Origin of the sequence: Mesorhizobium sp. AR07 (assembly GCF_024746815.1) — a bacterium.
GTDB lineage: Bacteria > Pseudomonadota > Alphaproteobacteria > Rhizobiales > Rhizobiaceae > Mesorhizobium.
On record NZ_CP080525.1, the window covers coordinates 604,413 to 715,642 of the forward strand.

115 protein-coding genes, 4 tRNA genes and 3 pseudogenes (2 of these 122 cut by a window edge) are annotated in these 111,230 nt (G+C 61.9%); 96 read left to right on the forward strand and 26 right to left on the reverse strand.

Going from position 1 to position 111,230, the window contains the following annotated elements; genetic code table 11:
- The 7 genes from BPNPMPFG_RS03170 to BPNPMPFG_RS03200 all read left to right on the forward strand — a co-directional run.
- On the forward strand, positions 1-172 hold the 3' portion of the coding sequence (locus BPNPMPFG_RS03170) for an N-acetylmuramoyl-L-alanine amidase (protein WP_258593216.1). 1,091 nt of this gene lie to the left of the window's left edge; only the last 172 of its 1,263 coding nucleotides appear in the window; the start codon falls outside the window, past its left edge; its stop codon occupies positions 170-172.
- A 213-nt stretch (positions 173-385) separates the two neighbouring features.
- Positions 386-2,842: a penicillin-binding protein 1A gene (locus BPNPMPFG_RS03175; protein WP_258593217.1), complete on the forward strand. Its 2,457-nt coding sequence runs from the start codon at positions 386-388 to the stop codon at positions 2,840-2,842.
- A gap of 117 nt (positions 2,843-2,959) precedes the next feature.
- Positions 2,960-4,091 (forward strand): peptide chain release factor 2 gene (gene prfB, locus BPNPMPFG_RS03180; protein WP_258593218.1). Its coding sequence is split into 2 segments (ribosomal slippage): positions 2,960-3,025 and positions 3,027-4,091, totalling 1,131 coding nucleotides; the frame shifts between segments, so codons are not numbered across the junction.
- A gap of 39 nt (positions 4,092-4,130) precedes the next feature.
- The gene (locus tag BPNPMPFG_RS03185; RefSeq protein WP_258593219.1) at positions 4,131-4,532 is read left to right on the forward strand and encodes a GFA family protein; all 402 of its coding nucleotides are present in this window, start codon (positions 4,131-4,133) and stop codon (positions 4,530-4,532) included.
- A 206-nt stretch (positions 4,533-4,738) separates the two neighbouring features.
- On the forward strand, positions 4,739-5,116 hold the full coding sequence (locus BPNPMPFG_RS03190) for a hypothetical protein (protein WP_258593220.1): 378 nt from the start codon (positions 4,739-4,741) through the stop codon (positions 5,114-5,116).
- Between the two features lie 159 nt (positions 5,117-5,275).
- The gene (locus tag BPNPMPFG_RS03195) at positions 5,276-5,644 is read left to right on the forward strand and encodes a GFA family protein (protein ID WP_258593221.1); all 369 of its coding nucleotides are present in this window, start codon (positions 5,276-5,278) and stop codon (positions 5,642-5,644) included.
- Positions 5,645-5,798: 154 nt separating this feature from the next.
- On the forward strand, positions 5,799-6,449 hold the full coding sequence (locus tag BPNPMPFG_RS03200) for a YiaD family glycine zipper/OmpA-like lipoprotein (RefSeq protein ID WP_258593222.1): 651 nt from the start codon (positions 5,799-5,801) through the stop codon (positions 6,447-6,449).
- Between the two features lie 75 nt (positions 6,450-6,524).
- Here BPNPMPFG_RS03200 and BPNPMPFG_RS03205 read toward each other — a convergent pair whose 3' ends face one another.
- Together BPNPMPFG_RS03205 and BPNPMPFG_RS03210 are read right to left on the reverse strand one after the other, a co-directional pair.
- The gene (locus BPNPMPFG_RS03205) at positions 6,525-7,652 is read right to left on the reverse strand and encodes a DegT/DnrJ/EryC1/StrS family aminotransferase (protein WP_258593223.1); all 1,128 of its coding nucleotides are present in this window, start codon (positions 7,650-7,652) and stop codon (positions 6,525-6,527) included.
- Positions 7,649-9,193 (reverse strand): B12-binding domain-containing radical SAM protein, encoded by a 1,545-nt coding sequence (locus BPNPMPFG_RS03210; protein ID WP_258593224.1) that lies wholly within the window; start codon positions 9,191-9,193, stop codon positions 7,649-7,651. The genes BPNPMPFG_RS03205 and BPNPMPFG_RS03210 overlap by 4 nt, the downstream gene beginning before the upstream one ends.
- 270 nt (positions 9,194-9,463) lie before the next feature.
- On the opposite strand from BPNPMPFG_RS03210, the gene BPNPMPFG_RS03215 reads away from it, so the two are divergent.
- The 5 genes from BPNPMPFG_RS03215 to BPNPMPFG_RS03235 are packed head-to-tail and all read left to right on the forward strand — an operon-like array spanning position 9,464 to position 13,373.
- Positions 9,464-10,105: a class I SAM-dependent methyltransferase gene (locus BPNPMPFG_RS03215; RefSeq protein ID WP_258593225.1), complete on the forward strand. Its 642-nt coding sequence runs from the start codon at positions 9,464-9,466 to the stop codon at positions 10,103-10,105.
- Between the two features lie 26 nt (positions 10,106-10,131).
- Positions 10,132-10,800 (forward strand): acetyltransferase, encoded by a 669-nt coding sequence (locus tag BPNPMPFG_RS03220; RefSeq protein ID WP_258593226.1) that lies wholly within the window; start codon positions 10,132-10,134, stop codon positions 10,798-10,800.
- 41 nt (positions 10,801-10,841) lie between these two features.
- Positions 10,842-11,753: a hypothetical protein gene (locus BPNPMPFG_RS03225; protein ID WP_258593227.1), complete on the forward strand. Its 912-nt coding sequence runs from the start codon at positions 10,842-10,844 to the stop codon at positions 11,751-11,753.
- A gap of 10 nt (positions 11,754-11,763) precedes the next feature.
- Positions 11,764-12,705 carry a glycosyltransferase gene (locus BPNPMPFG_RS03230; protein ID WP_258593228.1) on the forward strand — a complete coding sequence of 314 codons (942 nt, stop codon included), beginning with the start codon at positions 11,764-11,766 and terminating at the stop codon, positions 12,703-12,705.
- Entirely contained in the window at positions 12,702-13,373 is a 672-nt protein-coding gene (locus BPNPMPFG_RS03235) for a WbqC family protein (RefSeq protein WP_258593229.1), read from the forward strand. Before BPNPMPFG_RS03230 ends, BPNPMPFG_RS03235 begins: the two co-directional genes overlap by 4 nt.
- A 41-nt stretch (positions 13,374-13,414) precedes the next feature.
- Here the strand turns inward: BPNPMPFG_RS03235 and BPNPMPFG_RS03240 are convergent, their stop codons facing one another.
- The 3 genes from BPNPMPFG_RS03240 to BPNPMPFG_RS03250 all read right to left on the reverse strand — a co-directional run bounded on the left by BPNPMPFG_RS03240 (position 13,415) and on the right by BPNPMPFG_RS03250 (position 19,622).
- Positions 13,415-15,001, reverse strand: a complete 1,587-nt coding sequence (locus BPNPMPFG_RS03240; protein WP_258593230.1) for a DEAD/DEAH box helicase — start codon at positions 14,999-15,001, stop codon at positions 13,415-13,417.
- A gap of 192 nt (positions 15,002-15,193) precedes the next feature.
- On the reverse strand, positions 15,194-15,967 hold the full coding sequence (locus BPNPMPFG_RS03245) for an NAD kinase (protein ID WP_258593231.1): 774 nt from the start codon (positions 15,965-15,967) through the stop codon (positions 15,194-15,196).
- A 508-nt stretch (positions 15,968-16,475) separates the two neighbouring features.
- The gene (locus BPNPMPFG_RS03250) at positions 16,476-19,622 is read right to left on the reverse strand and encodes a caspase family protein (RefSeq protein ID WP_258593232.1); all 3,147 of its coding nucleotides are present in this window, start codon (positions 19,620-19,622) and stop codon (positions 16,476-16,478) included.
- Between the two features lie 201 nt (positions 19,623-19,823).
- Here BPNPMPFG_RS03250 and BPNPMPFG_RS03255 point away from each other — a divergent pair, with 201 nt between their 5' ends.
- The 6 genes from BPNPMPFG_RS03255 (at position 19,824) to BPNPMPFG_RS03280 (ending at position 26,045) form a co-directional block, all read left to right on the forward strand.
- Positions 19,824-20,906, forward strand: a complete 1,083-nt coding sequence (locus BPNPMPFG_RS03255; RefSeq protein ID WP_258597050.1) for an ABC transporter ATP-binding protein — start codon at positions 19,824-19,826, stop codon at positions 20,904-20,906.
- A 4-nt stretch (positions 20,907-20,910) separates the two neighbouring features.
- The gene (locus tag BPNPMPFG_RS03260; protein ID WP_258593233.1) at positions 20,911-21,831 is read left to right on the forward strand and encodes an ABC transporter permease; all 921 of its coding nucleotides are present in this window, start codon (positions 20,911-20,913) and stop codon (positions 21,829-21,831) included.
- Positions 21,824-22,624, forward strand: coding sequence for an ABC transporter permease (locus tag BPNPMPFG_RS03265; RefSeq protein ID WP_258593234.1), 801 nt, complete (start codon positions 21,824-21,826; stop codon positions 22,622-22,624). The genes BPNPMPFG_RS03260 and BPNPMPFG_RS03265 overlap by 8 nt, the downstream gene beginning before the upstream one ends.
- 38 nt (positions 22,625-22,662) lie before the next feature.
- Complete coding sequence (locus BPNPMPFG_RS03270; RefSeq protein WP_258593235.1) at positions 22,663-23,697, forward strand: extracellular solute-binding protein; 1,035 nt, start codon at positions 22,663-22,665, stop codon at positions 23,695-23,697.
- An 89-nt stretch (positions 23,698-23,786) separates the two neighbouring features.
- A complete protein-coding gene (locus BPNPMPFG_RS03275; RefSeq protein ID WP_258593236.1) occupies positions 23,787-25,214 on the forward strand; it encodes an amidase in 1,428 nt (475 codons plus the stop codon).
- A gap of 132 nt (positions 25,215-25,346) precedes the next feature.
- Positions 25,347-26,045, forward strand: a complete 699-nt coding sequence (locus BPNPMPFG_RS03280; protein WP_258593237.1) for a TetR/AcrR family transcriptional regulator — start codon at positions 25,347-25,349, stop codon at positions 26,043-26,045.
- 3 nt (positions 26,046-26,048) lie between these two features.
- On the opposite strand, the gene BPNPMPFG_RS03285 is transcribed toward BPNPMPFG_RS03280, so the two are convergent.
- The 5 genes from BPNPMPFG_RS03285 to BPNPMPFG_RS03305 are packed head-to-tail and all read right to left on the reverse strand — an operon-like array spanning position 26,049 to position 30,671.
- Positions 26,049-26,810: an MBL fold metallo-hydrolase gene (locus BPNPMPFG_RS03285; RefSeq protein ID WP_258593238.1), complete on the reverse strand. Its 762-nt coding sequence runs from the start codon at positions 26,808-26,810 to the stop codon at positions 26,049-26,051.
- Positions 26,811-26,812: 2 nt separating this feature from the next.
- Positions 26,813-27,877, reverse strand: coding sequence for an ABC transporter ATP-binding protein (locus BPNPMPFG_RS03290; RefSeq protein ID WP_258593239.1), 1,065 nt, complete (start codon positions 27,875-27,877; stop codon positions 26,813-26,815).
- On the reverse strand, positions 27,874-28,656 hold the full coding sequence (locus tag BPNPMPFG_RS03295; protein ID WP_258593240.1) for an ABC transporter permease: 783 nt from the start codon (positions 28,654-28,656) through the stop codon (positions 27,874-27,876). Before BPNPMPFG_RS03295 ends, BPNPMPFG_RS03290 begins: the two co-directional genes overlap by 4 nt.
- 1 nt (position 28,657) lies before the next feature.
- Complete coding sequence (locus tag BPNPMPFG_RS03300; RefSeq protein ID WP_258593241.1) at positions 28,658-29,566, reverse strand: ABC transporter permease; 909 nt, start codon at positions 29,564-29,566, stop codon at positions 28,658-28,660.
- A gap of 13 nt (positions 29,567-29,579) precedes the next feature.
- Positions 29,580-30,671: a polyamine ABC transporter substrate-binding protein gene (locus tag BPNPMPFG_RS03305; protein ID WP_258593242.1), complete on the reverse strand. Its 1,092-nt coding sequence runs from the start codon at positions 30,669-30,671 to the stop codon at positions 29,580-29,582.
- 91 nt (positions 30,672-30,762) lie between these two features.
- Here BPNPMPFG_RS03305 and BPNPMPFG_RS03310 point away from each other — a divergent pair, with 91 nt between their 5' ends.
- From BPNPMPFG_RS03310 to BPNPMPFG_RS03320, 3 genes and pseudogenes are all read left to right on the forward strand, one after another.
- On the forward strand, positions 30,763-31,377 hold the full coding sequence (locus tag BPNPMPFG_RS03310; protein ID WP_258593243.1) for a TetR/AcrR family transcriptional regulator: 615 nt from the start codon (positions 30,763-30,765) through the stop codon (positions 31,375-31,377).
- 113 nt (positions 31,378-31,490) lie between these two features.
- On the forward strand, positions 31,491-32,057 hold the full coding sequence (locus tag BPNPMPFG_RS03315) for a DUF2569 domain-containing protein (protein WP_258593244.1): 567 nt from the start codon (positions 31,491-31,493) through the stop codon (positions 32,055-32,057).
- Between the two features lie 270 nt (positions 32,058-32,327).
- Positions 32,328-33,194 (forward strand): annotated as a pseudogene (locus tag BPNPMPFG_RS03320) (NRAMP family divalent metal transporter); the annotation flags it as partial.
- Positions 33,195-33,244: 50 nt separating this feature from the next.
- Here the strand turns inward: BPNPMPFG_RS03320 and istB are convergent.
- Together istB and istA are read right to left on the reverse strand one after the other, a co-directional pair.
- Positions 33,245-34,057 carry an IS21-like element helper ATPase IstB gene (istB, locus tag BPNPMPFG_RS03325; protein ID WP_258591881.1) on the reverse strand — a complete coding sequence of 271 codons (813 nt, stop codon included), beginning with the start codon at positions 34,055-34,057 and terminating at the stop codon, positions 33,245-33,247.
- A pseudogene (gene istA / locus BPNPMPFG_RS03330) lies at positions 34,047-35,575 on the reverse strand (IS21 family transposase). The gene istB and the pseudogene istA overlap by 11 nt, the downstream one beginning before the upstream one ends.
- Positions 35,576-35,624: 49 nt before the next feature.
- Between istA and BPNPMPFG_RS03335 the strand changes: the two are divergent.
- Positions 35,625-36,128: a divalent metal cation transporter gene (locus tag BPNPMPFG_RS03335; protein WP_319945973.1), complete on the forward strand. Its 504-nt coding sequence runs from the start codon at positions 35,625-35,627 to the stop codon at positions 36,126-36,128.
- 1,095 nt (positions 36,129-37,223) lie between these two features.
- Here BPNPMPFG_RS03335 and BPNPMPFG_RS03340 read toward each other — a convergent pair.
- Positions 37,224-37,299, reverse strand: a tRNA-Thr gene (locus tag BPNPMPFG_RS03340).
- Between the two features lie 159 nt (positions 37,300-37,458).
- Between BPNPMPFG_RS03340 and BPNPMPFG_RS03345 the strand changes: the two genes are divergently transcribed.
- The 4 genes from BPNPMPFG_RS03345 to BPNPMPFG_RS03360 all read left to right on the forward strand — a co-directional run bounded on the left by BPNPMPFG_RS03345 (position 37,459) and on the right by BPNPMPFG_RS03360 (position 39,000).
- Positions 37,459-37,626 carry a hypothetical protein gene (locus tag BPNPMPFG_RS03345; RefSeq protein WP_258593245.1) on the forward strand — a complete coding sequence of 56 codons (168 nt, stop codon included), beginning with the start codon at positions 37,459-37,461 and terminating at the stop codon, positions 37,624-37,626.
- A gap of 222 nt (positions 37,627-37,848) precedes the next feature.
- Positions 37,849-38,034, forward strand: coding sequence for a hypothetical protein (locus BPNPMPFG_RS03350; RefSeq protein WP_258593246.1), 186 nt, complete (start codon positions 37,849-37,851; stop codon positions 38,032-38,034).
- Between the two features lie 267 nt (positions 38,035-38,301).
- The gene (locus BPNPMPFG_RS03355; RefSeq protein WP_258593247.1) at positions 38,302-38,607 is read left to right on the forward strand and encodes a BA14K family protein; all 306 of its coding nucleotides are present in this window, start codon (positions 38,302-38,304) and stop codon (positions 38,605-38,607) included.
- Positions 38,608-38,829: 222 nt separating this feature from the next.
- The gene (locus BPNPMPFG_RS03360) at positions 38,830-39,000 is read left to right on the forward strand and encodes a hypothetical protein (protein WP_258593248.1); all 171 of its coding nucleotides are present in this window, start codon (positions 38,830-38,832) and stop codon (positions 38,998-39,000) included.
- A 15-nt stretch (positions 39,001-39,015) separates the two neighbouring features.
- Here the strand turns inward: BPNPMPFG_RS03360 and bhcR are convergent, their stop codons facing one another.
- On the reverse strand, positions 39,016-39,837 hold the full coding sequence (bhcR, locus tag BPNPMPFG_RS03365; protein ID WP_258593249.1) for an HTH-type transcriptional regulator BhcR: 822 nt from the start codon (positions 39,835-39,837) through the stop codon (positions 39,016-39,018).
- 212 nt (positions 39,838-40,049) lie between these two features.
- Between bhcR and gcl the strand changes: the two genes are divergently transcribed.
- The 3 genes from gcl (at position 40,050) to BPNPMPFG_RS03380 (ending at position 43,647) form a co-directional block, all read left to right on the forward strand.
- A complete protein-coding gene (gcl, locus tag BPNPMPFG_RS03370; RefSeq protein ID WP_258593250.1) occupies positions 40,050-41,831 on the forward strand; it encodes a glyoxylate carboligase in 1,782 nt (593 codons plus the stop codon).
- Between the two features lie 14 nt (positions 41,832-41,845).
- On the forward strand, positions 41,846-42,643 hold the full coding sequence (gene otnI / locus BPNPMPFG_RS03375; protein WP_258593251.1) for a 2-oxo-tetronate isomerase: 798 nt from the start codon (positions 41,846-41,848) through the stop codon (positions 42,641-42,643).
- Positions 42,644-42,729: 86 nt separating this feature from the next.
- Positions 42,730-43,647 carry a 2-hydroxy-3-oxopropionate reductase gene (locus BPNPMPFG_RS03380; protein ID WP_258593252.1) on the forward strand — a complete coding sequence of 306 codons (918 nt, stop codon included), beginning with the start codon at positions 42,730-42,732 and terminating at the stop codon, positions 43,645-43,647.
- Between the two features lie 122 nt (positions 43,648-43,769).
- Here the strand turns inward: BPNPMPFG_RS03380 and rlmB are convergent, their stop codons facing one another.
- A complete protein-coding gene (rlmB, locus tag BPNPMPFG_RS03385; protein ID WP_258593253.1) occupies positions 43,770-44,624 on the reverse strand; it encodes a 23S rRNA (guanosine(2251)-2'-O)-methyltransferase RlmB in 855 nt (284 codons plus the stop codon).
- A 259-nt stretch (positions 44,625-44,883) separates the two neighbouring features.
- On the opposite strand from rlmB, the gene BPNPMPFG_RS03390 reads away from it, so the two are divergent.
- The 5 genes from BPNPMPFG_RS03390 to BPNPMPFG_RS03410 all read left to right on the forward strand — a co-directional run bounded on the left by BPNPMPFG_RS03390 (position 44,884) and on the right by BPNPMPFG_RS03410 (position 46,572).
- Positions 44,884-44,968, forward strand: a tRNA-Tyr gene (locus tag BPNPMPFG_RS03390).
- Positions 44,969-45,056: 88 nt separating this feature from the next.
- Positions 45,057-45,130, forward strand: a tRNA-Gly gene (locus tag BPNPMPFG_RS03395).
- Between the two features lie 242 nt (positions 45,131-45,372).
- A complete protein-coding gene (locus tag BPNPMPFG_RS03400; RefSeq protein WP_258593254.1) occupies positions 45,373-45,678 on the forward strand; it encodes an ArsR/SmtB family transcription factor in 306 nt (101 codons plus the stop codon).
- A complete protein-coding gene (locus tag BPNPMPFG_RS03405) occupies positions 45,675-46,163 on the forward strand; it encodes an SRPBCC family protein (protein WP_258593255.1) in 489 nt (162 codons plus the stop codon). Before BPNPMPFG_RS03400 ends, BPNPMPFG_RS03405 begins: the two co-directional genes overlap by 4 nt.
- 82 nt (positions 46,164-46,245) lie before the next feature.
- Complete coding sequence (locus tag BPNPMPFG_RS03410) at positions 46,246-46,572, forward strand: MAPEG family protein (protein WP_258593256.1); 327 nt, start codon at positions 46,246-46,248, stop codon at positions 46,570-46,572.
- 308 nt (positions 46,573-46,880) lie between these two features.
- Here the strand turns inward: BPNPMPFG_RS03410 and BPNPMPFG_RS03415 are convergent, their stop codons facing one another.
- Entirely contained in the window at positions 46,881-47,348 is a 468-nt protein-coding gene (locus BPNPMPFG_RS03415; protein ID WP_258593257.1) for a YidB family protein, read from the reverse strand.
- 129 nt (positions 47,349-47,477) lie between these two features.
- On the opposite strand from BPNPMPFG_RS03415, the gene BPNPMPFG_RS03420 reads away from it, so the two are divergent.
- A complete protein-coding gene (locus tag BPNPMPFG_RS03420; protein WP_258593258.1) occupies positions 47,478-47,735 on the forward strand; it encodes a GlsB/YeaQ/YmgE family stress response membrane protein in 258 nt (85 codons plus the stop codon).
- Between the two features lie 88 nt (positions 47,736-47,823).
- On the opposite strand, the gene BPNPMPFG_RS03425 is transcribed toward BPNPMPFG_RS03420, so the two are convergent.
- Both BPNPMPFG_RS03425 and BPNPMPFG_RS03430 read right to left on the reverse strand, forming a co-directional pair.
- A complete protein-coding gene (locus BPNPMPFG_RS03425; protein WP_258593259.1) occupies positions 47,824-47,961 on the reverse strand; it encodes a hypothetical protein in 138 nt (45 codons plus the stop codon).
- 140 nt (positions 47,962-48,101) lie between these two features.
- Positions 48,102-48,989, reverse strand: coding sequence for a DMT family transporter (locus tag BPNPMPFG_RS03430; RefSeq protein ID WP_258593260.1), 888 nt, complete (start codon positions 48,987-48,989; stop codon positions 48,102-48,104).
- Between the two features lie 295 nt (positions 48,990-49,284).
- On the opposite strand from BPNPMPFG_RS03430, the gene tuf (BPNPMPFG_RS03435) reads away from it, so the two are divergent.
- From tuf (BPNPMPFG_RS03435) to rpoC, 12 genes are all read left to right on the forward strand, one after another.
- Positions 49,285-50,460: an elongation factor Tu gene (gene tuf, locus BPNPMPFG_RS03435; RefSeq protein WP_095090666.1), complete on the forward strand. Its 1,176-nt coding sequence runs from the start codon at positions 49,285-49,287 to the stop codon at positions 50,458-50,460.
- A gap of 161 nt (positions 50,461-50,621) precedes the next feature.
- The gene (locus tag BPNPMPFG_RS03440) at positions 50,622-52,295 is read left to right on the forward strand and encodes a COG3904 family protein (RefSeq protein ID WP_258593261.1); all 1,674 of its coding nucleotides are present in this window, start codon (positions 50,622-50,624) and stop codon (positions 52,293-52,295) included.
- Between the two features lie 113 nt (positions 52,296-52,408).
- Entirely contained in the window at positions 52,409-52,891 is a 483-nt protein-coding gene (locus tag BPNPMPFG_RS03445; protein ID WP_258593262.1) for a group II truncated hemoglobin, read from the forward strand.
- 102 nt (positions 52,892-52,993) lie between these two features.
- A tRNA-Trp gene (locus BPNPMPFG_RS03450) sits at positions 52,994-53,069 on the forward strand.
- Positions 53,070-53,432: 363 nt separating this feature from the next.
- Positions 53,433-53,636: a preprotein translocase subunit SecE gene (gene secE / locus BPNPMPFG_RS03455; protein WP_013531408.1), complete on the forward strand. Its 204-nt coding sequence runs from the start codon at positions 53,433-53,435 to the stop codon at positions 53,634-53,636.
- Between the two features lie 27 nt (positions 53,637-53,663).
- Entirely contained in the window at positions 53,664-54,191 is a 528-nt protein-coding gene (nusG, locus tag BPNPMPFG_RS03460; RefSeq protein ID WP_013531409.1) for a transcription termination/antitermination protein NusG, read from the forward strand.
- Positions 54,192-54,364: 173 nt separating this feature from the next.
- A complete protein-coding gene (rplK, locus tag BPNPMPFG_RS03465; protein WP_258593263.1) occupies positions 54,365-54,793 on the forward strand; it encodes a 50S ribosomal protein L11 in 429 nt (142 codons plus the stop codon).
- 4 nt (positions 54,794-54,797) lie between these two features.
- Positions 54,798-55,496 (forward strand): 50S ribosomal protein L1, encoded by a 699-nt coding sequence (gene rplA, locus BPNPMPFG_RS03470; RefSeq protein ID WP_258593264.1) that lies wholly within the window; start codon positions 54,798-54,800, stop codon positions 55,494-55,496.
- 396 nt (positions 55,497-55,892) lie between these two features.
- Entirely contained in the window at positions 55,893-56,411 is a 519-nt protein-coding gene (gene rplJ, locus BPNPMPFG_RS03475; protein ID WP_095089664.1) for a 50S ribosomal protein L10, read from the forward strand.
- A gap of 54 nt (positions 56,412-56,465) precedes the next feature.
- Positions 56,466-56,843, forward strand: coding sequence for a 50S ribosomal protein L7/L12 (rplL, locus tag BPNPMPFG_RS03480; protein WP_027038853.1), 378 nt, complete (start codon positions 56,466-56,468; stop codon positions 56,841-56,843).
- A 250-nt stretch (positions 56,844-57,093) separates the two neighbouring features.
- Positions 57,094-61,230 carry a DNA-directed RNA polymerase subunit beta gene (rpoB, locus tag BPNPMPFG_RS03485; protein WP_258593265.1) on the forward strand — a complete coding sequence of 1,379 codons (4,137 nt, stop codon included), beginning with the start codon at positions 57,094-57,096 and terminating at the stop codon, positions 61,228-61,230.
- Between the two features lie 132 nt (positions 61,231-61,362).
- Entirely contained in the window at positions 61,363-65,559 is a 4,197-nt protein-coding gene (gene rpoC / locus BPNPMPFG_RS03490; protein WP_258593266.1) for a DNA-directed RNA polymerase subunit beta', read from the forward strand.
- Between the two features lie 157 nt (positions 65,560-65,716).
- Here the strand turns inward: rpoC and BPNPMPFG_RS03495 are convergent, their stop codons facing one another.
- Both BPNPMPFG_RS03495 and BPNPMPFG_RS03500 read right to left on the reverse strand, forming a co-directional pair.
- Positions 65,717-65,929, reverse strand: a complete 213-nt coding sequence (locus BPNPMPFG_RS03495) for a helix-turn-helix domain-containing protein (protein WP_258593267.1) — start codon at positions 65,927-65,929, stop codon at positions 65,717-65,719.
- A 13-nt stretch (positions 65,930-65,942) separates the two neighbouring features.
- Positions 65,943-66,521, reverse strand: coding sequence for a DUF2975 domain-containing protein (locus BPNPMPFG_RS03500; protein ID WP_258593268.1), 579 nt, complete (start codon positions 66,519-66,521; stop codon positions 65,943-65,945).
- Positions 66,522-66,642: 121 nt separating this feature from the next.
- Between BPNPMPFG_RS03500 and BPNPMPFG_RS03505 the strand changes: the two genes are divergently transcribed.
- On the forward strand, positions 66,643-67,017 hold the full coding sequence (locus BPNPMPFG_RS03505) for a chlorophyllide reductase (RefSeq protein ID WP_258593269.1): 375 nt from the start codon (positions 66,643-66,645) through the stop codon (positions 67,015-67,017).
- Between the two features lie 91 nt (positions 67,018-67,108).
- Here BPNPMPFG_RS03505 and BPNPMPFG_RS03510 read toward each other — a convergent pair whose 3' ends face one another.
- The 3 genes from BPNPMPFG_RS03510 to BPNPMPFG_RS03520 form a co-directional block, all read right to left on the reverse strand.
- Entirely contained in the window at positions 67,109-68,035 is a 927-nt protein-coding gene (locus BPNPMPFG_RS03510) for a Gfo/Idh/MocA family protein (protein ID WP_258593270.1), read from the reverse strand.
- 89 nt (positions 68,036-68,124) lie between these two features.
- Positions 68,125-69,237: a PLP-dependent cysteine synthase family protein gene (locus BPNPMPFG_RS03515; protein ID WP_258593271.1), complete on the reverse strand. Its 1,113-nt coding sequence runs from the start codon at positions 69,235-69,237 to the stop codon at positions 68,125-68,127.
- A gap of 50 nt (positions 69,238-69,287) precedes the next feature.
- Positions 69,288-69,569 (reverse strand): hypothetical protein, encoded by a 282-nt coding sequence (locus BPNPMPFG_RS03520; RefSeq protein ID WP_027028835.1) that lies wholly within the window; start codon positions 69,567-69,569, stop codon positions 69,288-69,290.
- A gap of 462 nt (positions 69,570-70,031) precedes the next feature.
- Here BPNPMPFG_RS03520 and rpsL point away from each other — a divergent pair, with 462 nt between their 5' ends.
- The 46 genes and pseudogenes from rpsL to BPNPMPFG_RS03750 all read left to right on the forward strand — a co-directional run bounded on the left by rpsL (position 70,032) and on the right by BPNPMPFG_RS03750 (position 106,365).
- Complete coding sequence (rpsL, locus tag BPNPMPFG_RS03525; protein WP_006333356.1) at positions 70,032-70,403, forward strand: 30S ribosomal protein S12; 372 nt, start codon at positions 70,032-70,034, stop codon at positions 70,401-70,403.
- Between the two features lie 75 nt (positions 70,404-70,478).
- The gene (rpsG, locus tag BPNPMPFG_RS03530; RefSeq protein WP_008875664.1) at positions 70,479-70,949 is read left to right on the forward strand and encodes a 30S ribosomal protein S7; all 471 of its coding nucleotides are present in this window, start codon (positions 70,479-70,481) and stop codon (positions 70,947-70,949) included.
- Between the two features lie 29 nt (positions 70,950-70,978).
- Positions 70,979-73,069, forward strand: a complete 2,091-nt coding sequence (fusA, locus tag BPNPMPFG_RS03535; RefSeq protein ID WP_258593272.1) for an elongation factor G — start codon at positions 70,979-70,981, stop codon at positions 73,067-73,069.
- 66 nt (positions 73,070-73,135) lie between these two features.
- A complete protein-coding gene (tuf, locus tag BPNPMPFG_RS03540; RefSeq protein WP_095090666.1) occupies positions 73,136-74,311 on the forward strand; it encodes an elongation factor Tu in 1,176 nt (391 codons plus the stop codon).
- Positions 74,312-74,380: 69 nt separating this feature from the next.
- Positions 74,381-74,689, forward strand: a complete 309-nt coding sequence (rpsJ, locus tag BPNPMPFG_RS03545; RefSeq protein WP_010909272.1) for a 30S ribosomal protein S10 — start codon at positions 74,381-74,383, stop codon at positions 74,687-74,689.
- A gap of 61 nt (positions 74,690-74,750) precedes the next feature.
- Positions 74,751-75,464, forward strand: a complete 714-nt coding sequence (rplC, locus tag BPNPMPFG_RS03550) for a 50S ribosomal protein L3 (RefSeq protein ID WP_111548978.1) — start codon at positions 74,751-74,753, stop codon at positions 75,462-75,464.
- A complete protein-coding gene (rplD, locus tag BPNPMPFG_RS03555) occupies positions 75,464-76,084 on the forward strand; it encodes a 50S ribosomal protein L4 (RefSeq protein ID WP_027057017.1) in 621 nt (206 codons plus the stop codon). Before rplC ends, rplD begins: the two co-directional genes overlap by 1 nt.
- Positions 76,081-76,374, forward strand: a complete 294-nt coding sequence (locus tag BPNPMPFG_RS03560) for a 50S ribosomal protein L23 (protein ID WP_027028839.1) — start codon at positions 76,081-76,083, stop codon at positions 76,372-76,374. Before rplD ends, BPNPMPFG_RS03560 begins: the two co-directional genes overlap by 4 nt.
- A gap of 22 nt (positions 76,375-76,396) precedes the next feature.
- Complete coding sequence (gene rplB / locus BPNPMPFG_RS03565; protein ID WP_024505067.1) at positions 76,397-77,230, forward strand: 50S ribosomal protein L2; 834 nt, start codon at positions 76,397-76,399, stop codon at positions 77,228-77,230.
- A 16-nt stretch (positions 77,231-77,246) separates the two neighbouring features.
- On the forward strand, positions 77,247-77,525 hold the full coding sequence (gene rpsS, locus BPNPMPFG_RS03570) for a 30S ribosomal protein S19 (RefSeq protein ID WP_006205463.1): 279 nt from the start codon (positions 77,247-77,249) through the stop codon (positions 77,523-77,525).
- Between the two features lie 2 nt (positions 77,526-77,527).
- A complete protein-coding gene (gene rplV, locus BPNPMPFG_RS03575; protein WP_006205462.1) occupies positions 77,528-77,917 on the forward strand; it encodes a 50S ribosomal protein L22 in 390 nt (129 codons plus the stop codon).
- Positions 77,917-78,642 (forward strand): 30S ribosomal protein S3, encoded by a 726-nt coding sequence (gene rpsC, locus BPNPMPFG_RS03580; RefSeq protein WP_023672753.1) that lies wholly within the window; start codon positions 77,917-77,919, stop codon positions 78,640-78,642. The genes rplV and rpsC overlap by 1 nt, the downstream gene beginning before the upstream one ends.
- 27 nt (positions 78,643-78,669) lie before the next feature.
- On the forward strand, positions 78,670-79,083 hold the full coding sequence (rplP, locus tag BPNPMPFG_RS03585) for a 50S ribosomal protein L16 (protein WP_013531427.1): 414 nt from the start codon (positions 78,670-78,672) through the stop codon (positions 79,081-79,083).
- Positions 79,084-79,096: 13 nt separating this feature from the next.
- Positions 79,097-79,297 (forward strand): 50S ribosomal protein L29, encoded by a 201-nt coding sequence (rpmC, locus tag BPNPMPFG_RS03590; protein WP_006205459.1) that lies wholly within the window; start codon positions 79,097-79,099, stop codon positions 79,295-79,297.
- Between the two features lie 11 nt (positions 79,298-79,308).
- Positions 79,309-79,548 (forward strand): 30S ribosomal protein S17, encoded by a 240-nt coding sequence (rpsQ, locus tag BPNPMPFG_RS03595; RefSeq protein WP_010909280.1) that lies wholly within the window; start codon positions 79,309-79,311, stop codon positions 79,546-79,548.
- Positions 79,549-79,620: 72 nt separating this feature from the next.
- Entirely contained in the window at positions 79,621-79,989 is a 369-nt protein-coding gene (gene rplN, locus BPNPMPFG_RS03600; RefSeq protein WP_006205457.1) for a 50S ribosomal protein L14, read from the forward strand.
- 12 nt (positions 79,990-80,001) lie between these two features.
- A complete protein-coding gene (gene rplX, locus BPNPMPFG_RS03605; protein ID WP_013531428.1) occupies positions 80,002-80,316 on the forward strand; it encodes a 50S ribosomal protein L24 in 315 nt (104 codons plus the stop codon).
- Complete coding sequence (gene rplE, locus BPNPMPFG_RS03610) at positions 80,309-80,908, forward strand: 50S ribosomal protein L5 (protein ID WP_111548980.1); 600 nt, start codon at positions 80,309-80,311, stop codon at positions 80,906-80,908. The genes rplX and rplE overlap by 8 nt, the downstream gene beginning before the upstream one ends.
- Before the next feature lie 27 nt (positions 80,909-80,935).
- Entirely contained in the window at positions 80,936-81,241 is a 306-nt protein-coding gene (rpsN, locus tag BPNPMPFG_RS03615) for a 30S ribosomal protein S14 (RefSeq protein ID WP_013895695.1), read from the forward strand.
- Positions 81,242-81,253: 12 nt separating this feature from the next.
- Positions 81,254-81,652, forward strand: coding sequence for a 30S ribosomal protein S8 (rpsH, locus tag BPNPMPFG_RS03620; protein WP_258593273.1), 399 nt, complete (start codon positions 81,254-81,256; stop codon positions 81,650-81,652).
- Positions 81,653-81,744: 92 nt separating this feature from the next.
- Positions 81,745-82,278, forward strand: coding sequence for a 50S ribosomal protein L6 (rplF, locus tag BPNPMPFG_RS03625; RefSeq protein WP_095089683.1), 534 nt, complete (start codon positions 81,745-81,747; stop codon positions 82,276-82,278).
- Positions 82,279-82,363: 85 nt separating this feature from the next.
- The gene (gene rplR / locus BPNPMPFG_RS03630; RefSeq protein ID WP_032925343.1) at positions 82,364-82,723 is read left to right on the forward strand and encodes a 50S ribosomal protein L18; all 360 of its coding nucleotides are present in this window, start codon (positions 82,364-82,366) and stop codon (positions 82,721-82,723) included.
- Between the two features lie 86 nt (positions 82,724-82,809).
- Positions 82,810-83,373: a 30S ribosomal protein S5 gene (rpsE, locus tag BPNPMPFG_RS03635; protein WP_006333394.1), complete on the forward strand. Its 564-nt coding sequence runs from the start codon at positions 82,810-82,812 to the stop codon at positions 83,371-83,373.
- Between the two features lie 24 nt (positions 83,374-83,397).
- Entirely contained in the window at positions 83,398-83,595 is a 198-nt protein-coding gene (gene rpmD, locus BPNPMPFG_RS03640; RefSeq protein WP_023736690.1) for a 50S ribosomal protein L30, read from the forward strand.
- A gap of 22 nt (positions 83,596-83,617) precedes the next feature.
- Positions 83,618-84,094 (forward strand): 50S ribosomal protein L15, encoded by a 477-nt coding sequence (rplO, locus tag BPNPMPFG_RS03645; RefSeq protein WP_258593274.1) that lies wholly within the window; start codon positions 83,618-83,620, stop codon positions 84,092-84,094.
- Positions 84,095-84,287: 193 nt separating this feature from the next.
- The gene (secY, locus tag BPNPMPFG_RS03650; protein ID WP_126069209.1) at positions 84,288-85,628 is read left to right on the forward strand and encodes a preprotein translocase subunit SecY; all 1,341 of its coding nucleotides are present in this window, start codon (positions 84,288-84,290) and stop codon (positions 85,626-85,628) included.
- Positions 85,625-86,233: an adenylate kinase gene (locus tag BPNPMPFG_RS03655; protein WP_258593275.1), complete on the forward strand. Its 609-nt coding sequence runs from the start codon at positions 85,625-85,627 to the stop codon at positions 86,231-86,233. The genes secY and BPNPMPFG_RS03655 overlap by 4 nt, the downstream gene beginning before the upstream one ends.
- A gap of 178 nt (positions 86,234-86,411) precedes the next feature.
- Complete coding sequence (gene rpsM, locus BPNPMPFG_RS03660; protein ID WP_006205445.1) at positions 86,412-86,780, forward strand: 30S ribosomal protein S13; 369 nt, start codon at positions 86,412-86,414, stop codon at positions 86,778-86,780.
- A 126-nt stretch (positions 86,781-86,906) separates the two neighbouring features.
- The gene (gene rpsK / locus BPNPMPFG_RS03665; protein WP_006205444.1) at positions 86,907-87,296 is read left to right on the forward strand and encodes a 30S ribosomal protein S11; all 390 of its coding nucleotides are present in this window, start codon (positions 86,907-86,909) and stop codon (positions 87,294-87,296) included.
- Between the two features lie 107 nt (positions 87,297-87,403).
- The gene (locus BPNPMPFG_RS03670; protein ID WP_013531438.1) at positions 87,404-88,414 is read left to right on the forward strand and encodes a DNA-directed RNA polymerase subunit alpha; all 1,011 of its coding nucleotides are present in this window, start codon (positions 87,404-87,406) and stop codon (positions 88,412-88,414) included.
- Positions 88,415-88,457: 43 nt separating this feature from the next.
- Positions 88,458-88,889 (forward strand): 50S ribosomal protein L17, encoded by a 432-nt coding sequence (gene rplQ, locus BPNPMPFG_RS03675; protein WP_056588614.1) that lies wholly within the window; start codon positions 88,458-88,460, stop codon positions 88,887-88,889.
- A gap of 199 nt (positions 88,890-89,088) precedes the next feature.
- Positions 89,089-90,576 (forward strand): DegQ family serine endoprotease, encoded by a 1,488-nt coding sequence (locus tag BPNPMPFG_RS03680; protein WP_258593276.1) that lies wholly within the window; start codon positions 89,089-89,091, stop codon positions 90,574-90,576.
- 48 nt (positions 90,577-90,624) lie between these two features.
- A complete protein-coding gene (locus BPNPMPFG_RS03685) occupies positions 90,625-91,932 on the forward strand; it encodes a replication-associated recombination protein A (RefSeq protein ID WP_258593277.1) in 1,308 nt (435 codons plus the stop codon).
- 5 nt (positions 91,933-91,937) lie between these two features.
- Positions 91,938-92,609 carry a DUF930 domain-containing protein gene (locus BPNPMPFG_RS03690; protein ID WP_258593278.1) on the forward strand — a complete coding sequence of 224 codons (672 nt, stop codon included), beginning with the start codon at positions 91,938-91,940 and terminating at the stop codon, positions 92,607-92,609.
- 160 nt (positions 92,610-92,769) lie between these two features.
- On the forward strand, positions 92,770-93,600 hold the full coding sequence (locus tag BPNPMPFG_RS03695) for an aspartyl/asparaginyl beta-hydroxylase domain-containing protein (protein ID WP_258593279.1): 831 nt from the start codon (positions 92,770-92,772) through the stop codon (positions 93,598-93,600).
- Between the two features lie 304 nt (positions 93,601-93,904).
- Positions 93,905-95,560, forward strand: a complete 1,656-nt coding sequence (locus BPNPMPFG_RS03700; protein WP_258593280.1) for a hypothetical protein — start codon at positions 93,905-93,907, stop codon at positions 95,558-95,560.
- Between the two features lie 189 nt (positions 95,561-95,749).
- Positions 95,750-95,941: pseudogene (locus BPNPMPFG_RS03705) on the forward strand (sigma-54-dependent Fis family transcriptional regulator); the annotation flags it as partial.
- A gap of 211 nt (positions 95,942-96,152) precedes the next feature.
- The gene (locus BPNPMPFG_RS03710) at positions 96,153-97,805 is read left to right on the forward strand and encodes a hypothetical protein (protein ID WP_258597051.1); all 1,653 of its coding nucleotides are present in this window, start codon (positions 96,153-96,155) and stop codon (positions 97,803-97,805) included.
- A gap of 177 nt (positions 97,806-97,982) precedes the next feature.
- Positions 97,983-98,954: a helix-turn-helix domain-containing protein gene (locus BPNPMPFG_RS03715; protein WP_258593281.1), complete on the forward strand. Its 972-nt coding sequence runs from the start codon at positions 97,983-97,985 to the stop codon at positions 98,952-98,954.
- Positions 98,955-99,094: 140 nt separating this feature from the next.
- Positions 99,095-100,612, forward strand: a complete 1,518-nt coding sequence (gene adh / locus BPNPMPFG_RS03720) for an aldehyde dehydrogenase (protein ID WP_258593282.1) — start codon at positions 99,095-99,097, stop codon at positions 100,610-100,612.
- Positions 100,613-100,736: 124 nt separating this feature from the next.
- Positions 100,737-101,108 (forward strand): DUF779 domain-containing protein, encoded by a 372-nt coding sequence (locus BPNPMPFG_RS03725; protein ID WP_258593283.1) that lies wholly within the window; start codon positions 100,737-100,739, stop codon positions 101,106-101,108.
- 32 nt (positions 101,109-101,140) lie between these two features.
- Positions 101,141-101,515, forward strand: a complete 375-nt coding sequence (crcB, locus tag BPNPMPFG_RS03730; RefSeq protein ID WP_258593284.1) for a fluoride efflux transporter CrcB — start codon at positions 101,141-101,143, stop codon at positions 101,513-101,515.
- A gap of 62 nt (positions 101,516-101,577) precedes the next feature.
- Positions 101,578-102,558, forward strand: coding sequence for an RluA family pseudouridine synthase (locus tag BPNPMPFG_RS03735; protein WP_023757961.1), 981 nt, complete (start codon positions 101,578-101,580; stop codon positions 102,556-102,558).
- Between the two features lie 47 nt (positions 102,559-102,605).
- The gene (locus BPNPMPFG_RS03740) at positions 102,606-103,478 is read left to right on the forward strand and encodes a DMT family transporter (RefSeq protein WP_258597052.1); all 873 of its coding nucleotides are present in this window, start codon (positions 102,606-102,608) and stop codon (positions 103,476-103,478) included.
- A 12-nt stretch (positions 103,479-103,490) separates the two neighbouring features.
- Complete coding sequence (locus tag BPNPMPFG_RS03745) at positions 103,491-104,282, forward strand: ATP12 family chaperone protein (protein ID WP_258593285.1); 792 nt, start codon at positions 103,491-103,493, stop codon at positions 104,280-104,282.
- Between the two features lie 193 nt (positions 104,283-104,475).
- Positions 104,476-106,365, forward strand: a complete 1,890-nt coding sequence (locus tag BPNPMPFG_RS03750) for an MFS transporter (protein ID WP_258593286.1) — start codon at positions 104,476-104,478, stop codon at positions 106,363-106,365.
- Positions 106,366-106,452: 87 nt separating this feature from the next.
- Here BPNPMPFG_RS03750 and BPNPMPFG_RS03755 read toward each other — a convergent pair whose 3' ends face one another.
- Positions 106,453-106,650, reverse strand: coding sequence for a DUF2735 domain-containing protein (locus tag BPNPMPFG_RS03755; protein WP_258593287.1), 198 nt, complete (start codon positions 106,648-106,650; stop codon positions 106,453-106,455).
- A gap of 319 nt (positions 106,651-106,969) precedes the next feature.
- Here BPNPMPFG_RS03755 and BPNPMPFG_RS03760 point away from each other — a divergent pair, with 319 nt between their 5' ends.
- The gene (locus BPNPMPFG_RS03760; protein WP_258597053.1) at positions 106,970-108,010 is read left to right on the forward strand and encodes a glutamine synthetase beta-grasp domain-containing protein; all 1,041 of its coding nucleotides are present in this window, start codon (positions 106,970-106,972) and stop codon (positions 108,008-108,010) included.
- A 101-nt stretch (positions 108,011-108,111) separates the two neighbouring features.
- Here BPNPMPFG_RS03760 and BPNPMPFG_RS03765 read toward each other — a convergent pair whose 3' ends face one another.
- On the reverse strand, positions 108,112-109,278 hold the full coding sequence (locus tag BPNPMPFG_RS03765) for a DmpA family aminopeptidase (RefSeq protein ID WP_258593288.1): 1,167 nt from the start codon (positions 109,276-109,278) through the stop codon (positions 108,112-108,114).
- Positions 109,279-109,309: 31 nt separating this feature from the next.
- On the reverse strand, positions 109,310-109,912 hold the full coding sequence (locus tag BPNPMPFG_RS03770; protein ID WP_258593289.1) for a TetR/AcrR family transcriptional regulator: 603 nt from the start codon (positions 109,910-109,912) through the stop codon (positions 109,310-109,312).
- 148 nt (positions 109,913-110,060) lie between these two features.
- On the opposite strand from BPNPMPFG_RS03770, the gene BPNPMPFG_RS03775 reads away from it, so the two are divergent.
- Positions 110,061-111,230, forward strand: partial view of an APC family permease gene (locus BPNPMPFG_RS03775; protein WP_258593290.1) — the 5' portion only. 252 nt of this gene lie beyond the right edge of the window; 1,170 of the gene's 1,422 nt are visible here — the first part of the coding sequence; its start codon is at positions 110,061-110,063; the stop codon falls past the right edge of the window.

Below are 111,230 nucleotides of genomic sequence, written 5' to 3' on the forward strand. Positions count from 1 at the left end.
GCTGAAGGCACCTGACGTGCCATCCGTACTGGTGGAACTCGGTTATCTCTCGAACGCCAAGGACGAAGCACAGCTGCTCGATGCCGATTGGCGCGGCAAGGCGGCTCAAAGCATCACCAACGCCGTCGCATTGTTTGCTTCCGCCCGAACCGGACCGGGAACCGGGGGCTGAGATGCCCGGCGGCGCCTGCAACCAGAGGCAGCGTTGCACGACGACAACACCCGGTGCCTTTATTTCCGGCTTGCGGTCACGAATTCAGGCATTGCCGTATTTTGTCCACATGGTCGCGACATGGGTTTTCGATTACGGATTGGGACCGGCTCGAAAGCTTGCGCGAAAGGCGGCTTCGTTTAGGAAATTCCCGAACCAAGGACTGGAGCGGGTATGATTCGTCTCATTGGCTATTTTTTCGGCATCGGCACGACGCTGGCCCTTCTGGTCGCGGCGGGCGTTGCGATCTACATCGGCCATTTGTCGAAAGATCTGCCCGATTACGAGGTGTTGGCCAAATACGAGCCGCCGGTGACCACCCGCATCCATGCGTCGGACGGCGCGCTGATGGCCGAATATGCGCGTGAGCGGCGCCTGTACCTGCCGATCCAGGCCATACCGGATCGTGTCAAGGCGGCCTTCCTGTCCGCGGAAGACAAGAACTTCTACAACCACCCCGGCATCGATATCACCGGCCTTGGCCGCGCTGTCATCGTCAACCTGCAGAATTTTGGCTCGGGCAGGCGCCAGGTCGGCGCCTCGACGATCACCCAGCAGGTGGCGAAGAACTTCCTGTTGTCCTCGGACCAGACCTACGAGCGCAAGATCAAGGAGATGATTCTCGCCTTCCGCATCGAGCAGGCCTATCCCAAGGATCGTATTCTCGAGCTCTACCTCAATGAAATCTTCTTCGGTTTCGGCGCCTATGGCGTCGCCGGCGCGGCGCTGACCTATTTCGACAAGTCGGTCAACGAGCTGACCGTTGCCGAGGCTGCCTATCTGGCTTCGCTGCCGAAGGGGCCGAACAACTACCACCCCTTCAAGCATGCCGATCGCGCGATCGAGCGCCGCAACTGGGTCGTCGACCAGATGGTCGCGAATGGCTATGTCACGCATGACGAAGGCGAAAAGGCCAAGGCCGAGCCTCTGGGCGTGACGCCGCGCCGCAACGGTACCTATCTTTTCGCCGGCGAGTACTTCACCGAGGAGGTGCGCCGCCAGATCATTGCCCGTTACGGCGAGAATGCGCTTTACGAAGGCGGCCTCTCCGTCCGCACGACGCTCGATCCGAAGGTTCAGCTCATCGCCCGCAAGGCGATGCAGAACGGGTTGATGAAATACGATACGCTGCGCGGCTATCGCGGGCCGGTGAAGACCATCGACGTGTCCGGTGACTGGGGCGTGCCGCTGGGCAACGTCAAGGGGCTGGAGGATGTCCCCGAATGGTCGCTCGCCGTCGTGCTCGACAGTTCGGCGACCGGCCTGTCGATCGGCCTGCAGCCCGCGCGCCAGGCGTCGGGCGATATCGTCAAGGAACGCGTCGAAAGCACCGTCAGCAAGGACGACATGGGTTTCGCCATGCGCCATCTCGTCGACGGCAAGACCGTCAAGGCCAAGTCGCCGGCGGATGTGCTGAAGCCGGGCGACGTCATCTTTGTGCAGAAGAACGATGGCGCCGATGGCGCCTACAGCCTGCGCCAGGTTCCCGAGGTGGAGGGCGGCCTGATCGCCATGGATCCGCATACCGGCCGCGTGCTGGCCATGGTCGGCGGCTTCTCCTACGCGCAGTCCGAATTCAACCGCGCTACCCAGGCCATGCGCCAGCCAGGCTCCTCGTTCAAGCCGATCGTCTATTCGGCCGCACTCGACAATGGCTATACGCCGGCCTCGGTGATCATGGACGGGCCGATCACCATCCAGAGCGGCAACACGACCTGGACGCCGAAGAACTATGACGGCACCGTCGCTGGTCCGGCAACGCTGCGCTCCGGCATCGAGAAGTCGCGCAATTTGATGACGGTGCGACTTGCCAATGACATGGGCATGAAGCTGGTCGTCGAATATGCCGAGCGCTTCGGTGTCTACGACCATCTGGCGCCGTATCTGCCGATGGCGCTGGGCTCCGGCGAAACGACCGTGATGCGCATGGTGTCGGCCTATTCGATCATGGCCAATGGCGGCAAGTCGATCAAGCCGTCGCTCATCGACCGCATCCAGGACCGCTACGGCAAGACGGTGTTCAAGCAGGATGAACGCGGTTGCCAGGGCTGCAATGCGCAAGAATGGCAGAACCAGCCGGAGCCGGAGCTGGTCGACAATTCCGAGCAGGTGCTCGATCCGATGACCGCCTATCAGATCACCTCGATGATGGAAGGTGTCGTGCAACGCGGCACCGGCGCCACCATCGGCGAACTCGGCCGCCACATCGCCGGCAAGACCGGAACGACGAACGACGAAAAGGACGCCTGGTTCATCGGTTACACGCCAAACCTGGTCGTCGGTCTCTACATGGGCTACGACACGCCGCGCGGCCTCGGCCATGGCGCAACGGGTGGTGGTCTCGCCGCCCCGATCTTCAAGGACTTCATGCGCGTGGCGCTGGACGGCACGCCCAATGTCGACTTCAAGGTGCCGGAGGGCATGAACCTGGTCGCCATCAATCGCAAGACCGGCATGCGTGCGGCCTCGGGTGATCCCGGCACCATCATCGAAGCCTTCAAGCCGGGCACCGGGCCCGCCGACAGCTATTGGGTGATCGGCATGGGCGCCGACGGTTCCAATGCCACCGGCGGCGCGCTGTCACCGCAGGCCAACCAGGCCATTCAGTCTGGCGGCGGCGGCCTTTACTGACGATTTTCATGAGCGGATGGGCTGGCCTTGCGCCAGCCCATTTTGCTTTACAGCCGGCGGCGGCCTCCCTATGTATCGCGCCGACCGATTTCAGCAAACAGGACAGAACGGCCAGCCATGCGCGCGGAAACGCAGAATATTGTCGACGAGATCAGGCAGGCGATTACCCTGCTGAGGAGGCATCTTTGACTGGGATCAGGCCATAAAGCGGCTTGAATACCTCAATGTGCGTGCCGAGGACGCCAGCCTCTGGAACGAACCGCTGGAAGCGCAGAAGCTGATGCGCGAACGCCAGGGCCTCGAGGAAGGTATCGCCTCGGTAAAAGGCCTGACGCAGGCGCTGGAAGACAATATCGGCCTGATCGAGCTCGGTGAGGAAGAGCGCGATGAGGGCGTCATCGCCGAGGCCGAGGCCGCGATCCGCTCGATGCAGGGCGAAGCGAAGGCCCGCCAGGTCGAGACGCTGCTGTCGGGAGAGGCCGACGCCAACGACACCTACCTCGAAGTCCACGCCGGCGCCGGCGGCACCGAAAGCCAGGACTGGGCCTCGATGCTCTTGCGCATGTACACGCGCTGGGCCGAGCGGCGCCGCTTCAAGGTCGAAGTGCTGGAAATGCATGACGGCGAAGAAGCCGGCATCAAGTCCGCCACGCTGATGATCAAGGGCCACAACGCCTATGGCTGGCTGAAGACGGAATCGGGCGTTCATCGCCTGGTGCGCATTTCACCCTACGACAGCAATGCGCGTCGGCACACCTCGTTCGCCAGCATCTGGGTTTACCCGGTGATCGACGACACGATCGACATCGATGTGTCCGAATCCGATGTCCGCATCGATACCTATCGCTCGTCAGGCTCGGGCGGCCAGCACGTCAACACCACCGATTCGGCCGTGCGCATCACCCACCTTGCCACCGGCATCGCGGTCGCCTGCCAGGCCGAACGTTCCCAGCACAAGAACAAGGCCAAGGCCTGGGAGATGCTGCGCTCGCGCCTCTACGAGGAAGAGTTGAAGAAGCGCGAGGCGGTCGCCAACGCCACCGAAGCGTCGAAGAGCGATATCGGCTGGGGTCACCAGATCCGCTCCTATGTGCTGCAGCCCTATCAGCTGGTGAAGGATCTGCGCACCGGCGTCGAAAGCACCAGCCCGTCGAGCGTGCTCGATGGCGACCTCGACGATTTCATGGAAGCCTCGTTGTCGCAGCGCATCGAGGGCGGTGCGGGTGAAGCGGTGGCGGATATTGACTAGGCCTTAGAACCGCGGCTTCACACAGACCTGGATTGGACGATGGCGCGCAAGCTTGTCGGAAAATGCCTGTGCGGCGCTGTGCAATACGCCGTTCGGGACGAGTTTGTTTACGCGGCCAACTGCCACTGTTCCAATTGCCGGAGAACCACGGGTTCGGCCTTCAAGCCGTTCGCAGGCATCGAGCGCGAAAAGCTTGCCTTGAGCGAAGGCGAGGACAAGCTTCTGGTCTTTGGCGACCAAAGCGGCCATGACGCGCACTGCGGGCTATGCGGCTCATTGATCTATTCTCTTGTGCGCGAAGGGACCTTTTTCCATGTCGCCATGGGCACCCTTGTCGACGATCCGTCCATTCGCCCGACCGCGCATATTTTCGTCGGCTCGAAGGCCGGCTGGTTCACCATCACCGACGACCTGCCGCAATATGAAGAGCATGTGGTCTGAGCTGTCGACGAATAGGCGTCTGCCGGCCACGTAGCAATTTCTTGCGGCGACTCACATTTGCGCTCACCATCACGGCATTGAGGGGAGACAAAAGCATTTATGGCCGGGCGCGGCATATCTGCACGCTGACGATCTGGCCGCTGGGAAGACACGTTCCGGGAACGGGCAAGCGAAACGCTTGAACCTCGTTTGAAAGGAACGTTCCCATGTTTGCCGCCAGTTCCAGATCGGCCTTCGCCGTTCAATCGGTTGGCCAGCTTCTCATCCCTCTGTGCGCAACTTTTGCGATCGTGGTCCTAACGGCGCCGGCGTCGGCGCATGACGCCAAGCCGACCGCGGCGAAGCCGCAAGGCTGGAGCTATCCGTTCGCCTGCTGTGCCAACTACGATTGCCATGAAGTGTCGCAGACTTCGATCAGCGAGCGCCCGGAGGGCTATGTCATCAAGGACACCGGGGAGGTGTTGGCTTACAGCGACAGACGAATCAAGGATTCGCCCGACGGCGAATTCCATTGGTGCGCGCATGAAGCCGGGCTCGATGCCGGCAAGACCATCTGCCTGTTCGTGCCGCCATCGTCCTACTAGACGGTTTCCAGTCTGGATTTCGGCGAACGGGTTAGGCCGGCGCGTCGTTTTCGGGACCGCGCCAGCGTGTCTGGCGATCTGCTGACAGACAGTTGTCAGGAGCGCCTCTTTATGCTGCTCTTGCCGCACGAGGCGGCGGGCGACTGAGGGAGTTCGTTGATGACCATCAAGGCAAGCTGTCATTGCAAGGCGACGACATTCGAGGTTTCGCAGGCACCGCGGACGGTGACGCAATGCACCTGTTCGTTCTGCTCGAAACGCGGCTCGCTCTGGGCCTACTACATCCCGTCGCAATTCAAGCTCACCAGCCCACCGGAGAACGTTTCCGTCTACCAATGGGGGTCGAAAACCGTAAAGCACGGTTTTTGCGCGACATGCGGTTGCGGCACCTTTACGCAAACGCCGGACTGGTCGACCGGCGAGCCGGATTTCGACAATCCCAAGATCAGCGTCAATTCGCGGCTGTTCGATGATTTCGATCTCGACAAGGTCGAGGTGGTGGTCATCGACGGCAAGAATCTCTGGTAGCCTCGCCATGAGGCCAACCCGGTGAATTGGCACCGGGGAAAAGCCGTTGCGGGCGCTTTTGCCGTTCCGTATTTCGCCGCAATTCATGGTACAAGTCGCGGGAAGGGCTGATTTGGCGCCATCGCAATGGCGTGACTTGGAGAGGGACGATCCTATGAAAAAGACTGTGCTCGTCGTCGTGGCGACGGCTGTGCTCGTGAGCGCCTGCACCACCACCGATCCGTATACCGGCGACCAGAAGATTTCCAACACGGCAGCGGGTGCCGGCCTTGGCGCCCTGGCTGGTGCCAGCCTTGGCCTGCTTGCGGGCGGCAACGACCGCCGCAACGCGCTGATCGGCGCCGGCATCGGCGCGCTTGCAGGCGGTGCCATCGGCGCCACCATGGACCAGAACGAGGCCGAACTGCGGCGGCAGCTCCAGGGCACCGGTGTCAGCGTCACCCGCAGCGGCGACCAGATCATCCTCAACATGCCGTCCGACATCACCTTCAACGTCGATCAGGATGCGGTGAAGCCCGGCTTCTACCAGGTGCTGAACTCGGTCGCGCTGGTGCTGAAGAAGTTCAAGCAGACCACGGTCGACGTTTTCGGCCACACCGATTCGACCGGTGGCGAGCAGCACAATTTCGATCTGTCGCAGCGTCGCGCGCTGGCCGTCGCCAACTATTTGTCGGGCCAGGGCGTCGATCAGCGCCGCTTTGCCGTCACCGGCTTTGGCAAGACACGCCCGGTCGCATCCAATGCCACGGCCGAAGGCCGCGCCCAGAACCGCCGCGTCGAGATCCAGCTGTCGCCGCTCACCTGAGCAAGGCCGGATTGAACACAAAAACGGCCCCGCGTGGGGCCGTTTTTGCGTTGCGAACCACTCAAAACATTCGCGTCAGCCTGCGGTCACCGCTTCGCCGAGGATGGAGCAGATGCGTGAGATCGCTTCATCCGGAAGATCGGTCCAGCAGGGCAGTCCCAGTTGAGTCGCGACAAGCATCTCGGTGACCGGCAGCGGCGCTCTGGGAAAATGTTCGAAGGCTGCGTGCCGATGCAGACCGCCACCCCACCACCGGCGAACACCAATTCCTGCGTCCATCAGCGCCGTGAGTGTCCGATCCATCGAGCCGATGGGCAGGCCGACAGTGACTGTGGAGGATATCCACCGTTCACCGAATCCATCCGGCAAGCTCAGCCCGGAAATCGAGCCCAGCCAGCGGCGATAGCCTGTGGCAACGCGTCTGTAGGCGGCCCGCGTGTGTGGCCAGGCCTCGAGTGCGGCGAGGCCGACGGCCGCGCCATACTCGCTGAGCTTGCCATTCAACGCCGGCGCGGCCGCCTCGCGCGAATTTGCAAAACCAAAATTGGCCCCCTTCATAATTTCGTCGATCAGGGCGCCGTCATCGGACGCAATGAAGCAACCTTCGCCAATGCCGAGTGCCTTGGTGGCATGCAGGCTGACGACCGCGGGAACCCGCGATGGCGTCAACGTGTCGAAGGCCGCGGCCGCGTCGATTGCCACGGCAAGACCGGTATCGCCCTTGAACCGATCCCAGTTCGCAGCGCCCAGCGGGCCGCCGAACGGCATGACCGGCATGACTGCTCCGACCTTGCCGGGAGCCTGGCGCAGGAGTTCCGCCGCCGCCTCGGGCAACAATTGCTGGGTGTTCGGGTCCACGTCGACAAGCCAGGGAACGAGCCCTGCAAGGACCGCCGCGTGCGCGCTGGCGGCGAAGGTCCAGGACGGCATCATGCAGAGACTGCCCTTCGCCGGTTTCTGCGCCATCAATGCCAGTGCCAGCCCCAGCGTTGCGTTTGCCAGGCACACGACATGGCCAGCCGCGATCCGAGCCCTGAGAGCTTCCTGGAAGCGCTGATTCAGCGAACCGTTGTTGCTGTACCAGCGGTTTGCGTCGATCTCGCGCAGATAGGGCAGGATATCGTCGGCCGTCGGCAGGCGCGGACGCGCGACCGGGACATCAGGCGCCGGGTCGGGATCGGCATCCCACAATTTGCTCGTCATGAAGCTTTGCGGCCGTCGGTAATCTTGCTCAGATAGAGATCTTCATTGGCGGGCAAAGGTCGCAAGGTTTCGGGCCGGCTGCTGCCGATCTGGAAACTGATGCTGGTCTGCGAGATGGTGTAAAAATGCCAATGATCGGCGCAAAGAAGCACGAAACTGGCGAATGATATCGCCTCCCGGCCACAGAGACGACGGTTGCGGCGCCAGTGCCTGACATAGGCGCTGCCAAGCGATATCGCGCGTCGCTTGGCAAGGAGGGTCCCAACAAGGCGGGCGGCCATCAGCGCAGCGCCAGCCAGCTCCGCGAGCCGGCTCACGCCGGAACGCTTTCTTCCAATCAGGGTCGCCTGGGATGCCCGGCTGCGACGGAAACCCGGTGATCCGGCATAGCCATTCACCAGGCGATCGAAATAGGCGTCCGGCTCGTACAGACGCCGCACCAGCCTGTCGTAGCCGGCCTTGAGGGCGTCGCGTGTCATGCTCTTGGGATGAAAGCTGACATGAGGGTCGCTGAGATCCAGCCGGCCTTCGGTTTTCAGCCGGTCGTAAAGTGGCGTCGTCGGAATCGGGCACAGGATGGCTACCGACACCAGCGCGATGCCACTTTGCTGGATGAACTCGAACTGCTCGCCGAAGATCGCTTCGTCATCGGCGTCGAATCCAACGATGAAGCCAGCCTGAATCACCAGCCCCTTGTCGCGGATGCGCTGCAACTTCTCGATCATGGAGTCGCCGCGGACGTTCTGAACCTTCCTGGTTTCGGCCAATGACGAGGCGCGGGGCGATTCGATCCCGACAAAGACCTGGCGGAAATTGGCCAGCCGCATCAGGTCGAGCATTTCCTCATCGTCGCCCAGATTGATGCTGGCCTCGGTGGAGAAGACCAGCGGATAGTTGTTTGCCCGCTGCCAATCGATCAGAACGCGCAGCAGTTCCTTGGCCTTGGCCTTGTTGCCGATAAAATTGTCGTCGACCAGGAAGCAGGTGCTGAAACCCGCCTTCACGATCGCCTCGAACTCGAGGACCATTTGCGCGGGCGACTTTAGGCGCGGGCGACGACCGAAAATCGTTATGATGTCGCAGAATTCGCACAAGAAGGGACACCCCCGCGAAAACTGCAGCGATGCCACCATATAGCGTCCCGATTTCAGCAGGTCGTATCGCGGTGTCGGGACTGTCTCCATGTTCGTTTTGGCGTCTTGCTCATAACGCCGTTGGACTGCCTCACCCTGGGCGAAAGCCGTCAGGAAGCGCGGCCATGTCTCCTCGGCTTCGCCGACGAAGCGCACGTCGCAGCGATCGACGAATTCCGATTCAGCTACGGAGACGTAGGGACCGCCGACCACCGCGGTAACCGGAAGGTCACGGAGCCGGTCAAGTATTTCGAACATGCGGTCGCGCTGCACGATCATGCCGGTCACGCCAACGATGTCGAAGTCGCCAATATGCTCGAAATCGATGTCCTCAACGTTCTCGTCGACCAGGACGACGTCGCAATGGTCCGGAGCAAGGGCCGCCAGTGCCGGCAAGGAGCCTGTCACGATCCAGCTGCGCTTGCCGCCGGGTAGAATGGAAAGGACTTCATCGCGGGTCCAGATGGAAGGATGGAAGCGCGGATTGATGAGACAAACGCGAAGACGGCGCGGCGAAGGGAGGTGCGAACTGTGCATCGTGTTTGAGCCGATCCGAGCGGAGATTTTGGGGGCAGCGTTTCACGCCGTTGACAGCGTGGTATACAAGGCCGTGCCGAACGTATACGGCAATTTCATGAGACATTACAATTGACTGATATTAGCCCGTATGACGCACTCGTGGCTCACTACGAGGCGTGTTTTGCGCGCCACGGAGATACCCCTAAAGGGGTCGACTGGCCCGATGCCGAGGGGGCAGCGACGCGTTATCGCATCATGGCGGAGGTGGTGCGTGAGCGCGGCCCAGTCGATCTGCTCGACTTCGGCTGCGGCGCCGGTCATTTCCTCGACTATCTGCGTAAGACCGATCGCAAGGTGCGATACCGGGGGCTCGATCTGTCGGCGCGGTTCGTTGACCTGTGCCAGCGTAAGTATCCCGGCGTGGCCTTTGATTGCCTGGACGTGATGCAGGGCGGGGCGGCTGTGCCCGAGGCCGACTACATCATCATGAACGGTGTCTTCACGGAGCGCTGCGGCATCGCCTACGAGACCATGTTCGATGCCATGACCGGATTGCTGGCAAAGGTGTTCCCGCACGCACGCAAGGGAATAGCCTTCAACCTGATGTCGAAACACGTCGACTGGGAGCGCGAGGATCTCTTTCACGTGCCCTATGACCGGATCAGCCGCTTTGTCGTCGGTCAATTGTCGCGCCATCACGTCATTCGCGCCGACTACGGACTCTACGAATACACTGTTTACGTCTACAAGGCCGCCGCATGGCCGGACGGTCAGCGATTGGCGACGAGCGGCCAAGAATAACAACGACATAGAGGCGCAGGGGCAGCATGGCGGATGTGATTATTTTTGGGGCAGGTCAGCTCGCTGAAGTTGCCAAGGCCTATCTCGACAGATTCGGCGACGATCGCGTCGTCGGTTTCACCGTTGACGAAGACTTCCTCACGCAAACTGAATTCAAAGGCCTTCCCGTGGTCGCCTGGGAAAGGCTTGAGGAGCACTTTCCGCCTGATAGGGTCAAGCTCCTCGGTCCGCTCAGCTACCAGAACCTCAACGAGTTCCGCCGCGATAGGCATAGGGAAGGCAGGGCGCGTGGATACGGCTTTGCACGCTTTATCCACCCCTCGACGCACAATATGGCAGAGACTGTTGGCGATAACTGCTTCATCCTCGAAAACTGCACGCTGCAGCCATTTGTCCGCCTTGGTGAGGGGATCATCATCTGGAGCGGCAGCCATGTGGGTCATCACTCCACCGTCGAGGACTTCTGCTTCGTGTCGTCGCAGGTGGGCCTGGCGAGCGGCGTCCATATCGGCACCTGCAGCCTGATTGGTGGCCAGGCCGGCATCGATAACGGCGTCACGATCGGCGCGGGAAGCTATATCGAGTCCCGTTGCAAGATCGTGCGCGACGTGCCGCCCAACAGTGTGGTTCGTCATCCCTCGGACTTGCCGAAGCCCTATTCCAGCGCGCGTATCAGGTCGATGAAGTTCCGCTGATGCCCGACCATCCGAGGAAATGGACCCGGCAGGGGTTGCTGATGCCGGTAAGAGCGGGGCATGGGTGGTGGGCCAGTCACGCCCAGTCCCCAACGGTCCTCGCTCTTTCGCCTCGGCTGTGGCGCATCTATTTCGCAGGACGCAACAGCGACAACCGGTCATCCATTCTGGCCGTCGATGTCGACCCGCAAGACGGCATGCGTGTGTTGGACGAGCATCTCGATCCCATGCTGGGTTGGGGGCCGCCAGGAACCTTCGATTGCTCGGGGCTGGCGCCATCCTGCGCGCTGATGGTTGGTGGGTGCGTGCATCTCTATTATTCCGGTGTCTATCCACGCAACGATGTCAGCTTCCAGATCGCCATCGGGCTCGCCATCAGCGATGATGGGCTGAGTTTCAAGAAGGCATTTGCCGGTCCGGTCCGGGGTATTGGTCCGACAGATCCGTATTTCGTGTCGACGCCCTTCGTCGGAACGACCGAGTACGGCTATCGCATGTGGTATGTCAGCGGCACCGGCTGGGCGCAGACAAACGGCGTTTGGGAACCTGAATATGTCCTGCGCAGCTGTGATTCATCAGACGCCATTGTGTGGGAAGCGCACTCGATCGCCGTCCCCTCTGACGACCTTGGTGACGGTATCAGTCAGACGCGCCCCTGGATCACGCATGAGGCTGGCGGCATGCGCCTGTGGTACAGCCGGCGCGGGCGGGACTTTCGCGCCAGCGGCAACGAAGCTTACCGACTGTTTTCCCGCCGCATGGACGCCCGGGAGGGAACCGTCGGCGAAGCCGAGCCTGTGATCTTCAGCAATCCGCCGGCCGCCGGCGAATTCGACAGCTCGATGCAGGCTTATTGCTGCGTCATGCAGCGTCCCTCCGGCGACGTGATGTTCTACAATGGCAACGGATTCGGCGAGGCCGGCATCGGCTGGGCAACGCGCGATTTGACATGAGCAGGCCCAAATGACTTTCGAATTTCGCATCCCGATCCTGCCCGAACAGGAGTTTTTTTCGAACGTCAAGCTGGCTGCCTTGTCGCTGGCCAGCCTCGGCGGCGCCTATGCCACCGCTCCCATCGTGGTCTCCGTCGGGGGGCATACCGGCGCCAGCGAAGTCTGTGCCGTCAATCGATGGTCATCGGCCTATCCGGTGACGTGGCGTCCCGTGCCTCACGCTGTCAGTGACAGAGGCTTTTCCTCGGGCTTTGACCGTTATGTCGAACCGCCACGCGGCGATGTCATCATCCTTGCCGATGCCGACGCCTGCCTGATGCGCCCGATCGACGGCCTTCTGCAAAGCATGCGCGACGCCGAACGCCCCAGTGTTGCCGGACTGCCGGCGCATTTCTCGCCATTCTCGAGAAATGGCGCGGAAAACGACGCCGCGTGGCGCCAGCTTCTCAAGGCATTCGGCTTCGGCGACACGCCCCTGAACTGTCGATATTCCCAGTCGCCGGATGAAGCGTTCGGCGGCTGCCCAGGCTATTTCAACTATGGTTTCGTCGTCTTCAACAAGACGGCCTTCACAGCGATTCAGCCTTTGATCCGTCCCCTGACGGAGCGTGTGCTGGACTATTTGAAGGACAAGCCCTCCATCTTCTTTTCGGGCCAGATCGCACTGTCATTGGCGATCCTGACGGTCGGAGCCGATCCTTTGCCGCTCGGGCCGGAGTACAATTGCCCGAACTCGGACGAGATGCTGGCGTACGGGCTGCGCGACCCGGCCGATATCCGGGTGCTGCATTATCTTCGCCGAGAGCAGTTCGACCGTCACAGCTTCCTGTGCAACCGCGACGAATTCGACGCCTTCTGCAACAAGTCCTTCGCGTCTCCGGTGCTGCAAGCGTTCCAACAGCATGTGCGAAGCCTGCCCTACCCATTCTATGAAGAGGGCGCACGGCAGTGACGGGCAAGCGCACCATTGCTGTCATGCAACCGTACTTCTTCCCCTATGCGGGCTATTTCCGCCTGATGGCGGCGAGCGACATCTTCGTTCTGTTCGACGATGTCCAGTTCCCGCGCCGGGGCCGGGTGCATCGTTGCGAAATGACAGCGGGCCACTGGCTGACATTGCCACTCGCGCCGATGCCGTTCGATACGCTGATAAAGGATCTGCGCTGGGCGGACGACGCCCGAACCACCCTGGACAAGCGGCTGGCCGTCTTCGACCTGCCGGGCCGAGTGACAGCGCCGGCGATGGAGCCAATCGGCAGCCATCTGACCGGGTCCCTTGATGACGTGACAGACTTCCTCGAGGAAGGTCTTCGGCTAACGGCCGGTGCGCTCGAGCTCAAAGCTGATATCGTGCGCAGTTCCAGCCTCGGCATCGATCCTGGCTTGCGTGGGCAAGCCCGCGTGATCGGCATAGTGCAGGCGCTCGGCGGCCAGCGCTACATCAACGCTTCGGGCGGACGCAGCCTCTATGCGGCTGACAACTTCCGGCAGGCGGGCATCGATCTTCGATTTCTCGTGCCTTATGCAGGGCGGTTCCCGCACATCCTGCCGGCCTTGTTTGGCAACGACCTCGCCGATCTTCGCGACGATATCCAAAACACTTGCCAATGGGCTCCGTGATCGTTTGCCGATCACGGGACGGCTATTTCAGGCGGCGCCGATCAGACCTTGGCGACGATCCGCATGAAGGCCGGCATGTCGTCGCCGAAGCCGACGGTGGCGTCATTGTCTTCCTGGTGGCGGTGGCGGGCAGGGCGGTTGCCGTCGCGCTGCGGCCTGGTATCGCCGCGTTCCGGAGCGCGCTGCTCGTTGCGATCGGATGATTTGCGTTCGGTGTTTTCCGAGCGGATCGCATCCTTGCGCACGCGCCGTTCACCGATCTCGGCGACTTCGACCTCAACCACCACAGGCTGATCCTCGCGCACCGCTTCCGGCGCCGCCTCTTCGCTGCGCCTGGCGTGGCGTTCGCGTGGCTTGCGCTCGCCCCGGTCCTTGCGATCGTCATCCTTGCGGCCGGCGCGGCGCGGTGCGCCTTTGCCGCGGCGCGGGGCGTCGTCCTCGCCGCCCTCGCTGGCGACCACTGTCGACAGGTCGCCATCATGCCACTCGATCTTGTTGCCGATCAGCCGTTCGATGGCGTCGATGTATTTGGTGTCGGACTTGGTCGCGATGGTGAAGGACTTGCCCGAGCGCCCTGCGCGGCCGGTGCGGCCGATGCGGTGAACATAGTCCTCGGCATGAATCGGCACGTCGTAATTGAAGACGTGGCTGACATCGGGGATATCGAGGCCGCGCGCGGCGACGTCGGAAGCGACCAGATAGCGAAGCTTGCCGTCGCGGAAATTGGCCAGCATCTGCATGCGCGCCCGCTGGTCCATATCGCCATGCAGCGCGCCGGCGTCGAAATCATACTTCAGCAGCGAGCGGAACAGCTCCGACACCTCGACCTTGCGGTTGCAGAAGATGATGGCGTTCTTCAGCTCCGCGTCTTCGGCCTTGATCAGATTGCGCAGCGTCTCGCGCTTGTCCCAAGGCTTGGAACCGGACTTGACCAGCCGCTGGATGATGTTGGCGGCCGCCGACGCGGCCTTCGAGACCTCGACGCGGACCGGCGCGTGCAGGAACTTTTCGGTGAGCTTGGTGATTTCCGGCGGCATCGTCGCCGAGAAGAACAGCGTCTGCCTGGTGAACGGGATCATCTCGCAGATGCGCTCGATGTCGGGAATGAAGCCCATGTCGAGCATGCGGTCCGCTTCGTCGATGACGAGGATTTCGACGCCGTTGAGCAGCAGCTTGCCACGCTCGCGGTGGTCGAGCAGGCGGCCGGGCGTCGCAATCAGCACGTCGGCGCCGCGCTCCAGCTTCTTGTCCTGTTCGTCGAACGAGACACCGCCGATCAACAGCGCGATGTTGAGCTTGTGGTTCTTGCCGTATCTGATGAAATTCTCTTCGACCTGCGCGGCGAGTTCGCGCGTCGGCTCCAGGATCAGCGTGCGCGGCATGCGGGCGCGAGCCCGGCCCTTTTCGAGGCGGGTAAGCATTGGCAGCACGAAGGATGCCGTCTTGCCGGTGCCGGTCTGGGCGATGCCCAAAATATCCTTGCCGAGCAAGGCGTGCGGGATTGCACCAGCCTGGATCGGCGTCGGCTGAGTGTAGCCGGCATCGGTGACTGCGGAAAGGACCTTCGGCGACAGGCCGAGGTCTGCGAAGGTCAACGCTTCTTGAGCGGTCGTGGTGTCTGAGGACAAGTGTTGTTGTCTTTGGCTGGTTCGGGGAAGCGCAACGGCGTCTGTCGCGGCAAGCGCCACGCGCCTGCAAGATTGGTATTGCGATTAGGCGCAAGCCCGCGATTTGTCAACAGAAACGGGCGGCAATGGCACGATTGTGAAATTGTAACCTTAATCGGGATGCTTAATCGGGGTGTCGGTCGCTGTGCCGGCTCAGTAGCGGAACTGCTCGGCGAGAATGCGTTCGTTCCAGGAATGATTGGGGTCGAACAGCAACGTCGCCGTCGCCGTCGGCGATTCCCTGACCGTTACCGAGGTCACCGCCTTGACCTCGGTATGGTCGGCGGCGGCGTTCACCGGCCGCTTTTCCGGTTCGAGGATGTCGAAGCGCACCGTCGCCTTGTTGGAGAGCAGCGCGCCGCGCCAGCGGCGCGGGCGAAACGGGCTGACCGGGGTCAGCGCCAGCAGCGGCGCGTCGAGCGGCAGGATCGGCCCGTGCGCGGAAAGATTGTAGGCGGTGGACCCAGCCGGCGTCGCGATCATGACGCCGTCGCAGCTCAGCTCCTCGAGCCGGACCTGCTCGTCGACGGTGATGCGGATCTTGGCCGTCTGATAGGATTGGCGCCAGAGCGCCACCTCGTTGATCGCCAGCGCCGAAACCGCTTCGCCTTCCGAGGTCACGGCCAGCATCTCCAGCGGGCGGATCGTTTCGGCGACGGCGGCCGCGAGACGCTCGGTGAGGCCACCGGAACGATATTCGTTCATCAGGAAACCGATGGTGCCACGGTTCATGCCGTAGACCTTCTTGCCCGTCCCCATCGTGTCACGCAGGGTCTGCAGCAGGAAGCCGTCACCGCCGAGGGCGACGACGGTCTCGGCATCCTCGACGGAGGACTGTCCATAACGCGCCGACAGGCTTTCCAGCGCCGTCCTGGCGTCAGCGGTGTCGGATGAGACGAAGGCGATGCGGCTGGCGGCTTTGCTCATGGCTTCCCGATGACGACCGTTGGCGGCGGCCGGTTGCCGGGTCGCGCCAGCGCCGGGGTAGCATGCGCGGGCACGTCTGCAAAGAGAGCGGCTATCCCGGCTGCAAGACGATCGCAGAACGGCGAGATGCGGATCCGCCGTTCGCGTAACATGTCAAAGGCGACGCGAATGTGATGGTTAAGGCCGGGCTTAAACTCTCGTAAAGCCGGACCAGTCATGTTAGCCGACAATGGATGGGTGGCGTGGGGCCTAGCCAGTCGAGGCCGACATATTGCCGGTAGCACGCCTTATCATCGTCTTTCTGATGCTGGGAAGTTTCGCGCTTGTCTTCGCCGCACTGGTGCGCCAGTCCGAAGAGATGAGCTTCCGGCCTCAGCCCATGGCGTCGCGCTGCGGTGATGCAGCCGGAGCGCCATGCCCGCAAAGGGCGCTGTAACTCCCGAAGACATACTGATCATCTGCCCATGGCCGGCAGCGTCGGCGTCCTGCCGACGCAGAAACCGGCGGCTCACTGCGTCACCACCTGCAAATTGGCGTTGCCGTAGAATGTGTACGCAAGATAGGTCGGGTCGCCGGTCTCATAGAAGCGCTTGCGCACCACTTGCAGCATCTCGGCGAGATAGACCGGTCCGTCCTTGAGCCGGGCGCTGATGCCACTGTAGAAATCGCTCGAGAAGGCAGCCGCCGCGCGGTCGGTCAGCGGCCACATGCCGCCGATGAAGCCGGACGCGCCGCCGGCCAGCACCGCCGGGCCCCAGCCCTGCACGAAGCCGCCGAGTATCCGGGACTTGCCTGTGTCGCAGGCATTGAAGAAATAGAACGGATTGCCCTTGCCATGCGCGGCGCTGACCAGTGCGCGCCAGGTATCGGGGTCGAGCGACTGGTCGACGAGGTCGATGGCAAACACTGGCCGGCCGCTGCTCGGCTGGTTGACCTCGCCGTGGCCGGAAAAGTGGATGAAGCCTGTCGAGACCTCGCCAACCAGTTTTTCGAAAGAGACGAAATCGCCATCGAAGCGGCGATAGCCGGCGAGCTTGCTCAGCGCGCCGATCTCGACCTCTTGGAACGGCAGCGACTGCTTGTCGACATAGGACGGAGCGACAGCGGCGACACCGGTGAAAGCCATGCGGTCGAGCGGATTGTCGACCTGCGAGGACGTGCTGCGCGGCGCCCAGCGCGCCAGCCGGTAGCTCATGCCGAGGAAGTCGTCGCGGGTTGCGCCGTCCGCGCTTTGCGGGCGGATCAGCTCCCATGGCAAGGTGGGGCTGTTTGAGGTGATCTGGATCGAATGCAGTTCGCCCTTGTCGCGCAGCGACCAGAACACATCCTTGAACGCCTCCGGCACATAATCCCGGTAAAGCGCGTCGCCAAAGCCTTCAGCGGCGAGCGTGACGAAGCGCTTTTGCGCGCCCGGATCGCTGCTTTCGGCAGGCTGCTGCAGCGACACCGCGCCGCGCAGACTGAGGCCGAGCTGCAGCAGCCGCCGGTATTCGGAGTCCAGCCATGCCGCCATTTGTGGTGGCGTCGAGAAGGTGTCGGTCACCGGGCCGGCCAGATGCGGCGAATGGATGATGATCTGGCCCGGGCCTAGGCCGCTTGGGTCGTCATAAAGGATGGTGACATCGAGATCGGGGACGTCGTCGGGGCTGGCATTGCCAAGCTGGACGCTGCCTGTCAGCGCCGGCTGCGGCGGGGCTGAGGCGAGCGTCAGCATGGCAGGTGCCGCGGCGCGACTGGCTGCGGTACCCTCGGTGCCGGCTTCGACGGACGCCGTTCGACGAACGATGACGGGTCGCGACGCTGACCCGAGGAAACGGCCGGCGCTGTAGATGCGGGCGATGAACTGGGCGGACTTGCTGTCCTTTGCAATGGGGCGCGCCTTGAGGTCGAAGCGGACAAAATCGCTGTCGCCTTGGCGGTAAAGCGTCGTTTTCCGGCTCCATTTGCCGCCATCGGCGAGGTCGAAGCCAGAAGCGAAGAGATCGATGTCGATCGGCCAGGTATCGGTTCCCGCCGGCATTGCCATGGCCAGCGCGCCGTCAGCCGTCACCGTCGAGCCGGGCGCTGCCTTCACCGTCACTTCGGGCGTCAATTGCTCCTCGGTCAGCGCGATCGACACGGTCACCGTCTCGCCGGCGACGATCTCGTCGGGCGCATCGATGGTGGGATGGCGCACGATTTCGACCGGATTGTTGCCGACAGGTGGAGAAAGCGCAGGGGGAGGCGCGTCCAAAGGCGGCGTCGATGGCGCATCGGCGGTCGTTGGCGCAATGACAGGCGGCGGGGCTGGCACTGGCGCCGGGGCGGGCGGCAATGCTGTCGCAGGTTCTTGGGATGCCGCCGTGTCAGGCGGCGGGGCTGGTGGCTCCATGGCCGGCGGCGCGTCGGCAGGCGGGGTGGGTTCCGTGCCGGCGGCTCCGCCGTCGCTCTGATAGGTCTCGCCGAGATTGCTTTGCGCCGCCGCCGCAGCCTTGGCCGCGTCTTCCTGATACTTTCTCTGCTCTTCGTACTGCCGCCGGGCCTGCTCCTCATATTGCTGGCGCTGCAACTCCTGACGTTTGTATTCTTCGTATTGAGCCGTCTCATCGGCGCCATTTCCCGTCGAGGCATCGGGATTGCCGGACCCCGGCGCGACATCCATCGGGGGCTGCTCCTGGCTGCTGCCATCGAAGCTGCCGGAGCCATACGCGCCGCCGGCGGGACCCGATGCGTCACTGCCGGAATCGTAGCTTCCCTGTGGGCTGCCATAGCCACCGCCGTCGGCGCCGCTCTGCACCGGCGGCGGTGCCGGTTCGGGTGAGGCCGGTTCCGGCGGCGCCTCGATCGGTGCAGGTGGTGCCGGTGCGGCGGCGACCGGCTCGCGCGGCGTCGGCACAAAATGGCTGTCCGCCGAAAGGCCATGGGCCACCCACGGCCATTGCGCACCGAGCGTCTTCTCCGCGACGGTTTGTGTGACAGAGGCGAGTATGGTGCCGATGTCCACGCCCCGTCTGGTCAGCGCGGCCGTGAGCGCATCGGCAAACACCGTGGCCGGCCTGTTTTCGTTCAGCGCCACGCTTCCCGGCTTGGCGGAAAAGGCGACGATGGCGCTGGACGGCGGACCGACCGCCGTCAGACCTTGCATCACACCCGGTGTGGGGTTGTTTGCGTCACCGGGATCATCCAGCAAAACCACTTTCAATGTCGGTGTGGCCTCGAGCGCTTGCATGAACAGATCGAGAGGCAGCGCTGTCTGGTCGACCGCTTCCCTTGAACCGGTCCGCGCGCCGCGCGTCAGCAGATAGTTCCGGTTGTCGGCCTGAGCCGTATGGCCGACATAGTAGAAGATACCGACTGCGTCCGGATTGGCCAGCGACTTGGCGAAGTCATACATGGCGCGCGCCACATCGGCGCGGTCGCCATCGGACATTTGCCGGACGGTGAAGCCAAGCGATCGCAGGCACGCCGCTACGAGTTCGGCGCTGAGCCCCGCGTTGGCAATGGCCGGCGCGCCTTCATAGGTCGGATTGGCGACGACCAGCGCGATGCGCTCCTCGCCGCGCGCGGCGGAAAAGAACGTCATGGTCATCAGCAGCACGGCCGCCAGAAACAGGCGCATGACCTTGATCCAAGCCCCGCAGGCCGCTGCGATCGCGCCACGGCTTGCCCAATTCATCAATGGCCTCGTCCTTGACCATATCATGACGGTCTCACCGGCGCATCGGCCGCATCATCACCGTTGCAAGCCGAGGTTCTGGCGGCAAAAAGATATTGACTGTATATTTAGTCATAGTTATTCCTAGCGATGAGGATCGAGTTGGCCAGCCGGCTTCCGCCGGTGAATGGCCACGAAGGAGAGGGGAATATCTTGACAGCCATGCGGCCCGCCGTTGAGGCGAAGGGCGTTTCCAGGGTCTTTCAGGGGCCCGGTCAGGACGCAGTCCGGGCGCTCGACGACGTTTCCGTCTCGATCCGCGAGAACGAATTCTTCACGCTGCTCGGCCCGTCCGGCTGTGGAAAGACGACGCTGCTGCGGTTGATCGCCGGCTTCGACTATCCGACCGGCGGCGAGATCCTGCTCTACGGCCAGGACATCGCGCCGTTGCCGCCGTTCAGGCGGCCGGTCAACACCGTCTTCCAGTCCTATGCGTTGTTCCCGCACATGACGGTGGCCGAGAACATCGGCTTTGGCCTGAGGATGCTGGGCAAGCCGAAGGTCGAGATCGAGGCCCGCGTCGACGCGATGCTGAAGCTCGTCCACATGCAGGAGCTGAAGAGCCGGCGCACCGGCCAGATCTCCGGCGGCCAGCAGCAGCGCGTGGCGCTGGCCAGGGCGCTGGCGCCGCAGCCCAAGGTGCTGCTGCTCGACGAGCCGCTCTCCGCGCTCGACTACAAGCTGCGCAAGGAGATGCAGATCGAGCTGAAGCGGCTGCAGCACGAGACAGGCATCACCTTCATCTTCGTCACCCACGATCAGGAAGAAGCGCTGACCATGTCGGACCGCATCGCGGTGATGTCGTCGGGCAAGATCCTGCAGGTCGGTTCTCCCTGGGATATCTATGACCACCCGGCCGAACGCTTCGTCGCCGACTTCATCGGCGAGACGAACTTCCTGACCGGAACGGTCGAAAGCGCGGCCAATGGCCAGGCGAGGGTCGCCTTGCGCTCGGGAGCGAAGATCCGCGCGACCGCTGCCCTGGACTTCCAAGCAGGCAGCACGGCAACGCTGATGGTGCGGCCTGAACATGCCAGGCTCGTCAGGGCCGCCGGCGACCTGGCCGGCACGATCGAGAACATCGTCTATTTCGGCACCGACACGCATATCCACGTCCGGCTGGACGAAAGCGATGTCTTCATGGTGCGCCAGCAGAACTCGCGCAGCGCCAGCTGCGGCTTCGACAATGGCGACAAGGTCGGCATTTCGATCGGCGACGACGCTGCTCAAGTGCTGAAGGACTAGGGCCATGGCGACCGCGAAAGAAACCGCCGACAAGGCCGAGCGCGACGATATCAGGTCACGCTGGCTGCTTTCCGCTCCGGCGCTGCTGATCGTCTTGCTTGCGGCCGTCGGGCCGCTGCTGATCGTCGTCGTCTATTCCTTCCTGACGCCCGGCAATTACGGCGACGTGAAGTGGCAATTCTCGACCGGCGCCTGGGTCAGCGTGCTGTTCGAGCGTGACGTCTTCGACGACACGCTGTCGCTTGCCGGCGCGCATCTGTCGATCTTCTGGCGCTCGGTGTCGCTGTCGGCCATGACAACGATCCTGACCCTGGTCCTCGGTTTTCCCACCGCCTACTTCATCGCGACGCGGCCGGATCACCGGCGCGACATCTGGCTGTTCCTGATCACCATTCCGTTCTGGACCAACCTACTGATCCGGACCTTCGCCATGCAGGAGGTGCTGCGCAACGACGGCATCGTCAATTCGATGCTGCAGCTGCTGCGGATCACCGACCATCCGGTCCAGCTCATGTACACCAACTTCGCCGTCCTGGCCGGCATGGTCTACGTGTTCCTGCCGCTAATGGTGCTGCCGCTCTATGCCAGCATGGAAAAGATCGACTTCCGCCTAGTCGAGGCGGGCTACGACCTCTACGCGACGCGGTTCCAGGTGCTGAGGCGCATCATCATCCCGCTGGTCACGCCGGGCATTGTCGCCGGCTCGATCCTCGTCTTCATTCCGTCGCTCGGCGCCTATGTGACGCCGCGCGTGCTGGGCGGCGGCACCAGTCTGATGATCGGCAACCTGATCGAGCTGCAGTTCGGCCAGGGCCGAAACTGGCCGCTCGGTGCGGCGCTGTCGATCACCTTGATGGCGATCGTCATGGTGGCGCTGCTGTTCTACGTCCGCAACACAACCAGATCGGATGGCGCCCATGGCTAAGCGCTTTGACGTCCGGCGGCAGAACGGCTTCGTCAGCGTGGCGATGCTGTGTTTCTTCCTGCTCTACCTGCCGATCGCCACGCTGGTGGTCTACGCCTTCAACGACAATGATTCCGTGGTGATCTGGAAAGGCTTCTCGCTGCACTGGTTCCACGTCGCCTGGAACAATGCGCTGGTCATCGAAGCGTCGGTCCGCTCGTTCCAGATCGCCGCCGTCGCCGCCATACTGGCGACGATCACTGCCACGATGGCGGCGCTGGCAACGACCAGGACCAAACCCTATCGCGGATTGACCCTCAAATACGCCTTCATCAACCAGCCGCTGATGGTGCCGGAAATCGTCACCGCCGTGGCGCTGCTGATCGTGTTTTCGCGCATCAAGATCTGGACCGGTTATTCCGGCCTCGGCTACCTCGTCGCCGCACACACCGCCTTCTGCATCCCGTTCGCCTATCTGCCGATCCGGGCGCGGCTCGAAAGCATGGACCTGTCGCTCGAAACCGCGGCCGCCGATCTCTATGCGACGAAATGGAAGACCTTCCGGTACGTGACCTTGCCATTGCTCTGGCCGGGCATTCTCGCCGGGCTGATGCTCGCCTTCGTCGTCTCGCTGGATGACGTCGTCATCACCGAATTCGTCAAGTCGGGCGGCCAGGACACGCTGCCGACCTACATGCTCGGCCAGCTCCGGCGCACCGTGACGCCGGAAGTCAACGCCATCTCGACGGCTTTCCTCGTGCTGTCGATCGGCATCGTCACGGCTTTCTTTTTCATCAGCAGGAAACGGACCTGAGGCGGCAACGCCGACGGTCCCAACAATGGGAGTGGAGCATGAACTGGAAACTGACCGCGACAGCTGTCGGGCTGTCGCTGCTGGCCGTGACGGGTGTCGCCCGTGCCGACGGTGAGCTCAACATCTACAATTGGGGCAATTACACCAACCCCGACCTGATCAAGAAGTTCGAGGAGACCTACAAGGTCAAGGTCACCGTCACCGACTTCGATTCCAACGATACAGCGCTGGCCAAGGTGCGTCAGGGCGGCTCCGGTTTCGATATCGTTGTGCCTTCGGCCAGCGTCGTTCAGATATGGGTCAGCGAGGGGCTGTTGCTTGAATCGCGCCCGGATCAGATGGAGAACTTCAAAAATGTCGATCCCAAATGGGTCGACGTGCCGTTCGATCCGGGCCGCAAATACACTGTTCCATGGCAGTGGGGCACGACCGGCATGTCGGTCAACAAGTCGGTCTATTCGGGCGACGTGAACACATCCGCGATCTTCCTCGACCCGCCGCCCGAACTCGTCGGCAAGATCAATGTCGTCCCCGAAATGGGTGACATCATGTTCCTCGCCATCGCCTACGAAGGCGGCCAATACTGCACCGACGACAAGGTGGTGCTGAAGAAGGTGCGCGACAAGCTGGTCGAGGCCAAGGCGAAATGGCTGTCCTTCGACTACGGCGCCGTCGACGGCCTGGGCAAGGGCGATATCGCCGCCGGCGTCAACTGGAACGGCATTTCGCTGCGCCAGCGACTGCAGAACGACAAGATCGTCTATGGCTATCCCAAGGAAGGCTATCCGATCTGGATGGACAATGTCGCGGTCCTCAAGGACGCCAAAAACGTCGCCAACGCCAAACTGTTCCAGAACTTCATCATGGATCCACAGAACGCCGCGCTGATTTCAGCCTTTGCGCGCTATTCGAACGGCATCAAGGGATCGGAAGCCTTCATGCCCGACGACATGAAAACGGCGCCGGAGGTCAACGTACCGGCCGAGTTCGCCGCCAAGGGCCAGTTCATGCCAGCCTGTCCGCCGGATGTGCAGGCGCTTTACACCAAGATCTGGACCGACCTGCAGAAGTAGTCGCCCCAACCGAGAACCGCCAGGCCGCGATGCGACGCGGCTTGGCGCCCTTCATAACAGACGCGATCCGGCGATCGCAGGAGACTCCCATGACCGATCCCGACCTTTGCTATATGCCGGCCGGCGAGGCGCTGCGGCTGTTCAAGGCGAAGAAACTTTCGCCTGTCGAATTGATGCGGGCGACAATCGATCGCGCCGAGGCCACGAAGGCGGCGATCAATTGCTTCACCTTCACGCATTTCGACGAGGCGATAGATCTGGCCAGAAAGGCCGAGGCGAAATACGCCAAGGGCGCCAGGACCGGCGCGCTCGAGGGCCTGCCGATCGGCATCAAGGACGAGAGCTACATCAAGGGCAAGCCAACCTCGCACGGTTCGCTGGTGACCAAGGATCCCGTCGGCGACCATACGTCGACGATCAATGAGCGCATCATCAGGGCGGGAGGCATCGTGCATGCGCGCACGGCGACGCCTGAATTCAGCTGTGCCGGCTATACCTGGTCGAGGCGATGGGGCGTCACGCGCAATCCGTGGAATCCCGAGTTCGGGCCGGGCGGCTCGTCGGGGGGCGCTGCGGCAACGCTGGCTTCGGGCACATCGTCGATCGCCACCGGTTCGGACATTGCCGGGTCGATCCGGATTCCAGCATCGGCCTGCGGTCTCGTCGGTTTCAAGCCGCCTTACGGCCGCAATCCGGACGAGCCGCCTTTCAACCTGGACTTCTACTGCCATACCGGGCCGCTGGCGCGAAACGTCAGGGATGCGATCCTGCTGCAAAACGTCATGGCGGGGCCGAGCCCGCTCGACATCGCGACGCTGCGCCCGAAATTGCGCCTGCCGCTCGACTACAAGCCGATCAAGGGTTGGAAGATTGCGTTTTCCATGGACCTCGGTTCTTTCGAGGTGGATGCCGAGGTGCGCAGGAACACGCTCGCAGCCTGCGATGTGTTCCGCTCGCTCGGCGCCACGGTCGAGGAGGTCGACCTGGGCTGGGGCGAGGGGGTGCTCAAGGCCGGCATGGCCTATCTCGAGCATATTTTCGGCGCCTCGCTGTCGCAGTTGCTCGATGAGCACGGCAAGGACATGACGAGCTATGCCCGCCAGTTCGCCGAGGACGGCCGCAAGTCCAAGGCGACGGACTTTGTCGGCACCCTGGAAATGGCGGCCGGCATGTACCGGACGCTCGGGCCATTGCTGGAGACATACGATGTGCTGATCTGCCCGACCAACGCGCTTCCCTCGGTGCCGGCGGAGTTCGATCACTCCAGGGACACCGTCGAGATCAACGGAAAGCAGGTGAACCCGTCGCTTGGCTGGGTGATGACGACGCCGTTCAACATGCTGAGCCGCTGTCCGGTTCTGTCCGTGCCTTCGGGGCGGGCGGCGAGCGGCGTGCCGACCGGTATCCAGATTGTCGGCCGCACCTTTTGCGACGCCGATGTCTTCCGTGCGGCGCTGGCCTATGAAACGGCTCAGGGGCAATGGTACACAAACGCCGAAACACGCCCGTCGTTTTGACCGCTCACGCGGCCTCTGCTGGCTGGTGCTTGTTCTCCCGTTTCGGTTATGGTCTGCCGGACACCTCGAAGGCTTGGATCTGGCGCGGGGTTGGAAATCTCCGCCGCTAGGTTTGAAAGGAGCTGGACAGGAATGGCGCAACGCAAGGCTGCCGCGGCACAAGGGAAGGCAATGGTGGCCGAAGGTGGGCACAAGAAGGTCGAGCCGGCTACCAGGGATCGCCGGCGCGAGCGCGGCGAGGCCAGTATTCAGCGCATCATCGACGCCACCATCGATCTCATCGCCGACGAAGGCCTGGCGAGCGTCACCATGCAGCGCATCGCCGAGCATGTCGGCTCCTCCAACGCACTGGTGGTTTTCCACTTTCGCAGCAAGGAGAACCTGTTTCGCGCCGTGCTGCAGTATCTCAGCGATCAGTACGATGAATTGTGGGCGACACTGGTGCGCGCCCCCGGCCTGTCACCGGTCGAGAGGCTGCTCGGCGCGGTCGACTGCGCGCAACGCTTCGCGCGGCAGCATCCGAAATGGGTTTCGGTCTTTGTCGTGTTCTCCAGCGACCGCAAGAGCATGCAAATCTACAATGAAATCGGCCTACCCAGCGACCTCGGCTACAACGCCGAGTCCCGCGATCTTCTCATCGAAATCAAGCGCAGCGGCGGCTACACCGATGTCGACCCGGACACGCTGGCCGAAAGCCTCAACTATCTCGTCCATGGCGCCTGGATCTGGGATCACCTGAACCCGACCGCAGGCAATTCCGACGTGCTGCGCAAGACGATGCTGATGCTGCTGCATCAGGCGTTCCCGCGGCACTTCGAATTGATGCGCTGACTTTCAAGGGCTCGGCCGCAAATGGCAGCCGGCCTGCCGCTTCTGCGCCAGGTATTCGTCGACAAGCTGGCGATAGCGCACCTTGCCGAAGCTTGGAAAATGGCCGCCATGCACGACCGAGACATCGAGGTCGCGCATGCGCAGCAGCGTCGCCATATAGTCGGAAATATCCGAGTGATAGACGTCGTCGATCAGCGGGCCGTCATAGATGATGTCGCCGGAAAGCAGGATGCCGGTCTTCTTCTCGTGGAGCGCGATGCCGCCGGGCGAGTGGCCGGGCGTATGGATCACTTCGAAGGCGCGGTCGCCGAGGTCGACGACATCGCCATGCGCGAGCAGGCGGCCGGCCGGTGCGGGCAGGATGCCGTAGCGCGCCGCGTCCCAGCCTTGCGGCATACCGTCGAACATCTCGTCGGTCGCGTAAGTGCCGGCGGCGGTCCATTCGTTGCGCGGGTCGGCAAGGATTTCCGCCTCGGCGGAATGTACGCAGCGGTCGGGGAATTCGTGATGGCAACCGATATGGTCGAAATGCGTGTGGCTGGCGACGCAGGTCAGTGTCCGCTCCGTCACCAGCGGTACGTGGCGCCTGAGGCTGAAATGGCCGAGGCCGGTGTCGAAGAGAAGATCGCGATCGCGGCCACGCACATGCCACATGTTGCAGCGGAAGAACGGCTTGATCCAAGGTTCGTGGATCAGCGTCACGCCATCGGCCATGCGGATGGTCTCGTACCAGTCTGGAGCACTGATGACCGGAAGCGTGCCCATGTTCAATCCGTCAACAGGATGATCTGGTCGGTATCGCACGAAACCGCGACCGTGTCGCCCGGCTGGACGGTGGCCATCGACGGCAGTCTGGCGATGAACCGCAGCGAAGGGTCTTCGACGGAAACCGCCAGCACGCGCTTGAAGCTGCCCTGGAAGACCACGTCGCTCACTTCAGCCGTGCCGAGGCCGACACCGCTGCTGGCCGCGCCGAGGACAAGATGCTCCGGCCGTATGGCCAGCGCGACGGCTGAGCCCCACGGCGCCGCGACGGGGAGCAAAACCGGCCCTATCGGCGTCGCGACAGTGCTGGTCCTGTCCTTGGTCTCCGTGACCGTGCCGGCAAGGATCGTGCTTTCGCCCATGAAGGTGGCGGAAAAGCGCGTCGCCGGCCTGGCATAGACGCGTTCGGGCGGCCCTTCGTCCTCGATGCGCCCGTCATTCATAACCACGCAGTGATCGGCCAGCGCCATAGCCTCTTCCTGGTCGTGCGTGACATGGATGAAGGCGGTGCCGACGCGCTTCTGGATCGCCTTCAACTCGTCCTGCATCTGCCGGCGCAATTTGAGGTCGAGCGCGCCGAGCGGCTCGTCGAGCAAAAGCACCGCAGGCTCGATCACCAGTGCACGCGCCAGCGCCACGCGCTGCCGCTGGCCGCCGGAAAGCTGGTGCGGCTTCTTGTCGAAGGCCGACGCCAGTCCAACCAGTGCCAGCGCTTCGCGCGCCCGTGTGGCCCGTGTCGCGCCGTCGACGCCCTGCATGCGCAAGCCGAAGCCGACATTGCTGCCCACGCTCATATGCGGGAACAGCGCATAATCCTGGAACACCGTTGTCGTCGGGCGCTTGGCGGGTGGCACCGACGTGCAGTCCTCACCGCGAATGAAGACCTTGCCTTCGCTCGGGGTCACGAAGCCGCCGAGAATGGAGAGCAGCGTCGTCTTGCCGGAACCCGAGGGGCCGAGCAGGATGGTGTAGCTGCCTGGTTCGATCTCAAGCGAAACGTTCTTCAGCACCGTCTGCTGGCCGAAGCGATGCGAGACGGAGCTTATGTCGACCAAAGGCGCGGTCATGCTCTTCTCCTGCGCAGCAATGTCAGTTCGAACAGCACGATCAGGACGATCGAGACGGCAAAGACCAGCGAGCCGACGGCGTTGGTTTTTGGATTGAGGCCGGAGCGCAGCAGGTTCCAGATTTCCACCGGCAAAGTTGTGTCGAAACGGGTGAGCAGGAAGGAGATGACGAACTCGTCCCAGGAGAAGGTCATCGACAGGAAGAAGCCGGCGAATATGGCTGGCGCCATGACCGGCACGGTGATGAGGAGCAGCACCTTCCATTCCGGCGCACCGAGGTCGCGCGCTGCGCGTTCGATGTTGATCTGATGGTCGCCCATCTGGCTGTAGATGATGGCGAAGCACAGCGGCAGGTTGATCACGACATGGCCGATGCCGGCGGCAAGCAGCGATTTCGGCACACCGGCCCAGTTGAACAGGACCAGCAACCCCATGCCGATGATGAGATAGCTGACTGTCAGCGGCAGCGTGATCAGCCCGCGCAGCAGGCCGGAGCCCGGCAGGACGAAACGTGCAAAACCCCAGGCGGAGAGGAAGCCGAGCGTGACGGCAGCAAGCGACGAGATGGAAGCGACCAGCAGCGAATTGACCAGCGCCGAGGTCAGCCGCGTGTCCGAGAGAACCGCGTCGTACCAGCGCAGTGACGGACCGGTGAAGGGTGGGATCGGGAAGGAGGTCGCCTGCAGCGAAAACAACACCAGCACGACGACCGGCAGGAAGATGAAGCCGTAGATCAGGACGGCATAGAGCCAGGAAGCGATGCGGACAAGTTGGCGCATTTCAGGCCCGCTCGATCTTCAGCCAGCGGGCGCAGGCGAGGTAGGCGATGGTGACGACCGCCATCAGGATGATCGACAGCGCCGAGGCCAGCGGAAAATCGCCGCGCCGGCCGATCTGCATCATCACCAGTTGCGGCATCAGAAGCTCGTTGTTGCCGCCGAGGATCTGCGGCGTGATGTAGTCGCCGATGCACAGCACGAAGGTGAGGAAAGCGCCGACCATGATGCCGGGCAAGGTCAATGGCAGGATGACATGCAGGAAGGTCCGCACCGGCCCGGCGCCGAGATCGGCTGCCGCCTTGCGGTAGCTGGGACTGAGCTGCTTCAAATTGGCGAAGATGGTCAGCGTCAAAAGCATGACGAAGAAATGCACGAAACCGGTGACGGTGGCGAAGCGTGTGTTGGCGAGCTGCACCGGCTCGCTGAACAGGCCGGAGCCGGTCAGCGCGCGGTTGATGACGCCGTTCTGTGCCAGCACCAGCAGCCAGGAGTAGGAGCGCACGACATAGGAGGTCCAGAACGGCAGCACGGCCAGCATCAGCGCCAGCCGTTGCCAGCGTTCCGGCACCTGTTCGGCCAGGATCCAGGCAAAGGGATAGGCGAGCAGCACCGAGATCACGGTGACGATCGCCGTCACCTGCAGCGAGTTCACCATCGCTTGCCAGTAGGAGGGGTTGGTGAAGAACTGGCTGTAGTTGGACGTCGTGAAGCCGCCGCCCTCATGCGCCGTCAGGCTCGAAAGCCCCATGGCAATGAAGGGCAGCACGAAGAACAAAAGCGTCCAGCCGAGCGCCGGCGTGACCAGCGCCCAGGGCAGGGCGCGGCCCGCCCGGGGCAGGGTACGGCCCGCCCGGGGCAGGGTACGGCCCGCCCGGGGCAGGGCACGCCCGTTGTTTCCGGCTGTGGTCATGAGCGGTATCGGCTCATTTCGCCTGCAGCATTTCGGTCCACATGTCCTGCATCTTTTTGTCGAGATCGGCGTTCGGCGCCGGATAGGCCTGGGCGCGGGCCAGGAAGCCCGGCTGCTCGTCGAAACGCAGGATCTTCTTCTGGTCGTCGGTCAGCGCCGCCTTGGTGTTGGACGGCATGCCCCAGTAGCAGGACGAAGTGGCAAGCCGCGCCTGGCCCTCCGGGCTCATAATGTACTGGATGAACTTCAACGCCATGTCCTTGTTCTTGGAATCCTTGAACATGGCCAGCGACTGCGACCACAGCACGGCGCCTTCTTTCGGGATCGAGAAATCGAGGGCCGGGTTCTCCTTGGCCAGCCCCGCCGTCACCCATTCGCCGCCGCCGACCAGAATGTCGACTTCGCCGGTCGCCAGCGCCGTCTGGCTGGCGGTCACTTCGCCGACCAGCTTGGCATTGGCCTTCATCTTGAGGAGTTCGGCCTTGAGGGCGGGCAGGTCGGCTTCGGTGAGATCGGCCGTCTTCTTGCCGATGGCGAGCGCGGCCATGCCGATGACCGGCAGATAGTAGTCGTAGATGGCGACCTTGCCCTTGTACTTGTCGCCAGTCAGCGCCGCCATCGACTGCATGTCGGCCGGATCGACCTTGGTCTTGTTGTAGCCGATCGTGTTGTAGCCGAACTTTTCGGTGATGCCGTAGCGCTTGCCGCCGACCACGGTGGAGCCATCCATCTTCACCTGGGGAAACATGTCGGCCAGTGGCAGCTTGTCTTCCGGCAGCGGGTCGAACAGGCCCTTTTCGACGCCGCGCGGCACGTCGATTGAGTCGATCACCATCACGTCCCAGTCGCCGGGCTGCGACTGCTCGACGATCGCCAAGCCGGCGCCGGTGCCTTCGAACTCCTTGACATTGACCTTGACGTGGTTGGCCTCCTCGAAGGGCTGCAGCAGCGCCGGGTCGGAATGATCGCACCAGATCAGCGCGTTGAGATCGGCGGCTTCGGCAACGCCGCCGGCGCCGAGCAGCAGCGCCGTGGCGGCGCACGCCGCGTGCAGATGGCTCTTCAGGATGGAAAGCGGATTCCTGGATGCAGATTTTGCGGACATCGAGTGTTCTCCCTTGCCTTTGTGGCTTCTTGCAAAAAATTGAACCAATTCTAAAATTGAGTCAATTCTGTTTTTATGGCAAGAGGCTGATATGAGCGGATTGCGGGCAAGGCAAAAGGCGGACCGGCACCGCCGCATCATCGAGGCGGCAGCCGAGCTTTTTCGCGAGGCCGGCTATGAAGGCGCCAAGATCGAGGCGATCGCCGCGCAGGCCGAAGTCTCGGTCGGCACCATCTACAATTACTACCAGAACAAGGGCGACATCCTTGGCGCCATCGTCTCGCTGGAGGTCAACGAGGTGCTGAATGCCGGGCAAGGCGTCGTCGCCAGGCCGCCGGCCAATGTCGGCGACGCGCTGGATACGCTGATCGGCATCTACATCGAGCACTCGCTGCACTATCTCAGCAAGGAGATGTGGCGGCAGGCGATGGCGATCTCGACGCAACTGCCCGACAGCCCGTTCGGCCAGGCCTACACCGCACTCGACCGCTCACTGACCGAACAGATCCGCGCACTGATCGCCCGGCTGCAGGCGCTCGGCCTTGTGCGACAGGACATCGATGGGGCGGCACTGGGCGAATTGATCTTCAACAACATGAACATGATGTTCATCGAGTTCGTGAAACGCGACGAAGCGAAGATATCGGAGCTGCGCGCGGCGATACGCCGGCAGAACCGGATACTGGTGACGGCCATTGCGGTGTGATTGGCAGGAAAAGGCAGCAGGATAGATCGTTGGTTCAAATCGCTGCTCAACCCTCTTGAGTAGTGCCTGAAATCTGCTACAACCAATGGGTGCATTTCTTGGGGGAGGGGTGAATGCAGGTTTCCATTTGGCATTGGGCAATAGTTCTGTTGTTGATCGGGGTTCCTGTCTTCTTTGCGCTCCGATCTGCCATCAAGCCCACACAGAACCCGGCGGACCTCGTCGGGTTCGGAGGGTGGCTGATGCTTCTCGCGATCGGGCAGGCCTTGTCCCCGTTGCGCACGCTTGCCGAATTGGGCTCCTCGAGCGAGGGCTACAACCAACTCATGCTGGTGCCGAACGGACCCATGGTGGTCTATGGCGAGGTTGCGCTGTTGCTGGCATTTCTGGTGCTTCAACTGGTGGTGCTTGTTGCCATGCTGAGGCGGAGCCGGCGGTTCAAACAGTTGTTTCTCATCCAATGGCTTGCAATCCCGGTGGTCCTCATCTTGGACGCGGCCTGGGTTTCCACGGTTCTCGAGGTTCCGGTTGAGCAAGTGGTGACCGGGGACGCGCTTGCGGCGTCCATAGCTTCGTTTGTCCTGGCCGGACTCTGGGTCGCTTACGTCTACAGATCCGTCAGAGTGCGGAACACGTTCACCAGGGTGGGGGCATCCGCCCAGGTCGCGAGCGCCTCGTAGAAGACAGCACAATTTGAATGTTTTGGAGCGTGAGGGCTCTCGACCATTCCTGATTGGAAACTGGTGAGGCCCAGATGCCAATCGACCCAAATGTCTACCGTTACCATGGCGCCCGGAAACTGCTTGCGACCCTTCTCCGGCGTCAACGTTCTCACCAATCACCCTGGGCCGCGCAGGCCCGCGCCATCTTTTGAATGCGACTGATATAATTTGTGCGGTAGGGACCTTTCGCGGGAGGAGCGAGTTATCGCTCAAGCGGAGTGGGTCCTGATGGTAGCAGCAAAGAAAAAAGATCCTGTTGTCGGGGCTTCGAAGCCTCGACTGCTCGGTGTTTTAGGCCCCGGCCTTATTACCGGTGCCTCCGACGATGATCCGAGCGGCATCGCCACTTATTCACAAGTCGGCGCCCAGTACGGCTTCGGACTGACGTGGACGATGCTGTTCAGCTATCCACTGATGTCGGTCGTGCAGGAGATAAGCGCCCGTATCGGTCGTACCACCGGGCGCGGCATCGCCGGCAACATGCGCAAATACTATCCGAACTGGCTGCTGCAATCCGTCGTCGTTTTGCTCCTCATTGCCAATATCATCAATATCGGCGCGGACCTGGGCGCCATGGGCGACGCGTTGAAACTGATTGTCGGTGGGCCGTCTCTCGCTTATGTCATCGCGTTCGGCGCGATCTCCGTGATTTTGCAAATTTTCCTGGCCTACAGTCGCTACGTTTCCGTCCTGAAATGGCTGACGCTATCTCTGTTTGCCTATTTCGGCACGGTGCTTTTTGTGCACGTGCCGTGGGGCGAGGTTGCACGAGGCCTGTTCATTCCAACATTCACCACGGAGCCGGGGTTCTGGACCTCTGTCGTGGCGGTCCTGGGCACCACTATCAGCCCCTACCTGTTCTTTTGGCAAGCCTCGCAGGAAGTCGAGGACCAGAAGGCCAAACCCGAGCGTGAGCCCCTTAAGCAGGCGCCGGAGCAGGCCGAAAACGCCATCGAGCGCATCCGTCTCGATACCTATGTCGGCATGGCATTTTCGAACATTGTGGCATTGGCGATCATGATTACTGCCGGCGCGACGCTGCATGCCAATGGCGTCACCGACATCGAGTCAACCAGCCAGGCGGCCGAGCTGTTGATTTCCACTAGGAACTGACCCGGCGTTTCCACCGAGATTTGACCCGCCTTTTATGTATGTTTCGGGTCTGGTGTGGTGGTCAAGTTCCTGTTTTTCTCCTTCGCGTTTTTCGGTTCATGAGCTGAGCTATTCTTGAAGCGGAAGCTGTCGTTTCCGGTTTCGAGGATGTGGCAATGATGCGTCAGTCGGTCGAGCAGCGCTGTCGTCATCTTGGCATCGCCGAAGACGCTGGCCCATTCGCTGAAGCTGAGGTTGGTGGTGATGATGACGCTTGTGCGCTCGTAGAGCTTGCTCAGCAGATGGAAGAGCAATGCGCCACCTGATGCACTGAACGGCAGGTATCCGAGCTCATCGAGAATGACGAGATCGGAATGGACAAGCCGGTTGGCGATCTGTCCTGAGCGACCCTGTGCCTTCTCCTGCTCGAGCGCATTGACCAGCTCGACCGTGGAGAAGAAACGAACCCGCTTGTGATGATGCTCGATCGCCTGGATACCCAAGGCGGTCGCAACGTGGGTTTTTCCAGTGCCGGGTCCGCCGACCAGAACGATGTTGTTGGCTTCGTCGAGGAAGGCGCAACGGTGGAGTTGGCGAACCAGAGCCTCGTTGATCTCGCTACTAGAGAAGTCGAATCCGTTCAGATCACGATAGGCTGGAAAGCGTGCGGTCTTGAGCTGATAGACTGTCGATCGGACCTCGCGTTCTGCCGTCTCGGCCTTGAGGAGTTGCGACAGGATGGGAATGGCGGCTTCGAACGCCGGCGATCCCTGTTCGGTGAGTTCACCGACAGCCTGCGCCATTCCGTGCATCTTCAAGCTTCGCAACATGATGACGATTGCGCCGCTGGCAGGATTATGGCGCATGGCGCACCTCCGAGGTCTTCCTCAAGGCATCGTAGCGTTCGACATTGGCCTTCGGCTCGTTGGTAAGCGTCAAGGCCTGTGGCGCGTCGATCGGCGGCGGCGTGGAGGACTTTCCGTCGACCAGGCGATGCAGCAGGTTCAGCACATGGGTCTTGGTCGGAACGCCGGATTTTAACGCCATGTCGACGGCCGACAGCACGGCCTGTTCGTCGTGCTGAAGCACGAGCGCCAGGATATCGACCATCTCACGGTCGCCACCCGGCTTTTTGAGCAGTTGCTGCTGCAGCATTCTGAAGGCTTCGGGAAGCTCGGTGAACGGTGCGCCATTGCGAAGAGCACCGGGCTTGCGCTGCACGACCGCCAGATAGTGCCGCCAGTCGTAGACTGTCTGTCCCGGCCGATCATGCGATCGGTCGATGATGCGTCGGTGCTCGCAGATGATCAGACCTTCCGCGGCGACAACGACACGGTCCGGATAGACCCGAAGACTCACCGGCCGATTGGCAAAGGATGCCGGAACGCTGTAGCGGTTGCGTTCCAGATGCACGAGGCAGGTCGGGGTAACCCGCTTGGTATATTCGACAAAGCCGTCGAACGGTCGGGACGTCGGCATGAGAGCCTGCACTTCCTCAGCCCAGATATCGGCGATGGTGCCGCGCATTTTGCCATGTGGGGTCTGCGCCCAGAACTCTTGGCATCGAAGCTCCAGCCAGTCATTCAGGGCTTCCAGCGAAGGAAAGCGTGGCACCGGCTGCCACAGTCGATGGCGAGCATCCTGAACATTCTTCTCGACCTGGCCCTTCTCCCAGCCAGACGCTGGATTGCAAAACTCGGGCTCGAACAGGTAGTGGCTGGCCATGGCCATGAAGCGGACATTGACGTCGCGATCCTTGCCACGCCCGACCTTGTCGATGGCGGTCTTCATGTTGTCGTAGATGCCGCGCCCAGGCACGCCACCTAAGACGCGGAAAGCATGGTCGTGGGCGTCGAACAGCATCTCATGCGTCTGCAGAAGGTAAGCTCGAACGGTGAAGGCCCGGCTGTAACTGAGCTTCGTGTGGGCCACCTGTAGCTTGGTGCGTTCATTGCCGATGATCGCCCAGTCTTCCGACCAGTCGAACTGGAAAGCCTCACCCGGATCGAAGGCTAGTGGAACGAAAGTCCCACGCCCCGAAGTCTGTAATTCTCTCTGCAGATCCGCCTTCCACTCCCGAGCAAAAGCAGCAACACGACCATAGGACCCCTCATAGCCGAGGCTCACAAGATCGCATGCAACTGCTTCATCGTGCGTTTCTGCTTGCGGTTCTTTTTGGCTTCCGTCTTCAGCCAGGCTGACAATCGGTCGGCAAAAGGATCAAGCTTGCTAGGCCGCTCGGGAACCATGAACTTCGGCTCCACGCCGCCCAGGCGAAGGTATTTGCGAATGGTATTCCGAGACAGGCCGGTCCTGCGGCAAATCTCCCGGATCGATAAATGCTCTCGAAAATGCCAGCGTCGGATCACGCTCAATAACGCCATGTCGATCACTCCGTAGCCCCCGCTGAAAAACGCGGGGCAAGGTTCAAACATGGGTCAATTCTCGATGGAAATATCCTGTGTTGCCGGGTCAGTTCCTAGTGGAAATCAACAGGCCGAGGCCCTCAAGCCAGTCGCCGGGGTCTTTGCCTTTGCGATCTTCGCGCTCGGCGTTATTGGCACCGGTCTGCTGGCAATCCCCGTGCTTGCCGGTTCCGCTGGCTACGCGTTAGGGGAAGCACGCAAATGGCCGACCGGCCTCGACCGGAAGCCCCTTGAGGCCAAGGCCTTCTACGCCACAATCGCGGTGGCGACCGTTCTTGGCGCTCTTTTGAACTTCACACCGGTCAATCCAATCAAGGCACTCTACTGGAGTGCGGTGGTCAATGGCGTGGTTGCCGTGCCTGTCATGGCCGTGATGATGTTGATGACGGCACGTCCCGACATCATGGGCAAATCGACCGTTCCTCTGGCAATGAGGATCATTGGCTGGATCGCTACGGCAGTAATGGCGGCGGCGGCGGCAGTAATGGTCGTCCAAATATTCTGGGGCTGAGGCACCGAAGGCGAGCGACATAAGACGCTAGCAGGACCATAGCGCGCTTTTCTTCCATGACGTGCTCCGATCTAAACTAGGAGCGCGCCACCCAGGCGCGCCCTCATGATCGAAGGTCGGGACATGATGTCAGTGTTGGTCATCGCTACACCATGTCTCAGCATGTCAGCAGAAGTGAGGCGCCAGCTAGGCCCGGTAGTGTGCCGCTTCCCTGCAAGAGTGCCCCGAAATGGGTCAATTGCTTTGGCACCGCACTTGCAGTGAAGGATATGTGGGCTGGGGTGAGGAGACCCGCCGCTTCGCTAATGGGGCGGCGGGCCTTCGCAGCCGGACGGCTGGGGAGGGCCGCACGCAGCGCCGATGTCGGGAGGGTGAAAAAGACCTAGACCGAGGCGGGCCAATTTCATCATCTATTCGGCCGATGCGCTACCTGATCGAGAGCGCCATATTGAAGCCGATCCTCTCGGATCACTGAACGGTCCCGCAGCCAGTCCCCTCCGGAACTGTTCCAGCTAGCCCCGCTTGACTCCCGGTCAGCGGGGCTTTCTCCGTGCGTTTACGCTACGTCCCAAGGACAAGGCGAAGGCCTTCGATCTCGCCAAGGAGATCGCAGACTAAAGTGCGGATCGCAGAGACCACACCAAAGAAGCGATAGCTGACAAAAAAAATGGCCGGCGCCCGTTGGGCGGGGGGCGTTGGGGTAAAGGCGCCGGCCTTTGGCGGGTTGGGGTCCACCGTCATCACTAATAGCAGAATTGGAGACGGGCTCGTATGGCGTTATCGCGGTAGTATGCCTCCTAGGCGCTACCGTCAGTCTCGCTTTCCTCGTCGATCATCCGGACAGGCAGATAGGCGTTCGTTTCCAGCCGCTCACACAGCACGATCTGAATGAGGTCCGACCGTCCGCGAACAATCTCTTTGCCCAACCTTCGAAATTGCGGATCGTGTTGATCCCGACTCCTGCGGCATCGGCAAGCGCCCTTTGATCCATTCCGGCGAGAGCACGTGCGGCCTCAATCTGGTTTGGATATGGCGATGGGTAGGATTTAGCGACTTGTGGCCAAAGATCTGTAATCGTTGGTTTTTTCAGTGAACTGGTGCCCCCGGACGGAATCGAACCGCCGACCTTCGGTTTACAAAACCGCTGCTCTACCAGCTGAGCTACAAGGGCACGGCGCTCCGGTTAGCATATTTGTTGCGCCAGTAAAGACAAAACTCCGTTTTCAGTCACCCGGCATTTCGGATGGGCTCTCGGAAAGGGCATCCTGAAAACCGCCAGATCGCTTCCTACATATGGGGAATGTGCAACCGCTTCGAGCAGGGGTGTCGCATGATCAGGCTTGTCATCATTCTCCCTATCATCTTCGTAACCTGGATGCTGCTGATGAAGATCATCAGCGATGTGAAGAAGGCCAACGTCGACTGGACCGGTGTCACCACCATCATCGGCTTCATAGCGCTCGCCTTCTGGCTTCGCCATATCACGGGCATGGGCTGAACGAGTGAGTAGCGAATAGGGAATAGCGAATAGTGAATAGTCCCGGGTGGCGAGTGCAGCTGCCGTTTCTGCCTTTCGCTACTCGCTATTCCCTATTCGCTACTCACTCGTCATCCCGTCCCACCGAAAAATCCAAAGACCCTTCGAACCTTTTGCCGCATCGCGCCGACTGAAGTTCAGGGGCGAATGGGTCGCCTCGATCAAAAGATCCAGGAGATCATCATGTTCAAGCGCACTCTCATTTCAGGCCTCGTTGCCGTTTTCGTCGCCACAGGCGCGCTCGCTGGCACCGTCGGCACGTCGTCGGCCCACGGCATGTATCACCATCACCATCATTTCGAGGAGCATTGGTGGTGGCACCACAACCATCATCACCACGACCACGGCAAAGTGATCATTTTCCTTTGATGGAGGGACCCAATTCCCCCAAGAGGGCGGCTTCGGCCGCCCTTTTTGCGTTGTGCGACAGACATCGCCGGCTCGTCGGCGAGCTCGGCATCAAGGTCCAGATTTCCGCCATTCGCGGTGCGAAGGCATCGTGTCGACAGCCTCCAACTGGCTGTTTTCCTGGGCTCCAAGAAAATCGAAAAAAGTTTCGAACCTTTTTCTGCGCCGCGACGACAGACGATCAAGAGGCGGATGGCTCGCCTCGGTCAACGAAGCAAGGAGATCGTCATGTTCACGCGCACACTCGTTTCCGGCCTCATCGCCACCACCGTCGCCGCCACCACGCTGGTCGGCACCGTCCAGCCCTCGGCTGCGCACTCGCATCACCACGACCTTGGCATTGGCATCGCCGCCGGTGTCGGCGGGTTTGTCCTCGGCAGCCTGCTTGCCCAGCAGCAGCCCCGTACGGTCTACGTCGACGAAGACGGTGGCTCCTGGCACGTCCGCCGCTGTTTCGATCGCTATTCGAGCTACGATCCGGACTCCGACACCTATATCGGCCACGACGGCTATCCTCATTACTGCCGGCTCTGAGAGGAGGTGGCGGTTCAATCAGCTGCAAAGAGGGGCGCCCCGCGCCGCCCCTCTTTCCGCCGTTCGCATGATCCTCGGGGAGGGGGCTGGATTGGACCCCGGCCTGGCACCGAGGCCATGATTTCGAGATATTCCGGGCTGACAACGATCCGATGAAAGCGGTTGCTATCGTTCTCGCCGTCGTCACGGGAGCCGGCGCCTTGCTGTTCGCGCTGGCCTGGCATGACCGCTACTGGCTTTGGCGCGATTGCTTCAAACGAGCTCGGCCGCTGCTACGATCCCGAAGGCGGCGAGGTTTTTCTCGAACAGGCCGGGCTGGTGTGGGGCGGTTTCGCCATCGGGTGTCTGCTGCTCTGCCTGTTCTTTGCCCGATTGGCCTTCTCGCAACGTTGAGCGTCCCCGCACCTGTCAGGCTGAGATGACGCCGCCAATCATCCTGGTCACCTCGGCTGCGGCATCGCGCACCAGCGGGCCGATCTCGGCCAGCCGCTCCGGCGTCACCCGCACCGTCGGCCCGGACACCGAGACGCCGCCGATCGGTTCGCCGAACTCGTTGAAGATGGCGGCCGCAACGCAGCGCATGCCGGGGTGACGCTCCTCGTCGTCGACCGACCAGCCACGCCGCTTGATCGTTGCCAGATCGTGGGCAAGGGCGGAAATGTCGGAAAGCGTCTTGTCGGTGAAGCGCTGCAGGCCGGCCTTGCGCAGGATGGTTCCGACGCGCTCCGGTTCGAGATGCGCCAACACCGCCTTGCCGATGCCGGAAGCATGGAACGGGCTGCGCGTGCCTGGCCGGAAGAAGGCACGGATCGCCTGGTGCGTCTCGACCTGGCTGACGAAGACCACGCAATCATCCTCGGCGACGCCGAGATTGGCGGTCTCGCCGGTTCTTTCCATCAGCTCCTGCATGACGACACGGGCGCGGTCGACCAGCTTGCGGCGGCGCAGGAACGCCGCGCCCATACGGTAGGTCTCGACGCCGATCGACCACAACTGGTCGCTGGTGTCGAATTCGACCATGCCGTGGTTTTCGAGCGTCGTCAGCATCCGGTAAGTGGTGGAAGCGGCCAGTCCGGAACTGGCGGCAATCTCGCTCAGCGACAAGCCGCTGCCCTCGGCGACAATGGCGAGAATGCGCAAGGCCCGATCGAGCGACTGCACCGAACTGGCCTCGGATGGGCCGTTGAAGGCGCGCGGGCGACCGCGCTGGCGTTTCTCGGTGGTTTCCATGGCCGCATTGTCTGCAATTCCGCCGAATAGGCAATGAAAAAGTTTTTCATTGTTCAGGGTTGTGAAATCGGTGGAAAACGAAAAGCCATTTAAATTCATTGGCTAAGGGCCTTTTCCTAGAAATGAAAAAATATTCTGAAAAAATTGAAAAATAGCCGGCTTGCTGGCATTCTCGGCCATCCAACAATGACAAACCCTGTGGAGGGCTGGAAATGGCCAGGATGCGCGCTGTCGATGCCGCGGTTCTCGTTCTCGAAAAGGAAGGTATTGCCTGCGCTTTCGGCGTGCCGGGCGCGGCGATCAATCCGTTCTATTCGGCCCTGAAGGCGAGGGGAACGATTCGCCATGTCCTTGCCCGTCACGTCGAGGGCGCCTCGCACATGGCGGAAGGCTACACCCGTGCCAAATCAGGCAATATCGGCCTGTGCATCGGCACTTCGGGTCCGGCCGGCACCGACATGATCACCGGGCTTTATTCGGCCGCCGCGGATTCCATCCCGATCCTGTGCATCACCGGCCAGGCGCCGCGTGCGCGGCTGAACAAGGAGGATTTCCAGGCCGTCGACATCGCCGCTATCGCCGCACCGGTCTCCAAATGGGCGGTCACCGTCATGGAGCCCTATCTGGTGCCGATGGCGCTTCAGAAGGCGTTTCATCTGATGCGCTCGTCGCGGCCAGGCCCGGTGCTGATCGACCTGCCGGTCGACGTCCAGCTGGCCGAGATCGAGTTCGACATCGATGCCTATGAGCCCTTGACGCCGTTCAAGCCGGCGATGACGCGCGCACAGGCCGAAAAGGCGCTGACGATGCTCAACGCGGCGGAAAAGCCGCTGATTGTCGCCGGTGGCGGCATCATCAATGCCGATGCGTCGGATCTGCTCATCGAATTCGCCGAAATCTCGGGCGTGCCGGTGATCCCGACACTGATGGGCTGGGGCGCCATCCCCGACGACCACCGGCTTATGGCCGGCATGTGCGGACTGCAGACCTCGCACCGCTACGGCAATGCGACGATGCTGGAGGCCGACTTCGTCTTTGGCATAGGCAACCGCTGGGCCAACCGTCACACCGGCTCGGTCGACGTCTACACCAAGGGCAAGAAATTCATCCATGTCGACATCGAGCCCACCCAAATAGGCCGTGTCTTCGCACCGGACCTCGGCGTCGTCTCGGATGCGGGCGCCGCACTGAAGATGCTGCTCGACGTCGCCACTGAGTGGAAGACGGCAGGCAGACTGCGCGACTGGTCGGGCTGGGCGAAGGAATGCCAGGCCCGCAAGAAGACGATGAAGCGCAAGACGCATTTCGACCAGGTGCCGTTGAAGCCCCAGCGTGTCTACGAGGAGATGAACAAGGCGTTCGGCCGCGACGTCACCTATGTCACCACGATCGGCCTGTCGCAGATCGCCGGCGCGCAGTTCCTGCATGTCTACAAGCCGCGCAACTGGATCAATTGCGGCCAGGCCGGCCCGCTCGGCTGGACCTTGCCGGCCGCACTTGGCGTTCGCGCCGCCGATCCCGACCGCACCATCGTGGCGCTGTCGGGCGACTATGATTTCCAGTTCATGATCGAGGAACTGGCGGTCGGCGCGCAGCACAAGCTGCCCTATCTCCATGTCGTCGTGAACAACGCCTATCTCGGGCTGATCCGCCAGGCTCAGCGCGGCTTTTCGATGGATTTCGAGGTCAGTCTCGCCTTCGAAAACATCAATCGCGCCGACGATCCCGAGGCCGGCTACGGCGTCGACCACGTTGCCGTCGCCGAGGCGATGGGCTGCAAGGCGGTCAGGGTGCGCAGACCCGAGGAATTCGCCGGCGCGTTCAAGGAAGCGCAGCGGCTGATGAAGGAGCACCAGGTGCCGGTCGTGCTCGAATTCATCCTCGAGCGTGTCACCAACATCTCCATGGGCACCGAGATCGACAAGGTCACCGAATTCGAGGACCTTGCCGAACATCAGGAAGACGCGCCGACGGCGATCGTCATGCTCGACTAAGAAGGACAAAAAGAATGCCGCGTTTCTCAGCCAATCTTTCGATGCTCTTTGGCGAGCATGATTTCCTCGATCGTTTTGACGCGGCTGCCCGTGCGGGCTTCAAGGGCGTCGAATATATCGGTCCCTATGATCACGCGCCCGATGTGGTCGCAGCCCGGCTGAAGAAGAACGGCCTGACACAGGTGCTGTTCAATCTGCCGGCAGGCGACTGGGGCAAGGGCGAGCGCGGCATCGCCGTGCTGCCGGATCGCGTGCCGGAATTCCGCCAAGGCATCGCGAAGGCGATCACCTACGCGCAGGCGCTCGGCTGCCAGCAGGTCAATTGCCTGGCCGGCATCGCGCCCGCGGGCGCCGACCGCAAAGTGCTGGAGGATGTCTTTGCCGAAAACCTCGCCTTCGCGGCCGAGAAGCTGGAGCAGGCCGGCATCAGGCTGCTGATCGAGCCGATCAACACCCGCGATATCCCCGGCTTCTTCCTCAACTATTCCGATCAGGCGCTGGCGCTCATCGACCGTGTCGGCTCGAAGAACCTGTTCCTGCAATACGACATCTATCACATGCAGATCATGGAGGGGGATCTCGCCCGTAAAATCGAGGCAAACCTCGGCCGCATCGCGCATATCCAGCTTGCGGACAATCCCGGCCGTCACGAGCCGGGGACGGGCGAGATCAATTATCCCTTCCTCTACGAGCATATCGACCGCATCGGCTATTCCGGCTGGATCGGCGCCGAATACAAGCCGAAGGCCGGCACGGAGGCTGGGCTGGGCTGGTTCAGGGAGTTGGCCGGGCAGGGGAGCGCGGCGGCTTAGCTGCTGAGGCGCTGCAACCGAAGTTGCGTTCTCAATCAATGCGGCTTCCAATGCGGCTTCGCAAGAAAACACGACGGAGAAAAACAATGGAAACCATCGGCTTCATCGGCCTTGGCATCATGGGCGCGCCGATGGCGGGGCATTTGCTCGACGCAGGCTATAAGGTCGTCGCCAGCGACCACCGCTCGAAGCCGCCGGCCGATCTCGTCGCCAAGGGGTTGAAGTCAGTCTCTGGCCATGCCGCCGTGGCCAAGGTCGCCGATATCATCATCACGATGGTGCCTGATACACCGCAGGTCGCCGATGTGCTGTTCGGCGAGAACGGTGTCGCTTCCGGCCTGACCAAGGGCAAGCTGGTGATCGACATGAGCTCGATCTCGCCGATCGAGACCAAGGTGTTCGCCAAGAAGATCAACGATCTCGGCTGCGACTATCTCGACGCGCCGGTCTCGGGCGGCGAAGTCGGGGCCAAGGCCGCGTCGCTGACCATCATGGTCGGTGGTGAGGAGAAAGCGTTCGAGCGCGCCAGGCCCGTGTTCGAGAAAATGGGCAAGAACATCACCCTGGTCGGGCCGAACGGCGTTGGCCAGACCACCAAGGTGGCCAACCAGATCGTCGTCGCGCTGACCATTGAAGCCGTCGCCGAAGCGCTTGTTTTTGCATCGAAAGCCGGCGCCGATCCGGCCAAGGTCAGGCAGGCGCTGATGGGCGGGCTGGCGGCCTCGCGCATTCTCGAAGTGCATGGCGAGCGGATGGTCAAGCGTACCTTCGCCCCGGGCTTCCGCATCGAACTGCACCAGAAGGACCTCAACCTGGCGCTGGAGGGAGCAAAAGCGCTCGGCGTGGCGCTGCCCAACACATCGACCACTCAGCAACTGTTCAATTCCTGCGCGGCCAATGGCGGCGCCAAGGAGGATCACTCGGCGCTGGTCCGGGCGCTGGAGCGGATGGCCAATTTCGAGGTCGGCGGCGACGCAGCCGACGTCAAAGGCAAAGCAGCATAGGAGGAGAGGGCGGCGCAACGTTCCCAAGCCGCCAGCTCTTCGCTGTTGGAGAACGGGTTCCTGCGTCCGTCGCCGGAACCCGTTTCTCGTCTTGAGATGATTCCCGGCAGGCGGCCTGCGGCTCAGCTACGCTTCAAAAATGCCCGCGCCGCATAGAGGCTGATCGCGGCGGCATTAGACACGTTGAGCGAGCGGATGGCGCCGGGCATATCGAGCCGCGCCAGCGTCGTCACGGTCTCGCGCGTCTTCTGGCGCAGGCCCTTGCCCTCGGCGCCAAGAATCAGCGCGATCTTTTCGCCTGAAAAACTCGTTTCGAGTTCCGCCGGCCCGTCCGAATCGAGGCCGATGGTCTGGAAGCCGGCCTGGTGCAACTGGTCGAGCGCGTCGGCGAGGTTCTTGACCTCGATCTGGTCGATATGTTCCAGCGCGCCAGATGCCGACTTCGCCAGCACGCCCGATTCCTGCGGGCTGTGGCGTGCCGTCGTGATCAGCGCACCGGCGCCGAAGGCGACCGCCGAGCGCAGGATGGCGCCGACATTGTGCGGGTCGGTGACCTGGTCGAGCACCAGCACCAGCTTTGTATCGCCGAGCGCGTCGAGCCGCTTCGGCTTCAGCGGTTCCGCTTCGATCAGCACGCCCTGGTGCACGGCATCCGAGCCGGTGATCTTGTCGATATCCCTGGGTTCGACCAGTTCCGCCTTGAAGCGCAGCGCGGCAAGGTCGGCGATCTCAAGCCGCTCGGCCGCATTGCGCGTCACCAGCATCTTCCTGATCTTGCGGCGCGGATTGTCGAGCGCCGCCCGCACCGTGTGCAGGCCGTAGAGCCGCACGAGGCCGTCGGCGGCGTTTTCGCCCGGCGGCACAGGCTGTCGGGGCCTGAATGCCGGCGCGCCGCCGCTCTTTTCGTCGCGATAGGCGCGGCGCAGCTTGGCGTAATGGGTGTCTTTAGGCGTCTTGGAATTGTTGTCGTTGCTCATGGCCGGCTTCTATAGCCGTGTCGCGCGGCAATGGATACCTTTGGTTCCAACGGATACCACTGGTTCCGACGGATACCGCCGGTTCGAACGGATACCGCCGGTTCGAACGGCTTGCCGGACGGCAGACGAAATTCAACGTGTTTTGCCGGGATCTTGCGGTTGACAGTTTTGGGCGGTGCCGCCATAAGGCGCTTCGCGGAAGGCTGCTGAGGCGGTGGCGACGCGTCGATGCCTTGTTGCATGGCTCCGGCGGCAGACTGGAGAGGTGCCCGAGTGGTTAAAGGGGACGGACTGTAAATCCGTTGGCTATGCCTACGTTGGTTCAAATCCAACCCTCTCCACCACTGCCGGCCCGGAAGCCCTGAAACGCAAAGCATCGGACCGAAAAGTGTGTAGCGGTTTTCGGGTGAATCCGATACTTCACTGAAAGGCGCGGGTATAGCTCAGTGGTAGAGCAGCAGCCTTCCAAGCTGAATATGCGGGTTCGATTCCCGCTACCCGCTCCAGATAATCATCTGATATTTTTTCGAAATTTCGCTTAGAGACGATTTGGCGCGTCGGGCTCGGCGTTCCGAATCCAGCAGCGAACGAGCGCATTCCCCACGATCCGATACTCCCGCAAGGCCAAACGACTCGTCGTGAGGTGTTCCAACCATGGCGATGAGCGGAGCATCTGGCTGTCGTATCGTACTGCGGCACGTTGACAGAAAAACCACATTTATATAAGTTCGCGTTAGTGAATACTAACGTGAACAGTTGGACAGTGCTTGGCGATCCGACCAGGCGCACGATCTTTGAGTTACTGGTCGAACACCCTTGTTCGGTCGGGGAACTGGCTGGTGCCCTCCCTGTCACCCGGCCGGCGGTCTCGCAGCACCTGAAGGTCCTCAGGGATGCCGGGCTCGTGGCCAACACCCGTTTCGGCAAGCAACGCATCTACCGGGTCGATCCGGAAGGGCTGGCAAGCCTGCGCGCCGAACTCGACCGCTTCTGGATCAAGACCTTGGCGGCCTACAAAGTGACCGCCGAACAATCGTCGAAGGAGCAGGAATGAGCACGCATCAAGCACCCCCGCCCGTGAAGCATTCCATCGTCGTAGAGGCTCCGATCGCGCATGCCTTCAAGGTCTTCACCGAGGACTTCGGCAGCTTCAAACCCCGAGAACACAACATGCTCGCGGTGCCGATCGCCGAGACGATCTTCGAGCCTCGAGTCGGCGGTCACATCTACGACCGCGGTGTTGACGGCAGCGAGTGCCGATGGGCTCGGGTGCTGGCCTACGAGCCGCCCAACCGGGTGCTTCTGAGCTGGGACATCAGTCCTCAATGGCAGGTTGAAACCGATCCCGACAAAACCAGCGAGTGGGAAGTCAGCTTCACGGCGGAGACGGAAAGCCGAACCCGGGTCGATCTCGTGCACCGGAACCTCGAGCGGCATGGCGAAGGCTGGGAAAGTGTGCGCGACGGCGTTGGCGGCGATCAGGGCTGGCCGCTTTACCTGCGGCGCTTCCATGAGCTTTGCTCCCGCGAGGCGGCCTGACGGTCGTGTCACAACCGCAAGGTTCATCAGTCGCGGAGATCATCAGGTCCCAAATCGGTAATCCTAAGAAGCGGAGGGGCAGATGGAAGCCTACTGGTTCAGCATCGTCGGAGTGCTCGCGCTCTGCCTTCTGTCAGTCCTGCTGGCGATTTACTCGGGCTCGTCCAAGGGCCGCGCAGGAGCGCTTTCAGGCCCGGTACTGCCTGCGGACGACGACAATCAGCTCTACAGGATCGACCGCGTACACATGAATTCGGTCGAGGCGCTTGCGCCTTTCGTCGTCCCGGCCTTGCTGGCGATGATGGTCGGCGTCGGACCGGCCACGTTAGCGGCTCTCGTCTGGCTGCATCTGGCGATCCGTCTGGTTCACTTGGCGGTCTACATTCGCGGCGGCAGCGCGGCCAAGTGAGGCAGCCTCAGGACGATCCTCTATGTCTCGGGAGCCCTCGTCACGCTTGCCCTCATCATTGTGACCGGCTTGGCTGCCATCCGATGACGGATCAATGGACGGAGCCTCCTGTCGCGGCGGCCCATTGTCATGCATCTGGTATTGAGGCGGAAACAATAGACCGAAACGCTGCGCGACAGGCGCGCGCAACGCTCCAAGCGTGCAGACGCCTGCGCCGCGCTAGCGCTTTGTTTTGAAGCAATTCCCTAAGGGGAAAGCGCTACGCGCTTTTCCCGGGAAAGCCGTTTCACACGTTTCCTGGAATTGCTTTAGCTGTTGAACGCGGAGGCGACCTGGTGTTGCTGCGGCACCTGTCCGTTCGGCGTCAGCTTGTCGACGACACCCGGCAACGCCGTGGACAGCTGCTTGAGCAGTTCCTGCTCATCCATTCCCGTCCGTTGCGCGATCTCGCGAATGACCTGCGGCCCGAGTGCGGCGCCGAGATCATTGGCGTTGATCGACTGGTTCTGCCCGGTGCCGACCCAGGAATCGGCGACATTGCCGTGGCCGGCGTCCTTGAGTTTGTCGAGCAGGCCGCCCAGCCCGCCGAGCAGGCCGCCGTCGGCGGAGGTCGTTCCGGTGGAAGCAGGGCCGGTCGGCACCACCGGGGTTTCGGTCTGGCCCGGCTGTTCGGCGCTTCTGCCGCTCAGCATCTTTCCCACCAGCAGCGCGCCGAGCGCGATCATCAGCGGTTTGGCAATGTTGCCGCCGGGAACGGCGTTGTCAAAAAGTCCCATAGTGGATCCTCCATCTCAACCAGGCCCAGCCCGTCTTCAACATGGCGCATTTGGGCGGAATTTCAAGCTGGCTTGAGCTTTTGACGATCATATGAAAGTGTCTGGCTGGCGGGGGATGGAGAGGAAAAAATGTCAATCATCAGCTGGATCATACTCGGCGTCGTCGCCGGCTTCCTGGGCAGCAAGATCGTCAACAAGAGCGGCCAGGGCATTCTGCTCGACATCGTGCTGGGCATCGTCGGCGCCGTTGTCGGTGGCCTGATCTTCAGCGCCTTTGGCGCTTCGGGCGTCACCGGCCTCAACATCTACAGCCTGATCGTCGCCGTGGTCGGAGCGGTGGTCGTGCTTTGGGCCTACCATCAGTTCAGCGGCAGCCGGACGCTTTAAGCGCCGACCGGATCGCTGGATCGTCTGACGTTTCGAGTTTCTGCCGAGGCAAGGGCAGCTTCGGGCTGGGCTGCGCTCAGCAGCCCGCCTATGGCATCAACACTGCATCGGCCGCGGCGAAGAAGATCAGCGTACCCGCGATGAACACCGCCCAGCCGATAAGCGATTTTCTGATGGCGGCCTTGTGCTCGGCGTCGGAGTTCTTGTTCCGGTCAAAATCCGTCATGGGGAAACTCCCTTGGCTGATTGATCATGTCGTCGTCGATTGGACGGTTCTTCGCCGATTAGACGATCTTTTTCGGCTCGGCAACAGGCTCGTGGAAAGACGTGCGTGATCGCCCGCTCGGTCCGCTTGAGCAGTTGAGGCTAGGCGACGACGGTCAGCCTGCGCTTGCGCTGATCAAGGGAGACGATGGTCAGTCCACTGCCAACCACCAGCAGGATGCCGCAGACTGCCAGCGCATTGGGGAATTGGCCGAACACCAGCAGGCCCGAAATGACCGCCCAGACGGTGAAGCAGTAATAGAACGGCGCCACCGCGCTGGTCGGCCCGACGCGATAGGCCATGAAGATGAAGAAGTGGCCGAAGATCAGGAAAAATCCGGCGCCGGCCATCAGCAGCAGATGGCGCGCCTCGGGCACCACCCAGCGTTCGGAAACCAGATGCGCGGCACCGGAGCCGATCAGCACCACCACAACGGCGGAAATCGCCACGATCATCCCCGGCACCTCGGCCGAGACGCGCCTGCCGGCAAGGTCGCGGGCCGCCGCAAGTGCGGCGTTGCCGAGCGCCAACAAGGCGTAGACCGAAATGCCTTGCATGGTCGGCTGCGCCACCATCAGCGCGCCGATGAAGCCGAGCCCGATCAGCGCCATGCGCTGGCCGCCGATCCGTTCGCCAAACAGGATCGAGGAGCCGACCAGCATCAACAGCGGCGTGATCTGTCCGAGCGCCGTCGAATCCGCGATCTGCATGTTGGCGAGCGCCACCACATAACAAAGGATCGCCGCCAGCTCGAGCAGGTTCCTGCGCAGTACCCGCTTGTCGAAGATCAGCGGAATCTGCTTGCCATAGCCCAGCGCAAACAACAGCGGAAAGCCCCAAAGCGTTGCCGCCGCCCCGCGCAGAAACAGCACTTCGTAGGACGGCAGGCCCGCGGTTGCGAGCTTCATCATCGTATCGTTGACGAGGTACGATCCCGTCGAAACGATCATGAACAGCGGGCCACGGATGGAGGCAGGGATGAAATGCATCGGGTCAGGAAATCAGACCTCGAAGACGACCGCAATGGGCCATGAACTGGCCTTGAATCGCACAGGAATAGAGAAGAAAGGGACGCGCAATGCCGGCTTCGATCGATCGGCCTTCCGCCCATTTCATTTCACGCTTCGCCTTCCTATATCAGCGCCACATTCCCGCAATCGGATCAAGGGTTCGGACTGAGCGAGACGGCACCCGGCCAAAAGACGCTTGTGTTTTTTGGCCTTTGTCGCTAATCGCCCCGCATTCGACTGAACTGAAGGTCCAGGCCGTCCAAGGAAAGAGACTATGGCAAAAGGTAAATTCGAGCGTAACAAGCCTCATGTGAACATCGGCACGATTGGTCACGTTGACCATGGCAAGACGTCGCTGACGGCGGCGATCACGAAGTATTTTGGCGAATACAAGCGCTACGACCAGATCGACGCTGCCCCAGAAGAGAAGGCGCGCGGCATCACGATCTCGACGGCGCATGTCGAATACGAGACGGCTGCCCGCCACTACGCTCACGTCGACTGCCCCGGCCACGCCGACTATGTGAAGAACATGATCACCGGTGCCGCGCAGATGGACGGCGCGATCCTGGTTGTTTCGGCCGCCGACGGCCCGATGCCGCAGACCCGCGAGCACATCCTGCTGGCCCGTCAGGTCGGCGTGCCGTCGATCGTGGTGTTCCTGAACAAGGTCGACCAGGTCGACGACGCCGAGCTGCTCGAACTGGTCGAGCTCGAGGTTCGCGAGCTTTTGACCAAGAACGAGTTCCCCGGCGACGACATTCCGATCGTCAAGGGTTCGGCGCTTGCGGCTCTGGAAGACAGCGACAAGAAGATCGGCGAGGACGCGATCCGCGAGCTGATGGCTGCGGTCGATGCCTACATCCCGACGCCTGTTCGTCCGCTCGACAAGCCGTTCCTGATGCCGATCGAGGACGTGTTCTCGATCTCGGGCCGTGGCACGGTTGTGACCGGTCGCGTCGAGCGCGGCGTGGTCAAGGTTGGCGAGGAACTCGAGATCATCGGCATCCGTCCGACGACCAAGACGACCTGCACCGGCGTCGAGATGTTCCGCAAGCTGCTCGATCAGGGCCAGGCTGGCGACAACATCGGCGCGCTGCTGCGCGGCGTTGATCGTGAAGGCGTCGAGCGCGGCCAGGTTCTGGCCAAGCCCGGTACGGTGAAGCCGCACAAGAAGTTCGTGGCCGAAGCCTACATCCTGACCAAGGACGAAGGCGGCCGTCACACGCCGTTCTTCACCAACTACCGTCCGCAGTTCTATTTCCGCACGACGGATGTGACCGGCATCGTGTCGCTGCCGGAAGGCACCGAGATGGTGATGCCTGGCGACAACATCACGGTCGATGTCGAGCTGATCGTGCCGATCGCCATGGAAGAGAAGCTGCGCTTCGCCATCCGTGAAGGCGGCCGCACCGTCGGTGCCGGCATCGTCGTCACCATCAAGGAATAACCGATGCCGGCATGTGCCAGTCAGGTTCGAAACAGAAAAGGGCGGTCCTTGCGGCCGCCCTTTTCTTCTGCCCAGCAATGGGATGCCCGTATTGTCGCCCGAACCCTGTTGCAAGCCTCTGAACCTCGACTAGGATAGGTTGCATCGAGGGGCTTTCCCAAATGGTTCCAAGGCGCCTTCCGGGTCGTCAGGCATTGTGGTCGCTAGGGCTGATCTGCCTGTTGGCGTTGCTCGCCATGGGGCCTGCCGCCTTTGCGGCGGATACGGCCGGGGATATCGGCCCGACGATGCGGTTCGTCATTGTCCGCAGCAACGACCCGGGTTGCGAGCCGATCTGCCCGGAATGGATCTCGGCCGAAGGCTCGATAGAAGCCGGAACGCCGGCTTTGTTCAAACGCATGCTCAAGACGCTCGGCAGCCGAAAGCTGCCGGTCGTCGTCGATTCTCCCGGCGGCAACGTCGAGGCGGCGCTGACGCTTGGCCGGCTGATCCGCAAGAACAAGCTCGATATCGCCATAGGCAAGACCCAGTTCGACGGCTGCCTGCCTGATGGGACGGGCTGCACGGAAAACGACGGCAAGGGCGCCCGTTATTTCGGCGATGCCTACGCCGGCGGCGCGATGTGCAATTCCGCTTGCCCGCTGATGTTTGCCGGCGGTGTCCAGCGCGTGGTCGGCGAATGGGCCTATCTCGGCGTCCATCAGATCACCACGACCTATATCCGCACCAAACTGCAGTACCGGACGACCTATCGCATCGTGGGCGGCAAGAAGAAGGTCCTCAACACGAAAATCGTCAGCCGAAAGAATGCCGGCAGCTACAAGACCTACGAGATGAGCAAGGCGGTGGAGAAAAGGCTGGCGGCCTATCTGGACGGGATGGGCGTCGAGCAAGGTGTGCTCGAAACGATGAAGGACACCCCAGCCAGCGGGATCCAGCAACTGGACTTGGAAAGCATGCTTCAGACGAAGCTGGTCACCAGCCCGGATTCCGTTGATCTTTTGACCGCGCCGACCATATGCAGCGCCGATCCGCGGCCCGCCAATTGCCGGGAGATACCGGTTCCGGCGGGCAAGGCCGCGCGGCCGGCCAATGCCGAGGTGGCAAAAGCCGCGCCCAGCTCCGCCGCATCGGCCAAACCCGAGACCGTGCGGCAGGATACTGTCGCGGACATGCGCTTCGTTGTGGTGCGCGGCAGAAGTTTCCTCTGCGATCCCGATTGTCCCGAATGGATTTCGGCGGAAGGCAAGATTACAGCGCAGACGCCGGAGGGGCTGCGCCAGTTGCTTGCCACTTTGGGGGATCGGCGGCTGCCGGTCGTGATCAGCTCGCCGGGCGGCGACCTTTCCGGTGCTCTTGCCGCTGGGCGGCTGATCCGCGAACGCAAGCTCGACGTGGCGGTCGCACGGACGGACTTCATGGAATGCGAGCCGGAAAAGCCGGGTTGCACGGCTGAGGGCGGTGTCTATGTCGGCCTCACGAATGATGCGTCGGGCGAATGCGATGCGGCCTGCCCGATCATGCTCGCGGGCGGCGTCAGGCGTTTTGTCGGTCCTCATGCACAATTGGGCCTGCAGTCGCTGCAACCGGAGCAGGCGGTCAAGACCTACCTCGAGGAGATGGCGGTGGGGCCTGACCTGTTTGCCGCGATAGAGCTCCATTCGAGCCAACCGCAGCTCGACCCCAAGGTGATGCTGAAAGTCGGGCTGACGACCGGACCCCAATCGGCGGATGAGCTGACCGGGGCCTCCATCTGCAAATCGGAGCCGAAGCCGGGGAACTGCCGCGAGGTGTCGGAGCCCAAGATCCAGGCCAACGCGCCCAGCAAGTCGTAGTTTCGGCAGGGCGGTCGGGCGGGACTGGCCATCGAGGCAGGTTGAGCCATGTCAGATAGTTCCGGTATCGTCATCTCCGGCATCGTCACGGGGGCGGGTGGAGGAAACGAAAAATGAGCCAGGACGTCCCGACATTATACGACTGGGCTGGCGGCGCCGAGGCGCTGAACCGCTTGACCAAGACGTTCTACGACAAGGTGTTTCAGGACCCGCTCGTCGGCCCGGTGTTCAAAAACATGTCGCCGGATCATCCCGCCCACGTTGCGGCGTTCATCGGCGAGGTTTTCGGCGGGCCGAAAACCTACAGCGAAAAATTCGGCGGCCATCGCGAGATGGTCATGCACCATCTGGGCAAGCATCTGACCGAGGAGCAGCGCCGCCGCTGGATCAATCTCCTGGCCGATGCCGCCGACGCGGTTGGACTGCCCGACGATCCTGAATTCCGCTCGGCCTTCATGGGCTATGTCGAATGGGGATCGCGGCTGGCCAAGATGAACTCCAACCTCGGCGAGACCTGCGATCCCGAGACGGAGCCGATGCCAGCCTGGGGCTGGGGCGTGCCGGGCGGCCCGTATCGGCCACCTGAAACAAAGTAGCTTCCTGCCGCCAGGGATTAAGGCGCGTTTGCTTGCAAACCACTCTTTACAGAGCGTGCGGAAGCTTTTAGGAAGCGCCTGCTGCGCCGACATGCGCGCGATACGGGCATAGCTCAGTTGGTAGAGCGGCGGTCTCCAAAACCGCAGGTCGTAGGTTCGAGCCCTGCTGCCCGTGCCATTTCTCGAAATGGCCATCAAAACGATATTTCTACAGGCTGGCCTTTGAAAATCGACAGCCCGCTTGCCATATTAGCTCTCTTCAGGCATAAGGGCGCCATAGCCGGGACGGAACGACTGGATGGTTCCGAGGCGGTGTTTGGTCATAAAGCGGACACTTGCCACTTGCGTGGATCAAGAATCGGTTTTATGTAGACGAAACAGACACGCGACGCGTGGAGCTGGGAAGCCGGCTTTACGCGTCTGATTTGCATGGGCGAAGTGATTGCGCTGATTCGGCGCGAAATCAAGCCCAGGCGGCACGTCCCGGCCAGCGGGATCATCCAGGAGACCCGGCCAACGGGTCTTGAAGACAGAGCGGCATATGGCTTCGAAAACCACAAATCCTTTCGTCTTTCTCCAGCAGGTTCGTGCGGAGACCGCCAAGGTGACTTGGCCGTCGCGTCGCGAAACGATGATCTCGACGGTGATGGTTCTGGCCTTCGCTGTGATCGCGATGATCTTTTTCTTCACCGCCGATCAGCTCATGGGCCTCGCGGTCGAACAGATTCTGGGCATCGGACGCTAAGTCCGGCGATTACGGAGAAGTCGAGAAATGACTGCGCGCTGGTACATCGTCCACGCCTATTCGAACTTTGAAAAGAAGGTCGCCGAGGACATCGAGAACAAGGCCAAGCAGAAGGGCCTGTCCGCCGATATCCATCAGATCGTGGTGCCGACCGAGAAGGTCGTCGAGGTTCGTCGCGGCCGCAAGGTCGATGCCGAGCGCAAGTTCTTCCCGGGCTATGTGCTCCTCAAGGCCAATCTGACCGACGCGGTGTTCTCGCTGGTCAAGAACACGCCGAAGGTCACCGGCTTCCTGGGCGACTCCAAGCCGGTGCCGATCACCGAGGCGGAAGCGCAGCGCATCCTGAATCAGGTGCAGGAAGGCGTCGAGCGGCCGAAGCCTTCGGTCACGTTCGAGATCGGCGAGGCGATCCGCGTTTCGGATGGTCCGTTCGCGTCGTTCAACGGTTTCGTCCAGGAAGTGGACGAGGAGCGGGCGCGGCTCAAGGTGGAAGTTTCGATCTTCGGGCGCGCCGTGCCTGTCGATCTGGAATTCGGACAGGTCGAAAAGGGCTGATCCGAAGTCCCTGCGCCAAGTGCGGCAGGGAAGGCGGCGCGGAGATCGCGCGGCTTTGAGAACGGTGGGAGACGAATGCGGCTTTAGCCGGTCGCATGGATCGCACCACCAGACTGCAACCGCCGGGGTTTCCCAGATAGTGGGGGCCGGCATAGACAAAGGCAGGAAAAGAGATGGCTAAGAAAATTGCAGGCCAGCTCAAGCTCCAGGTCAAAGCGGGATCGGCCACGCCGTCTCCCCCGATCGGCCCGGCGCTTGGTCAGCGTGGCATCAACATCATGGAATTCTGCAAGGCGTTCAACGCGCAGACCCAGGAAATGGAAAAGGGATCTCCGGTCCCGGTCGTCATCACCTACTACCAGGACAAGTCCTTCACCTTCGTCATGAAGACGGCACCGGTGAGCTACTTCCTGAAGAAGGCGGCGAACCTGACGTCTGGTTCCAAGGAGCCGGGCAAGATCAAGGCCGGTACGGTTTCGCGTGAAAAGGTCCGCGAGATCGCAACCGCGAAGATGAAGGATCTGAACGCAAACGACGTCGAGGCGGCCATGCGCATGGTCGAGGGCTCCGCCCGCTCGATGGGTCTGGAAGTGGTGGGCTGAGATCATGGCAAAGATTGCAAAGCGTGTATCGAAGACCCGCGAAGGCATCGACCCCAACAAGGCTTACGCCCTGGGTGATGCGCTGAAGCTGCTCAAGGACCGGTCGTCGGTCAAGTTCGACGAAACCGTCGAAGTCGCCATGAACCTCGGCGTCGACCCGCGCCATGCCGACCAGATGGTCCGCGGCGTGGTCAACCTGCCGAACGGCACCGGCCGCTCGGTTCGCGTCGCCGTGTTCGCCCGTGGCGACAAGGCTGACGAAGCTCGCGCCGCCGGCGCGGACATCGTCGGTGCCGAGGATCTGGTCGACATCGTCCAGAAGGGCACGATCGATTTCGATCGCTGCATCGCCACGCCGGACATGATGCCGCTCGTCGGCCGTCTCGGCAAGGTGCTCGGCCCGCGCGGCATGATGCCGAACCCGAAGGTCGGCACCGTCACCACCGACGTTGCCGCCGCCGTCAAGGCATCGAAGGGCGGCGCCGTCGAGTTCCGCGTCGAGAAGGCCGGCATCGTTCATGCCGGCGTCGGCAAGGTCTCGTTCGAGGTCAAGGCCCTGGAAGAGAACATCCGCGCCTTCGCTGACGCGGTGACCAAGGCAAAGCCGGCTGGCGCCAAGGGCAACTACGTCAAGAAGGTGTCGGTCACCTCGACGATGGGCCCGGGCCTCAAGCTCGACGTCTCGACGCTCGCAGCGTCCTGATAAGTTTAGTTGGGATCGGCCGTTAAACGGCTGATCCGCAAAAGAATTCCGGGCCTCCGATCCAGGTTGGCGGCCCGGTGCCGGAAGTCGAAAGGCTTCCGGACATCCTGTCCGAGATTGCAGGCGGCCCAAAAGCCTTAATTCATGTGGGCCTGCATGAGACGGGTGAAGACCGGACAACGGAGCGAATGCTCCAATGAAAGGTTCGAACCGTGTTTGCCTTTTGTCTGCGCATCGTCCGGCTTGCCGGTGATGTGGCGAAAGGGGGCAGGATCCTCGAGCGTCGTTCGGGAGATCCGTTACTGGATGGCCCGGCCGACAAAAGGCAACCCGACGCCTGTCCTTGTGAATGGGAATGTTCCCGTTAACAGGATGGGGGTCAACTGGAGATAGGCAGTGGACAGAGCGGAAAAACGCGAACTCGTCACGGGCCTGAACGGTGCGTTCTCGAACGCAGGTTCAGTGGTCGTGGCCCACTACGCCGGTATCACCGTCGCGCAAATGAACGACCTTCGGTCGAAAATGCGCGCCGCCGGTGGGACCGTCAAAGTCGCGAAGAACCGTCTCGCCAAAATCGCTCTTCAGGGCACGGACTCCGCATCGATCATCGACCTGTTCAAGGGACAGACGCTGATCGCTTATTCGGAGGATCCGATTGCGGCGCCGAAGGTCGCGTCCGATTTCGCCAAGGGAAATGACAAGCTCGTCATTCTCGGCGGCGCAATGGGCACCACCTCGCTCAACGCCGACGGTGTGAAGGCACTCGCCACACTTCCGTCGCTCGATGAGCTGCGCGCCAGGCTGGTTGGCATGATCGCCACGCCGGCAACCCGGATCGCCCAGATCGTCAATGCGCCAGCGGCTTCGGTCGCGCGCGTCATCGGCGCTTACGCCCGGAAGGACGAGGCGGCATGAGGCCGTTCCTCGCTATCACAAACACACGTTCGAACCTTATGAAGGAACACAACAATGGCTGATCTCGCAAAGATCGTAGACGACCTTTCGAAGCTGACCGTCCTCGAGGCGGCCGAGCTGTCGAAGCTTCTTGAAGAAAAGTGGGGCGTTTCCGCCGCTGCTCCGGTGGCTGTTGCCGCCGCTGGCGGTGGTGCGGCCGCTGCTGCTCCGGTCGAGGAAAAGACGGAATTCGACGTCGTCCTCACCGAGGCAGGCGCTCAGAAGATCAACGTCATCAAGGAAGTCCGCGCCATTACCGGTCTTGGCCTCAAGGAAGCCAAGGATCTGGTCGAAGCGGCTCCGAAGCCGGTCAAGGAAGCCGTTTCCAAGGCCGACGCTGACAAGTTCAAGGCCCAGCTGGAAGCAGCCGGCGCCAAGGTCGAGCTCAAGTAAGCGTAAAAGCGGCGGACGGCCTCGCGCCGTCCGCCACTCCCTTCGCCTGGAGGGAGCACGCGTAGCGCGAGACGTACGAGAACCTCTTTCCTGAGGGCCGCAACCGGCCTTCAGGAAACGGGTTTTCTCCCGTTTTGGCCGGCCGCCGACAGGCGCCGGGAAAACAGACAGAGGGTCGCCGCCCAGGTGGCCCAGAATGCAAGGCGAGCCGCGGCGAGGTTCGTCCCGAGTTTAGAGCTAAGGAGCGACGATGGCCCAGACCCAGACTTTCAATGGCCGCAGACGCGTACGCAAGTTCTTCGGAAAGATCCCGGAAGTTGCGGAGATGCCGAACCTGATCGAGGTTCAGAAGGCATCCTATGACCAGTTCCTGATGGTGGCGGAGCCCAAGGGTGGGCGTCCGGACGAGGGACTGCAGGCCGTTTTCAAGTCGGTCTTCCCGATTCAGGACTTTTCCGGCTCCTCGATGCTGGAGTTTGTGAAGTACGAGTTCGAAGGACCGAAATTCGACGTTGACGAATGCCGTCAGCGCGACCTGACCTATGCCGCGCCGCTGAAGGTGACGCTGCGCCTCATCGTGTTCGATATCGACGAGGATACAGGCGCCAAGTCGATCAAGGACATCAAGGAGCAGGACGTCTACATGGGCGACATGCCGCTCATGACCCTGAACGGCACCTTTATCGTCAACGGCACCGAGCGCGTCATCGTCTCGCAGATGCACCGCTCGCCGGGCGTCTTCTTCGACCATGACAAGGGCAAGTCGCACTCGTCGGGCAAGCTTCTGTTTGCGGCGCGCGTCATCCCCTATCGCGGCTCGTGGCTCGACATCGAGTTCGATTCCAAGGACGTCGTGCACGCCCGCATCGACCGTCGCCGCAAGATTCCGGTGACGTCGCTGCTCATGGCGCTCGGCATGGACGGCGAAGAGATCCTGTCGACCTTCTACAACAAGATCACCTACAAGCGCGCCGGCGACCATTGGCGCATTCCGTTCAACGTCGAGCGTTTCCGCGGCCTCAAGGCCGTCGGCGACCTGGTCGATGCCGATACGGGCGAGATCGTTGTCGAAGCCGGCAAGAAGATCACTGCCCGCCAGGCCAGGGCGCTTGGCGAAAAGGGTCTCAAGGCGATCAAGGCGACCGACGAGGATCTGCTCGGCAACTACCTGGCCGAGGACATCGTCAACTACGCCACCGGCGAGATCTTTCTCGAAGCCGGCGACGAGATCGACGAGAAGACGCTGAAAGTGCTGCTCGGCACGGGTGAAAACGAGATCAAGGTTCTCGACATCGACCACGTCAATGTCGGCGCCTATATCCGCAACACGCTCAACGTCGACAAGAACGAGAGCCGCCAGGACGCGCTGTTCGACATCTATCGTGTCATGCGCCCCGGCGAGCCGCCGACGCTCGAAACCGCCGAAGCCATGTTCAACTCGCTGTTCTTCGACAGCGAGCGCTACGATCTGTCGGCCGTTGGCCGCGTCAAGATGAACATGCGCCTCGAGCTCAAGGCCGAGGACACCGTGCGCGTGCTGCGCAAGGACGACATCCTGGCCGTGGTGAAGACGCTGGTCGAACTGCGTGACGGCAAGGGCGAGATCGACGACATCGACAATCTCGGCAACCGCCGCGTGCGCTCGGTCGGCGAGCTGATGGAAAACCAGTACCGCGTCGGCCTGCTGCGCATGGAGCGCGCGATCAAGGAGCGTATGTCCTCGATCGAGATCGACACGGTGATGCCGCAGGACCTGATCAACGCCAAGCCGGCGGCCGCCGCCGTGCGCGAGTTCTTCGGTTCCTCGCAGCTGTCGCAGTTCATGGATCAGACCAACCCGCTGTCGGAGATCACCCACAAGCGCCGCCTGTCGGCGCTTGGGCCGGGCGGTCTGACCCGCGAGCGCGCCGGCTTCGAGGTGCGTGACGTGCACCCGACGCATTACGGCCGCATCTGCCCGATCGAGACGCCGGAAGGCCCGAATATCGGTCTGATCAACTCGCTGGCCACCTTCGCGCGCGTCAACAAGTACGGCTTCATCGAGAGCCCGTACCGCAAGATCGTCGACGGCAAGCTGACCAATGACGTCGTCTATCTCTCGGCGATGGAAGAAGCCAAGCACCATGTCGCGCAGGCCAACGCCGAGCTCGACAAGAACGGTGGTTTCGTCGACGAGTTCGTCATTTGCCGCAGTGCAGGCGAAGTGATGATGGCGCCGCGCGAAAACGTCGACCTGATGGACGTGTCGCCCAAGCAGATGGTGTCGGTGGCCGCGGCCCTGATCCCGTTCCTCGAGAACGACGACGCCAACCGCGCGCTGATGGGCTCGAACATGCAGCGTCAGGCCGTGCCGCTGGTGCGCGCCGAGGCGCCGTTTGTCGGCACCGGCATGGAGCCGATCGTCGCTCGTGACTCGGGCGCCGCCATCGGCGCCCGCCGCGGCGGCATCGTCGACCAGGTGGACGCGACGCGTATCGTCATCCGCGCCACCGAGGATCTCGATCCGGGCAAGTCCGGCGTCGACATCTACCGGCTGATGAAGTTCCAGCGTTCGAACCAGAACACCTGCATCAACCAGCGTCCGCTGGTTCGCATGGGCGACCGGGTCAACAAGGGCGACATCATCGCCGACGGTCCGTCGACCGAGCTCGGCGATCTGGCGCTCGGCCGCAACGTGCTGGTCGCGTTCATGCCGTGGAATGGCTACAACTACGAGGACTCGATCCTCTTGTCCGAGCGCATCGTCGCCGACGACGTCTTCACCTCGATCCACATCGAGGAGTTCGAGGTCATGGCGCGCGATACCAAGCTCGGTCCGGAGGAAATCACGCGCGATATCCCGAACGTCTCGGAAGAAGCGCTGAAGAACCTCGACGAAGCCGGCATCGTCTATATCGGTGCCGAAGTTCAGCCGGGCGATATCCTGGTCGGCAAGATCACACCGAAGGGCGAGAGCCCGATGACGCCGGAAGAGAAGCTTCTGCGCGCCATCTTCGGCGAAAAGGCATCGGATGTGCGCGACACCTCGATGCGCATGCCTCCGGGCACCTTCGGCACCGTCGTCGAGGTGCGCGTCTTCAATCGCCACGGTGTGGAGAAGGACGAGCGCGCCATGGCGATCGAGCGCGAGGAGATCGAACGCCTCGCCAAGGACCGTGACGACGAGCAGGCCATTCTGGACCGTAACGTCTACGCGCGTCTTTCCGACGTGCTCGTCGGCAAGGAAGCGATCGCTGGACCGAAGGGCTTCAAGAAGGGCTCGACGCTGTCCAAGGACACGCTCGACGAGTATCCGCGTTCGCAGTGGTGGCAGTTTGCCGTGGAGAACGAAAAGCTCCAGAGCGAACTGGAAGCCCTGCGTGGCCAGTACGACGACTCCAAGAAGGCGCTCGAACAGCGCTTCATGGACAAGGTCGAAAAGGTGCAGCGCGGCGACGAGATGCCTCCCGGCGTCATGAAGATGGTCAAGGTCTTCGTGGCCGTGAAGCGCAAGATGCAGCCTGGCGACAAGATGGCCGGCCGTCACGGCAACAAGGGTGTCGTGTCGCGGATCGTTCCGGTCGAGGACATGCCTTTCCTCGAGGACGGCACGCATGCCGATATCGTGCTCAACCCGCTGGGTGTGCCGAGCCGCATGAATGTCGGCCAGATCCTGGAAACGCATCTGGGCTGGGCTTGCGCCGGCATGGGCAAGAAGATCGGCGAGCTGATCGACGCGTACAAGGTGGCGGGCGACATCAAGCCGCTGCGCAAGACGCTCGAGAGCTTCATACCGGCCAACGACCGCAACGAACCGGTTCGTGAGTATGACGACGAGAGCATCGTTCGCCTCAGCGAGCAGATGCGCCGCGGCGTCTCGATCGCGACCCCGGTGTTCGACGGCGCGCACGAGGCTGACATCAACATCATGCTGGAGCAGGCGGGCCTGCACACCAGCGGTCAGTCGCAGCTCTATGACGGACGCACGGGCGAGCCGTTCGATCGCAAGGTGACGATGGGCTACATCTACATGCTCAAGCTTCACCACCTCGTGGACGACAAGATCCACGCGCGTTCGATCGGTCCGTACTCGCTCGTCACCCAGCAGCCGCTGGGCGGCAAGGCGCAGTTCGGTGGCCAGCGCTTCGGCGAAATGGAGGTCTGGGCGCTCGAGGCATACGGCGCCGCCTACACGCTGCAGGAAATGCTGACGGTGAAGTCGGACGACGTCGCCGGCCGCACCAAGGTCTACGAGGCGATCGTGCGTGGCGACGACACCTTCGAGGCCGGCATTCCCGAGAGCTTCAACGTTCTCGTCAAGGAAATGCGGTCTCTCGGCCTCAATGTCGAGCTGGAGAACACCAAGCTCGACGACAACCCGATCCGGCTGCCCGACGCGGCCGAGTAAGCAAGACGCCCGGTCGCGGGAAACCGCGACCGGGCGCACCAAATTCTTCGGCCGGTGGCCGACACAAGACGGCGGGCGTTTGGCCCGCGCTAGATGCAAGGGGTTTTCGAGGACCCCGAAAAGGAGAACGGCATGAACCAAGAGGTCATGAATCTCTTCAATCCCCAGGCGCCTGCACAGGTGTTCGATTCCATCCGGATATCGCTGGCCAGCCCTGAGAAGATTCTGTCCTGGTCGTTCGGCGAGATCAAGAAGCCGGAGACCATCAACTACCGCACCTTCAAGCCGGAGCGTGACGGCCTGTTTTGCGCGCGCATTTTTGGCCCGATCAAGGACTATGAGTGCCTGTGCGGCAAGTACAAGCGCATGAAGTACAAGGGCGTCATCTGTGAGAAGTGCGGCGTCGAAGTCACGCTGTCGCGCGTCCGTCGCGAGCGCATGGGCCATATCGAGCTCGCCGCGCCCGTCGCCCATATCTGGTTCCTGAAGTCGCTGCCGTCGCGCATCGGCACGCTGCTCGACATGACCCTGAAGGACATCGAGCGCGTCCTCTACTTCGAGAACTACATCGTCACCGAGCCTGGCCTCACCGCGCTGAAGGAGCACCAGCTGCTCAGCGAGGAAGAGTACATGATCGCCGTCGACGAGTATGGCGAGGATAGTTTCACCGCCATGATCGGCGCCGAGGCCATTCATGACCTTCTGGCCGGCATGGATCTCGAGAAGATCGCCGGCGACCTGCGTTCGGAACTGGCTTCGACCACGTCCGAGCTGAAGCAGAAGAAGTATCTGAAGCGGCTCAAGGTCGTCGAGAACTTCATGGAATCCGGTAACCGTCCGGAATGGATGATCATGAAGGTGGTCCCGGTGATCCCGCCGGACCTGCGCCCGCTGGTTCCTCTGGATGGTGGACGCTTCGCCACGTCCGACCTGAACGACCTCTATCGCCGCGTCATCAACCGCAACAACCGTCTGAAGCGGCTGATCGAGCTGCGCGCGCCCGGCATCATCGTGCGCAATGAAAAGCGCATGCTGCAGGAAGCCGTCGATGCGCTGTTCGACAACGGCCGTCGTGGCCGCGTCATCACCGGCGCCAACAAGCGTCCGCTGAAGTCGCTGTCCGACATGCTCAAGGGCAAGCAGGGCCGATTCCGCCAGAACCTGCTCGGCAAGCGCGTCGACTATTCCGGCCGCTCGGTCATCGTCACCGGTCCGGAGCTCAAGCTGCACCAGTGCGGCCTGCCGAAGAAGATGGCGCTCGAACTGTTCAAGCCCTTCATCTACGCCCGTCTTGACGCCAAGGGTTACTCCTCGACCGTCAAGCAGGCCAAGAAGCTGGTCGAGAAGGAGCGTCCGGAGGTCTGGGATATCCTCGACGAGGTTATCCGCGAGCATCCGGTGCTGTTGAACCGCGCGCCGACGCTGCACCGCCTGGGCATCCAGGCGTTCGAGCCGATCCTGATCGAAGGCAAGGCGATCCAGCTGCATCCGCTGGTCTGCACGGCCTTCAACGCCGACTTCGACGGCGACCAGATGGCCGTTCACGTGCCGCTGTCGCTCGAAGCGCAGCTTGAAGCCCGCGTGCTGATGATGTCGACCAACAACATCCTGCACCCGGCTTCCGGCGCGCCGATCATCGTGCCGTCGCAGGACATGGTTCTCGGTCTCTACTATCTCTCGATAGTCAACCAGAACGAGCCGGGCGAGGGCATGGTGTTTGCCGACATGGGCGAACTCCAGCACGCGCTCGAGACCAAGGCGGTGACGCTGCACTCGAAGATCCGCGGTCGTTTCCGTACGGTCGACGCCGAAGGCAAGGTCGTGTCGAAGATCCATGACACCACGCCTGGCCGCATGATCATCGGCGAACTTCTGCCGAAGAACGTCAACGTGCCTTACGAGACTGCCAACCAGGAGATGACCAAGAAGAACATCTCCAAGATGATCGACACCGTCTACCGCCACTGCGGTCAGAAGGAGACGGTCATTTTCTGCGACCGCATCATGGCGCTTGGCTTCAGCCATGCCTGCCGCGCCGGCATTTCGTTCGGCAAGGACGACATGCTGATCCCGGACGCCAAGATCAAACTGGTCTCCGACACCGAGGCTTTGGCCAAGGAATACGAGCAGCAGTACAATGACGGTCTGATCACGCAGGGCGAGAAGTACAACAAGGTCGTCGACGCCTGGGCCAAGTGCTCGGAAAAGGTCGCCGACGAAATGATGGCCCGCATCAAGGCGGTCGAGTTCGAGGACAATGGCCGTCAGAAGCCGATGAACTCGATCTACATGATGTCGCACTCCGGTGCGCGTGGCTCGCCCACCCAGATGCGCCAGCTCGCCGGCATGCGCGGCCTGATGGCCAAGCCGTCGGGTGAAATCATCGAGACGCCGATCATCTCGAACTTCAAGGAAGGCCTGACCGTGCTCGAGTACTTCAACTCGACCCACGGCGCCCGCAAGGGTCTGGCCGATACCGCCTTGAAGACGGCGAACTCGGGTTACCTCACCCGTCGTCTGGTCGACGTGGCGCAGGACTGCATCGTCAACTCCGTCGACTGCGGCACCGACAAGGGCCTCACCATGCAGCCGATCGTCGATGCTGGTCAGGTCGTCGCTTCGGTCGGCCAGCGCGTGCTGGGCCGTACGTCGCTCGACGACATCACCCATCCGGTGTCGGGCGAGGTTCTGGTCAAGGCCGGAACGCTGATGGACGAGCGTGACGTGGAACAGATCGAAAAGGCCGGCGTCCAGTCGGTTCGCATTCGCTCGGCACTGACCTGCGAAGTCAGGATCGGCGTGTGCGCGGTCTGCTACGGACGCGATCTGGCTCGCGGCACCCCGGTCAACCAGGGCGAAGCCGTCGGCGTCATCGCGGCGCAGTCGATCGGCGAGCCGGGCACCCAGCTCACCATGCGTACCTTCCACATGGGCGGTACCGCGCAGGTGGTGGATAGCTCGTTCCTTGAAGCCTCGTATGAGGGCAAGGTCGAGATCCGCAACCGCAACGTGGTGCGCAACTCCGACGGCCAGCAGATGGTCATGGGCCGCAACATGGCGGTGCTGATCCTCGACGAAGCCGGCAAGGAGCGCGCCTCGCACCGTCTCACCTATGGTTCGCGCATCTTCGTGGACGATGGCGACAAGGTGAAGCGCGGCCAGCGTATCGCCGAGTGGGATCCCTATACCCGCCCGGTCCTCACCGAAATCGAGGGCAGGGTGTCGTACGAGGATCTGGTCGACGGCATTTCCGTTCAGGAAACGGCCGACGAGTCGACCGGCATCACCAAGCGTGAGGTCATCGACTGGCGCTCGACGCCACGTGGCAACGACCTCAAGCCGGCGATTGCCATCCAGGACGCCAAGGGCAAGGTCGGAAAACTGTCGAAGGGTGGCGACGCCCGCTTCCTGCTCTCGGTCGAGGCCATTCTTTCGGTCGAGCCGGGCTCGCAGGTTCGCCCCGGCGACGTGCTGGCGCGTATTCCGATGGAAAGCGCCAAGACCAAGGACATCACCGGCGGTCTGCCGCGTGTTGCCGAATTGTTCGAGGCACGTCGTCCGAAGGATCACGCCATCATCGCCGAGATCGACGGCACGATCCGCTTCGGCCGCGACTACAAGAACAAGCGTCGCATCATCATCGAGCCGCATGACTCGACGCTTGAGCCGGTCGAATACCTGATCCCGAAGGGCAAGCCGTTCCATCTCCAGGATGGCGACGTCATCGAGAAGGGCGACTACATCCTCGACGGCAATCCTGCGCCGCACGACATCCTGGCGATCAAGGGCGTGGAGGCACTTGCTTCCTACCTCGTCAACGAGATCCAGGAAGTCTACCGCCTGCAGGGCGTGTCGATCAACGACAAGCACATCGAGGTGATCGTTCGCCAGATGCTGCAGAAGGTCGAGATCACGGTGCAAGGCGACTCGACCTACATTCCGGGCGATCATGTCGACGTGATCGAACTGGAAGAGGTCAACGAGCGCCTGGTCGAGGACGGCAAGAAGCCGGCCGAAGGCCTGCCGGTGCTGCTTGGCATCACCAAGGCATCGCTGCAGACGCCGTCCTTCATCTCGGCCGCCTCCTTCCAGGAGACGACCAGGGTGCTGACGGAAGCCGCGGTTGCCGGCAAGACCGACATGCTGCAGGGGCTGAAGGAAAACGTCATCGTCGGCCGGCTTATCCCGGCCGGTACTGGCGGCACGATGAGCCAGATCCGGCGCATCGCCACCTCGCGCGACGAACTGATCATCGACGAGCGCCGCAAGGCCTCCGGTGTGGAAATCGCCGAGCCGATGCTGGCCGACATGACAACCGCCGCGCAGTAAGCGCGGCGGGCAGGGCAATTCCAGGAAAAGTGTGAAACGGTTTTCCGTCCGGAATTGCGCCAAAACAAAAAATAGAGCGGTTCATTGTTCGGTGAACCGCTCCAGGAATCTCAGGCAACAAGGCCGTCGGGGCAACCCGGCGGCCTTTTCTTTTGCGCTATTGGGGAGCTTTCTCGAAGCGAAGCAGATCGCCCGGCTGACAGTCGAGGTAGTCGCAGATGCGCTCCAGCGTGTCGAACCGGATGCCCTTGACCTTTCCCTGTTTCAACAGAGAGAGATTGGCCTCGGTGATACCGACATATTCGGCCAGGTCCTTCGACTTCACGTTTCGTTCGGCGAGGACGACATTGAGCCTGACCCTTATGGGCATGGACTGATCCTCATCAGATGAACTGTGCGTTTTCATCGGCGAGCGCGGCTGCCTCGGCCATGACCCAGGTGATGACAGCGACGATGCCCGCTGCCAGCAAGGTCAGCATCGTGTCGCTGTCGAGGCCAAGCGTCAGCCGGTGCTGGCCGGCAGGTGCGTCCCAGCTCAGGAGAACGGACAATGCCGCCGCCGAAAGCGGTTTCAGCAAGGCGGACGCCAGCAGGCCAAGGCCAAAATACCGCAGATTCCCGATGGCGCCCTGACCGAAGAAGTCCCCGGCTGCGAAGGCACCGAAGCAGCGCCTGGCCGCCAGCAGGGCGATGACGAGACAGGCAAGCGGCACGAACGAGATCGCGAACCCAGCCAGTCTTCGGCCGAGGCCAAACTCGCTCAGCCATTCCTGCGGGATCTGCGCATCGGCCGCGATCGAACCGGCGGAGACCGTGAGCCAGTAGAACAGCAAACCGATGGTCAGCACTGTGGCCAGGATGACAAAACATCTCGCCAACACCAGGCTGAAAAGGCGGATGCGTTTCAACCTTGCCTGGCGAGCGGGATCAAGGGCCGGAGCCGCGATGATAGTTTCAATCATTGGGAGTCTCGCTCTATCGAAAGAAATTATCGTTTTACAATAATTAATTTATGCATAATGATGTTTCCTGTCAACATCCCTACAACAGGAGAAACCGATGCCTTCCTTCAAACGCCAGATTATGGCTGTCACCTTCGCCGCTGCGGTGGCGTTCATGACGCCTTTGGCAGCCATCGCCCTGCCGTCGACCGCAACAGGTCAAATATCGGTGGGGCAGGTGATGGAGATGATCGAAAAGGCCGATACGAGTCCAATCGCCAGGCAAACGCTCGTCGCCTATGTCGCCGGGGTTGGTGAAGCGACCGGCGTGATCGTCGATACGATCGGCAGCGCACGCACCGTTTCCTGCAGCAAGCCCTTGAGCCTGGATACGGGGTCGGTTCGTGCTGCCCTTGAAGCAGGCTCGCCCAGTCAGGGCAGCTGGTCCCAGACGCCGGCAACGCCGCTGATCGTTGCCGATATGGTCAAGCGCGCCGGTTGCCGGACCAAGGATTGATTCAACCGATCCGCAAAAAACTCTGTCGCGCGACGATGCTCTGCCTGCGAGCGCCGCGAGATACCAGCGAATGCGGCTCCGGTGTCAGATCTCAGTCGAAAAACGCTTCCACCACATTGCGCTTGCCGAGCATGAAGGCGTCGGCGACATGCTGGAGCGGAGTCAGATCGACATCGGAGCTGCCGGCGCGCACGATCTCGGCGAAGCGCCTGTAGAGCATCGGGTACTCCGCTTCCAGCTCGTCGTGGACGACGCGGCCGTCGACGGCGAGCTTCGAGCCGCCGCCGGAAAGCACCATCGCGCCCTTGTCGGTGTCGGCGACAATGTCCCAGCTCTGCGGCCCGGTCTGGAGCCAGTCGAGCTCCATCGTCACCGGCAAGCCGTTCGAGGTGCGGAAGCTGACATGCGCCGCGACCGGGGCGGCGCGGTTCTCGGGGAAGTCGAGGATCGCCGAGATGATGAACATCGGCGGCAGGATGTGAGTCACGATCGACAGCGCATTGATGCCGGGATCGAAGACGCCGAAGCCGCCGGGCGCCCAGATCCACTCCTGGTTCGGATGCCAGCGGCGCACGTCTTCTTTCCAGTTGATGGCGGCCGACTTGATCCTGGCCGAACCCAGGAAGGCACGCGCGGCCTCGACCGCCGGCGCATAGCGCGAATGCCAGCTTGCGAACAGCGAAACACCGTTTTTCGCGGCCAATGCCTTCAGGTTCTCGACCTCGCTGACCGTGGCGCCGGGCGGCTTTTCCAGGAAGACATGTTTTTTCGCTTCCAGCGCTGTGCGCGCCGCGTCATAGCGAAACTGCGGCGGCATGCAGAGCGAGACCGCCTCGAGCTCCGGCACCGCGTCGAGCATGGCTTCGATATCGGGAAAATTCGGGATGTTTTCCACCTTGCCATGCCGGCTGGCGGCTGCGATGAGGCGATAGTCCTGGTCTTTCGCCAGGGCCGGCAGGTGCTGGTCGCGGACGATCTTGCCGACGCCGACGATGCCTATCTTGATGGGCTGGGACACGGCCGCTCCGTCTGTTAAATGATGAAGGTGGTTTCTTAGCAGAACACTTGCCCCCGACAAGCCGAAGCAGACAAGCCGAAGCCGAAAAGTCAGCCCCAGCTTTCCTCGAACCGCAGCCCCAGTTTTTCGCCGGCCAGAAAGGCCTCGATTGCCGGTTCGAAAGGCGAGGGGTCGAGGCTGTTGGCTGCCAGCCATTCGTCGGAATAATAGGTGTTGGCATAGCGGTCGCCGGAATCGCAGATCAGCGTCACCAGCGAACCGGCCTTGCCTTCCTCGATCATGCGCGCGGCCTGAAAGCACATGGCGATGAAGTTGGTGCCGGTCGAGCCGCCGACACGGCGGCCGAGCCGGCGCGACAGCACCCGCATCGCCGCCAGCGACACCGCGTCCGGCACCCGCAGCATATGGTCGATGACGCCTGGTACGAATGACGGCTCGACGCGTGGGCGGCCGATTCCCTCGATCCGTGACGGCTGTTCGCAGCGACAGTCACGGTCACGGGTCGCAAAACCATCGAAGAAGGCGGAGCGTTCGACATCGGCGACCGACAGCCGCGTCGCGTGCTGCTTGTAGCGCAAGAAGCGGCCGATCGTGGCGGTGGTGCCGCCCGTGCCGGCGCTCATCACGATCCAGGCCGGGATCGGATGCCGCTCCTCGCGCATCTGCCCGAAGATCGATTCGGCGATGTTGTTGTTGCCGCGCCAGTCGGTGGCGCGCTCGGCATGGGTGAACTGGTCCATGAAATGGCCGCCAAGCCGCTCGGTGAGTTCGGCCGACTCGGCATAGATGCGCCTGCCGTCGTCGATGAAATGGCAGTTGCCGCCATAGTGCTCGATGGCAGTGATCTTCTCGCGCGATGTCGAGCGCGGCATCACCGCATAGAACGGCACGCCGATCATGCGGGCGAAATACGCTTCCGACACCGCGGTCGAGCCCGACGACGCTTCGATCACCGGCGCGCCTTTGCGGATCAGGCCGTTGCACAGCGCGTAGAGAAACAGCGAACGTGCCAGCCGGTGCTTCAGGCTGCCGGTCGGATGGGTGGATTCATCCTTGAGGTAGAAGTCGATTCCGGTCAGCGCCGGCAGGTCCAGCTTCCACAGATGCGTGTCGGCCGAGCGGCGCTGGTCGGCCTCGATCGCCGCGACAGCCCGGTCGACCCAGACCCGGGATGCAGGTCCACTCGCTTTTGCTTCGGCCATCGTCGGCGCCCTCGTTTCAGATCGGCCCGGTTTTAGATCGGCCCGGTTTTTTAAATGGGAACGTCGAACGTGACGATCGACACTTCGCCCTCGAGCGCGCCCTGGAAGGCCGACAGGTGCGGCTCGTCATCCGGCACGCCTTCCATGTCGCCGATCTGGTCGAGCTCGGCCTCGGCGTAGCCTTCCGCCGCGAGCGATTCGAGCACGCGGCGCACCGCCGAATCGTCGTCGGGCGCGACCAGCATGACGTGCACGCCTTCCGGCTTGCCGCCTTTCTTCTTCCACACCCGGCCGGTGACGATGGTGACCGGGCGCTCCTCATTGTCGTTCACGGGCCGATTCCTCCGTGCTAGGGGATTTTGACTGCTCATGCCGCCTTTTCGCATGAAGCCTTGCCCTGCAACAGCCAAAAGCTGGTCACTTTCTTCCTCTGCCTTGCAAAATGGCGAAAGAAAATTACATGCGGTTTTCGCATGGCTGCCAAGCCCCGGCCTCAATGCAATATTTGGCACTCCGGGGTTGACGGTTCGCGGGCTTACGAGTAGAAGCCGCCCAGTCAGAACCGATGTGAGGCTCTCCCTTCCGAAGCGACACGCTTTGGAGTTTGCCTCAAACAGGGTTCGTTTTACGAGCGAAAAGACATTTCCGGCGTGCACGAAGCGGCTTCCGCTTCCTCTGCCATTTGTTCGGGCAAGACCGCGAGGCGCGGTTTATGGCCCGAATTTGCGTATGGAAATGACGCTTTGAGCGGCCCTGACCGGGCGAGACACGGAATTGAGAGACAAGAGGGTTTAATGCCTACCGTCAACCAGCTGATCCGCAAGCCGCGCATTGCGCCGGTGAAGCGCAACAAGGTCCCGGCCATGCAGCAGAACCCGCAGAAGCGGGGCGTCTGCACACGCGTCTACACGACGACGCCGAAGAAGCCGAACTCGGCGCTGCGCAAGGTGGCCAAGATCCGCCTGACCAATGGTTTTGAAGTGATCGGGTACATCCCCGGCGAAGGCCACAACCTTCAGGAACACTCCGTGGTCATGATCCGCGGCGGCCGCGTCAAGGATCTTCCGGGCGTTCGCTACCACATCATCCGCGGCGTGCTCGACACGCAGGGTGTGAAGAACCGCAAGCAGCGCCGTTCGAAGTACGGCGCCAAGCGTCCGAAGTGACCGAAGCGTAGCGAAGGTCATCCCGGGCAAAACTCCGGGATCCAGGCCACCACGCATAATTGAGGCAGAGAAAAAATGTCGCGTCGTCACAGTGCAGAAAAGCGTGAGATCAATCCGGACCCGAAGTTCGGCGATCTGATCGTCACCAAGTTCATGAACGCCGTCATGTATGACGGCAAGAAGTCGGTTGCCGAGACCATCGTCTACGGCGCGCTCGACCAGGTTCAGTCGAAGACCAAGCAGGAGCCGGTCACCGTCTTCCATCAGGCGCTCGACAATGTCGCGCCGCATGTGGAAGTGCGGTCCCGTCGTGTCGGCGGCGCCACCTACCAGGTTCCGGTCGACGTGCGCCCCGAGCGCCGCCAGGCACTGGCCATTCGCTGGCTGATTGCCGCGGCCCGCAACCGCAACGAGACCACGATGGTCGACCGCCTCTCCGGCGAGCTGATGGACGCGGCCAACAACCGCGGCACGGCCGTCAAGAAGCGTGAAGACACCCACAAGATGGCTGAAGCCAACCGCGCTTTCGCGCACTACCGCTGGTAAAGCGCGAACGAGACTGAGAGGCAGCTACGATGGCCCGCGAATACAAAATCGAAGACTACCGCAATTTCGGTATCATGGCGCATATTGACGCCGGCAAGACGACGACCACCGAGCGCGTCCTCTATTACACGGGCAAGTCGCACAAGATCGGCGAAGTCCACGACGGCGCTGCCACCATGGATTGGATGGAGCAGGAGCAGGAGCGCGGCATCACCATCACGTCGGCCGCGACCACGACCTTCTGGAAGGGTCGTAGCGGCAAGATGTACCGCTTCAACATCATCGACACCCCTGGACACGTCGACTTCACCATCGAAGTCGAGCGTTCGCTGCGCGTGCTCGACGGCGCCATTGCGCTGCTCGATGCCAATGCCGGTGTCGAGCCGCAGACGGAAACCGTCTGGCGCCAGGCTGACAAGTATCGCGTTCCGCGCATGATCTTCTGCAACAAGATGGACAAGATCGGCGCCGACTTCTACCGCTCGGTCGAGATGATCGGTTCGCGCCTTGGTGCGCATGCCGTCGTCATGCAGCTGCCGATCGGTGCCGAGACCGAGTTCAAGGGCGTTGTCGACCTCGTCGAGATGAACGCGCTGGTCTGGCGCGACGAGACGCTGGGCGCTGCCTGGGACGTCGTCGAGATCCCGGCCGACCTCCAGGCTCGTGCCGAGGAATACCGCGAGAAGATGATCGAAGCCGCCGTCGAAATGGACGAGACGGCACTCGAGAACTACCTCGAAGGCAAGATGCCGTCGAATGACGAGATCCGCGCGCTGATCCGCAAGGGCACCATCGCGGTGAAGTTCTACCCGATGTTCTGTGGCTCCGCCTTCAAGAACAAGGGCGTGCAGCCGCTGCTCGACGCCGTCGTCGAATATCTGCCGTCGCCGGCCGATGTTCCGGCCATCAAGGGTGTCGATGCCAAGACCGACGCCGAGATCGAGCGTCATGCCGACGACAACGAGCCGCTGTCGATGCTCGCCTTCAAGATCATGAACGACCCGTTCGTCGGTTCGCTGACCTTTGCCCGCATCTATTCGGGCAAGCTCACCAAGGGCATCTCGGTGGACAACACCGTGAAGGGCAAGAAGGAACGCATCGGCCGCATGCTGCAGATGCATGCGAACTCGCGCGCCGACGTCGAAGAAGCTTTTGCCGGCGACATCGTCGCTCTGGCTGGCCTCAAGGACACGACCACCGGCGACACGCTCAGCGATCCGCTGCACCCGGTCATCCTCGAGCGTATGGAATTCCCCGATCCGGTCATCCAGATCGCGATCGAGCCGAAGACCAAGAACGACCAGGAAAAGATGGGCCTCGCCCTTCACCGCCTGGCCGCCGAGGATCCGTCCTTCCGGGTCAAGACCGACGAGGAAAGCGGCCAGACGATCATTTCCGGCATGGGCGAGCTCCATCTCGACATCATCGTCGACCGCATGCGTCGCGAGTTCAAGGTCGAGGCCAATGTCGGCGCGCCGCAGGTGGCTTATCGCGAGACGATCACCCGCAAGCATGAGCAGGACTACACGCACAAGAAGCAGACCGGCGGTACCGGTCAGTTCGCCCGCGTCAAGATCGTCTTTGAGCCGAATCCGGAGAGCAGCGAGTTCCAGTTCGAAACCAAGATCGTCGGCGGCGCCGTTCCGAAGGAATACATCCCCGGTGTCGAAAAGGGCATCAACAGCGTCATGACCTCGGGTCCGTTCGCGGGCTTCCCGATGATCGGCGTCAAGGCGACGCTGATCGACGGTGCCTACCACGATGTTGACTCCAGCGTTCTGGCCTTCGAAATCGCCGGCCGCGCCTGCTTCCGTGAAGCCGCACCCAAGCTTGGCGTGCAGTTGCTCGAGCCGATCATGAAGGTCGAAGTGGTGACGCCGGAAGACTACGTCGGCAGCGTCATCGGCGATCTGAACGGCCGTCGCGGCCAGATCCAGGGCCAGGAAGCACGTGGCGTTGCAGTGGTCATCAACGCGATGGTGCCGCTCGCCAACATGTTCAAGTACGTCGACAACCTGCGCTCGATGAGCCAGGGCCGCGCGGCCTACACGATGCAGTTCGATCACTATGAGCCTGTGCCGACCGCGGTCGCTCAGGAAGTCCAGAAGAAATACGCGTAACTCGAACGGGTTGCAGCAGTAACTTAATTCAAGGCCCGCACGGGCGAGCAGGATTGGAGACATCACATGGCAAAAGGTAAATTCGAGCGTAACAAGCCTCATGTGAACATCGGCACGATTGGTCACGTTGACCATGGCAAGACGTCGCTGACGGCGGCGATCACGAAGTATTTTGGCGAATACAAGCGCTACGACCAGATCGACGCTGCCCCAGAAGAGAAGGCGCGCGGCATCACGATCTCGACGGCGCATGTCGAATACGAGACGGCTGCCCGCCACTACGCTCACGTCGACTGCCCCGGCCACGCCGACTATGTGAAGAACATGATCACCGGTGCCGCGCAGATGGACGGCGCGATCCTGGTTGTTTCGGCCGCCGACGGCCCGATGCCGCAGACCCGCGAGCACATCCTGCTGGCCCGTCAGGTCGGCGTGCCGTCGATCGTGGTGTTCCTGAACAAGGTCGACCAGGTCGACGACGCCGAGCTGCTCGAACTGGTCGAGCTCGAGGTTCGCGAGCTTTTGACCAAGAACGAGTTCCCCGGCGACGACATTCCGATCGTCAAGGGTTCGGCGCTTGCGGCTCTGGAAGACAGCGACAAGAAGATCGGCGAGGACGCGATCCGCGAGCTGATGGCTGCGGTCGATGCCTACATCCCGACGCCTGTTCGTCCGCTCGACAAGCCGTTCCTGATGCCGATCGAGGACGTGTTCTCGATCTCGGGCCGTGGCACGGTTGTGACCGGTCGCGTCGAGCGCGGCGTGGTCAAGGTTGGCGAGGAACTCGAGATCATCGGCATCCGTCCGACGACCAAGACGACCTGCACCGGCGTCGAGATGTTCCGCAAGCTGCTCGATCAGGGCCAGGCTGGCGACAACATCGGCGCGCTGCTGCGCGGCGTTGATCGTGAAGGCGTCGAGCGCGGCCAGGTTCTGGCCAAGCCCGGTACGGTGAAGCCGCACAAGAAGTTCGTGGCCGAAGCCTACATCCTGACCAAGGACGAAGGCGGCCGTCACACGCCGTTCTTCACCAACTACCGTCCGCAGTTCTATTTCCGCACGACGGATGTGACCGGCATCGTGTCGCTGCCGGAAGGCACCGAGATGGTGATGCCTGGCGACAACATCACGGTCGATGTCGAGCTGATCGTGCCGATCGCCATGGAAGAGAAGCTGCGCTTCGCCATCCGTGAAGGCGGCCGCACCGTCGGTGCCGGCATCGTCGTCACCATCAAAGAGTAATTTGGACTTAAACCGATCTGTCGCGGGCGCCGGAGTTGCCCGCGCCGCGCCAGAACAAGGAAGTGACGCATGAACGGACAGAATATCCGCATCCGCCTGAAGGCGTTTGATCACCGCGTGCTCGACGCCTCGACGAAGGAAATCGTGTCGACGGCCAAGCGCACCGGTGCCAACGTCCGCGGCCCCATTCCGCTGCCGACGCGGATCGAAAAGTTTACGGTCAACCGGTCGCCTCACGTCGACAAGAAGAGCCGCGAGCAGTTCGAGATGCGCACGCACAAGCGTCTGCTCGACATCGTCGATCCGACCCCGCAGACGGTCGATGCTTTGATGAAGCTCGATCTGGCCGCCGGCGTCGACGTCGAGATCAAGCTCTAAGGGAATGAGAGCGCGGTAAGGGGCGGTGCCCCTGGCCCGGAACTCTAAAGGAATTGAACCGATGCGTTCAGGTGTGATTGCAAAGAAGGTGGGAATGACCCGCATCTACAACGATGCCGGGGAACATGTTCCCGTCACCGTTCTCCAGATGGAGAACTGCCAGGTCGTGGCCCAGCGCACGCAGGAGAAGAATGGCTACACCGCCGTTCAGCTCGGCGTTGGCCTTGCCAAGGTGAAGAACACGTCGAAGGCGATGCGCGGCCATTTCGCGACCGCTTCCGTCGAGCCGAAGGCGAAGGTCGCCGAATTCCGCGTCTCCGCCGACAACATGATCGATGTCGGCGCCGAGATCACCGTCGAGCATTTCGTCCCCGGCCAGAAGGTCGATGTGACGGGCACGACGATCGGCAAGGGTTTTCAGGGCGTCATCAAGCGCCACCACATGGGTGGTGGTCGTGCAACGCACGGTAACTCGGTCTCGCACCGTACGCACGGTTCGACCGGCCAGCGCCAGGACCCGGGCAAGGTGTTCAAGGGCAAGCATATGGCTGGCCACATGGGCGACACCCGCGTCACCACGCAGAATGTCGAGATCGTTTCGACCGACGCCGACCGCGGCCTGATCCTGATCCGCGGTGCGGTTCCCGGATCGAAGGGCGCCTGGATCCTGGTCCGCGATGCGGCCAAGGTGGCACTGCCGGCCAATGCGCCGAAGCCGGCCGCGATCCGCGCCGTTGTCAAGAACGAGGCTCCGGCCACAGAGGGAGCGGAATAATGGATCTCAAGATCACAACGCTTGGCGGCAAGGACGCCGGCAAGGTGGAACTCTCCGAGGAGATTTTCGGCCTTGATCCGCGCGAAGACATCCTGCAGCGCGTCGTGCGCTGGCAGCTCGCCAAGAAGCAGCAGGGCACGCACAAGGCCAAGGGCCGCGCCGAGATCGCGCGCACCGGCGCCAAGATGTACAAGCAGAAGGGTACGGGCCGCGCCCGTCACCATTCGGCACGCGCTCCGCAGTTCCGCGGCGGTGGCAAGGCCCACGGCCCGGTCGTTCGTAGCCATGAGCACGAGCTGCCGAAGAAGGTTCGCGCGCTCGGTCTGAAGCACGCTCTTTCGGCAAAAGCCAAGAGCGCGTCGATCATCATCATCGACGAGCTGAAGCTGACCGAGGCCAAGACAAAGGCGCTGATCGCGAATTTCGCGACGCTGGGCCTGACCAACGCTCTGTTGATCGGCGGTGCCGAGCTTGACAAGAACTTCAAGCTGGCGGCGACGAACATCCCCAACATCGACGTGCTGCCCATTCAGGGCATCAACGTCTACGACATTCTGCGCCGCGGCACGCTGGTCCTTTCGAAGGCCGCCGTCGAGGCTCTCGAGGAGCGCTTTAAATGACCGACCTTCGTCATTACGACGTGATCGTCTCGCCGGCGATCACCGAAAAGTCGACCATGGCTTCCGAGAACAACCAGGTCGTCTTCAACGTCGCCAAGAAGGCGTCGAAGCCGGAAATCAAGGCCGCCGTCGAAGCGCTGTTCGGCGTCAAGGTGATGGCCGTGAACACGCTTGTCCGCAAGGGCAAGATCAAGCGCTTCCGTGGCACGGTTGGCCGCCAGAGCGACGTCAAGAAGGCGATTGTGACACTGGCCGACGGCCAGTCGATCGACGTCGCGACGGGTCTCTGAGCAAGGCCGCGAGGACAGAACAATGGCACTGAAAAAATTCAACCCGGTAACGCCGAGCACTCGCCAGCTGGTCATCGTCGACCGCTCGGGCCTCTACAAGGGCAAGCCCGTCAAGGGCCTGACCGAGGGCCTGACCAAGTCGGGCGGCCGCAACAATCACGGTCGCATCACGGCCCGCTTCATCGGCGGCGGTCACAAGCGTTCGTACCGCATCATCGACTTCAAGCGCCGCAAGTTCGACGTTGTCGGCACGGTCGAGCGCATCGAATACGATCCGAACCGCACCGCCTTCATCGCGCTGATCAAGTATGATGATGGCGAGCTGTCCTACATCATCGCTCCGCAGCGTCTGGCTCCCGGCGACAAGATCGTGTCCGGTGAATCGGTCGACGTGAAGCCGGGCAATGCGATGCCGCTGGCCTCGATGCCGGTCGGCACCATCGTCCACAACATCGAGCTGAAGCCGGGCAAGGGCGCTCAGGTTGCCCGTTCGGCCGGCGGCTATGGCCAGCTGGTCGGTCGCGACCAGGGCATGGCGATCCTGCGCCTCAACTCGGGCGAGCAGCGTGTCGTTCACGGCTCCTGCATGGCCACCGTCGGTGCCGTATCCAATCCGGACCATGGCAACATCAACGACGGCAAGGCCGGTCGTACGGTTTGGCGTGGCAAGCGTCCGCACAATCGCGGCGTGACCATGAACCCGGTCGACCATCCGCACGGCGGCGGCGAAGGCCGCACCTCGGGTGGCCGCCATCCGGTTTCGCCCTGGGGCAAGCCGACCAAGGGCAAGAAGACGCGGTCCAACAAGGCGACCGACAAGTTCATCCTGCGCTCGCGCCATCAGCGCAAGAGCTAAGAAGAGGTAACGCCAAGTGACTCGTTCTATTTGGAAAGGCCCCTTCATCGACGGCTACCTTCTCAAGAAGGTGGACAAGGTTCGTGAAGGTGGTCGCAATGAGGTGATCAAGATGTGGAGCCGTCGCTCCACCATCCTGCCGCAGTTCGTCGGCTTCACCTTCGGTGTCTACAACGGCCAGAAGCATGTTCCGGTTTCGGTGAACGAGGACATGGTCGGTCACAAGTTCGGTGAATTCGCTCCGACCCGGACCTATTACGGTCACGGCGCGGATAAGAAGGCGAAGAGGAAATAATCATGGGCAAGGCCAAAGCTCCGCGCAGGCTTGCTGACAACGAAGCGCGCGCCGTGTTGCGCACGATCCGTATCAGCCCGCAGAAGCTGAACCTCGTTGCCGCGCTGATCCGCGGCAAGAAGGTCGCGACAGCGCTTTCCGATCTCGAATTCTCGGCCAAGCGAATTTCCGGCACGGTCAAGAAGACGCTGGAATCGGCGATCGCCAACGCGGAAAACAACCACGACCTCGACGTCGATGCGCTGATCGTGGCGGAAGCCTATGTCGGCAAGTCGATCGTCATGAAGCGGTTCCATGCCCGTGGCCGTGGTCGCGCCAGCCGTATCGAGAAGCCGTTCTCGCACCTCACGATCGTCGTTCGTGAAGTCGAAGAAAAAGGGGAGGCCGCATAATGGGCCAGAAAGTCAATCCGATCGGTTTGCGCCTCGGCATCAACCGCACCTGGGATTCGCGCTGGTTCGCGAACACCGGCGAGTACGGCAAGCTGCTGCATGAGGACATCAAGATCCGCAAGTATCTTGAGAAGGAACTCAAGCAGGCCGCGATCTCGAAGGTCGTCATCGAGCGCCCGCACAAGAAGTGCCGCGTCACCATCCATGCGGCGCGTCCGGGTCTGATCATCGGCAAGAAGGGCGCCGACATCGAGAAGCTTCGCAAGAAGCTGATGGAGATGACGAAATCCGAGACGCACCTCAACATCGTTGAAGTGCGCAAGCCGGAAATCGACGCGACCCTGGTCGCCCAGTCGATCGCCCAGCAGCTAGAGCGCCGTATCGCGTTCCGTCGCGCCATGAAGCGTGCCGTGCAGTCGGCGATGCGCCTCGGTGCCGAAGGCATCCGCATCAACTGCGCCGGCCGTCTTGGCGGCGCCGAGATCGCGCGCATGGAATGGTACCGCGAAGGCCGCGTGCCGCTGCATACGCTGCGTGCGGACGTCGACTACGGCACGGCCGAAGCGCACACCGCATATGGCATCTGCGGCGTGAAAGTCTGGGTGTTCAAGGGCGAGATCCTCGAGCACGACCCGATGGCTTCGGAGCGTCGTGCGACCGAGGGCGATGCTGCGCATGGCGGTGGTGGTGATCGCGAACGCGGTCGTCGTCGCGAAAACGCCTGAGACATTTAGGAATTTGGAGTTAGAACGATGCTGCAGCCAAAGCGCACAAAGTTCCGCAAGCAGTTCAAGGGCCGTATCCATGGTACAGCAAAGGGCGGCACCAACCTGGATTTCGGTGGTTTCGGGCTGAAGGCGCTTGAGCCGAACCGCGTCACCGCACGTGAGATCGAGGCGGCCCGCCGCGCGATCACCCGTGAAATGAAGCGCGCCGGTCGCGTCTGGATCCGTATTTTCCCGGACGTGCCGGTCACTTCGAAGCCGACCGAAGTCCGCATGGGTAAGGGCAAGGGCGCGGTCGACTACTGGGCGGCGCGCGTCAAGCCGGGCCGCATCATGTTCGAGATCGACGGCGTCAATGAAGAAACCGCCCGTGAGGCACTGCGTCTCGGCGCGGCCAAGCTCTCGGTCAAGACGCGCTTCGTGCAGCGCATCGCAGAATAAGGACGGGCTGATCATGAAAGCCGAAGACATCCGGACCAAGACCCAGGACCAGCTGACCGACGACCTGGCCAGCCTGAAGAAGGAGCAGTTCAACCTGCGCTTCCAGAAGGCCACCGGCCAGCTCGAGAAGACCGCGCGCGTGAGACAGGTCCGCAAGGACATCGCGCGTATCAAGACCATCGCTGCGGAAAAGTCCGCGGCTAAGAAGGCTTAAGGACGAAAACCATGCCAAAGCGCATTCTGCAGGGCACCGTCGTCAGCGACAAGAACGAGAAGACGGTTGTCGTCAAGGTCGAACGGCGCTTCACGCATCCCGTGATGAAGAAGACCGTGCGCATGACCAAGAAGTACAAGGCGCACGACGAGAACAACGCCCATAAGGTTGGCGATCAGGTGTTCATCCAGGAATCGAAGCCGATTTCCAAGGATAAGCGCTGGATCGTCGTGTCTTCGGACCAGGCGTAAACAAACGAATTTTGGACAGACCGGGGAGGGGCTTAGAGCCCGTCCCGTTAGAAAAGAAGAAGGCGGCCAGTCATGATTCAGATGCAAACAAACCTCGACGTCGCGGATAATTCCGGCGCCCGTCGTGTCATGTGCATCAAGGTGCTGGGCGGCTCGAAGCGGAAATACGCTTCCGTGGGCGACATCATCGTGGTGTCGATCAAGGAAGCCATCCCGCGCGGCCGCGTGAAGAAGGGCGATGTGATGAAGGCGGTCGTGGTTCGCACGGCCAAGGACATCCGCCGCCCGGACGGCAGCGTGATCCGTTTCGACAAGAACGCGGCCGTTCTCGTCGATAACAAGAAAGAGCCGATCGGCACGCGTATCTTCGGACCGGTTCCGCGCGAACTCCGCGCCAAGAACCACATGAAGATCATCTCGCTCGCGCCTGAAGTGCTGTAAGGAGCCGGACCAATGCAAAAGATTAGAAAAGGCGACAAGGTCGTCGTGCTGGCCGGCAAGGACAAGGGCCGTTCGGGCGAAGTCCTCTCGGTTCAGCCGAAGGAAGACACCGCGCTGGTGCGCGGCGTCAACATGATCCGTCGTCACCAGAAGCAGTCCCAGTCCCAAGAGGGCGGGATCATCACCAAGGAAGCGCCGATCCAGCTGTCGAACATCGCGCTGGCCGACCCCAAGGATGGCAAGCCGACCCGCGTCGGCTTCATCTTCCAGAAGGACGGCAAGAAGGTGCGCGTCGCCAAGCGCTCGGGAGAAGTCATCAATGGCTAAGGCTCAAACCACGAAGCCCAAGGCTGAAAGCAAGCAGTCCAAGGCCCAGAACACGCCGCGCCTCAAGCAGGTCTACAACGAGACCATCCGCAAGGCGTTGCAGGAACAGTTCGGCTACGAGAACGAGATGCAGGTTCCGCGCATCGACAAGATCGTGCTGAACATGGGCGTTGGCGAAGCGACCGGCGATTCGAAGAAGCCTTCGATCGCCGCCGAAGACCTGGCGATGATCGCCGGCCAGAAGGCCGTCGTCACCCGCGCCCGCAACTCCATCGCCGGCTTCAAGGTCCGCGAGAAGATGCCGATCGGTGCCAAGGTCACGCTGCGCAAGGAACGCATGTACGAGTTCCTCGACCGCCTCGTGAACATCGCACTGCCACGCGTCCGCGACTTCCGCGGGCTCAATCCGAAGAGCTTCGATGGCCGTGGCAACTACGCCATGGGCATCAAAGAACACATCGTGTTCCCGGAGATCAACTACGACAAGGTTGATCAGATCTGGGGCATGGACGTCATCGTTTGTACGACTGCGAAGACGGACGACGAAGCCAGGGCATTGCTCAAGGCCTTCAACTTCCCCTTCCGCCAGTAACGGCAGCGAGAAAAGGAAAAATCTGAAATGGCAAAGACCAGCTCAGTCGAGAAGAACAACAGGCGCCGCAAGCTTGCCGACCAGTACGGTCCCAAGCGTGCTGCCCTCAAGGCGATCATCATGGATCAGTCCAAGCCGATGGAAGAGCGCTTCCGCGCTCAGCTCAAGCTTGCCGCCATGCCGCGCAACTCGGCCAAGATCCGCATCCGCAACCGCTGCGAAGTCACCGGCCGTCCGCGCGCCTACTATCGCAAGCTCAAAGTATCGCGCATCGCGCTTCGTGATCTCGGCAATAACGGCCAGATCCCGGGCCTGGTCAAGTCGAGCTGGTAAGGAGGACATAACATGTCATTGAGCGATCCTCTCGGCGATATGCTGACCCGCATCCGCAACGCCTACGGCCGCAAGAAGTCGAGCGTTTCGACGCCGGCTTCGCGTCTGCGCACCCGCGTCCTCGACGTGCTGAAGGCTGAAGGCTATATCCGCGATTACAGCCAGACCGACTTCGACAACGGCAAGTCCGAAATCGAGATCGAGCTGAAGTATTTCGACGGCGCGCCGGTCGTGCGCGAAATCGCCCGCGTCTCGAAGCCTGGCCGCCGCGTCTACGTTTCGGCCAAGTCGATTCCGCACGTCGCCAACGGCCTCGGCATCGCCATCCTTTCGACACCGAAGGGCGTGATGGCCGACTACGAAGCGCGTGAACAGAACGTCGGTGGTGAAATCCTCTGCCAGATCTTCTGATCTGGCGTGTGACCGGGAAAATCGGAATCCGGTCTTCGGGATCATGCCCGAAGACAGAGACCTGAAACAAGAGAAGTGACGAGGACAACAAAATGTCTCGTATTGGAAAGAAACCCGTTTCGCTGCCGCAGGGTGTGACCGCGACCGTCAACGGCCAGACCGTGACGGCGAAAGGCCCCAAGGGCGAGCTGAAGTTCGTGGTGAACGAAGAAGTGCTGGTCAAGATGGAAGGCAGCGAGATCGCTGTCCAGCCACGCGACCAGACCAAGACGGCGCGCTCCAAGTGGGGCATGTCGCGCACGCAGATCGTCAACATCCTGCAGGGCGTCAAGGACGGTTTCGAGAAGAAGCTCGAGATCACCGGCGTCGGCTATCGTGCCGCCATGCAGGGCAAGAACCTGCAGCTGGCACTTGGCTTCAGCCATGACGTCGTCTACGAGACGCCGGCAGGCATCACGATCGCTGTGCCGAAGCCGACGGAAATCACCGTGACCGGCATCGACAAGCAGCAGGTCGGCCAGGTTGCCGCCGAGATCCGCGAATACCGCGGTCCCGAGCCCTACAAGGGCAAGGGTGTCCGCTATGCTGGCGAGAAGATCGTCCGCAAGGAAGGCAAGAAGAAGTAATTGTAACGCCGCGGGGAGCGGTCGCGGGAGGCGCTTTCGCCTACCGCATATGGCGGCCCCCGTTTTTTGAAGGCAAGGAACTATCATGGCTACCAAGGAATCCATCCAGCGCCGCGCGCAGCGCGTCCGCCGTCAGATCAAGAAGGTCGCCGGCGAGCGTCCGCGTCTGTCGGTCCACCGCACGTCGAAGAACATCTACGTCCAGGTCATCGACGACGCCAAGGGCCACACCATCGCTGCCGCTTCGACCCTTGAGAAGGACCTCAAGGGTTCGCTCAAGACCGGCGCCGACACCGCCGCCGCCGCCGCGATCGGCAAGCTGATCGCCGAGCGCGCCACCAAGGCCGGCGTCAAGGAAGTCGTCTTCGACCGCGGCGCCTACATCTATCACGGCCGCGTCAAGGCGCTCGCCGAGGCTGCCCGTGAAGGTGGTCTGAGCTTCTAAATCCAAAGAATTTCGCCCCCGGCGACCCACAGAGGCGCCGGATCTTATCAGCAACCGTGCTTCCGGAAAAAAACAAGGAACAGGATATGGCACAGGAACGTAGGGATGGCGGCCGCGGCCGCGATCGTGAAGAGCGCGATGACGGCATGGTGGACAAGCTCGTCCACATCAACCGCGTCGCCAAGGTCGTCAAGGGCGGCCGTCGCTTCGGTTTTGCAGCACTCGTCGTCGTCGGCGACCAGAAGGGCCGTGTCGGCTTTGGTCACGGCAAGGCGCGCGAAGTGCCGGAAGCTATCCGCAAGGCAACGGAATCGGCCAAGCGCGACATGATCTTCGTGCCGCTGCGCTCGGGCCGTACGCTGCACCACGACGTCGAAGGACGCTGGGGCGCGGGACGCGTTCTGTTGCGCGCCGCCAAGCAAGGTACCGGCATCATCGCCGGTGGCCCGATGCGCGCCGTCTTCGAGACGCTCGGCATGCATGACGTGGTCGCCAAGTCGATGGGTTCGTCGAACCCTTACAACATGGTTCGTGCCACCTTCGACGCGCTGAAGAGCCAGATGCATCCCAAGGATGTGGCTGCCGCTCGTGGCATCAAGTATTCGACCCTTCAGGCCCGCCGCGGCACCGCCGTTGCGGCTGAAGAATAGTCGATCTGACCAGGGATTTTGACCATGGCCAAGAAAGCAACAAAGACCGTCACCGTTGAGCAGATCGGTTCGCCGATCCGCCGCCCGAAGGAACAGCGCGCGACGCTGGTCGGGCTCGGCCTCAACAAGATGCACAAGCAGCGCACGCTGGAAGATACGCCCTCCGTGCGCGGCATGATCGCTGCCGTCCAGCATCTCGTCCGCGTCGTGGACGAGGGCTGAGCCAGAGCGCAGGAGAACCCAGATGAAACTCAACGATCTGCGTGACAAGGACGGCGCGACGCACTCCAAGAAGCGTCTCGGCCGTGGCATCGGCTCCGGCACCGGCAAGACCGGCGGTCGCGGCGTCAAGGGCCAGAAGGCGCGCTCCGGCGTTGCCATCAACGGCTTCGAGGGTGGCCAGATGCCGCTCTACCGGCGCCTGCCGAAGCGTGGCTTCAACAACATCTTCGCCAAGAGCTTCACCGTCGTCTCGCTGGCCCGTATCCAGGTGGCGATCGACGCCAAGAAGCTCGACGCCAAGGCAACCGTGACGGCTGAATCGCTGGTTGCCGCCGGCGTCATCCGCCGCGTCAAGGACGGCGTGCGCATCCTCTCGGACGGCGAGATCAAGGCGAAGCTCGCCTTTGACGTTGCCGGCGCCTCCAAGGCAGCGATCGAGAAGATCGAAAAGGCCGGCGGTTCGGTCAAGCTGCCGGAGAAAAAGGCAGCTGCCGAGTAACGGCAATTTGAAGCGCGATCGGCAAAAGCGATATCCGTTTTTGCTCACGATTGCGCTTTGATCTGTTCAATTAGGCGGCCGCGTCGACGCGGCCGCTTGCATGTTTAGGGCCCGGAGCTTATCTCGTGAGCTTCGGTGAAACGCACCGCCTGACCTCACGGGCCATCAAGCGTTACCAAGCGGAGAATCAGGCATGGCTTCGGCTGCTGAACAACTAGCCTCGAATCTGAATTTCTCGGCCTTCGCCAAGGCGGAGGACCTGAAGAAACGCATCTGGTTCACGATCGGCGCGCTGCTCGTCTATCGCCTCGGCACCTACATCCCGCTTCCCGGCATCAATCCCGACGCCTTCGCCCAGGCATTCTCCTCGCAGAGCAAGGGCGTGCTCGGCATGTTCAACATGTTCGCCGGCGGCGCCGTGCAGCGCATGGCGATCTTTGCGCTGGGCATCATGCCCTACATTTCCGCCTCCATCATCATGCAGCTGATGACCTCGGTCATCCCGTCGCTGGAAGCGCTGAAGAAGGAAGGCGAACAGGGCCGCAAGGTCATCAACCAGTACACGCGCTACGGCACCGTGCTTCTGGCGCTGGTTCAGGCCTATGGCATTTCCGTGGGGCTCGAGGGCGGCAACGGCATCGTCAGCGATCCCGGCATGTTCTTCCGCATCTCGACCGTCGTCACGCTGGTCGGCGGCACCATGTTCCTGATGTGGCTCGGTGAGCAGATCACCGCGCGCGGCATCGGCAACGGCATTTCGCTGATCATCTTCTCGGGCATCGTCGCCGGCCTGCCGCACGCCATCTCCGGCACGCTGGAGCTTGGCCGTACCGGCGCGCTGTCGACCGGCCTGATCCTGGCGATCATCGTCCTGGCCATCGTCGTCATCGCCCTGATCGTGTTCTTCGAGCGCGCCCAGCGCCGCTTGCTGATCCAGTATCCGAAGCGTCAGGTCGGCAATCGCATGTTCCAGGGCGATACCTCGCATCTGCCGCTGAAGCTCAACACGTCGGGTGTCATCCCGCCGATCTTCGCCTCGTCGCTGCTGTTGCTGCCGGCCACCGTCGCTGGCTTCTCGCAGACGACCAACATGCCGGCCTGGGCCAGCACCGTCCTGGCGTCGCTCGGCCATGGCCAGCCGCTCTACATGGCGTTCTACGCGGCGATGATCGTGTTCTTCGCCTTCTTCTACACCGCGATCGTGTTCAACCCGAAGGACACCGCCGACCAGCTCAAGAAGCATTCGGGCTTCATCCCGGGCTATCGTCCGGGCGAGCGCACCGCCGATTACATCGATTACGTCCTCACCCGCATCACCGTCGTCGGCGCCATCTACCTGGTGCTGGTGTGCCTGCTGCCGGAGTTCCTGATCTCGGCGACTGGCGTACCATTCTACCTTGGTGGCACATCGCTTCTGATCGTGGTCAGTGTCACGCTCGATACGGTTGCGCAGATTCAGGGACACCTGATCGCGCATCAGTATGAAGGCCTGATCAAGAAGTCGAAGCTGCGCGGGGGGAAGAAAGCCAGATGAGGTTGATATTGCTTGGGCCGCCAGGGGCGGGCAAGGGGACACAAGCACAAAGACTGGTAGAAAAACACGGCATACCCCAGCTTTCGACGGGCGACATGCTGCGTGCAGCCGTCCAGGCAGGCACCGAGGTCGGCAAGCGCGCCAAGGCGGTGATGGATGCCGGCGAGCTGGTCTCCGACGCCATCGCCAACGCGATCGTCGCCGAGCGTATCGATCAGGCCGATTGCGCGAAGGGGTTCATCCTCGACGGATATCCGCGGACCCTGGTGCAGGCGGACGCTGTTGAGCAGATGCTTTCGGATCGCTCCCAGGGCCTCGACGCGGTCATCGAACTTGTCGTCGACGACAAGGCGCTGGTGGGTCGTATAGTCAAGCGCGCCAACGAGGCACAGGCCGCCGGCCTGCCCGTTCGCAAGGACGACAATCCGGTCGTGTTCGAGGAGCGCCTGCGGGAGTACTACAAGAAAACGTCGCCGCTGATTGGCTACTACTATGCCAAGGGCAAGCTCCGCAGCGTCGACGGCATGGCCGATATCGATGCCGTAACGGAACAGATCGAAGCGGTGCTAGGGACACAGCGCGGGGAAATTAACGATTGCGCTTGACGGGAGCGGTTCGCTGGGGTATGGCGGCCCGTCTTCCTATCAGGCATCGGCTTTGCTTGTCCGCAAGGGCAAGGCAGCCGCTTTGAACTGGAAACTCCCGCATGGGCCGGCCTCCACCGGACGCGGGGCAACTTAAGATAGCGCCGGTTCGTCCGGCCCACATGGAGAAGAGAAGAACATGGCTCGTATAGCCGGCGTCAACATTCCGACCAACAAGCGCGTCGTCATCGCGCTTCAGTACATTCACGGCATCGGCAAGAAGTTCGCCCAGGAGATCGTCGACAAGGTCGGCATCCCGGCCGAGCGTCGCGTCAACCAGCTGACCGACGCGGAAGTGCTGCAGATCCGCGAAACCATCGACCGCGACTACCAGGTCGAGGGCGACCTGCGCCGCGAAGTCTCGATGAACATCAAGCGGCTCATGGACCTCGGCTGCTACCGCGGCCTGCGTCACCGCCGTTCGCTGCCGGTTCGCGGCCAGCGCACGCATACCAATGCGCGTACCCGCAAGGGCCCGGCCAAGTCGATCGCCGGCAAGAAGAAGTAATTGAGCGAATCGCGAGTAGCTCGTAGCGAATAGGGGTTCGTCTCACTATTCGCTACTCACTACTCGCTTTTGCAAGGTGGAGCCGCTGGCATTACGGCGGTGTAGAGATCAACTGAAAGGACTATCATGGCCAAGGAAGCCGCTCGTGTTCGCCGTCGCGAACGCAAGAACATCTCGTCGGGCGTTGCCCACGTCAATTCGACCTTCAACAACACGATGATCACCATCACCGACGCGCAGGGCAATTCGATTGCCTGGTCGTCGGCCGGTGCCCAGGGCTTCAAGGGTTCACGCAAGTCGACCCCGTTCGCTGCCCAGATGGCCGCCGAGGACGTTGCCAAGAAGGCCCAGGAACACGGCATGCGCATGCTCGAAGTCGAGGTCTGCGGACCTGGCTCCGGTCGTGAATCGGCACTGCGCGCCTTGCAGGCGGCCGGCTTCACCATCACCTCGATCCGTGATGTGACGCCGATCCCGCACAATGGCTGCCGCCCGCGCAAGAAGCGCCGCGTCTAAAAAAAATACCGAACGCCGCGCGAGCGCCCCTTGGGGTGCGCTCCTCCACGGCATTCCAGGTCGCCCGCCACGATTGGATGGTGGCGGGTCAACGGAAGGAAAGCATCATGATCCAGAAAAATTGGCAGGAACTGATCAAGCCGAACAAGATCGAGTTCTCGTCGAAGAAGAAGACGCTGACCACGCTGGTCGCCGAGCCGCTCGAGCGTGGCTTCGGCCTGACGCTGGGCAACGCGCTGCGCCGCGTGCTTCTGTCTTCGCTGCGCGGTGCGGCTGTTACCGCCGTGCAGATCGACGGCGTTCTGCATGAATTCTCGTCCATCGCCGGTGTGCGCGAGGACGTGACCGACATCGTCTTGAACATCAAGGAAATCGCCATCCGCATGGAAGGCGATGGTCCCAAGCGCATGGTCGTGCGCAAGCAGGGCCCGGGCGCTGTTCTCGCCGGCGACATCCAGACGGTTGGCGACGTCGAGATCCTCAACCCCGATCACGTCATCTGCACACTGGACGAAGGCGCTGAAATCCGTATGGAATTCACCGTCGACACCGGAAAGGGTTACGTGCCGGCCGACCGCAACCGCGCCGAAGACGCGCCTATCGGCCTCATCCCGGTCGACAGCCTCTATTCGCCGGTCAAGAAGGTCTCCTACAAGGTCGAGAACACCCGCGAGGGCCAGGTTCTCGACTATGACAAGCTGACCATGACGATCGAGACCGACGGTTCGATCACCGGCGAGGACGCGGTGGCTTTCGCCGCCCGCATCCTGCAGGACCAGCTCGGCCTGTTCGTCAACTTCGACGAGCCGCAGAAGGAAGTCGCCGCCGAAGCCGTCACCGAGCTCGCCTTCAACCCGGCGTTGCTCAAGAAGGTCGACGAGCTCGAGCTTTCGGTGCGTTCGGCCAACTGCCTGAAGAACGACAACATCGTCTATATCGGCGACCTGATCCAGAAGACCGAAGCCGAGATGCTGCGCACCCCGAACTTCGGCCGCAAGTCGCTGAACGAGATCAAGGAAGTCCTGGCGGCGATGGGCCTGCACCTCGGCATGGAAGTGCCGGACTGGCCGCCGGAAAACATCGAAGACCTCGCCAAGCGATACGAAGATCAATATTGAGGCTCGAAAGAGCTTCTTGAACCCGCAATGAAGGAGAAGAGCCATGCGCCACGGATTTAAGGGCCGCCGGTTCGCCCGTAGCATAAGCCACCGCAAGTCGATGTTCGCCAACCTGGCCGTGTCGCTGCTCGAGCATGAGCAGATCGTCACCACCTTGCCGAAGGCGAAGGATTTGCGTCCGATCGTCGAGAAGCTGGTGACGCTCGGCAAGCGTGGCGACCTGCATGCCCGCCGCCAGGTGATCGCGCAGATCGGCAATGAAGGCGTCGTCAAGCGCCTGTTCGACACCATCGCCCCGCGCTACGCCACCCGCAACGGCGGCTATCTGCGCATCATGAAGGCGGGCTTCCGCCACGGCGACAACGCCGCCATGGCTGTCATCGAGTTCGTCGATCGCGACACCTCGGCCAAGGGCGCCGGCGACCGCGCCCGCATCGAAGCCGAAGGCACCGACGCGGACGCCGCGGCCGCATAAGGCTCGGTTTTCCGAAACGAATTCAAAGGGGCCTGCGGGCCCCTTTTTGTTTTCTGAAAGGTGCAGATTGCGGCTGAAGCCGATTTCCTGGCAGGAACCGAGGGTCTTTGGCCAAAATAATCGGATTTCAGCGGCTTAGCCTTTCATTTTGCACAATCGTCGGGACAATGCCCCCGAACTTGCCTTGGAGGATTCGTGAATGCGCGCCAACCGACTGTCCCTTGTTCTGCTCTTCGCCATGCTGGCGTTCGCAGCCGCACCGGTGGTCAGGCAGGCATTGGCCGAGGAGACCAAGACCGATCCCGGCCTGTCAGACGTGCTGACCGATCTGCTGCATGGTGTCGAAGGCGAGAACGCCACCTCCGGTCCCGACAAGCGCGTGCCGTTCGGCCGCGACGAAGTGCAGCTGTCGTTTGCCCCGCTGGTCAAGCAGACGGCGCCGGCCGTGGTCAATGTCTATGCTTCGCAGACCGCCAAGGTGACGTCGCCTTTCGACGGCGATCCGTTCTTCGAGGAATTTTTTGGCCGCTCGCAGCCGCGCGCCCAGTCTTCGCTCGGCTCCGGCGTGCTGGTCGATCCGACCGGCGTCGTGGTCACCAACTACCACGTCATCAAGGATGCCGATCAGGTCAAGGTGGCGACCGCGGACGGGCGCGAATTCGACAGCAAAGTGATGCTCAAGGACGAGACGCTCGACCTTGCCGTGCTCAAGATCACCTCGGACAAGCCGTTTCCGGTCATCCCCATCGGCGATTCCGACGCGCTCGAGGTCGGCGATCTGGTGCTGGCCATAGGCAATCCCTTCGGTGTCGGCCAGACCACCACCAGCGGCATCGTTTCAGCACTGGCCCGCAGCCATATCGGCGTGTCCGATTCCAGCTTCTTCATCCAGACTGACGCCGCCATCAACCCCGGCAATTCCGGCGGTGCGCTGATCAACATGGGCGGCCAGCTGGTCGGCATCAACACAGCGATCTACAGCCGCAGCGGCGGCTCGATCGGCATCGGTTTTGCCATCCCCGCAAACATGGTGCGCGCGTTTGCCGATGCGGCCAAAGCCGGGCTCGACTTCTTCGAGAGGCCCTACATCGGCGCCGAGTTCGAAGCGGTGACGCCGCAGATTGCCGAATCGCTCGGCATGGAGAAGCCGACCGGTGCACTCGTCTCGTCGGTCGAGGCCACCGGACCGGCCGCCAAAGCAGGGCTCAAGCCTGGCGACGTCGTGCTGCAGCTTAACGGCAAGCCAGTCGAGAGCATAGAAGCGTTGGACTACCGGATGGCGACGCTGTCGATCGGCACCACCGCCAATTTCGCGGTTCTGACCAAGGGCAAGCAGGCAGCGATGGACATCGCGCTGGAGCGCGCGCCGGAAGGCGCGAAGGCTGCTGAAGTGACGCTGCACGGCCGCAGCCCGTTCTCGGGCGCCAAGGTCGCGGAACTGTCGCCCCGGCTCGCCCAGAAGCTTGGCCTGCGCACCGACATCAAGGGCGTCACCGTGGTCGACATCAACCGCGACTCGCCGGCCGCCGATTTCGGCTTCCAGCCTGGCGACATCGTGCGCGAGGTGAACGGCACCACCATCGATACCGCGGCGACCCTGGAGCAGGCGGCCAAGGCGGATACACGCTGGTGGCGCTTTACCGTCGAGCGCGGCGGGCAGATACTGCGTCAGGTGTTGCGTTATTAGGGCACGGCCCCCTGTATTCGGGCTTATGCTCCAACCAAAAAGAAGTGCATGGCCGATCTGTTCAGCGTCGATGAACCGGAAAGAGCGCCGCCCGGCCGGCCGCTTGCCGACCGGTTGCGGCCGAAGAACCTCGGCGAAGTCGTCGGCCAGGAACATCTGACCGGTCCCGATGGCGCGCTGACCCGGCTGATCGGGTCGGGTTCGCTCGGCTCGATGATCTTCTGGGGGCCGCCCGGCACCGGCAAGACGACGGTGGCGCGGTTGCTGGCCGGCGAAACCAGCCTGGCTTTCGAGCAGATATCGGCGGTGTTTTCAGGCGTCGCCGACCTGAAAAAAGTGTTCGAAGCCGCCAAGCTGCGCCGCGCCAACGGCCGCCAGACCTTGCTGTTCGTCGACGAGATCCATCGCTTCAATCGCGCCCAGCAGGATTCTTTTCTCCCGGTTATGGAGGACGGCACGGTCGTGCTGGTTGGCGCCACCACCGAAAACCCGTCCTTCGAGTTGAATGCGGCTCTGTTGTCTCGCGCGCGCGTGCTGGTCTTCCATTCATTGGGCGAGGAGAGCATCGCCAAGCTGATGGTGCGCGCCGAGGAGACCGAGGGCAGGGCGCTGCCGCTCGACGACGAGGCGAGGGCGATGCTCATCCGCATGAGCGATGGCGACGGCCGTGCCTCGCTGACGCTCGCCGAAGAAGTCTGGCGCGCCGCCAAGCCAGGCGAGATCTTCGATCCCGAAGGCCTGCAGCGCATCGTCCAGCGCCGCGCGCCGATCTACGACAAGGGCCAGGACGGCCACTACAATCTGATCTCGGCGCTGCACAAATCGGTGCGTGGCTCCGACCCCGACGCCGCGCTCTATTATCTCGCGCGCATGTTCGATGCCGGCGAGGATCCGCTCTATCTCGGCCGCCGGCTGGTGCGCATGGCGATGGAGGACATCGGCCTCGCCGACCCGCAGGCGTTGGTCGTCGCCAATGCCGCCAAGGATGCCTACGACTATCTCGGCTCGCCCGAAGGCGAACTCGCCTTTGCCGAAGCCACGGTCTATCTCGCCACCGCGCCCAAATCCAACGCCGTCTACACCGCCTTCAAGGCAGCCACGCGAGCCGCCAAGGAGCATGGCTCGCTGCTGCCGCCGAAGCACATCCTCAATGCGCCGACCAAGCTGATGAAGGAAGAGGATTACGGCGCCGGCTACCGCTACGACCATGACGAGCCGGATGCCTTTTCGGGCCAGGACTATTTTCCCGAGAAGATGGGCCGCCAGACTTTTTACGATCCGCCGGAGCGCGGTTTCGAGCGCGACATCAGGAAGCGGCTCGACTATTGGGCGAAGCTGCGCAAAGAGCGGGAATAGAAGGCTTGCGTGACCCGGTCGTCGTCACGCTTCGAACCGAGGCTTCGCCCTGGGGCATTTCCACCGCGGTCGTTCTCCACGCGCTGATGGCGGCCATGATGCCGTTGCCGAAGCCGCCGAAGCGGCTGGAGGAGGAGCGCGTGTCGGTCGACATCCTGACGCCGCAACAATTCGAGGCGGCGACCAAGCCGCCTCCGCCCGCGCTAGAGGCGCCCGCACTGCCCGAGGCGCCTGCAACGGTGCCGCCGCCTGTTTCGAGCCCGCCCGGGCCGCAACCACCCGCCGCACCGGCCATGATCCGGCCGACTGAAATGTTGTCGGCCAAGACGCTCGCCGATCCGCGCAGCCGGCAGGCACGCGCCGATCTCGCCACCTTCGCTTCCGACGAGCGCATGGTGCAATTGTGCAATCTCGAGGCCATGGATCAGATTCGCCGATGGCGCACGGATTTTCAGCCCGAGCGGGTCGTGCCTTACGCCACGGCCGAGGAAAAAATCACCGGAACCACGATCGCCGCCAATGGTGCGGCTTTCCGCAGTCGCAGAAACTGGTATAGTCTGAAATTCAGATGCCAACTGGCTGGGGACGGCGAAAGTGTCGTCGGCTTCGAATTTCTGGTTGGCGATCTGGTCCCCAGGGAAAAATGGGACGAGCTTGGCCTCCCGGCGGTGCATTGACCGAATCCGGCAGGCTTCACAAGGCAGCCAACGGCCGCGATACCGCGGCCGTTGTGTGGTGACCCAAAAAACCTTATCAAGGCGCACGACCGGGCGGTGCTCGTTGCCATGATTTTGGCGCACCTCATTCGCAACAGGATCGCGCTCCGCGCGTGGAAAAATGACAAAAACCCTTCGCAAGACCCTTCGCAAATTCGCCATTGCCATTCCGCTTCTCGCCCTTGGCTTCTATTTCATTCCGATCCTGACCTCGGTCTTCATCGTGCTCGGCCTCATCGATGTGCTACGCAACGACCGCAAGGATCTGTCGCTATTCTCAGGCTATTTCCTCGGCAACGGCCTGTTCACCTGGCTGCTTTCGCCGTTCAATCTATTCGTCGATCTCTTGTGCTACAGAAATCCGGGCGTCTGGAAACTGGAGCAGTTTCCCGCCGACTATCAGCGCGAGGTCAATGAGGTCCTGGATATCTTCAAGGCGCGCAAGGATGAGATCATCGCCGACATCGACGCCAATTTCGGCGCCGGCCGGCGCGGTATGTACGTCTATCAGTGGTACGGCAAGCACAAGATCGACAACGTCGCCGAGTTCAACAAGGATTTCAAATACATCAAGACCATCGCGGTTTCCGTGTTCAGCAAGCGCGAATCGACCTCCTGGCACTTCGGCCCGCTGCGGCTCAGCCTGCGCATTCTCTACAATCTCATCCCGGTGAAATCAGAGATTTTCGTCGAATGCGGCAACGTCAAGAGCTACTGGTATGACAATCCGCTGTTCATCTTCGACGACACGCTGCTCCACCGCTCGGTCAACGAGTATGATGGCCGGCGCTACTGCGTGTTCATGGACATCATTCGCCCATCCCCGGTCCCCCGTCTCATCGCGGCCATGCTCGCCGTCGTCTCGGTGAGCGTCGAGCGCATCAACTCTATGTTCTACAAGAACTGGAAGATGATCGGCTCGACCAAGCCGAAGAAGGTCGAGACGACCTGAGCTTGAAATCGTCAATGCTGCCGGCTGCGCCGGCAGCATTTGGTGCTCATGCACGCCCCGGTGCGTCGCCGGGCCTTGATAGGCAAAAGCCCGTTCAGAAAGCGCTATCCCTGCCTGTCTCTTTTTGAGGGCGCTCTCGACGCTTGCGGTGCTCAGGCGTTCAAGTGTACATCCCGTTCAAGCTCTCAACAGTTCATGGCGAATCGCGTGAAATTCCTGCCGCCTGAACGGCTCTCGGCTGCATCAGCTGTAGTCCCGGTTTGGCCTCGATAGTCCTGTCTCTTCCCCTCCCTGGCAGCCTCAAGTGACGAAGAACGAAACTCTCGGATTCTGGCTAAAAGTCTACATATGTACCGTGCTATTAGGCGTTGCTTTCGCCGCCCTGTACATAAATCTTGAAGAGCCGGTCTATTATTGGGATTTCACCGCCTACTTTAACGGATTCAATCATCAAGGCGCGATCTTGGTCGAGAGCCCCCTCCGGTGGCTGAGCCAATTGAGGGACTCGGTCGCGAGGGATGACTACAGTGCGGCAGTTTTGGTGCCTCTACTGCCGTTTCAGATCCTTTTCGGCGGTTCGAGGCTTTCATACGTCGCCGCAATAGTCACTGTTTACCTGGTCCCGACGGCTCTTTTCATGGGAAGAATGAGCTACCTGGAGGCTACCGAGACGTCTTCATCCCAAGGCTGGCTCGCCGTGTGGGTTGCGGTCTTTCTCTACACCCCGTTCTGGGCGGCGACGCTGCGTGGGATGCCGGATATTGCCGGTTGTCTAGCGCTTTCCGCAGCAACCTATTTTCTTTGGAAATCAAAATTCCTGACCCGCGGACCGGTGATAAGCGGAATACGCGTTGGCCTGTGCCTGTGGTTGGCGTTCATGCTGCGCCGCTGGTATGCGTATTCAGTCGTAGGGATCGGAATTTCCGCGGCATTCTTTTGTTTGTTGCAGGTCGCAAAGGACCGGGACTTTCCAGCGCTCCGGAACGCTGCGCTAGGCGGCGTCTGTGCGATTTTGGTCATCGTCGGAGCCGCATTGGCCTTCCAGCAACCCCTGATCCTCAGGATTCTGGGAACCAGCTATGGCGATCTTTACAGCGGGTACAGGACGAATTTCATTTCCCAGATTGACCAGATAGGCTCCCGGCTCAGCTACGCAAACTGGCTGTTGATCATAGTGGGCCTTTATATCTCTCTTGTCCGTCGCAACAGCTTTGCTTTGTTCTGCGCCGTTGCCTCGGTACTCACTTTTTTGATTTTTACCCGAACGCAGGATATGGACCGGCATCATTCGATGTCTTTGTTTCTTTGGCTCTTTCCTGCCTATGCCCAGGCAATCGTCGCGATCGTTTCGATGTCAGCGCTGAGATCGCGATGGTCAACCGCCGCCATAGCCGCTGCGGCTGGGCTTGCGTATTTCGGTACTTTTTTCCCGGTTGGTCGTCAACTTCTATCGCCGATCAACTATGTCTTTGCCAGGGAAGCGACGCTTCCTCTTCACCTTGACAATCTTCCTGAATACGGACGCCTCATCGACGACCTTGTTGGCAGAATGGGACCGGAGGACAAGGTTTCGATATTTGCCTCTGGTTCGGTCATGAACGACGGGCTGTTGATTGGCATGAACCCGGCCCTTTACGATCACCTCGGATGGTCTTGCCAGGTCGATAGCCGCGATCAATTCAAGCCTGAAGTGTTGAAATCCAAATATGTTATCGCTACCGAACCTCCCGTGACCCATTTGCGGCCGGACGCGCAAATCTGTGTCACAATACCGGACCAGGATATTGTCGACGGGAAAGGCATCGGTGCCGCCTATAAGCGCGTTGCGGCATATCGATTGTCCGGCGACGTCAAGGGCTATCTCTATGAACAGGTGCGCCCGGTCAGCAAAGCGGAAATCGACGCCCTTTACAGCGAGTTCCGGAAAAAATACCCAGACTGGACAACGCCTGAGTGGTGACGATCAGGTTGACGGCCTCCGAGCGCGAACTCGGGCTTGGCGCTCTCGGCGGCTGTTGTTGCACCATCGTCCTATAGTCTCATCGAAGCATGATCCTCTACGACTCGAAGCCGCGGGTATATCTTAACGGATATTACGCTGCTTTTGAGTTGGAGCGACATTCGCCTCGGGAGGATAAGGTGAGCGGACGCCGATCGCGACGGCATTCCGGTCGAACGCCCCGGCGCCGTCGCCGATACGTTCGACGAGTGGGGCCTGTGGACGGGCACTGTCTGGAGCGAGGACTCCGAGGGCACCAACGGCATCGGCACGTGCCTTGCCGATCAGCGCGCGCTGACCATTCATCGCGACCAGCATTTCTTCGCGCAACGTCAAGAATTACTGGTATGACAATCCGCTGTTCTTTGAAGGCGGGCTCACCGCTTGCGGTGCCGACGCGTTCAAGTATACATCCTGTTCAAGCTCTCAACAATTCATGATACGAATCTGGCGAGATTCCCATTGCCTGAACGGCTCTTGGCTGCATCAGCGGTAGTCCCGGTTTGATCTCGACAGTTCTGCTTCTTCCCTTCCTGGGTGGCCTCAAGTGACGATGAACGATAGCCTCGGATTCTGGACAAAAACTTATGCATGTACCGTGTTGCTGGGCGTTGCTTTCGCCGCCGTCTACATAAGTCTTGAACTGCCCGTCTACTATTGGGACTTCGACGCTTATTTCACTGTGTTTAACGAGCAGGGCGCGTTCCTGGTTGAGAGCCCTTCTCAGTGGCTTCCTCAATTGAAGGCTTCTGTCGAGAGAGACGATTACAGTTCGGCAATTTTAGCGCCTCTGATGCCGTTTTACATATTCTTTGGTGGTTCAAGGCTTTCATACGTCGCCGCAATAGTCACGGTTTACCTGGTCCCGGCGGCTCTTTTCATGGGCAGAATGAGCTACCTGGAGGCGGTCTCCGAGACATCTCCATCCCGAAGCTGGTTCGCCGTCTGGATTGCGGCCTTTCTCTACACTCCGTTCTGGGCAGCGACGCTTCGTGGGTTGCCGGATGTTGGCGGTTGTCTGGCGCTTTCCGCAGCGACCTATTTTCTTTGGAAATCAAGGTTCCTGACCCATCAACCGGTGATCAGTGGAATACGGGTCGGTGCGTATCTGTGGCTCGCGTTCATGCTGCGCCGCTGGTACGCATTCGCCGTCATGGGGATCGCAATTTCCTCAGCACTCTTTTGTCTGTTCCAAGTCGCAAAAGACCGGGACTTTCCAGCGCTCTGGAAAGCTGCGTTAGGCGGCGTATGCGCGATTCTCGTTATTGTCGCAGCCGCGTGGATTTTCCAGCTACCCTTGATCGTCAAGATTTTAGCAACCAGCTATGGCGACCTTTACAGCGGATACAAGACAGATTTCGTCTCCCAGCTTGACCAGGTAGGATCTCGGATCAATTATGTAAACTGGCTATTGATCATATTGGGCCTTTGGATCTCTATTGTACGCCGCAACAGCTTTTCTTTGTTCTGTGCCGTTGCCTCGGCACTTACCTTTCTCCTCTTCACCCGGATGCAGGATCTGGACCGCCATCATTCGATGCCGATATTTCTTTGGCTCTTTCCTGCATACGCACAAGCAATCGTTGCAATCGTTTCGATGCCGGCGCTCAGACCGCGATGGGCAACCATCGTCATAGCCGTTGCTGCTGGGTTTGCGTATTTGGGCACTTTTTTTCCGATTGGCCGGCAGCTGCTGGCGCCGATCAGCTACGTCTTTGCCAGGGAAGCCACGCTTCCTCTTCACCTCGACAATCTCCCTGAATACACACGCCTCATCGATGACCTTCTTGGCAAAATGAGACCTGAGGACCGTTTTTCGGTGTTTGCCTCAGGTGCGGTCATGAACGACTGGCTGTTGTTTGGCATGAACTCAGACTTGGACCCTTACATCGAATGGGCCAGCCAAGTGGATAGCCGCAATCAATTCGGACCGAGAACATTGAAATCCAAATATGTTGTCGTAACGGACCCGCCCGTTACCCATTTGCGGCCGGATGCGCAGATCTGCATTACGATACCGAACCAGGATATTCTCGAAGGGAAAGGCATCGGTGCCGCCTACAAGCGCATTGCGGCCTATCGATTGTCCGGCGACGTCAAGGGCTACCTCTATGAGCAGGTGCGTCCCGTCAGCAGAGTTGAGATCGACGCCCTCTACGGCGAGTTCAGGAAAAAATACCCGGGCTGGGCAACGCCTGAGTGGTGAGGGTCGGGTCGATCGCGCCGGGCAGGGGCTTATGCGGCCACTCTCGGCGGTTGTTGTTGCACCATCGTCCTATAGCCTCATCGAAGCATAATCCTCTACAACTCGACGCTGCGGATATATCTGAACGGATATAACGATGCTTTTGAGTTGGAGCGACATTCGCCTTGGGAGGATAAGGTGAGCGGACGGCAGCCGACTGGTCATCATGCGGATTTCATACAAACATCCATCGCCAGCAACGATGCGGCGCGCTCGGCGTTGGTCGCCTCCTGGCGGCGCTCGCTCACATTGCACGGTCTCGATCCGGCCGAGCGCAAGGCGCCGCGGCGCCTGACCGCAGGCGAACTGAGCCAAGCAAGGCAACGCATGGAACCATTGCTTCGCGCCGCCGATTCGAGCCTGGATCGTCTCTATCTGGCCGTTGGCGGCGTCGGCTGCTGCGTGCTGCTTGCCGATCGCGACGGCATTCCGGTCGAACGCCGCGGCGCTGTCGCCGATGACGATACGTTCGACGAGTGGGGCCTGTGGACGGGCACTGCCTGGAGCGAGGACTCCGAGGGCACCAACGGCATCGGCACGTGCCTTGCCGATCAGCGCGCGCTGACCATTCATCGCGACCAGCATTTCTTTGCGCGCAACACGCTGCTCAGCTGCACCACCGCACCGATCTACGATCACGAAGGCAATCTGGCGGCGGCACTCGATGTCTCGTCTTGCCGGTCGGACCTGACCGAAGGCTTCGTCAACCTGATCGCCATTGCGGTAGGCGATGCCGCGCGCCGCATCGAGGCCGAGAATTTCCGCCTGACGTTTTCCAACGTCCGCATCTTGCTGGCGCCTGTCGCCGAGCGCAGCACAGGCGCGCTGATTGCCGTCGATGCCGACGATCTGGTGGTGGGCGCGACGCGCTCGGCGCGTCTTGCTCTCGGCATCACCCAACAGACCTTGGCCAAAGGGTTGCCGGCCGCCGACATCCTCGGCGGCTCGGCCAGGGCATCCGAAGACCTCGACGAGGCGGAACGCGGCGTGGTCCAGCGGGCAATCGCGCGAGCCGAAGGCAATGTTTCGGCCGCCGCCAGCAATCTTGGAATTTCGCGGGCGACCTTGCATCGCAAGCTTGCTCGATTCGGCATTCGCCGTCCGCACTGACCTTTGGGCTCGGCAGCTGTCGCAGATTTGCGACAGTCGACGCCGGCGAATGGTGGGGCCGGGCTGACAAGTCCGACCCCGTCCGCAACTCTCGCAACGACGCGACGCATCCCGCGGCGCTGCTTCATGGGAGGAAGACAATGAACAAGGTGGAATTTTCCCGCACGGCCAAGGTTCCCTTCGCCAAGCGCTACGACAATTACATCGGCGGCAAATGGGTCGCCCCGCTTTCCGGAAAATACTTTGACAACATATCGCCGGTCACCGGCCGGCCACTCGGCGAAGTCGCTCGCTCCGACGCCAAGGATATCGAGGCGGCACTCGACGCCGCGCACAAGGCCAAGGATGCCTGGGGCAAGACGAGTGCCGCCGCCCGCGCGCTGATCCTCAACCGTATCGCCGACCGCATGGAGGACAATCTCGACCTGCTGGCGCTCGCCGAAACCTGGGACAATGGCAAGCCGATCCGCGAGACGACCGCCGCCGACCTGCCGCTCGCCATCGACCATTTCCGCTATTTCGCCGGTGCGGTACGCAGCCAGGAGGGCGGCATCTCCGAGATCGACCACGACACCGTCGCCTATCATTTCCATGAGCCGCTTGGCGTCGTCGGCCAGATCATCCCGTGGAACTTCCCACTGCTGATGGCGGTGTGGAAGTTGGCGCCCGCGCTTGCCGCGGGCAATTGCGTGGTCCTCAAGCCAGCCGAACAGACGCCCGCCACCATCATGCTGTGGGCCGACCTGATCGGCGATCTCCTGCCAGACGGCGTGCTCAACATCGTCAACGGCTTTGGCCTCGAGGCCGGCAAGCCGCTCGCCTCGTCGAACCGCATCGCCAAGATCGCCTTCACTGGCGAGACCACGACCGGCCGGCTGATCTCGCAATATGCCAGCCAGAACCTGATCCCGGTGACGCTGGAACTCGGCGGCAAGTCGCCCAACATCTTCTTCCAGGACGTGACATCGGAGGACGACGACTTCTTCGACAAAGCGATCGAAGGCTTCGTCATGTTCGCGCTCAACCAGGGCGAGGTCTGCACCTGCCCCAGCCGCGCGCTGGTGCATGAGAAGATCTACGACAAGTTCATGGAAAAGGCGCTGAAGCGCGTCGAGGCGATCGTCCAGGGCGATCCGCTCGATCCGGCAACCATGATCGGTGCCCAGGCGTCGAGCGAGCAACTGGAGAAAATACTGAGCTATTTCGACATCGGCCGCCAGGAAGGCGCCGAAGTGCTGATCGGAGGCGAGCAGAACCATCTGCCGGGCGATCTGGCAGGCGGCTACTACGTCAAGCCGACCGTGTTCAAGGGCCACAACAAGATGCGTGTCTTCCAGGAGGAAATTTTTGGGCCTGTGGTCTCTGTCACCACCTTCAAGGATGACGACGAAGCGCTGTCGATTGCCAATGACACGCTCTACGGCCTCGGCGCCGGCATCTGGAGCCGCGACGCGAACCGTTGCTACCGCTTCGGCCGCGCCATCCAGGCCGGTCGCGTCTGGACCAACTGCTACCATGCCTATCCCGCGCATGCGGCGTTCGGCGGCTACAAGCAGTCGGGCATCGGCCGCGAGAACCACAAGATGATGCTCGACCACTATCAGCAGACCAAGAACATGCTGGTCAGCTACAGCCCGAAGAAACTCGGCTTCTTCTGATTGCCTCCCAAGGCAGCGCATGATCCTTCCCCAGGGATCATGCGCACTCTATGTAAGAGGCGCGGCTTTGGTTGCCGCGCCTCGGTCTCTTCGTGAAGATGGGCACTTGGTGACGGAGGCCCCCATGCTCGACAAGGTTTCCCTTGGAAAAGTCTCCGCCACGCCGGCAGCTCGGGCATTTCTGGCCGAGATCATCGCCGACCATGGTCCGGTGCTGTTCCACCAGTCGGGCGGCTGTTGCGATGGCTCCTCGCCAATGTGTTATCCCCAAAACGATTTCATCGTCGGCGACAATGATGTCATGCTGGGCGAAATCGGCGAGACGCCAGTCTATATCAGCGCCTCGCAATATGAGGTCTGGAAGCACACCGATCTCATCATCGACGTGGTGCCGGGCAGGGGCGGCATGTTTTCGCTCGACAATGGGCGCGAGCGGCGGTTCCTGACGCGCTCGACTGTCTGCGCCGTGCCAGCGCCCGCCCGCACCGGGGATTGACCGGGCCGCCCTTGTGGGGGCAGTAAACGGTCATGTTCAATCTGCTTCTCGTTGTAGTCGGCGGCGGCATCGGTGCCGGCATCCGTCATCTCACCAACATGGGCGCGCTGCGCTTTGTCGGCCCCAATTATCCCTGGGGCACGATGGCGATCAACCTCGTCGGCTCGTTCGCCATGGGCCTGTTCATCGCCACCCTGGCCCGCCGCGGCGGCACGAACGAGCTCAGGCTGTTCGTCGCTACCGGCATTCTCGGCGGCTTTACCACCTTTTCCGCCTTTTCGCTCGATTTCGCGACGCTGTGGGAGCGGGGCGCCACGCTGCCGGCGTTGGGATATGCGCTTGCCAGCGTCATAGGCGCCATTATTGCCCTGTTTTTGGGACTTTGGCTCGCAAGAACCGTTTCATAGTGTTATTGCCGCGCCGAGAGCAGGCCGAGCCCTGTTCGGGAAACGGATAAGCGAAAACGAATATGGCAGGCGTTGAACAGATCACGGTGGAGGCCGGCGAGGCGGGCATGCGGCTCGATCGCTGGTTCAAGACCCATTTCCCGGGCCTTGGCTTTGGCCATCTGCAAAAGTTGCTGCGCTCCGGCCAGATCCGCGTCGATGGCGGCCGGGTCAAGGCCGATACCCGCGTCGAGCCCGGCCAGATGGTGCGCGTTCCGCCGCTCGAGGTGGACAAGAAGGGCGAGAGCGCGCTGACCGGTCACTCGATCCGCAACCAGGGCGATGCCGACGTTCTGGCGAAAATGCTGATCCACGAGGATCCCAAGGTCTTCGTCTTCAACAAGCCGGCGGGCCTTGCGGTGCAGGGCGGCTCGGGCGTCACCCGCAATGTCGATGACATGCTGGAAGCCTGGCGCAACCAGAAAGGCGAGAAGCCGCGGCTGGTCCACCGCCTCGACCGCGACACCTCAGGCGTACTGGTCGTTGCCCGCACCCGGCTTGCCGCCATGAAGCTTGCCGAAGCGTTTCGCGCCCGCGAGACCAAGAAGACTTACTGGGCGCTGGTCAAAGGCGTGCCGCCGAAGCGCGAGGACAAGATATCGACCTGGCTGATCAAGGAGCCGACGCCGGACGGCGACCGCGTGCGTGTCGCCGCGCATGGCGAAAAGGGCGCCGACCACGCGGTCTCCTACTACCGCATCATCGAGCAGGCGGCACAGACGATGACCTGGCTGGAAATGGAGCCCTATACCGGCCGCACCCACCAGCTTCGCGTTCATGCCGCCTACATCGGCTGCCCGATCCTCGGCGATCCGAAATATTTCGAGGCCGACACCAACTGGGATTTCCCCGGCGGCATCCAGAACCGCCTGCATCTGCATGCGCGCCGCATCATCATTCCGCACCCCGACAAGGGCGTCATCGATGTCACCGCGCCGATGCCGCCGCACATGCGCCAGAGCTGGAACCTAATCGGCTTCGACGACGCCAGCGCGGAGGACTGATCGTGAGCGGCGCCACCGACGCGCTCGACCGGCGTGACACGATCGACATGGCCGCCGCCGCCATCATGGTCGGCCTGACCTTTTCCTGGGGGCTGAACTACGTCGCCGCCAAGATCTCCTATGCCGGTTACGATCCTGTCTTCCTGTCGATCACGCGCTCGATCATCGGCGGCCTGTGTGTCTTCGTCTGGTGCCAGTGGCGCGGCATAGCGCTTTTCACGCGCGATGGGACGTTGCCCGCCGGCATCGCGGTTGGCGTGCTTTTCGGCGTCGAGTTCCTTTTTCTTTATGTAGGCCTGGAGCACACGACCGTCGCCCGCAACACGCTGCTGGTCAACACAATGCCGTTCTGGATGCTGATCGGCGGCCACTTCCTGCTTGGCGAACAGATCACCTTGCGCAAGTTCCTCGGCCTGCTGCTGGCCTTTGCCGGCCTGGCCGCTGTCTTTTCCGACAAGCTTGGCGGCAGTGGCGACATGTTGTTCGGTGACCTCCTGAGCCTCGGCGCCGGATTTTTCTGGGCCTTGACCAACCTCCTCATCAAGCGCTCGAAGCTGGTCGAGGCGAGCGCCGAGAAGCTGCTTCTCTATCAGCTCGCCGGTGCTGCAATCGTTGGCGTTCTGGTCCTGCCTCTCGCCGGTCCGCCCGTTCGCGACCCTACCGTGCTGCCGACTTTGGCCCTGCTTTTCCAGGCTATTTACATCGTTGCCTTCACCTATGTGCTGTGGTTCTGGCTGCTGAGGCGTTATCCGGCGTCCGGCCTGTCCAGCTTCACCTTCCTGTCGCCGGTTTTCGGCGTGCTGTGCGGCGCCATGTTCTTGAATGAGCCGCTGACCATGCGCATTTTCCTGGCACTTGGCCTGATTGCCGCCGGACTGATCATCGTCAACCGGCCGGTGCGCAAGCTGACACCGGTGTAAGAGAGACATTCCATGCGCGACATCCTCAACGACCTCGAAGCGGGCAAATATCTTTCCGATCCGGATCCGGTGCGGCGCGCCCAGATCCAGATGAAGACGCATCTGCCGAAGCGCTTCTACAAATCCGTCTCGGTCGCGCCGGTGGACGGTGGCTTTGCCGTGCATCTCGACGGCAAGCCGGTGCGCACGCCGGGCAAGGCGCTGCTGACGCTGCCGACCGAGGCAGCGGCAGCGCTGGTCGCCGACGAGTTCGCCGCCCAGGGCGAGACCATCAATCCAGTGACGATGCCGGTGATGCGCCTCGTCAACACCGCCATCGACGGCGTCGCCAGCGATCCGCAGGCGGTGCTGGAAGACATCCTTCGCTTCGCGTCGTCCGATCTCACCTGCTATCGCGCTGATGCGCCGCAAGGGCTGGTGGAGCGGCAGAACGAACATTGGGATCCGGTCCTCGATTGGGCACGCGGCAGCCTCGGGGCTCGCTTCAATCTCGCCGAGGGCATCATCCATGTCGAGCAGCCGCGTGAAACCATTGCGGTTCTCGGTGTTCATCTCAGCCAGCGTGCCGAGCCGTTGCGGCTGGCCGCCATCCACGTCATGACCTCGCTGACCGGTTCGGCGCTGCTGGCGCTGGCCGTCGATTTCGGCGAACTCGACGCCCAGGCGGCCTGGGCCGCCGGCCATGTCGACGAGGACTGGCAGATCGAGCAATGGGGGCAGGATGCCGAAGCGGTCGCGCGCCGATCGGCCCGCAAGCGCGACATGATGGCTGCCGCCGGCCTGCTCGAAGCGCTCAAGGCCTGACGGTTTTGCCGCTCGCTCTCGCTCATCCCGCACCGCACCTAATACCAAAGTCATAATCCCAAAGGCGCCCTGCCGTTGGCGCGCGCTTTCTGTCATTTTTTCCGTGATCGCTGTGCTTGAGTCCGTGTTCGGAGGAGAACGCGGACCGTGGCGCGCAGCATCGAGGCAACGGGTCTCACGGGAGGACAATTCTATGGCAATGGCATCGACTGCCGGCGGAGCAAGCCGCGGCATGACGCGGGAGGAGAAGAAGGTCATCTTCGCTTCCTCGCTCGGCACCGTTTTCGAATGGTACGATTTCTATCTCTACGGCTCGCTGGCGGTGTTCATTGGTTCGACCTTTTTCAGTCCAACCATTCCGGAAGCGACGCGCAATATCTTCGCGCTGCTGGCTTTCGCCGCCGGCTTCCTGGTGCGCCCGTTCGGCGCGCTGCTGTTCGGCCGCATCGGCGACCTTGTCGGCCGCAAATATACGTTCCTCGTCACCATGACGATCATGGGTCTGTCGACCTTCCTGGTCGGCCTGCTGCCTGGATATGCGACTTTGGGCATCGCGGCTCCCGTGATCCTGATCATCCTGCGCATGCTGCAGGGCCTGGCGCTGGGCGGCGAATATGGCGGTGCGGCGACCTATGTCGCCGAGCATGCGCCTGATGACCGCCGTGGTTTCTACACCTCATGGATCCAGACGACGGCGACGCTCGGCCTGTTCCTGTCGCTGATCGTCATCCTGATCGTGCAGGGTTCATTGAGCAAGGAAACCTACGCCGCCTGGGGTTGGCGCATTCCTTTCATCGTCTCCTTCCTGCTGCTCGCCGTTTCAATCTGGATCCGGCTGTCTCTTTCCGAGTCGCCGACCTTCCAGAAGATGAAGGAAGAGGGCAAGGGTTCCAAGGCGCCGCTTTCGGAGGCCTTCGGCCAGTGGAAGAACGCCAAGATCGCGATCCTGGCGCTGCTCGGCCTTACCGCGGGTCAGGCCGTGGTCTGGTACAATGGCCAGTTCTACGCGCTGTTCTTCCTGCAGAACGTGCTCAAGGTCGAAGCGCAATCGGTCAACATCATGATTGCCATCGCACTCGCCCTCGGCTCGATCTTCTTCGTCGTCTTCGGCTGGCTCTCCGACAAGATCGGCCGCAAGCCGATCATCATGGCGGGCCTTGCTTTGGCGATCGTCTGCACTTTCCCGCTGTTCAAGGCGCTGACCTGGGCTGCCAATCCGGCACTCGCCAAGGCCCAGCAGAATACGCGCGCGACGGTGACGGCGGCACCCGGCGACTGCAAGTTCCAGTTCAATCCGGTCGGCACGGCGAAGTTCACGACGTCTTGCGACATCGCGACTTCGTTCCTGACCAAGAACTCGGTGCCCTATGACGTGGTGTCGACGGCCGCGGCCGGAACGGCTGCGTCGGTCAAGATCGGCAATGAGACGGTGAACTCCTACGACGCCATCGCCGTCGGCGACCAGGCGAAAGCCAAGGACGCCGCCTTCGTCAAGGCCGTTAACATGTCGCTGCAGGACGGCGGCTATCCCCTGAAGCGCGCGGCGATCAAGATTCCGGACCAGAAGCTTGACGCGTTTGTCGCCGCCAACCCGGAACTGAAGCTCGATGCCGCCGCGATCCGCGCCGGCGAGAAGGCGACGGTCCCCACAGACCAGGCGATCAAGGACAAGCTGCTGACCACCGACGAGGCGGCGGGTGCGCCCGAAGTCACCGTCTACACCATACCGGGCGGCGGTGCCTTCGCCATGTTCGCCGACCCGGCGGGAATCAACTGGCCGATGACCATCGGTATCCTGTTCATTCTCGTCCTGTTCGTGACCATGGTCTACGGTCCGATAGCCGCGATCCTGGTCGAGATGTTCCCGACCCGCATCCGCTACACCGGCATGTCGTTGCCCTATCACATCGGCAATGGTTGGTTCGGCGGCCTGCTGCCGGCGACCGTGTTCGCGCTTAGCGCCTACAAGGGCGATATCTACTATGGTCTGTGGTATCCGGTGGTCATTGCCGCGATGTCGCTGATCATCGGCCTGATCTTCGTCAAGGATACGCTCGGAACCAACCTGAACACCAAGCAGTAACGGACTGCTCGCCAGTCAACAAAAAACCCGGTGCGAGCGATCGCGCCGGGTTTTCAATGCCTGGTCGACAGGCGACGAGAGCAGGGCTTAGCTTTGCCGGTCCTGCTTCGCGGCCTCGATGGCCGCCTCGTGATACCAGCCGTCGCCGAAATCCGCCCGAACACCGCGCAGCGACGCGAGCTCTGCCGCAAACTTAGCCTTGCCGCTCAAATTTGAGGCAGAAGCGCGCGCTGCCACCGGGAACATTAGAATTTTGGCCGACGGACGTGTGGAAATGATTTCCATTGTCGGGTTCCTTTCCTCTGCCGAACCTTGTCGATTCAACTTGTTTCGAAGATAGGGTCTGCAATCAAGTTAGGCAATATGCCTACGAAAAGATCAGTATTTGCCTATTATTTGTGCGAATTGCAACTGTGATGGATCCGAACGCATTGCTTAGGCGGCTTGCCAACTTCCATCCGAATGCCGCGTCAATTTTGCCGCACCCTGCAGGCCAAGAGTGGCACACGAATTGCATTTTAGGGATGCGGCAGGCCGGCTGCTGGTGGCAGGAGAGCATGTCGACGCCGTCCAGCGTTCGGTGATCAAGCAACGAGAGGCTAGAATGACGAAATACAAGCTCGAGTATATCTGGCTCGATGGATACACCCCGGTCCCCAACCTTCGCGGCAAGACGCAGATCAAGGAATTCGCCGAATTCCCGACGCTCGAGCAGCTTCCGCTGTGGGGCTTTGATGGTTCCTCGACGATGCAGGCCGAGGGGCACAGTTCCGACTGCGTGCTGAAGCCGGTCGCGGTCTATCCGGACCCGGCCCGCGGCAACGGCGTGCTCGTCATGTGCGAAGTCATGATGCCCGATGGCGTCACCCCGCATGCCTCCAACAAGCGCGCCACCGTCCTCGATGACGAGGGTGCCTGGTTCGGCTTCGAGCAGGAATATTTCTTCTACAAGGACGGCCGCCCGCTCGGCTTCCCGGAGAGCGGCTATCCCGCACCGCAGGGTCCGTACTACACCGGCGTCGGCTACTCCAACGTTGGCTCCGTCGCGCGCCAGATCGTCGAGGAGCATCTCGATCTCTGCCTCGCCGCCGGCATCAACCACGAAGGCATCAACGCCGAGGTGGCCAAGGGCCAGTGGGAATTCCAGATTTTCGGCAAGGGCTCCAAGAAGGCCGCCGACCAGATGTGGATGGCCCGCTACCTGATGCAGCGCCTGACCGAGAAATACGGCATCGACATCGAATACCACTGCAAGCCGCTCGGCGACACCGACTGGAACGGCTCGGGCATGCACGCCAATTTCTCGACCGCCTATATGCGAGAAGTCGGCGGCAAGGCCTATTTCGAAGCGCTGATGGCGGCCTTCGACAAGAACCTGACGGATCACATCGCCGTCTACGGCCCGGACAACGACAAGCGTTTGACCGGCAAGCACGAGACCGCGCCCTGGAACAGGTTCAGCTATGGCATCGCCGATCGCGGCGCGTCGATCCGCGTGCCGCATTCCTTCATCAAGAACGACTACAAGGGCTATCTGGAAGACCGCCGTCCGAACTCGCAGGGCGACCCCTACCAGATCGCCTCGCAGATTCTGAAGACGATTGCTTCGGTACCGGCCAGCGCCCAGGTTTCGGCTGCAGCTTGAGCGTTGCGGACAGTTGACAAAAAGGCCTCGGCGCGAGCACCCGCGCCGGGGCCTTTCCTACAGCCGCAAATCAGACTGACTGATAGCGCGGTTTGCCGACCTTAGTTGGCGACGATACCCCGCGCTTTCAGCGCGGCCACAACCTTGTCATGCGGCAGCGCAGGCGTGCGGTTGCCGTCGCGGCCGATCATGTCGTGGTTGGCGACCAGCGCATTGAGCACGGCCTCTTCGGTCGCCTGCACCACTGCTGCGTAGAAAGCGTCCATCCGCCCCCATGGAATGAAGTCCATATGGCCGTAGCTCTGCTCGTTCGCGGGACCTTGCGGGAAACGTCCGTTGAGCGCGTCGGGATTGCCTGTCGAGAAGGCGAGAAAGATATCTCCGGAGAAATGTGAACCGGTCGTGCCGGTCCGCGCCAGGCCGAGCGGAACGCGGCGTGCGAGCGCCTTGCATTGGCCGGGCAGCAACGGCGCGTCGGTGGCGACGATGCCGATGCAGGAGCCGGCGCCTGTCGGCTGGCCGCCGAAGTAGGCCTCCATCGGATTGTCGGCGGCCAGCTCTTGCCCAAGCGGCACGCCGGCGATGCTGAGTTCGTGGCGCGAGCCGAAATTGGCCTGCAGGAACACGCCAACCGTGTAGTCGCGGTGGCCATAGCCGACCACCCGCGAGGCGGTGCCCGAGCCGCCCTTGAAGGCGTAGCAGTTCATGCCGGTGCCGCCGCCGACCGAGCCCTCCTCGATACTGCCGGAGGCGGCACTGTCGATCGCTGCCGTCGCGTGGTCGACGGTGATATGCGAGCCGTTGATATCGTTGAGGTAGCAGTCCCAGGTCTCCGCCACCACCGGCAGCAGCCACTGGCTGATCATGGCGGGCTTGTTGCGCGCCACCCAGTCGATGACGCCGCGATGGCAGGTGCCGACCGCATGGGTGTTGGTGATCAGGATCGGCAGGCTGAGACTGCCGGCCTCCTCGATCCAGGACGCGCCGGTCATCTCGCCATTGCCGTTGAAGGAATGATGGCCGGCCGCACAGGCGAGGCCGACGCCATCGCGTCCGAATGGCAGGATCGCGGTGACGCCGGTGCGCACCGGTCCATGGCCGAGGCTGAGCTTGCCGTCACCCTCGATGACGGTCGAATAGCCGACAAGAACGCCATCCACATCGGTGATGGCGTTGGCGTGTCCGGGCTTGCCCTGCAGGGGAATGCTAAGCGCCCGGGCGCGCTGCTTGCCGGCGGGCGTCATGTTGAGAACGGCTCTTTGATTCATGGTGGTGATGCATCCCTGTGGTGGCGACGATTCAGCCGAGGTGGCAGCCCGTGGCAAGCTCGGCATAGTGGGTGAGGATCGTCAGGGCAGCCTCTTGGTCGACCGCCGGCACGATGTTGGTGAGGTGAAGGCCGAGCCCGTCCTCGAGCACCACCAGGCTGCGCGCGATGATGTCGCTGCCCGTTTGCAGCTTGAAGATACCGGTCGCGGCGCCGGCTTCGAGGATGCCGACATAGATTGCCACCTGTCGCTCGAACAGCGTTATGTGACGGGCCGCGTAACTTGCGTCCGAACGCGAATAGGCGCCGAGCTCAAGCAGCAGCCGGCAGAGCTGGTCGTCCTTGTCGACCGGCAGCCCGCTCTCGATCATCGCCTTCAATCGTGAGCGGGGATCGGTGATCGCGGCGACCGATGCGGCGCGCAACGTGCAGAACCGCTCGACCGCCTTCCGCTGCACGTCGTCCAGCAGATCCTTCAATCCGGCATAGTAATAGAGCAGGGCGCTCGAACTCATCCCTGCCTCGCTGGCAACGTCACGCAGCGTGACGCCGGCCAGTCCGCGCCTGGCGATCATCGATTCCGCGGCTGCGACCAAGGTCAGGCGGCGGTCGGTCTGCGTCTTGGGTCTGCCCATTTTTCATTTCCTGAATTAAATTCAATTTAAAACTGGCATGTGAAATTTTGCAAGCGCGTATACACCATATTCGTTGACGATTTCAAATCGCATCGATAGGTTCCGCTGCGGAGGATAATTTTTATCTGATTAAAAAAAGGGGAGGACTATGTCTACAAACGAAGCAACAACAGGGGCGACGAAGGTCGCGCCGGCCGCCAAGGGGCTGGATCGGGCGCTCAATGCGTTGGGCACGCTGATGATCGTGCTGTCGGCGGTGACGCCGGCATCATCGGTTTTCATCATCGTGCCGGGCGTCATCGCGCTGGCCGGGACAGGTTCATTTCTCAGTTTCGTCGTTGCCGCCGTCATCGGGCTGTTCATGGCGTTCGTCTATGCCGAGCTGTCGTCGGCCTATCCCATGGCCGGCGGCGAATACACGATGATCGGCCGCACGCTCGGCCGCTTCTGGGGGTTCGTCACGCTGGTGCTGGTGTTCGTCTCGATCGTGCTGATCGTCGCGGTCATCGCGCTTGGCGTCGGCACCTATCTCGGTGTCCTCATTCCCAACCTCAGTCCGCAATGGGTGGGTGTGGTGACGATCGCGCTGGCCGGCACGGTCGCCGCGATGCGCATCAAGCTCAACGCCTTGGTCACAGGCATCTTCCTCGGCATCGAAATGCTGGCGCTGCTGATCCTGACAGGCCTTGGCTTCGCCCATGTCGAGCGGCCGCTCTCCAGCCTGTTCACGGCACCGCAGCTGCTTGATGCCACCACCAACACGCTGGTGCCCGCGTCGGCCGGCATCGTGCTGGCGGCAACCGCCGTTGCCCTGTTTGCCTACAATGGCTATGGCGCCGCCGCCTATTTCGGCGAGGAGACGCATGACGCCAAGCGCAACATCGGCAAGGTCGTGGTGTGGGCGCTGGTGATCACGGTCGCGGCCGAACTCATCCCTATGACCGCCGTGCTGCTCGGCGCGCCGGATCTGGTTGCCTTGCTCGCGGCGCCGCAGAAGATCGAGTATTTCCTCGAGGCGCGCGGCGGCCATGCGCTGACGGTGCTGATCAGCCTCGCCATCGCCGTTGCCATCTTCAATGCGGTCATCGCCATCATCCTGCAGGCGGCCCGACTGCTGTTCAGCTCCGGTCGAGACAAGACCTGGTTCGGCCCGATCAACACCGCAATTGCCTCGGTCCATGGCAGCTACGCATCGCCCTGGGTCGCCACCATCGTCGTGGCGGTTCTGGCGGCCGTCGCCTGCTTCATCGATATCAACCTGCTGCTGGTCGTCAGCGGCACCTCGCTGGTGGTCATCTACGCCTTGTTGTGCGTGGCG

Coding starts and splice junctions, on each gene's coding strand:
- rpsJ (WP_010909272.1), top strand. CDS start 74,381: ATGAACGGACAGAATATCCGCATCCGCCTGAAGGCGTTTGATCACCGC.
- secE (WP_013531408.1), top strand. CDS start 53,433: ATGGCTTCGAAAACCACAAATCCTTTCGTCTTTCTCCAGCAGGTTCGT.
- rplR (WP_032925343.1), top strand. CDS start 82,364: ATGGCTACCAAGGAATCCATCCAGCGCCGCGCGCAGCGCGTCCGCCGT.
- rplX (WP_013531428.1), top strand. CDS start 80,002: ATGCAAAAGATTAGAAAAGGCGACAAGGTCGTCGTGCTGGCCGGCAAG.
- rpsL (WP_006333356.1), top strand. CDS start 70,032: ATGCCTACCGTCAACCAGCTGATCCGCAAGCCGCGCATTGCGCCGGTG.
- rplN (WP_006205457.1), top strand. CDS start 79,621: ATGATTCAGATGCAAACAAACCTCGACGTCGCGGATAATTCCGGCGCC.
- BPNPMPFG_RS03750 (WP_258593286.1), top strand. CDS start 104,476: ATGGCAATGGCATCGACTGCCGGCGGAGCAAGCCGCGGCATGACGCGG.
- gcl (WP_258593250.1), top strand. CDS start 40,050: ATGGCCAGGATGCGCGCTGTCGATGCCGCGGTTCTCGTTCTCGAAAAG.
- BPNPMPFG_RS03315 (WP_258593244.1), top strand. CDS start 31,491: ATGCAGGTTTCCATTTGGCATTGGGCAATAGTTCTGTTGTTGATCGGG.
- rplL (WP_027038853.1), top strand. CDS start 56,466: ATGGCTGATCTCGCAAAGATCGTAGACGACCTTTCGAAGCTGACCGTC.
- rplB (WP_024505067.1), top strand. CDS start 76,397: ATGGCACTGAAAAAATTCAACCCGGTAACGCCGAGCACTCGCCAGCTG.
- BPNPMPFG_RS03290 (WP_258593239.1), bottom strand. CDS start 27,877: ATGACCGCGCCTTTGGTCGACATAAGCTCCGTCTCGCATCGCTTCGGC.
- BPNPMPFG_RS03495 (WP_258593267.1), bottom strand. CDS start 65,929: ATGCCCATAAGGGTCAGGCTCAATGTCGTCCTCGCCGAACGAAACGTG.
- BPNPMPFG_RS03305 (WP_258593242.1), bottom strand. CDS start 30,671: ATGTCCGCAAAATCTGCATCCAGGAATCCGCTTTCCATCCTGAAGAGC.
- rpsN (WP_013895695.1), top strand. CDS start 80,936: ATGGCAAAGACCAGCTCAGTCGAGAAGAACAACAGGCGCCGCAAGCTT.
- rpsM (WP_006205445.1), top strand. CDS start 86,412: ATGGCTCGTATAGCCGGCGTCAACATTCCGACCAACAAGCGCGTCGTC.
- BPNPMPFG_RS03270 (WP_258593235.1), top strand. CDS start 22,663: ATGAACTGGAAACTGACCGCGACAGCTGTCGGGCTGTCGCTGCTGGCC.
- istB (WP_258591881.1), bottom strand. CDS start 34,057: ATGCGCCATAATCCTGCCAGCGGCGCAATCGTCATCATGTTGCGAAGC.
- rplV (WP_006205462.1), top strand. CDS start 77,528: ATGGGCAAGGCCAAAGCTCCGCGCAGGCTTGCTGACAACGAAGCGCGC.
- secY (WP_126069209.1), top strand. CDS start 84,288: ATGGCTTCGGCTGCTGAACAACTAGCCTCGAATCTGAATTTCTCGGCC.
- BPNPMPFG_RS03335 (WP_319945973.1), top strand. CDS start 35,625: ATGGGTCAATTCTCGATGGAAATATCCTGTGTTGCCGGGTCAGTTCCT.
- rplD (WP_027057017.1), top strand. CDS start 75,464: ATGGATCTCAAGATCACAACGCTTGGCGGCAAGGACGCCGGCAAGGTG.
- BPNPMPFG_RS03445 (WP_258593262.1), top strand. CDS start 52,409: ATGAGCCAGGACGTCCCGACATTATACGACTGGGCTGGCGGCGCCGAG.
- BPNPMPFG_RS03560 (WP_027028839.1), top strand. CDS start 76,081: ATGACCGACCTTCGTCATTACGACGTGATCGTCTCGCCGGCGATCACC.
- BPNPMPFG_RS03755 (WP_258593287.1), bottom strand. CDS start 106,650: ATGGAAATCATTTCCACACGTCCGTCGGCCAAAATTCTAATGTTCCCG.
- rplO (WP_258593274.1), top strand. CDS start 83,618: ATGAAACTCAACGATCTGCGTGACAAGGACGGCGCGACGCACTCCAAG.
- adh (WP_258593282.1), top strand. CDS start 99,095: ATGAACAAGGTGGAATTTTCCCGCACGGCCAAGGTTCCCTTCGCCAAG.
- rplF (WP_095089683.1), top strand. CDS start 81,745: ATGTCTCGTATTGGAAAGAAACCCGTTTCGCTGCCGCAGGGTGTGACC.
- BPNPMPFG_RS03255 (WP_258597050.1), top strand. CDS start 19,824: ATGCGGCCCGCCGTTGAGGCGAAGGGCGTTTCCAGGGTCTTTCAGGGG.
- BPNPMPFG_RS03265 (WP_258593234.1), top strand. CDS start 21,824: ATGGCTAAGCGCTTTGACGTCCGGCGGCAGAACGGCTTCGTCAGCGTG.
- BPNPMPFG_RS03350 (WP_258593246.1), top strand. CDS start 37,849: ATGTTCAAGCGCACTCTCATTTCAGGCCTCGTTGCCGTTTTCGTCGCC.
- BPNPMPFG_RS03410 (WP_258593256.1), top strand. CDS start 46,246: ATGGAAGCCTACTGGTTCAGCATCGTCGGAGTGCTCGCGCTCTGCCTT.
- BPNPMPFG_RS03735 (WP_023757961.1), top strand. CDS start 101,578: ATGGCAGGCGTTGAACAGATCACGGTGGAGGCCGGCGAGGCGGGCATG.
- BPNPMPFG_RS03515 (WP_258593271.1), bottom strand. CDS start 69,237: ATGGCCGAAGCAAAAGCGAGTGGACCTGCATCCCGGGTCTGGGTCGAC.
- BPNPMPFG_RS03300 (WP_258593241.1), bottom strand. CDS start 29,566: ATGACCACAGCCGGAAACAACGGGCGTGCCCTGCCCCGGGCGGGCCGT.
- BPNPMPFG_RS03500 (WP_258593268.1), bottom strand. CDS start 66,521: ATGATTGAAACTATCATCGCGGCTCCGGCCCTTGATCCCGCTCGCCAG.
- crcB (WP_258593284.1), top strand. CDS start 101,141: ATGTTCAATCTGCTTCTCGTTGTAGTCGGCGGCGGCATCGGTGCCGGC.
- rpsC (WP_023672753.1), top strand. CDS start 77,917: ATGGGCCAGAAAGTCAATCCGATCGGTTTGCGCCTCGGCATCAACCGC.
- rlmB (WP_258593253.1), bottom strand. CDS start 44,624: ATGAGCAACGACAACAATTCCAAGACGCCTAAAGACACCCATTACGCC.
- rplE (WP_111548980.1), top strand. CDS start 80,309: ATGGCTAAGGCTCAAACCACGAAGCCCAAGGCTGAAAGCAAGCAGTCC.
- BPNPMPFG_RS03185 (WP_258593219.1), top strand. CDS start 4,131: ATGGCGCGCAAGCTTGTCGGAAAATGCCTGTGCGGCGCTGTGCAATAC.
- rplP (WP_013531427.1), top strand. CDS start 78,670: ATGCTGCAGCCAAAGCGCACAAAGTTCCGCAAGCAGTTCAAGGGCCGT.
- tuf (WP_095090666.1), top strand. CDS start 49,285: ATGGCAAAAGGTAAATTCGAGCGTAACAAGCCTCATGTGAACATCGGC.
- rpsQ (WP_010909280.1), top strand. CDS start 79,309: ATGCCAAAGCGCATTCTGCAGGGCACCGTCGTCAGCGACAAGAACGAG.
- BPNPMPFG_RS03405 (WP_258593255.1), top strand. CDS start 45,675: ATGAGCACGCATCAAGCACCCCCGCCCGTGAAGCATTCCATCGTCGTA.
- BPNPMPFG_RS03380 (WP_258593252.1), top strand. CDS start 42,730: ATGGAAACCATCGGCTTCATCGGCCTTGGCATCATGGGCGCGCCGATG.
- tuf (WP_095090666.1), top strand. CDS start 73,136: ATGGCAAAAGGTAAATTCGAGCGTAACAAGCCTCATGTGAACATCGGC.
- BPNPMPFG_RS03505 (WP_258593269.1), top strand. CDS start 66,643: ATGGCTGTCACCTTCGCCGCTGCGGTGGCGTTCATGACGCCTTTGGCA.
- BPNPMPFG_RS03430 (WP_258593260.1), bottom strand. CDS start 48,989: ATGCATTTCATCCCTGCCTCCATCCGTGGCCCGCTGTTCATGATCGTT.
- BPNPMPFG_RS03260 (WP_258593233.1), top strand. CDS start 20,911: ATGGCGACCGCGAAAGAAACCGCCGACAAGGCCGAGCGCGACGATATC.
- BPNPMPFG_RS03245 (WP_258593231.1), bottom strand. CDS start 15,967: ATGAGCAAAGCCGCCAGCCGCATCGCCTTCGTCTCATCCGACACCGCT.
- rpsK (WP_006205444.1), top strand. CDS start 86,907: ATGGCCAAGGAAGCCGCTCGTGTTCGCCGTCGCGAACGCAAGAACATC.
- BPNPMPFG_RS03280 (WP_258593237.1), top strand. CDS start 25,347: ATGGCGCAACGCAAGGCTGCCGCGGCACAAGGGAAGGCAATGGTGGCC.
- BPNPMPFG_RS03655 (WP_258593275.1), top strand. CDS start 85,625: ATGAGGTTGATATTGCTTGGGCCGCCAGGGGCGGGCAAGGGGACACAA.
- BPNPMPFG_RS03230 (WP_258593228.1), top strand. CDS start 11,764: ATGACTTTCGAATTTCGCATCCCGATCCTGCCCGAACAGGAGTTTTTT.
- rpmD (WP_023736690.1), top strand. CDS start 83,398: ATGGCCAAGAAAGCAACAAAGACCGTCACCGTTGAGCAGATCGGTTCG.
- BPNPMPFG_RS03200 (WP_258593222.1), top strand. CDS start 5,799: ATGAAAAAGACTGTGCTCGTCGTCGTGGCGACGGCTGTGCTCGTGAGC.
- rpmC (WP_006205459.1), top strand. CDS start 79,097: ATGAAAGCCGAAGACATCCGGACCAAGACCCAGGACCAGCTGACCGAC.
- BPNPMPFG_RS03220 (WP_258593226.1), top strand. CDS start 10,132: ATGGCGGATGTGATTATTTTTGGGGCAGGTCAGCTCGCTGAAGTTGCC.
- rpsE (WP_006333394.1), top strand. CDS start 82,810: ATGGCACAGGAACGTAGGGATGGCGGCCGCGGCCGCGATCGTGAAGAG.
- BPNPMPFG_RS03345 (WP_258593245.1), top strand. CDS start 37,459: ATGATCAGGCTTGTCATCATTCTCCCTATCATCTTCGTAACCTGGATG.
- rplK (WP_258593263.1), top strand. CDS start 54,365: ATGGCTAAGAAAATTGCAGGCCAGCTCAAGCTCCAGGTCAAAGCGGGA.
- BPNPMPFG_RS03745 (WP_258593285.1), top strand. CDS start 103,491: ATGCGCGACATCCTCAACGACCTCGAAGCGGGCAAATATCTTTCCGAT.
- BPNPMPFG_RS03420 (WP_258593258.1), top strand. CDS start 47,478: ATGTCAATCATCAGCTGGATCATACTCGGCGTCGTCGCCGGCTTCCTG.
- BPNPMPFG_RS03285 (WP_258593238.1), bottom strand. CDS start 26,810: ATGGGCACGCTTCCGGTCATCAGTGCTCCAGACTGGTACGAGACCATC.
- BPNPMPFG_RS03225 (WP_258593227.1), top strand. CDS start 10,842: ATGCCGGTAAGAGCGGGGCATGGGTGGTGGGCCAGTCACGCCCAGTCC.
- BPNPMPFG_RS03710 (WP_258597051.1), top strand. CDS start 96,153: ATGAACGATAGCCTCGGATTCTGGACAAAAACTTATGCATGTACCGTG.
- BPNPMPFG_RS03310 (WP_258593243.1), top strand. CDS start 30,763: ATGAGCGGATTGCGGGCAAGGCAAAAGGCGGACCGGCACCGCCGCATC.
- BPNPMPFG_RS03725 (WP_258593283.1), top strand. CDS start 100,737: ATGCTCGACAAGGTTTCCCTTGGAAAAGTCTCCGCCACGCCGGCAGCT.
- BPNPMPFG_RS03295 (WP_258593240.1), bottom strand. CDS start 28,656: ATGCGCCAACTTGTCCGCATCGCTTCCTGGCTCTATGCCGTCCTGATC.
- BPNPMPFG_RS03175 (WP_258593217.1), top strand. CDS start 386: ATGATTCGTCTCATTGGCTATTTTTTCGGCATCGGCACGACGCTGGCC.
- rpoB (WP_258593265.1), top strand. CDS start 57,094: ATGGCCCAGACCCAGACTTTCAATGGCCGCAGACGCGTACGCAAGTTC.
- fusA (WP_258593272.1), top strand. CDS start 70,979: ATGGCCCGCGAATACAAAATCGAAGACTACCGCAATTTCGGTATCATG.
- bhcR (WP_258593249.1), bottom strand. CDS start 39,837: ATGGAAACCACCGAGAAACGCCAGCGCGGTCGCCCGCGCGCCTTCAAC.
- BPNPMPFG_RS03440 (WP_258593261.1), top strand. CDS start 50,622: ATGGTTCCAAGGCGCCTTCCGGGTCGTCAGGCATTGTGGTCGCTAGGG.
- nusG (WP_013531409.1), top strand. CDS start 53,664: ATGACTGCGCGCTGGTACATCGTCCACGCCTATTCGAACTTTGAAAAG.
- BPNPMPFG_RS03415 (WP_258593257.1), bottom strand. CDS start 47,348: ATGGGACTTTTTGACAACGCCGTTCCCGGCGGCAACATTGCCAAACCG.
- BPNPMPFG_RS03685 (WP_258593277.1), top strand. CDS start 90,625: ATGGCCGATCTGTTCAGCGTCGATGAACCGGAAAGAGCGCCGCCCGGC.
- BPNPMPFG_RS03760 (WP_258597053.1), top strand. CDS start 106,970: ATGACGAAATACAAGCTCGAGTATATCTGGCTCGATGGATACACCCCG.
- BPNPMPFG_RS03770 (WP_258593289.1), bottom strand. CDS start 109,912: ATGGGCAGACCCAAGACGCAGACCGACCGCCGCCTGACCTTGGTCGCA.
- BPNPMPFG_RS03275 (WP_258593236.1), top strand. CDS start 23,787: ATGACCGATCCCGACCTTTGCTATATGCCGGCCGGCGAGGCGCTGCGG.
- rplC (WP_111548978.1), top strand. CDS start 74,751: ATGCGTTCAGGTGTGATTGCAAAGAAGGTGGGAATGACCCGCATCTAC.
- BPNPMPFG_RS03680 (WP_258593276.1), top strand. CDS start 89,089: ATGCGCGCCAACCGACTGTCCCTTGTTCTGCTCTTCGCCATGCTGGCG.
- BPNPMPFG_RS03205 (WP_258593223.1), bottom strand. CDS start 7,652: ATGACGAGCAAATTGTGGGATGCCGATCCCGACCCGGCGCCTGATGTC.
- BPNPMPFG_RS03195 (WP_258593221.1), top strand. CDS start 5,276: ATGACCATCAAGGCAAGCTGTCATTGCAAGGCGACGACATTCGAGGTT.
- BPNPMPFG_RS03355 (WP_258593247.1), top strand. CDS start 38,302: ATGTTCACGCGCACACTCGTTTCCGGCCTCATCGCCACCACCGTCGCC.
- BPNPMPFG_RS03190 (WP_258593220.1), top strand. CDS start 4,739: ATGTTTGCCGCCAGTTCCAGATCGGCCTTCGCCGTTCAATCGGTTGGC.
- rpsH (WP_258593273.1), top strand. CDS start 81,254: ATGTCATTGAGCGATCCTCTCGGCGATATGCTGACCCGCATCCGCAAC.
- otnI (WP_258593251.1), top strand. CDS start 41,846: ATGCCGCGTTTCTCAGCCAATCTTTCGATGCTCTTTGGCGAGCATGAT.
- BPNPMPFG_RS03425 (WP_258593259.1), bottom strand. CDS start 47,961: ATGACGGATTTTGACCGGAACAAGAACTCCGACGCCGAGCACAAGGCC.
- BPNPMPFG_RS03695 (WP_258593279.1), top strand. CDS start 92,770: ATGACAAAAACCCTTCGCAAGACCCTTCGCAAATTCGCCATTGCCATT.
- BPNPMPFG_RS03765 (WP_258593288.1), bottom strand. CDS start 109,278: ATGAATCAAAGAGCCGTTCTCAACATGACGCCCGCCGGCAAGCAGCGC.
- BPNPMPFG_RS03250 (WP_258593232.1), bottom strand. CDS start 19,622: ATGAATTGGGCAAGCCGTGGCGCGATCGCAGCGGCCTGCGGGGCTTGG.
- BPNPMPFG_RS03360 (WP_258593248.1), top strand. CDS start 38,830: ATGACCGCTACTGGCTTTGGCGCGATTGCTTCAAACGAGCTCGGCCGC.
- rplQ (WP_056588614.1), top strand. CDS start 88,458: ATGCGCCACGGATTTAAGGGCCGCCGGTTCGCCCGTAGCATAAGCCAC.
- rpoC (WP_258593266.1), top strand. CDS start 61,363: ATGAACCAAGAGGTCATGAATCTCTTCAATCCCCAGGCGCCTGCACAG.
- BPNPMPFG_RS03740 (WP_258597052.1), top strand. CDS start 102,606: ATGGCCGCCGCCGCCATCATGGTCGGCCTGACCTTTTCCTGGGGGCTG.
- BPNPMPFG_RS03670 (WP_013531438.1), top strand. CDS start 87,404: ATGATCCAGAAAAATTGGCAGGAACTGATCAAGCCGAACAAGATCGAG.
- rplA (WP_258593264.1), top strand. CDS start 54,798: ATGGCAAAGATTGCAAAGCGTGTATCGAAGACCCGCGAAGGCATCGAC.
- rpsG (WP_008875664.1), top strand. CDS start 70,479: ATGTCGCGTCGTCACAGTGCAGAAAAGCGTGAGATCAATCCGGACCCG.